This is a genomic window from Thioclava electrotropha, from assembly GCF_002085925.2.
GTDB classification, from domain to species: Bacteria; Pseudomonadota; Alphaproteobacteria; order Rhodobacterales; family Rhodobacteraceae; genus Thioclava; species Thioclava electrotropha.
In genome coordinates this window covers 3,965,119-4,076,438 of sequence record NZ_CP053562.1, presented here as the reverse complement: position 1 = coordinate 4,076,438, position 111,320 = coordinate 3,965,119, and the positions used below count along the sequence as shown (strand labels likewise).

Genomic DNA, 111,320 nt, shown 5'->3' with positions numbered 1-111,320 from the left:
AAGGCCGATCCGTCGGCCTGGGGCGTGATCGACGGGGCCGCGGACAAGGCTTTCGCCGCCCTGCGGACGAAGTCGCCGAACGCGAAAAGCGTGATGCAGAGCCTTGACGGGCTGCAGACCGCGCTTGCCGATCCGGTGCCCTCGGAAGTCGGGGCCGTGCAGAAAGTCGCGGGCATCGCGGTGACCGACAAGACCGGCCACGCGCTGCCCTGCGAGGCGATGATCGGGCAAGTTCGAGATACGCTCGGCGGCAAAACCGCGCCGCAAGCGGTCTCCGATCTTCAGGCGAAAGCGCTCGAGCGCTGCAACGCGGATGACGACACCCGCGCCGATGCCTTCTCGGCGCAGGCGCTGGCAATGCTGAACAACTGAGGCGCATCATGAGCTACCAACAGACTTTCATCTACCCCGACGAAGAGTTGACCAATCCGGTCAGCCGCGTTCCCGAGGTCACGCCGGGCTTCTGGCTCATCAAACTGATGGCGGTGACGATGGGCGAGACGGCGGCCGACTTTCTGGCCGTCAATCTGGGCCTCGGCCTGACCGCGACGACGATCCTGATGACCGCGATCCTCGCCCTCGTGATCCGCTGGCAATTCGCGCAGCGCCGCTACGTGCCCGCGGTCTATTGGTCGGCCGTGGTACTGATCTCGATCGTGGGGACGCTGATCACCGACAACATGACCGACAATCTCGGGATTCCGCTGATCGACTCGACGATCGGCTTCACCATCCTGCTGGGCGCGACCTTTGCGGCGTGGTTCGCCTCCGAGCGCACGCTCTCGATCCATGAGGTCTACACGGCCCGGCGCGAAGGGTTCTACTGGCTCGCGATCCTGTTCACCTTCGCGCTCGGCACGGCGGTGGGCGATCTGATCTCGGAGCAATTCGGCATCGGCTATCTCGCGACCGGCATCCTCTTCGGACTGATCATCGCGTCGCTCGCTTCGGGATATTTCGCGCTCAAGCTCGATGGGCTCTGGGCGTTCTGGCTCTGCTATATCTTCACCCGCCCTCTGGGCGCGTCCTTCGGCGATCTTCTCTCGCAGCCCACCGAGTATGGCGGGCTGGGCTTCGGCACCATTCCCACCAGCCTCGGCTTCCTTGCCGTCATCGCGATCACCGTCGCCGCGATGACCGTGAAACGCAGGCGCGTCTGACTCCCTTTCCAGATCGTACGCCGCGTGGCCCTCCGTCCCGACCGTCCGGGGCGGAGGGTTTTCGTTCCGGCCAAGCCAGAAACCCGGCTTCTCACGGATTTGTAAGAAACGGGCGAATTCGATCCGGAACGCGGCGGGCAAGCTCCTCTCAACATCAAAAGGAGGTGCCCAGAGATGCAAACAGACACACCAGCCGTCAGCACGCGGGGGCTTACCCTGCGCTACGGCGATTTCACCGCGCTCCAGCCGCTCGACCTCGACATTGGCCGCGGCGAGATCTTCGGATTTCTCGGCCATAACGGTGCGGGCAAGACGACGACGATCCGGCTTCTGACGACACTTATGGAGCCCAGCGGCGGCACGGCGAGCGTGGCCGGCTGCGACCTCGCGCATAACCGCATCGCGCTGCGCCGCGCCATCGGCTACCTGCCCGAGAACGTCCGCCTCTACGATACGCTCACCACGCGCGAGAACCTGCGCTTCTTCGCGGCCCTCTCGCGGATCGAGGACGCCCGCGACCGCGTCGAGGAGGTGATGGAGTTCCTCGGCATCACAGACCTTGCCGACCGCCGGATCGCGACCTTCTCCAAGGGGATGCGCCAGCGGGTCGGGCTCGCGCAGGCCATCGTGCATCGCCCGCAGGTCCTGTTCCTCGACGAGCCGACCTCGGGGCTCGATCCGATGGGGGTGCACCAACTGCGCGAAGTGCTGGAGCGGTTGAACGGGCAGGGCATGACGATCTTCATGAACACCCACCTGCTGAGCGAGGTGGCGCGGTCCTGTTCCTCCATCGGCGTCCTTTCGCACGGCCAGCTCGTTTTCCACGACACGATCGAGACGGTAAACGCGCGCTACGGCTCGGAAGAGGCCCTCGAGGAGCTTTACCTCTCGGTGGTGCCGGATCGCGAGGTCGCGGCATGACACCCTCCACGATCCTACGCCGCCACGCGCTCGCCGCGCTTGCGCGCGAGCGGACGATCGCGCTGGTGGCCGCACTGTTCGCCGCGTTGGTGCTGGTTTCGGCCTATCTGGGCTGGTCCGCGACCTCGACGGTCGACGCGATCTACGCGAGCGCCACGCATTGGTTCGAAGCCAATGGCAAGCCGGTGCCGCCGAACCCGGTCACGCAGGGCTCGCCGCTGGCGCTGCTGCGCAATCTCACGATCTATATCAGCCTGATCGGCGCCTTCTCGGCCATCGTGATCGGCTACCGCATGGTCGAGACCGACCGCCGGGCCGGAGTGCTGCCGCTGATCGGCGCGCGCCCGCTGGAGCGGCTCGATTACGCGCGGGGCAAGGTCTCGGCACTCGCCCTGGCCGTCGGCGGGCTCGCGGCGCTTGCGGGTGTGGTGGGGCGGCGACCCTCGCCATCCTGCCTTCGGTGCATATCGCAGCCGGGGATTGGGCGCGGCTGGCCGCGTTCTTCACATTGGGCTGGCTGTATATGATGACCTTCGGGCTGATCGCGATCGGCGCTTCGGCGCGGGCGCGCAGCGAAACCGTGGGGCTGATGGTGCCGACGGTGGTCTGGCTGGTGCTGACCTTCGTCTGGCCTGCGCTGACCGGAAACATCCTGCCCACTGCTGCGATCAACCCGATCTCGGCGCTCGCACCCGCGCCGCAATCCACGATCTTCGACCTCTCCGCGATGCTGCTCGGGCCGTTCTCTCTGGCCGAAGCCTACAAGTATCTCGGCGCGGAGCTGATGGGCTATCTGCCCGACGGTCTGCCGCCGCGCGGCCCCGTGCCCCCGCTGGTCGTGATGATGCTCTTCGCAGCGGGCTCCGGCCTCTATGCGCTGCGTGGCTGCCTCAAGCTCGACATGACGAAGGGAGGCCCCGATGCCTGATCTGTCCGCTATTCCCACGATTGCGCTCAAGGACGCACGGATCGCGCTGCGCGACCGCTTCCTGCTGGCCGCGACCCTGGCGCTCGTCGCCGCCGCGCTGATCTCGCTGATCACCGGAACGGTCGCGATGCGCACCGATGTCGCCACCTACATGGCCGCGAAACAGCAGCTTCTGGCGCTCGGCAAAAGCCTCGGTTCGATCGCAGCGCCCGAATTCTACCCGCTCAAGCTGATGCGCGGCACGATCGAGCAGATCGAGATCATGGGCGCGGTGATCGCGCTGATCGCGGGCTACCGCGCCGCCGTCGAAGAGCGCGGGCGCCAGACGCTGGCGCTGATCCTGACGCGCCCCCTTTCAAACTGGCAGTTCCTCGCCGCGAAGCTGCTGGGCGGGGCCGGGCTGATGGCGACCGCGCTGGCCTTCGTCTTCGCGCTTTGCGCCGTAGTGCTCGCGCTCGGTTCGGGCATTGGCATCGGGGCGAATGACCTGTTGCGGCTCGCGATCACCTGGGGGGCTTCGACGCTTTATCTCAGCGCGATCTTCGCGGTGGGCTTCGGCCTCAGCCTCTGGCTGAAAAGCCCCGCGAGCGGGCTGCTCTACGCCTTCGCTCTGTGGCTGCTTGTGGTGCTCGTCGCGCCGCAGATCGGCGACACGATGGACCCCGACAATCAGGTCGCGGGCGGTGTCTTTGCGCAGCTTTCGATCCCGAAAGCCGAGCAGACCAGGATCAAGCAGGGCTTCGCCACCTACGAGACCATCCGCAACGGGATCGAGGTCTCGTCCGTGACCAAGCATTACGAGCGCTTCACCTTCGCGGTGCTCGGAATCAAGGACATCTACACCGGCAAAGCGCTCGGGCCGATCTGGGCCGACAAGAAGGGCGATGCCTGGTTCCTCATTCTCTTCACCCTCGGCCTCGGCGGGCTCGTCCTGCTGCGTCCGATCCGTGCCGATCGTCTGACCAAGGAGACCTGACGATGAACAAGACTCTTTCCACCCTCACCGTGCTGCTGATGCTCGCCGCTGGCGGCGCCCAAGCCGCGCAGACCGATACCGACAAGGATGGCGTGCCCGACATGGCAGAGCCGCTGCTGCACACCGATCCGCAGAACCCCGACACCGACGGCGACGGGCAGAACGATCTGGCCGACAAGGACCCGGTGATGGCGCAAAGCCCGATCCAGCCCGGGGGCACTGCCGCGCCGTTCCATATCGGAGAACTGCTTGTCGAGAACAACGTCGACCCCGCGACCCATACGGATGCGCCGGATCACCTCGAGATCCAGCTGGTCAATGACAGCGCCAAACCGCTGAAGGGCTTCACCCTCTTCTACACGATCACCGATGCCGATAGCGGCGCGAAGGAGGCCTATATCCTGCACCCCGACGTGACGGTTCCCGCCAATGGCTCGGCCCGCATCCATGTCGATGACAGCGGCAAGCCGGGGCATCTGCGCGCGAACCCGAACTCGATCTACACCACCGCGCAATCGGCGAAACAGGTCGAGGTGAGCCTGCAGCTTCCGGGCTTTGCCGCGGTGACGCAGGGCGTCAAGAAAGACGCCGGTGGCGCCGAACAGGCGGATTGATCCCGAAACGATCGGATCGCGGCCCCGCTTCGCGGGGTCGCAGAGGGAGGCAGAGGCAATGAAACTCCGTAAAATCGCGCAGGTCGTGGGCACCGTATTGCTCGGGACGCTCGCGGCGCTGGTGCTCTATTTCGGATTTCTTCAGATGACAGGAAATTTCCACACCGTGGTGGCTGGCGAGTTCTATCGGTCGAACCAGCCAACGGCCGAGCGGCTGAAATCCTACAAGAAAAAGGACGGCATCCGGTCGGTTCTCAACCTGCGCGGAGCACATCCGGGACAGGCGTGGTACGACGAAGAGAAGGCCGCGGCGCAGCGGCTGGGGCTGACGCTGATCGATTTCAAAATGTCCGATCACGAGGTCCTGAGCCCCGCGCGCATCGCCGTGTTAGAAGCCGCCATGGCCGACGCGCCGAAACCCTTGCTGGTCCACTGCAAAGCCGGCGCAGATCGCACGGGACTGGCAGCGGCCCTTTATCTTGCGCATCAGAAAAAGCGTTCGCCGTCCGAGGCAGGCTGGCAATTGTCTCTACTCTACGGTCATGTCGGCGTGCCCCGGCTCTCCAGAGCTTGGCCGATGGACGAGACATGGCTGGCGGCCAACAGTTGAAGGATTTCAACCTCTTGGTCGCAGGTCTGATGATAGTGGGAAAGTCTCGTTTTTCTCGTGAGCGGACTTTCGAGAGACGCACAGCGGATTCACACTTTCCGCCCATGCCCGTCGTCAAGGCTGTCGGCTGGAAAGTCTTTCGGCAACGGGCATTTGAACCACGGGCGCCGAGCCGAACGTTTCCCATGACCAGCGGGTGTCGTCTGCTGGCCGGAAGCAACCTCTCAGAACGCGGCAGGTTTCCGCGACGCGCTGCAATGACCGAAGTTGATGCCCGTCCTCTGGCTGCACGATAGCAGAAGCATACGCGGTTAGCGCTTCCTGTCTTGTGCCTTTGCGACGCTGTCGCGCACGACCAGTTCCCCCGTCATCAGAACCTTGACGGGAGATTGGTCACGGTCGTCCGCCGCTATGAGGTCGTCGAGCAGGCGGATCGCCATTGCGCCGATGCGCGCTTTCGGCACGTCGACCGAGGTCAGGGGCGGGTCGAAGACGCTCGAGGTGGGCAGGTTGTCGAAGCCGACCACGGAGACATCCTCTGGCACGCGATGGCCCAATTCGCGCAAGGCCCGGACGAAGCCGAAGGCGATTATGTCGTTCGCGCAGAAATAGGCATCCGCGACGGGCCGGCCGCGCAATTGAGTCAGGGTCTCTTTATAGGCCCCTTCCAGCGTCGACATCACCGAAAGTTCCTGCGCATCCTCGCCCTGCAATCCGAGTGCCGCGGCCGCGGTCTGGAAAGCCCTTTGACGCAGTCGGAAGTTCATCACCTCGCTGTAGCTCCCGACATAGCCGATCCTGCGGAAGCCTCGCGCTATCAGATGTGAGAGCGCGTCGTGGACGAGTTGATCGTTGTCCATGTCGACGAAATTCGCCTTCAGGAACGGGTGGTAGGTGTCGATGAGCACCGTGGGGAGCGGCGCGTATTCAATGATCGTCTCGATATCCTCGCGCGACAGTTCGGTGCCGAGCACGACGATTCCGCGCGGCTCCGTCCCCTCCAGGTCGGACAGCATCTGCTGAAGAGATTCCTGCTCGTAGCTTACGACCTGCAAGGCGTAGTCGCGCCGCAGCGCCTCGAAGGACATGCCGTCGATATAATCCGAGATGAAGTGGTTGTGGTCGCGGTTCACCGTCTGGCCGTGCCGTGCAATTTTCAGGAAGCGGATCGTGTTGGTGGCTTCCTGCCGTGGCCGATTCGAACGCGGCGTGTAGTTCAGCGCTTCCACTGCCTGCAGGACGCGGGCGCGGGTGGCCTCTGAGATATCGCCCTTATCGTTCAGAACCAACGACACGGTGGCAGCGGAGACCCCCGCGTGCCCGGCAACTTCGCGTAAAGTGACCGGTTTCTTCGGCTGAACTTCCATGGTCTCGCTCATCCCACCTTCATTTCATCGCGATTTGTCTGTGCCGCACATGGGCGGAACGCACGGTCCTTTTAATCTCACGCGCCGAGAGGGGCTAGTGAACAAACGGGGTTGACTTTAGTAAACATAATAGTAGCAATTTAGTAAATAAGATAATTATTCAGTAAACGACACGGGGGAGGAGATGTCGAAACTGGACGGGAATCTGTTTGTGTTGTCCGTGCTCATCGTGCTGCTTCTCGCAGTCGGCGGCGCGGCATCCGGCGGCAATTACCTTTCGATCTACAATTTGCAGTCGATGGCGAACCAAGTGCCCGAGATCGGGTTGCTCGCCATCGGCGTGATGCTCGCGATGTGCTCAGGCAATGGCGGGATCGACCTGTCGGGGATCGCGCTGGCGAACCTTTCGGGGGTGGCCTCGGGGCTTGTGGCTCTTTCGATTTTCCCGGTGGACGAGGCCCCGGTGCTGTTCACCATCACTTTCGCTGGGGGCTGCCTGCTGATCGGCATGCTGGGGGGCGCGCTGAACGGATTTCTGATCTCGCGCTTCGAGATCACGCCGATCCTGTGCACCTTGGGCACCCAGATGGCCTTTACCGGTGCGGCGGTCGTGTTTTCGGAAGGACGCTCGGTCATGATCGGGTCGCCGCCCGCGCTCTATGATCTGGGCAACGGCTTGATCTTCGGAGTTCCGGCGAGCTTCCTGATCTTCCTCGGCGCGGCTTTGATCTTGGGGGGCGTCCTGCGGTTTACGCCCTACGGGATGAAGCTGATGCTCACCGGGGCAAACCCGAAAGCGGCGCTCTTCAGCGGCTTCAACCGCGACCGCATCCTGATCACCACCTACGCACTGTCAGGACTGATGGCCGGGCTTGCCGGGGTGATCATCGCGGCACGCAACATCAACGTGAAATGGGACTACGGCACCTCGTATCTTCTGATCGCGATCCTTGTCGCGGTGATGGCGGGGGTGCGTCCTGATGGCGGGTATGGCCGCGTCGTTAACGTGGTGCTTTCGGCGATCACTCTGCAGCTCCTGTCGAGTCTGCTGAACTTCGTCGGGTTCTCGAATTTCGTGCGGGATTTCGCCTGGGGCGCGCTGCTGCTGTGCTTCCTCGCGGTGAACCGCTTCGAGCTGGTCGACCAGTTCATCACACGCTTTTCGCTGGGGCGCGCGGCGCGCGCTCCGAAAAACTGAGCCGAAGAATGTAATCCAGGGAGGAGATCATCATGGCATTCAAAGGACTTAAAATCGGCCTGTTGGCCGCGACAACAGCAGCGATGCTGGCCGGTGCGCAAGGGGTCGCGGCGCAAGAGGGCAAGTCGATCACCACGGTCGTCAAGATCAGCGGTATTCCGTGGTTCGACCGGATGAAGACCGGCGTCGAGAAATACGCGCAGGAACATTCCGACATGAAGATCGAGCAAGTCGGCCCTGCCACGGCGGATTCCGCGCAGCAGTTGCAGATCGTTCAGGATCTCGTGGCGCGCGGCGTCGATGCGCTGGCCGTCGTGCCGATGGATCCGGCGATCCTCGAAGGCGTGCTCAAGCGCGCGATGGATCGTGGCATCGTCGTCGTGACCCATGAGGCCGATAACCAGAAGAACACCATGGCCGATGTCGAAGCCTTCGATAACGCCGAATACGGTGCGGCCCTGAACGAGCGTCTGGCCAAGTGCATGGACGGCAAGGGCAAGTGGACGACCTTCGTCGGCTCGCTGGGCAGCCGCACCCATATGCAATGGGTCGGCGCGGGCGAGGAGAACGCGAAGAAATACCCGGATATGGAACTCGTCGATCCGAATAACGAAAGCTTCGACGACGCCCAGGGCACCTATGAGAAAGCCAAGGAAATCCTGCGCAAGCATCCGGATATCAAGGGCTTCCAGACCTCGGCGGGCAATGACGTGCTCGGCGTCGGTCGCGCGATCGAAGAAGCGGGTCTGGCCGGTAAGGTCTGCCTCGTGGGCACCGGTCTGCCGAACCCTTCGGCGGCCTATCTCGACAGCGGCGCAATCACCGCGATCGGGTTCTGGGATCCTCAGAAGGCCGGCATGGCGATGAACTCGCTGGCCACCAAGATTCTCGCGGGTGAAGAGATCACCGACGGCATGGATCTGGGAGTCGACGGCTACCACAGTGTCAGCGTGCGCCCCGGCGCAGGTGACGGCGTGCTGGTCGTGGGCAACGGCATGGTTCTCGTCGACAAGGACACCTACAAAGAGACCCTTTTCTAAGGCGTGAAAAAACTGGTCGGTCGGGGGCAGCCCCGGCCGACTGTCAGACTGCCCGTGCCCAGGCTGGAGGAGCTTTGGCGCATGGGATGGAAGCGACCGGTGTTCAGGGGGGAGCAAACAGATGTCAGACGGACATTTTCTGGAGCTGCGCGGCATCCATAAGCGCTTTGGCGGTGTTCACGCGCTGCGTGGCGTCGATGTGACGATCGATACAGGCGTCGCCTATCACCTGCTGGGCGAGAATGGCTGCGGCAAGAGCACCTTCATCAAGATCATTTCGGGCGCCCACGCGCCCAGCGAAGGCGAGATCGTTCTGGACGGGCAGGCGCATAGCGAGCTGTCGCCGATCCAGTCGCTCGAAGCGGGGATCGAGACGGTCTATCAGGACCTCTCCCTGCTGCCGAACCTCTCCGTCGTGGAAAACGTCGCGCTTGGCGACCAGCTGGTAAGCGGCAACGGGCGCTTGATGCGTCTGTTGAACCGCCGCCGTCTGCGCGAGACGGCGCGCGAGGCGATCCGCAATGTCGGGCTGGAGCCGACGGCGAAACTCCTCGGCACGATGGTGGGGGATCTGCCGCTTGCGATCCGTCAGCGCGTCGCGATCGCGCGCGCTATCGCCGCCGACGCGCGGCTGGTGATCATGGACGAGCCGACCACATCGCTCACCCGGCACGAGGTGGACGCGCTGATCGAACTGGTCGGCAAATTGCTCGAACGCGACGTGGCGGTGCTGTTCGTCACCCACAAGCTGGAGGAGTGCTACCGCATCGGCGGGCAGGCGATCATCTTCCGCGACGGCGAATGTATTTCGCAGGGCCCGATCGCGGATTATTCGCGGGCCGAGCTGTCGCATCTGATGACCGGGCGCGAGCTGGACACGATGCGCTATCGCAAGGGCACGCCGCAGGCCGAGGAAGTGCTTCGCGTCGAGGGCGCGAGCTCCGGCGCGGCCTTTGAAGATGTCGCCTTTTCGCTGAAAGCGGGCGAGGTGCTGGGGATCACGGGGCTCTCGGATTCCGGGCGCAACGAGGTCGCCCTCGCGCTGGCTGGCCACCAGCCGCTGAGTTCCGGTCATTTTGAGATTTCGGGCGCGCGAGTGAATCTCGACTCTCCCGCGGACGCGATTGCGCGCGGCATCGGCTATGTCCCCGAGGACCGCCTCTCCGAGGGTCTGTTCCTGCAGAAATCGATCTACCAGAACGAGGTGACGCTGATCCTCGACCGGCTGCGCGGTCGCGGCGGCATCGTCGACAAGCGCAAAGGCCGCGAGGCGGCAAGCAAGATTTCCGAGGCGATGAACCTCAATACCGGCAATATCGATCTGCCGGTGTCGGCTTTGTCTGGCGGCAACCAGCAACGTGTGCTGATTGGCCGGTGGCTCAGCATCGAGCCGAAACTGCTGGTGCTGCATGGCCCGACGGTCGGCGTCGATGTCGGCTCCAAGGACACGATCTACCGCGCGATCCAGGCGATGGCCGAGCGCGGAATCGGGCTGATCATCGTCTCCGACGACCTGCCGGAACTGCTGCAGAACTGCGACCGGATCCTCGTGATGAACCGCGGTCGCCTCGTCGATGAACTCGACGCCGCGACCACCGACGAGAACCGTATTTACCAATCGATGCTCGGCTCGGCGAACGAGGCTGCCTGATGACCATGGTGCAAGAGATGAATGACCGATCAACGCCCAAACGTACCGAGGACAAACTGACGATTTGGGAGACCCTCCGACGCCGACCCGAGATGGTGACGCTGACCATCTTGGTCGTGATCTGCGTGGCGGTGTCGATCATCAACCCCAACTTCCTGCAGCCGGGCTCGCTCATCGACATGGGCCGCGCAAGCGTGGTGACCGGCCTCTTCGCGCTCGGCGTCTTTGCCATTCTAGCGGCAGGGGGGATCGACGTCTCCTTTACCGCGATCGCGGCGCTGACGATGTATTCGCTGACGAAATTCGTGATCACCGTGGCGCCCGATCTGCCGATGGCCGCGATCATCGCGATTGCCGTCGTGGCCGGTGCGCTTCTGGGCGCGGTGAACGGCCTTCTGGTCCACGGTCTGCGCGTGCCCTCGCTGATCGTGACGATCGGGACCCAATACCTGTTCCGCGGGATCTTGCTGGCTTTCGTCGGCACGGTGTGGCTGATGGAGCTTCCGCCGCAGATGACCGCCTTCGGCAAGGCCGCGCTCTACCAGTTTCAGGGCGCAAATGGCGTGACGGTCGATCTGCCCGCCTATTTCCTGATTTTCCCCGTCGTCGTCGGGCTGGCGTGGTTCCTGTTCGACCGCACGCTGATGGGCCGGGCGATCTTCGCCACCGGCGGCAACCCGGAGGTCGCGGCACGGCTCGGCTATGGCCAGCGCGTGGTGCATGTCTTCGTTTTCGCCTTCGCGGGCGCGCTCGCGGGGCTTGCAGGCATCATCCATGTCAGCGCGACCCGCATGGCCAACCCGTTCGATCTGGTCGGCACGGAAATCGAGGTGATCGCCGCCGTCGTTCTGGGCGGGGCGCGGATCACCGGCGGCACGGGTTCGGTGCTGGGCACCGTGGCCGGTGTTCTCCTGATCACCGTCGTCAGCAACACCCTGGTTCTGGTGGGTATCCCCAGCACCTGGCAGCGCCTCGTCGTGGGCGCGTTCATCCTTCTCGCAGCGGCCTTCTTCGTGCGCCGCAAGCAAAAACCCAAGCAACGCAAAGCAGAGTGATCCGATGAAGAAATTTCTCAACAAACCCGAAGATTTCGTCGAAGAGATGCTGGAGGGGATTTACGCCGCCCATCCGGAAGTGACCCATGTCGCGGACGATCTGCATTGCTTCGTGACGGCCAACCCGGTCCCCGGCAAGGTCGGGATCGTGACGGGGGGCGGCTCCGGCCACCTGCCGCTGTTCCTTGGCTATGTCGGCGACGGGATGCTCGATGGTGCGGGTGTCGGTGGCGTGTTCCAGTCGCCCAGCTCGGACCAGATCCTCGAAGTGACCAAGCATGTCGATCAGGGGGCGGGCGTCCTCTATCTCTACGGCAACTACAGCGGCGACATCATGAATTTCGACCTCGCCGGGGAATTGGCCGAGGTCGACGATATCGAGACCGCCACCGTGGTCGGCAATGATGATGTCGCCTCCTCCAAGCCGGGCGAAGAGCACAAGCGCCGCGGCGTGGCCGGGATCGTCTTCCTCTACAAGGTCGCGGGTGCCGCTGCCGCCGAGATGAAGCCGCTCGCCGAAGTCGCCCGCCTGACCGAGAAGGCGAAGGCGCGCACGCGCACCATGGGTGTCGCGCTGACGCCCTGTATCGTTCCGGAAGTCGGCAAGCCCAGCTTCACGCTTGGCGAGGACGAGATGGAAATCGGCATGGGCATCCATGGCGAGCCGGGGATCACCCGCAAGACGCTCGAGCCCGCCGATGCCGTCGTGGACGAAATGATGGAGCGCATCTTTGCCGAGCAGGACTACGCGGCAGGCGACGAGGTGGCGATCATCGTCAACGGGTTGGGCGCGACGCCGATGGAAGAGCTCTACATCTTCTACCGTCGCATCTCGCAGCTGTTCGCAGAGCGCAACGTGAGCGTCGCGCAGGTCTGGATCGGCGAATTCGCGACCTCGATGGAGATGGCGGGCGCCTCGATCTCGGTGCTGCATCTCGATGACGAGTTGAAACCGCTGATCGCGCGCGGCGCGACGACGCCGTTCTTCAAACATATCGCGAAGTGAGGGTTGCCATGACGATGGATGCGAAGGCACTGCCGGACCTGTTCAACCGTTACCGGGACCGGTTCGCCGCCGAGAAGCAGGCGCTGATCGAGCTCGACGGCAAGGTCGGGGACAGCGATCTGGGACTGACCATGGCGAAGGGCTTCACCGCTGCGGCGACCGCCCTTGAGGAGAAGGCGCCCGAGACGCTGGCGGACGGAATGAAAACCGCAGGCGCTGCGATCGCGAAAGCTGCCCCCTCGACCATGGGCACACTGATGGCGACGGGCTTCCTGCGCGGCGCGAAGGCGCTCGACGGTGTGGACGTGATGGATACCGCGGCGCTCGCGGATTTCTGGGCGGCGTTCCGCGACGGGATCGCACAGCGCGGCAAGGCGCAACTGGGCGACAAGACCGTGCTCGACGTACTGCACCCGATGGCCGAGACCATCGCCGCGCAGGCGCAGGCAGGCGCATCGCCCGCCGAGGCATCACGCGCGGCGGCCCAAGCTGCGAAAGAGGCGCTGGAGGCGACTAAGGAGATGGAAGCCCAGCACGGCAAGGCTGCCGCGTTTGGCGAGAAATCCAAAGGCATTCAGGACGCGGGCGGCACTGTCGCCTGCATCCTCATCGAAGAGACAAGCGCCGCTTTCGGCGCATAGGAGAGGGCATGCACTACAATACGCTGGGACGGAGCGGGCTGAAGGTTTCAGCCCTCGCGATGGGGACTTTTACCTTCGGTGGCGAGGGTCCCTTCGCGATGGTCGGCAGTCAGGGCGTGGCCGAGGCGCGCGATCTGTTTGATTGCGTGATCGACCACGGGGTGAACCTGATCGACACGGCGAACATGTATTCCACCGGCACGGCCGAAGAGATCGTGGGCGAGGCGCTGGAAGGCCGCCGCGACGAGGTGCTGATCTCGTCAAAAGCCCGGATGCCGATCGATGATGGCCCCAATGGCGAGGGCGCGAGCCGCTGGCATCTGATCCGCGAATGCGAGCGCAGCCTGAAGCGTCTGCGCACCGATCACATCGACATCTACCACATCCACGAATGGGACGGCCAAACCCCGGTCGAGGAAACGCTCGAAGCCCTGCAGACGCTGACCGATCAGGGCAAGATCCGCTACGCGGGCTGCTCGAACTATACCGGCTGGCAGGTGATGAAATCGCTCATGGCCTCGGACAAGCCCGGTCGGGCGCGCTTCGTCACCCAGCAGATCCACTACACGCTCGAGGCGCGCGAGGCGGAATATGAGCTTTTGCCGATCGCGGTCGATCAGGGCGTCGGCGCGACCGTCTGGAGCCCGCTTGCCGCAGGGCTGCTGTCGGGCAAACACACCCGCGACAATCCGGTGGCGGAGGGGAGCCGTCAGTCCAAGGGCTGGACCGAGCCGCCGATCCGGGATCAGGAGCGGCTGTGGAAGATCGTCGATGTGCTTAACGAATTGGGCGAGGCGCATGGCGTCGAGGCCGCTCAGATCGCGCTGGCATGGCTGCTTACGCGTCCGGGCGTCGCTTCGCTGGTGGTGGGCGGCAGCACGGTGGAGCAGTTCGAGCGCAATTTTCGCGCGCTCGAAGTAACGCTCTCGGCAGACGACCTAGCCCGCCTGGACCAAGTGAGCCGTCCGCCGCTGATCTACCCGCTATGGCATCAGGAGCAATTCGCCAAGCCGCGCTTCAGCCCGGCGGACGGGATCGTGACGCGCTGAAATGACCAGTTGAAGTTGGTGCACGAGGTCGGTCGCAGTAAGTCGCTCCGGTCGATGAAGCCTAAGACGACTACTGACGCTTTTGTGTGCTTTCGCAGTTGCCGCTAAGGTGGGTAGCAAGCGAATACTTGGGCGCATAGCAGGAATTGGGACCGAGCGCAGCGAATGACCGCTCACCGCCCTTCCTGCTTCGGCGAAGTGAACGGCCCAAAACGGACATTTGTCCAATAAACAACGAATGTCGGCTTCTCGTCATGGAAACTGATGGGGCGCGTCAGCCTTCGCGGTCATCCTCGAGACTTTCGAAACGCGCGCACTCTATACCAGAGCGACGCCTGCGAAATATTCATGCAGATGCAGCAGCGCCATGTAGGCCACGAGGCCAAGCGCCGCCCGACCGAGATCGGCCAGCGTGAACCCCGCAAACAGGGGCGCGGCTTTCGTCCGGCGCAGCGTCTCGGCCCAGACCTCCAAACCCATCTCCCGGCGTTGCTTGCGGTCGATCAGCCGCATACCAAGCAGCGCGAACCCTCCGAGTGTCCCGAACAGTAGCACATGCGCCAGATCGCCGTTCGGCAGCAGGTGCAGCCCGGCCCAGCTCGCGAGGCCCAGCAGCATCGGGTGGCGCGTGAGGCGCACGATGCCGGGGCGATCGGGGTCGAAGCTTTTGCGGCGGCTGCCGCCGAAGGAGAACGGGTTCGGATGGCCGAGCGCGACGGCGAACCAGATGCAAACCAGCGCCATCCCGGCCCGGGTCGCCTCCATCGCCCAAAGGGTGGCGGACCACAGGTAAATCGGGTCCGGCCATGCGGCGGCGCGGATCAGGATCAGCAGCATCGCCGTCGACAGCAGCGAATAGCCAAGGGTGAAACCGGACGCGCCGAGCGCCGCCATCAGTCGCGCCTTGACCGTCGGGCGCGTCGGGATCGAATGGGTCGCGAGGAAGGCCGCGAACACTCCGCCATAAGCCAGCCACATCATTGCGCCCTCCGTCTGGGTTGCCACAGAACCGGAGCATAGAGGATCGCGAAGCCGAGGAAAGCAGCGCACCACGCCACACCGGAGACCGAGTAGAGCGCGCTCAGACCAAGCCATCCCGCGAGGAGTCGCGCGACCATCGCGACGAAGAGCGCAGCATAGACCGCGACGGTTCCGGGGCTGGCCTCCAGCGGGCGTCCGGTATGGCCGAGCGAGGCACGGCTCATCACCGCCAGCGTCATGCCGCCAAGCGTGCCCGCCGTCCACAGATGCAGCGCGGTGGCCGGAGTGAAGGAGGCGGGGAACAGGATCGCAATCCCAAGCGCCAGCGCCCCGAGCGGCAGGCAGGCATAGGCCAGATGCAGCACGAAGAGGATCGGGGCGCGCAGCGTCAGCCCGCCTTTCCAGCGCCAGAGCCGCGCGAGATGCAGCACACCGGTCGCGAGTAGCAGCGTCGCGGTCAGTCGCGCCTCGGGCAAGGTGACTGAAGCCAGCAGCGCCGCACCCGCAGCCACCATCGCAAGCTTGTCGAAGCGTTGCATCGGCGGGGCAGGGCGCGCGGGGTGGTTCTCCTTGACCAGCCAGTTGCGCGTGAAGGAGGGGATGATCCGCCCCCGATCAGCGCGACCATCATCAGCACGGCGGCAAGGCCCAGCCGCATCCCGATGCCCGCTGCTGCATAGCCGCCCTGCGCGGCTTCGATCAGGAACAGAAGGTCCGCGAGGGTGAAGATGCTCAGCAATCCCAGAACCGGCAGGTTGCGCCAATTCTTCCCTGCCACGATCTCCCGCAGCACGACGCCTCCAAGCGCGAGCGGGAAGGCGAGATCGACGCTCGCGACCAGTGCGAAGGGCAGATGCGCCGAGACGAGCAGCCCCAGCCGCCCGAGCCCCCAGAGCGTGACGAGGCCGAGGAGCGGCCAGCCCACGACCGGCAGCCGCCCGGTCCAGTTTGGCACCGCCGTCAGCAGAAAGCCTGCGATTGCCGCGCCAAGATAACCGAAGAGGAAGGCATGGGCGTGCCAGCTGACCGGGTCGAGCCGTGTCGGTAGCTTGATCAGCCCGGCAAGCGCGGGCACCCAGAGCGCCATCGCCAGCGCGGCCCAGACGGCGCCGAAGAAGAAGAACGGGCGAAAGCCGCCCGACAGCAGCGCCGGGCCGTGCCAGCGGCGCATTTGTTCTGCGGAAGATAGGGCCATGATCGGCTCCTTTCAGCTCTCGGCGGCGTCCATCAGCCGCCGGATGTGACATGCGAAGGCGTAGGTCGCAGGCACGGCGACCACCGCGCCCAGACCGAGCGAGACGACCGGCGTCGCGACCGGCAGCCCGACCCACGATCCGATCAGCGAGGCGAAGAACACGTTGACCGCGAAGGCGCCCCAGCCGAACGGGTAGAGCATCAGCGCAATCCGGGCGGGGGACCAGCGCGCGCTCATCGCCGGGCGACCACCCGCGCGACCACCGCCAGTGCCGCGACGAGCGCGAGCGCCGCCAGCGCGAACCAGAACTCGGCTGTGGCCGATTGCGCCTGCGGGATCGGGCGCTCGAAGCTGGCCGCCTGTGCAGCGGCTGGGGCGAGGGCGAGAAGAAGGGTCAGTTTGCGCATGTCAGGTCTCCTGTGTGAGCGAGCGGTAGATATCGGGCAGGGCGCGCAGCAGCCGTTCGGGCCGGGGCAGCAGGGTGAAGCCGCCGCGCCCGAATATTCGTGCGAACCAGTCCTGCCCGTCCTCGTCGATGATGACGCCGTGCAGGCTCTGGCCCGCGCGACGGGCCTCGCGCACGGCCATATGGCTGTCCTCGATGCCGTGCTGGCCCTCGTAATGGTCCAGATCGTTGGGCTTGCCGTCGGTCAGTACGATCAACAGCTTGCGGCTTGCGCTCTCCTGCGCGAGCTGTGCCGAGACGTGGCGGATCGCGGTCCCGAGGCGCGTGTAATGGCCCGGGCGCAGCGCCGCGATATTGGCGTGGATCGGCGGCGCCATCGGGGCCTCGAAGTCTTTCACCCGCGTCAGGAAGACCCGGTCGCGGCGCAGTGAGGAAAATCCCCAGATCGCGAAACGGTCGCCCGCCGCATCAAGTCCCTCGGCCAGCGCGGACATCGCCTCGCGTGCGATGTCGATCACGCAGCTGTCGCCGATCGCGGCTTCGGTGGAGCGCGAGGTGTCGATCAGGAAGGCCACGGCGAGGTCGCGTTCCACCTTGCGCAGGCTTTGCCAGATCCGGTCGCTGCCCCGCCCGGTCGCAGCGAGATCGGCGCGGGTGGCGATGACGGCGTCGAGATCCAGTTCGGTCCCGTCGATCTGGCGCGGGCGCAGGATGCGGCGCGGCTGCAGCGCCTCGAACTGACGGCGTACGGCGCGGATATAGCGCGGATCGGCGCGGAAGGTTTGCGTGGCCTCGGGTCGGGCGGGCGCGTCGAGCACCCGGCAGTGACCCTCCATATAGGCGCGGCCGCGGTGGTTCCATTCGGGATAGACATGCGCGCCCGCCAGCGCCTCGTGCTCCGCCTCGGCGGGCGAGAGGTCGAGATGCAGCCGCAGCCGCGTCGCGGCTTTGCGGTCGTGGCGGGTCAGGGTGATCTGGTCCTGATCCTCGGCGGCCTTGGCGGCGTTCTCCTCGTCATCGTCGTCGACCGAGCGATTGACGTTCAGCGCCTCGACCCATGACAGGATCGACTCGAAGCGATGGATGATGAAGCTGTCGCGGCGGCGCGCCTGATCGAGATCGCGGCGCTCGCCATGCTTGCGCTGCGTGCTGGCCATCGCGGTCGGGGCGGAGGCGGGGGCATCGGCCTCTTCCGAGGCGGCGCTGCGGCCCGCGGTGTTGGGGGCAAATCGCAGCCAGATCGGCACCGGGGCGAGCGGCATGTAACCGCGTGCGCCCTCCGCCGTCTCGGGCAGCGGGGCGCGGGTGCCCTCGGCGCAGAGCTGGTCGCAAAGCGCCGCTTCTAGCGCGGCCTCGGCCGCCGGGCGCGACAATCTGCGCCGGCCTGCGAGGGTGAGCGCCGCCATCTCGCGGTAGGGTGCGCGCAGCCCGATGCAGCGGCGATAGGCCAGATCGCAGGCCTGCGCATTGGCGCGGATCTGCGCGCAATCCATCGCCGGACCGTCGGTCTCGTCGGGCAGTTCGGGCATCGCGTCGCGGCTGAGCGCCGCCAGCGCGGTCAGCCAGAAATAGGCGGCACGGTTGAGATCAGACCGGGGAAAAACGTCCATCACCGGCGGCAGGCGCAGCCGCGCGCCGTCGAAGCGGGCGACCCGCTCGGTCTCGCGCCCGGCGCCAAGGCGGCGCCGGACGGGTTGGCGGTGACGGACCGGCGTGACCGGGGCCTCGACGATCTCGACATCCGCACCGCCGCCAAGCGCGCGCAGCAACAGCGCGAGCGAGGGGCGCAATGCGGCCAGCGCGACCGCGGCGTCGGGATGGCGATCGTCCTGACCGATATCCTTGGCCAGATCGTGCCAGATCTCGCCTACGGTTTCCTCGGGCTCCATCAGGTCCATCAGTCTCATGGTGTGCTCCTCAGCCGTAGATCGTGGCGATCAGGTCGCGCAGCGCCTGCTGCACGTCCGGCTCGTCGCTGAGCGCCTGGACCACGGCGGTCTCCAGCGCCTCTTCGATCGCGATGCCCGCGCCGATCAGCCGCGCGGCATAGACCAGAAGCCGGGTCGAGACGCCTTCCTCGAGATCCATGCCAGAGAGCTTGCGGATATGCCCGGCGAGGCGCACCAGCGGCACCACCTGCGCGACCGGCAGGCCGGTCTCGGCGGTGATCACGCGCGTCTCCGCCTCGGGTTCGGGGAAGTCGAAGGCGATCGAGAGGAACCGCTGCCGGGTCGAGGGTTTGAGCCGCTTGAGCACGCTCTGGTAGCCCGGGTTGTAGGAGGCCACGAGCATGAAGCCCTCCGGCGCCTCCAGTTCCTCGCCGGTGCGGTCGATGATCAGACGGCGGCGCGAGTCGGTGAGCGGGTGCAGCACCACGGTCACGTCCTTGCGCGCCTCCACCACCTCGTCGAGATAGCAGATCGCCCCTTCGCGCACCGCCCGGGTGAGCGGCCCGTCGACCCATTCGGTCTCGCCGCCCTTCAGCAGGTAACGCCCGATCAGGTCCGCCGCCGACAGGTCGTCATGGCAGGCGACGGTGTAGACCGGCTTGTTCAGCCGCGCCGCCATATGCTCGACGAAGCGGGTTTTGCCGCAGCCGGTCGGCCCCTTCAGAAGAAGGGGCAAACCGTTGGCATGGGCGCGCTCGAACAGGGCACATTCGCGGCCGGTCGGGTGGTAGTAGGGGATCTGTGCATTCGTCGTGTCGAGGGACATCGTCATTCTCCTGCCACGGGGGTTACGGGACCGGGGGCGATGACTTCACGCCGACGCACCACGACGAGGGAGTAGATGAACAGAAGCGCCCCGAGCACGACCGCCGCCCCTGCGCCGAAGCGCATCAGGTAGAAGATCGACAGGCTGTCCTGCACGTCCATGTAGTAGTCGCCCACGACCCGCTGCATGTGGGTCTGGATCGTGCCTGCGAAGGTCAGAACGAAGGTCATGAAGGCCATGCCGCCGGTCATCAGCCAGAATGCGCCCATGTTGAGCACCTGGTTGTAGGGATCGCGCCCGCGCAGCATCGGCATCGCATAGGTGAAGACCGCGAGGTTGAGCGCCACATAGGCCCCGTAGAAGGCGAGGTGCCCGTGCGCGGCGGTGATCTGCGTGCCGTGGGAGTAGAAGTTCACCCCGTGCAGCGTGTGCAGGAAGCCCCAGACGCCCGCGCCGAAGAAGGCCACGGTCGATGAGCCCAGCGACCACAGGAGTGCGGCTTTGTTGGGGTGGTTCTTGCGGCCCTTCCAGACCATCACGAAGGCAAACGACATCATTAGGAAGAACGGGATCACCTCGAAGGTCGAGAAGATCGAGCCCACCCATTGCCAGTAGCCCGGCGTGCCGATCCAGTAGAAGTGGTGCCCGGTGCCGAGGATGCCGGAGAAGAGCGCGGTGGCGACGATGACATAGAGCCATTTCTCGACCACCTCGCGGTCCACGCCCGTCAGCTTGAGCATCAGGAAGCCGAGGATCGCGGCCATCACCAGCTCCCAGGTCGCCTCGACCCAAAGGTGGACAACCATCCACCAGTACATCTTGTCGAGCGACAGGTTGTCGGGATTGATGAAGGCGAAAACCCACAGCAGGCACAGCAGCCAAAGACCCATCAGCAGCACGTTGGTGATCGCCGTCTTGCGACCCGCCAGTACCGTCAGCGAGATGTTGATCAGGAAGATCACGGCGGCGACGAGGATGCCGAACTTCACCCAAAGGGGCTGTTCGAGGAATTCGCGCCCGCCATGGATCCCGACGAGATAGGAGCCGACCGCGCCCAGCGTCCCAATCATCAGGATCGCGAGCTGCAGATAGGCGAGCTTGACCGAGAAGATCTCGCGCTCGCTTTCTTCGGGGACGAGGAAATAGGCCGCACCGAAGAAGCCCAGCAGCAGCCAGACGATCAGCGCATTGGTGTGGATCATCCGGATCACGTTGAAGGGCAGGATCTCGGAGAGCGTGTTGGGCGAGACATAGATCCAGCCGGCCAGAAGACCGCCCAGAACCTGCACGCCGAACAGCAGCATGGCGCAGTAGAAATAGGCTTTCGCCACGGATTGGGATTGGTATTTCATCGGTCTCTCTCCTCAGCCCGCATCATTGGGCGGCCAGCCCTGCGTGTCGGTTTGATCGGCCCAGCGGAGGAATTCCGCGAGCGCGCGCATGTCCTCTTCGTTGATGTCGAAATGCGGCATCTGGCGGCGACCCTCGATGCCGGAGGGTTGCGCCGCGATCCAGGCGTCGAGCGTCTCGTAGGCGCCCTGCGGGTCGTCCGCGACACCCCAGCGGGTCATCACGTTGCCGACCTCGGGCGCGAAATAGGCGCCCTCGCCATGCAGGGTGTGGCAGTTGATGCAGGAATTGCGTTCCCACACGCCCTTGCCGCGAGCGATCTGTTCGGTCAGCGGCGCGGAGGCGGTCGAGTGGTTCACGATATAGAAGTGGCTTTGCGCGGTCAGTGCGATGAACACCAGCACGAAGAAAATGGATCCTCCGTAAAAGATGTTTCGCGCCCGCGACTTGGTCAGGATTTCAGCCATTGGGGCCTCCCTTGGGGGTCAGTCGATGGCCCGAGGGATAGCGGCGTTCGCAGCAGGGAAGTTTGCGCCAGCACAACGTTTGATTGGATTGCCGGGATTAGCTTGGTCGGCAGAGAGGTCCCGCCATGTCAAAAGCCAGCTGGAAGAACCCCGATGCCACGCTCGACGCGCTGATGCGCGATTGGCCTGCCACGATCGAGGTGTTCATGCGTCACAAGATGCTCTGTGTGGGCTGCCTCGTGAACCCGTTCCACACGATCGACGATGCCTGCACCGAGTATCGGCTCGATCTCGACGACTTCATCGCCGAGCTGGACGAGGCTATTGCGGCATCTATCGAGACGGCGGGGCCTCGCCCCGGCAAATGAGCACCAGACGGTGCGCATCGGTGACGGTGATCCGCTTGCGGCGGCTCGCGACCACTCCCTGCTTTTCCCACGCGCTCAACAAGCGCGAGACCGTGTGCAGCGTCGTCGCGGTCATTTCCGAGAGATCCTGCCGGGTGACCGGGAAGTCGATCTCGATCCCGTTCTCCACTTTGCGCCCGGTCTGATTGATCAGGCGCAAGAGCGAATTGGCCACCCGCTGCTCGACCTGCTGGGTCGCCATTTCGACGATGCGAGTGTTCATCTCACCGATACGCTGGCCCACGGTCTTGTAGGTCTCGGAAGCGAAGCCGTCATACTGCGACACAAACTGATCCCAGAGCCTCATCGGCCAGCCCAGCACGATCGCCTCCGAGGCGGTGACGGAAGTCGCGGGATAGGTCGTGCGCCCAAGCGCCTGCGCGATCCCGAAGAGCTGCCCCGAAGGGATATGCAGCGCGATCACCTGCTCGCCCGTCGGCGTGATCCGCATCACCCGGATATAGCCGTCGAGCAGCATGTAGAACCGCTCTGCCGGAGCGCCTTCCTCGAAGACCGCCACTCCCTCGTCGAAGCGGCGCACGCTGGCGAGGTCGAGAATCTCGCGGATCTGCCGCTTCTCCAGACGGGAGAAAGGCGGCATCGGCGTCAACAGACTCTCGTCGAGCCGCGACATGGTTTTACGGGGAATGGGCGCGCTCATGCCTTCTCTAAACATACGCCCTGCGCTGCGTCCAATATGAAACGTCACGTCGTCGCGAACGAGGCGTGAATATTTCTCGCGTTTTCGTGAGAAAGCGCCGCGAAGTTTGCGCCAGAGCAAAAAGCCACGCGTCCAAGCTCGCTAAACAGAGGGCAATTCAAGGATCCAAGGAAAGGACAAAAGATGATCCGCACCCTGATTTCCGCCCTCGCGTTGACCGCTCTTCTGGGTGGTGCGGCGAGCGCCGAGACCCACGAGGTTCACATGCTCAACAAAGGCGAAAAAGGCATGATGGTCTTCGAGCCCGCGCTTGTGAAAGCCGCTCCCGGCGACACGATCCGCTTCATTCCGACCGACAAGGGTCACAACGCCGAAAGCATCGACGGGATGATTCCCGAAGGAGTCGACGGGTTTACCGGCAAGATCAACAAAGAGGTCGAAGTGACGCTCGACACCGAGGGGCTCTACGCCGTGCGCTGCAAGCCGCATTACGCGATGGGCATGGTGATGGTGATTGCGGTGGGCGACGCAACCACCCCCGACAATTTCTTCGAGGGCCGTGTGCCGAAGAAGGCCAAGGAACGCTTTGAAGAGGAATTGGGCGCGCTGTGAGCGCCCGCGGCAGGAAACGCGCGACATCTTCCTGCTACGTTTAACCAGTGGAGGCTAAAATGCCGAAATATGTCAATCCAGCTCTCGTGAAAACCAACCGCCGCAACGTGCTGCGCGGCTCTCTTCTGGCAGGCGCCGCGGCGATGACCGCGGGGGCCGGGATGGCCGGAACCGCGTCGAAGCGCATGGCGCCCCATGTCGCGCCGCGCCCTGCCGCGCCGAAATTCATCCTCGCCGAGGCCGAGGCTCAGGTGGCCGCGCCCAAGGTTGACCTGTCGGGCTATACCCGCGTCCGCCAAGAGCTTGTCGCACCACCCTTCGCGCCCAAGCACGAGCAGGTCGCGACCGGCGGTCCGAAGATCGTCGAGATCCGGATGGAGACCACGGAGGTCCTGCTGACGGTGGATGAGGATACCGGCGCCAGCATCTGGGCGCTGACCTATAACGGTTCGGTCCCCGGCCCGCTGATCATCGTGCATCAGGACGACTATGTCGAACTGACCCTGAGCAACCCCGCCGCTTCGCAGATGGAGCACAATATCGACTTCCACGCCTCCTCGGGCGCCTTGGGCGGCGGTGGCCTGACCCACGTTTATCCCGGCGAGGAAACGGTGCTGCGCTTCAAGGCGACGCGGCCGGGCGTGTTCACCTATCACTGCGCGCCGGGTGGGGCGATGATCCCCTACCACGTCACCCACGGCATGAACGGCACGCTGATGGTGCTGCCGCGTGACGGGCTCAAGGATGCCGATGGCAACCCGCTGCGCTACGACACGATCGCCTATATCGGCGAGCAGGACTTCTACCTGCCGATGGACGAGAACGGCGATTACAAGACCTACGAAGTCGCCGGTGAGGACTTCGCCGACAGCGTCGAGGCGATGCGCACGCTCACGCCGACCCACTCGGTCTTCAACGGTTCGGTCGGGGCGCTGACGGGCGAGAACGCCTTCAAGGCCAAGGTCGGCGACACGGTTCTGATGGTTCACAATCAGGCCAACCGCGACAGCCGTCCGCACCTGATCGGCGGTCATGGCGACCATGTCTGGGAGAACGGCAAATTCGCCAATCCCCCGCAGAAGGATCAGGAGACCTGGTTCATCCGCGGCGGCAGCGCAGGGGCCGCGATGTATACCTTCCTGCAGCCGGGCGTCTACGCCTACGTCAACCACAACCTGATCGAGGCGGCCCTGCTGGGTGCCACGGCCCACTTCGTGGTGGACGGCGCATGGGACAACGCCCTGATGGAGCAGGTGACGCCGCCCCATGTGGTGGAAACCTGAGCCAGGGAGGCCGGAGATGATCGCCAAACTCGCTTTCCTCGCGCCCCGTCTTTCCCTTCGGAAGGTGCTTGCGGCGGGGGCGGCGATCATCGCCCTCGGGGCCGCGTGGGGTTTCCTGCGCGGCCCCGATCTCGATTACGTACCGCAGATGGCCGAGCGGGTGGTGACGCTGCCTGACGGTCACGCGATTTACGTTCAGAAATATGAAGTGACGGTTGCGGAGTGGAACCGGTGCCACGCGGACGGCGCCTGCGAGCTTGCCTTGCGCGCTCCGCTCGGCAGCGAGACGGCGACGACGCCGGCCACCGGGCTGAGCCATGTCGATGTCGAGCAGTATCTCGGCTGGATCAATCGCAAGGCGCGCCACGACTTCCGTCTGCCGACGATTGCCGAATGGCAGTTCATGGCCAAGGACGTGCTGCCCGAGAAGGAGGATCCGATCTTCACCGATCCAGATTTGACATGGGCTTCGACCTACCTGACCACCGGCCTCGCGCCGCGCAAGCTCTCGCCGCGGGGCAGCTTCTCGACCAGCGCCGAGGGGATCGTGGATCTCGACGGCTCGGTCTGGGAATGGACGCAGGACTGTTATGGCGGGGAGGGCGGCGGCCCCATCGACCCGAAGAAATGCGCGGCCTTCTTCGCAGGTGGCGAGCATGTCGCTGCGATCCCGTTCCTCGTCCGCGACCCTGCGCGCGGCGGCTGCGCCGTCGGAAGCCCGCCCGCGCATCTCGGCCTGCGTTTGGTCAGTGAAACCCGGATATGATGAGAACCGGCGACAGTTCTGCGGAGCCTGGCCGAATGGCCGTTCCCAATTGGCCAAAGTCGACACACTCTCTCCAGTCAACCTCGCATGCCTGGACCTTGGGCCCTCGCGCAGCGAACGACCGCTTCCCGCCCTTTGTCGCGCCGAGATTAATAACTGCCGATCGAATCTCTTACAGAGTAAGCGCCAAACAGAGTGTCTTCCCAGGGTGAAGCCAACCTGTTGCTCAGGAACCGAAACTGGGTCTGAAACCCTTCAAAAGAGACTGATCAGAAGCCGAGAATCTCTCGTGCCGGCCTTGTAGGCCGAAACGCCAGAAACGAAGCCTAATGGGCGTTTCGCGAAAACGTATGGGCAGCGCGAAGCATTTTGCGCTGCCCTAGAAGAGCCTCAGAAGTCGAGGTTTTCCACCGTGAGGGCGTTTTGCTGGATGAACTCGCGGCGGGGTTCGACGACGTCGCCCATCAGCTTCGAGAAGATGTCCTCGGCCTCGGCCACGTCTTCGATGCGGACCTGCAGGAGCGTGCGTGCGGACGGATCGAGCGTGGTTTCCCAAAGCTGCTCGGGGTTCATCTCGCCCAGACCCTTGTAGCGCTGCAGGCTCAGGCCCTTTTCGCCCTCCTTGAGGATCGCGTCGAGCAGTTCCAGCGGACCGTGAATGAGGATTTCACGCTCTTTGCGCACCAGTTTCGCCGGGCGGTCATAGACCTCCTTGAGCTGGTCGGTCTGGCTGCCCAGACGCCGCGCTTCGCCGGAACGCAGCACCGCGCCGTCGAGCGTGCGGACCTCTTCCACGCCGCGCAGAACGCGGGCGAGGCGGATGCCGTGATCCTGCGTCGGACGGCCCTGCCAGCCGCGCTCGTATTCCAGCGCGACGAGGTCGAGACGCTCGGCTACCGAGTTCGCGACGCCCTGCGCATCGCCGTCGATCTTGCCCGGCACCATTGCGCCCGCGATCGCCGCCTGCTCGAGGATGTGATGCGGGTAATGGGTTGGGAAGGTCGCGAGGATGCGCTTGATCAGGCGCGCCTCTTCGACGACGCGCTTGAGATCCTGGCCGGAGATTTCTTCGCCGGTGTTGAGCCGCAGAATGGCCCCCTCGACGCCCATGTCGATCAGGTAATCCTCCAGCGCGGTCTGGTCTTTCAGATAGACCTCGGACTTGCCGCGCGCGACTTTGTAAAGCGGCGGCTGCGCGATGTAGAGATAGCCATGCTCGATGATCTCGGGCATCTGGCGGAAGAAGAAGGTCAGCAGCAGCGTCCGGATGTGCGCACCGTCGACGTCTGCATCGGTCATGATGACGATCTTGTGGTAGCGCAGCTTGTCGATGTTGAACTCGTCGCGGCCGATGCCGGTGCCGAGCGCGGTGATCAGCGTGCCGATCTGATCCGAGCCGAGCATCCGGTCGAAGCGCGCGCGCTCGACGTTGAGGATCTTACCGCGCAGCGGCAGCACCGCTTGGTTTTTACGTTCGCGGCCCTGCTTGGCCGAGCCGCCTGCGGAGTCACCCTCGACGAGGAAGACTTCCGATAGCGACGGATCCTTCTCCTGACAGTCGGCGAGCTTGCCGGGCAGGGAGGCCACATCCATCACCGTCTTGCGGCGCGTCAGTTCGCGCGCCTTGCGGGCAGCCTCGCGCGCGAGCGCGGCTTCGATGATCTTGCCGACGATCTGCTTGGCCTCGTTCGGGTTCTCCTCGAACCATTCGGCGAGCTTCTCGTTCACGAGGTTCTCGACCGCCGGGCGGACCTCGGAGGAGACCAGCTTGTCCTTGGTCTGGCTGGAGAATTTCGGATCGGGCACTTTCACCGAGAGCACGCAGGTCAGACCTTCGCGCGCGTCGTCACCGGTGAAATCGACCTTCTCGCGCTTGGCGATACCGCTCTCCTGCGCGTATTTCGTGATCGTGCGGGTCAGTGCGCCGCGCAGGCCCGCCATGTGGGTGCCGCCGTCGCGCTGCGGGATGTTGTTGGTGAAGGGCAGCACCGTCTCGTGGTAGCTGTCGTTCCACCACATCGCGCATTCGACGCCGATGCCGCGCACTTCGCCGACCATGTAGATCGGGTCCTCCATCACGGCGTTTTTCGAGCGATCCAGATATTTCACAAATTCCCGAACGCCGCCTTCGTAGTGCAGTTCGGTCTTGATCGGCTCGGCGGGGCGTTCGTCTTCGATGATGATGCGGACGCCGGAGTTCAGGAAGGCCAGTTCGCGCAGACGCTTTTCCAGCGTGGCGAAGACGAACTCACGGTTCGAGAAGGTACCTTCGGGATCGTCTTCCTTGCTCGACGCGAGGAAACGCACCTCGGTGCCGCTCTCGTTCGGGGCCTCGCCCACGACATGCACATGCTCGACGCATTCGCCATGCTCGAACCGCGCCTTGTGGATCTTGCCGTCACGCCAGACCGTCAGTTCCAGCCAGTCCGACAGCGCGTTCACCACCGAGACGCCCACGCCGTGCAGACCGCCCGACACCTTATAGGCGTTGCCGTCATCGTCGGTGTTGTTGAACTTCCCGCCGGCGTGCAGCTGGGTCATGATGACCTCGGCCGCGGAGACGCCTTCTTCGGCGTGGATATCGACCGGAATCCCGCGCCCATTATCGCGCACGGAGACCGAAGAATCCGCGTGAATTTTCACGGCAACGTAGTCGGCGTGACCCGCCAAGGCCTCGTCGATCCCGTTATCGACGACCTCATAGACCATGTGGTGCAGGCCCGAGCCGTCATCGGTATCGCCGATATACATGCCGGGCCGTTTTCTCACGGCTTCCAAGCCTTTGAGAACCTTGATGGAATCGGCGCCGTATGCGTTCTTCTTCGGGGTGTCGTCGGTCATGCCTGCCCGTCCTTTATCTGTTGCCGGTTTTATATCGGCTGGGCAGAGGAATGTCACGTGTCAGACACAAGATTTAGGGGGTCACGTCACGGCGATAAGAAGGCCCACAAGGATCATCAGCCCGCCCGCGATCCGGTTGAGCTTTGCCAGCTTGCCGCGGCTTTGCAAGAAGTTGCGGATGCGGTCGACGAAGGCGGCGAGGATCAGGTTGCCGGTCAGCGGCACGATGGCCGAGATCAGGCTCACGAGGGCGATGTCGATCCAGGTCATCGTGGCGATCGGGAAGAAGCCCGGCAGGATGCCCATGTAGAATAGGATCGCCTTGGGATTGCCGATGATCACGATGAGCCCGGCGACGAAGCCCGCCCACATGCCGGGGCGCGTCAGGCGGCTGTCGGAGCTGATCTGATGGTCGGCATGGCGGATCAGGAGTGCGCCCATCCCGACGAACATCGCGACCGCGACCCAGCGCAGGGCTTCGAGAAACCAGCTGAATTCGCCGACCAGCCACGACACGCCGAGGATGGCGAGCGCAGGCCAGATCATATCGCCAACGGTGACCCCGAAGGCGAGCGGCCAGGCAGCGGCAAACCCGCCCGACATGGCGCGGGCGAGAAGGGCGAGCCAGACCGGCCCGGGGGTGAGGAAGAGAACGAACAGCGCGCCGGAATAGAGCGCGATCTGCGAGAGCGTGAGGGTCATGGGAGGGTCAGGCTTCCGTCGTCGGCCAGCGGCCAGAAAGGATTATGGGCGAGTTCCCAGACGTGGTGGTCTGGATCGGCGTAATAGCCCGCATAGCCGCCCCAGAAGGTCTTCTCGGGGGCTTTCAGTTCGGATGCGCCCGCTTCGAGCGCGGCGGCGAAGGCGGCATCCACCGCCTCGGGGCTGTCGAAATTCTGCGCCAGCGTCATCGCTCCGGTACCCAGCCGCGCGCGGGTGCGGCCTTGATCGGCGGCGAGCGCGGGCAGAGAGAATAGGCTCAGCGCCATCCCGTGGAGCTGGTAGAAGGCGACGTCGTCCTGCTCGGCTTGGGGGTGCCATCCGAGGGCGGCGTAGAAGGCCTTGGACTGATCGAGATCGGCCACGCCCAGCGTGATCAGCGTCACGCGTTGCTGCGGATAGCTCATGGCGTCACCTCCCTCACTTCAGAGCCCTGCGGCCCCTCAATCACTTCAAGATATTGCCCGCGGGGGCCAAGCGCCTCGAACAGCTCCGCGCCGGTCCCGGTCATCATCACCTGCGCGCCCATCGCGCAGATTTCGTCATAAAGCGCCGCGCGCCTGCCGGAGTCCAGATGGGCCGCGACCTCGTCGAGCAAAAGCACCACATCCTCGCCCGCAAGCGCCCGCGCATTGGCGAGGATCAGCGAGATCAGCAGCGCCTTCTGCTCTCCGGTGGAGCATTGCGCGGCGGGCGCGTCCTTTTCGACATAAGTGGCCAGCAGGTCGGCCCGGTGCGGCCCCTCCAGCGTGCGCCCTGCCGCCATGTCGCGGGGGCGGTTGGCGTCGAGCGCTGCTGCCAGATCCTCGGGGCCTTCATTCTCGAGCACCAGATGCGCCGCGGGAAATGCCGTCGCCGCATCGGCCTGCGCCTGCATGATCCGCGTCAGGGCCTCGGTCCGGTTCGCCCGGATCGCCGCGCCCGCCTCGGCCATCTGCGCCTCCAGAGCGTGATACCAGTTCGGGTCGCGCACCATGTCTTTCAGCAGTCGGTTACGCTCGCGCATCGCTTTCTCGTAGGCGAGCGTCACCTCGGCATGGGCGGGGGTGAAGCTCATCACCATCCGGTCGAGAAACCGCCTGCGCCCTTCGGCCCCTTCGATCCAGAGCCGGTCCATCGAGGGCACCAGCCACAGCACCCGCAGGATCTGCGCCAGTGCGACCTGCGGTGCCGCCTTGCCGTCGATCTCGACGCGGCGGGATTCACCGGGCAGGGCGGAGGTTTCGATCTCATGGGTGTCGGTGACGGCGCGCAGCTTCCAGCCCACGGCCTCGGCGCGGCGCATCAACTCATCGGCCTGCGCGCGGCGCAACCCGCGCCCCGGCGAGAGCAGAGAGACCGCCTCGAGGATATTCGTTTTGCCCGCACCGTTCGGCCCGTAGATCGCCACGGGCCGCCCATCGAGCACAATCTCGGCACGGCGATGCGAGCGGAACTGCAATATCTTCAGCTCACGCAGCATCGCGCCTCTTCGTGTTGGTCAAAATATCCCCGCCGGAGGCTCCCGGCGGATGTCACACGCGCATCGGCATGACCACATAGACCGCGGAGGTGTCGCCACCTTCGCGCATCAGGGTCGGATCGCCCGAGGAGTTGAACAGGAAGACGGCATTCTCGCGATCGACCTGGCTCGCGATTTCGAGCAGGTATTTCGCGTTGAAACCGATCTCCAGCGGCTCGTCGGCATAGGCCACGACCAGCTCTTCTTCCGCAGCACCGGCATCCGGAGCGTTGACCGAGAGCACCAGCTTGTCGGCTTCCAGCGCCAGTTTCACCGCGCGCGAACGCTCCGACGAGACGGTTGCCACACGGTCCACCGCTTTCGCGAATTCGGACGCGTCGACTTCCAGCTGGCGGGTGTTTCCGGTCGGGATGACGCGGGTGTAATCGGGGAAGGTGCCGTCGATGACCTTCGAGGTCAGCGTGATCACCGGGGTCGCGAAACGGACCTTGGTTTCCGACACTGAGACCGCGATTTCCTGATCGTCATCTTCCAGCAGCTTGCGAAGCTCGTTCACCGTTTTGCGCGGTACGATCACGCCGGGCATGCCCGAGGCGCCTTCCGGTAGGCCGGAATCGATACGCGCCAAACGGTGACCGTCTGTCGCGACGCAGCGCAGCACCTGACCGTCTTCGCCGGTCGCGATATGCATATAGACGCCGTTGAGGTAATAGCGGGTCTCTTCGGTCGATATCGCGAATTTCGACTTGTCGAACAGGCGCTTGAGCACCCCGGCCTTGGCCGTGAAATTCGCGGTGTATTCCGAGGAGGCCATCACCGGGAAGTCTTCCTTCGGCAACGTGGCGAGGTTGAAGCTCGACCGGCCGGCCTGCACGTTCAAACGCCCGGCGGCCGGATCGTCCGAGATCGAGACCAGCGCGCCATCGGGCAATTTGCGCACGATTTCATGCAGCATGACCGCCGAGACGGTCGTGGCCCCGGCCTGTTCGACCTGCGCGGGCGCTTTGTCGACCACCTCGATATCGAGGTCGGTCGCGCGGAACTGGACGGTGTCGCCTTCGGCTTCGATCAGGACGTTTGCAAGGATCGGGATCGTGTTGCGGCGTTCCACAACGGATTGCGCTTGCGAGACGGCCTTGAGCAGAGCGGCGCGTTCGATGCTGAATTTCATGTCGATCCCTCACGACTTTCCGGGGCTGGCAAGGTAGCACCTCGCGCCACCGGCACAACGGTTTTCGCAGACATTCGGTCGCTTTGTCCGGAGCGTCAAGCCCAGCGGGCCAGATCAGCTTTCAAGGAGGCGGCGGAGCAACTCGATATCTTCGGCGAGCTGCGAATCCGTGCCGCGCAGCTCTTCGATCTTGCGGATGCCATGCATGATCGTGGTGTGATCGCGCCCACCGAAGCGGCGCCCGATATCGGGCAGCGAACGGGTGGTCAGCGATTTCGCGAGGAACATCGCAACCTGACGCGGCCGTGCAATGGCACGCAGGCGCTTGGGGCCCACGAGATCCGAGAGGCGGACGTTGTAATGTTCCGCCACCTTGCGCTGGATTTCCTCGACGGTGACCTTACGCTCGGATTGGCGCAGCTGGTCTTTGAGGCATTCCTGCGCCAGATCCATCGTGATTTCGCGCCCGATCAGCGAGCCATAGGCAAACAGACGGGTCAGCGCGCCTTCGAGGATGCGCACGTTCGACGTGATCCGGTGCGCCACGAATTCCAGAACGCCGGGGGCGATCTTCAGATCGGGATACTCGCTCTTATAGGCTTCGGTCTTGGTCTGCAGAATGCCAAGGCGCAGTTCGTAATCGGTCGGGTGCAGGTCGACGACGAGGCCGCAGGACAGGCGCGACTTGATGCGCTCTTCGAGGTCCTTGATCTCACCGGGCGCACGATCCGCCGAGATGACGATCTGTTTGCCCTGATCGACCAGCGCGTTGAACGTGTGGAAGAACTCTTCCTGCGTGGAATCCTTGCCGGCGATGAACTGCACGTCATCGACCATGAGAACGTCGATCGAGCGGAACATCTCTTTGAAGTCCATGATCTGCTTTTCGCGTAGCGCCTGCACGAAGCGATACATGAACTGCTCGGCCGAGAGGTAGAGCACGCGCAGATCGGGGCGCTGATGCTGCAGGTCATGCGCGATGGCGTGCATGAGGTGCGTCTTACCAAGGCCAACGCCACCATAGAGGAACAGCGGGTTGAAAGTGACGGGGCCGCCTTCGGCGACGCGCTTGGCGGCGGCATGGGCCAGCTCGTTCGGTTTGCCGACGACGAAGCTGTCGAAGGTGAAGCGGGAATCGAGCGGCGCGCCGGGAAGCGGCTCGTCGGGGCGCGGGGTCTTGCGCGGCTTGGCGACAGGGGCGGCCGGGGCAGGGGCCGGAACGGTCGGGCGCGTGGCGCCATTCGCAGAGCCGTTCATGGGGCGGCGCGACGGGACCGAGATGTTGACGCGCTCGGCGGAGACACCCGCCCGGCGCAATTCGCTCAGGATCGGTTCCGCGAAGTTGCGCGAGACCCAGTCGCACATGAATTTCGTCGGTGCTTGAAACGAGGCGATACCGTCCTCGAGGTCGATCAGCTCGAGCGGAGCGATCCAGGTCGTGTAGTTGTTTTGCCCAACAGCTTTTTGAAGCTCATTGCAGACCTGCCCCCAAGTGTCGTCCGTCATTTTTCCGCCCATCGCCAAACACAAATCAGGTGCGTCTTCGTCCCTTGGCTTTGCGGTGAGTCCGGCTGGCAGGCCAAACTCGAATACAAACAGACACGACCTACCTGCCGGGGCTAAAACCCGGTGTCAGGCAGAGTTGCCGAAAGTGAGGGGTTATACCCCCTCGAGAATCGGAATCGCATTTCGCTGGTCGCCGCCAGGCTTTTTCATTTGTCGTGGCAGACTTATTTGCCCTCGACGGCCAGATAAATGCGTCATGTCCCCCAAGGCGACGTGAATCGCAGGTAGAAGCTAGCAAGCTGGTGAGCCCGCAGGCAACCGACCTTTGCGCTTGACGTGAGATTCCCCGAAACGAATCTGAGGGGGCTGCGCAAAACTGCAACAGTTTTGTGTCAAGGCGTTGATTGTCCAAGAAAAAACGCGCCTGCCAGATAGGCAGACGCGTTTTTCTTAAGGAATCCAGCGTATTCCCGAGCCAGTTCGCTCCGGGACGCAGATCAGGCTTTGAGGGCCTTCACGCGCGAAGCGAGGCGCGAGACTTTGCGCGATGCGGTGTTCTTGTGCAGAACGCCTTTGGTGACGCCGCGAGCCAGTTCGGGCTGAGCCGCGCGCAGGGCGTTGGTTGCCGCTTCGTAGTCGCCCGAAGTGATGGCTTCTTCGACTTTGCGGATGAAGGTACGGATGCGCGAACGACGTGCTTTGTTGACGTCTTGGCGGCGCTCGTTCTGACGGGCGCGTTTCTTGGACTGGGGCGTGTTAGCCATGTGTATCTTCCCACTTTCCGGGTCTGTTCAAATCTTTCAATCGCACGACAGACCCCGGGCTCCAGCGAACCTAGATGATTCTAGCCTAAGCGGGCTCCACGCGCATGTGAGGCGGCCTCATAAGCCAAAATGCGTGAAAGGGAAAGGGAATAATGAAAAGCGGGGCCGAAGCCCCGCCATCTGCTCTCGCGTTGGTGGCCCGAAAGGGCTCACTTGTCGCGGAATTGCGGCTCGCGCTTTTCGAGGAAGGCGGCCATGCCCTCCTTCTGGTCGTCGGTCGCAAACAGCCCGTGGAACAGGCGACGCTCGAACAGGATGCCCTCGTTCATCGTCGTCTCGTAGGAGCGGTTGACCGCTTCCTTCGCCGCGCGGGTCGCGAGCATCGACTTCTCGGCGATCTTCTGCGCCGCGGCCATCGTCTCGGGGATCAGCTTGGCGTTCGGAACGACCCGGCTGACAAGCCCTGACCGTTCCGCCTCGCCCGCATCCATGAAGCGGCCCGTGAGGTGCATGTCCATCGCCTTGGACTTGCCCACGAAGCGCGTCAGGCGCTGGGTGCCGCCGATCCCGGCGATCACGCCGAGATTGATCTCGGGCTGGCCGAACTTGGCGTTCTCCGCGCAGATGATGAAGTCGCACATCATCGCCAGTTCGCAACCGCCGCCGAGCGCGTAGCCCGCCACTGCAGCGATGATCGGTTTGCGGATGCGATTGATGGCATCCGCTTCCTTGCCGAAGAAGTCGCTCGTGAACATGTCCACGAAGCTCTTTTCCGACATTTCCTTGATGTCTGCGCCAGCCGCGAAGGCCTTTTCCGAACCGGTGATGACGATGCAACGCACCTTGTCATTCTCTTCCGCCGATTTCAGCGCCTCGGCCAGTTCCCCCAGCAATTGGGAGTTCAGGGCGTTCAGTGCGTCGGGGCGGTTGAGCCGGATCAGGGCAACGTAATCCTCGATCTCGACGATCAGGGTCTGGTAGGCCATTCGGTCTTGCCTTTCCTTGTCTCTGAACGGGACTCCTAGCAGAGCATCAAATCAGATCAAGCGTCTTATGACGCGAGGGCGCTGCGTCATTTCTGGCAAGACGGGCAGAAAAAGGTCGAACGTCCCGACTGAACGATCCGCCGGATCGGGGTGGCGCAGGTGGTGCAGGGCGTGTCTTCGCGGTCGTAGACATGGAAGCTGTGCTGGAAATATCCCAGCTCCCCATCCGCCTGACGATGGTCGCGCAGGGACGAGCCGCCGGCCGAGATCGCCTCGGTCAGCACCTCGCGGATAATCGGCACGAGCGAGGCGAGCCGCAGGTTCGAGATCCGCTTCGCCTGACGCCGCGGATCGATACCTGCCCGATGCAGCACTTCACAGACATAGATGTTGCCCAGACCCGCCACGACATGCTGATCGAGCAGCGCGGATTTGATCGGGGTCGCGCGGCGTTTGAGCGCCTCGACCAGATAGTCTTCGTGGAAATCGTTGCCGAAGGGCTCTGGGCCCAGCCCCGCCAGCAGCCAATGGGCCTGCTCGCGCTCGGTCAGCACCAGATCCATCGCTCCGAACCGGCGCGCATCGTTGAAGGTCACGCGTCCGCCGCCGGACATGTGCAAAACAACGTGATCGTGCTTGGCAGGCGCCGGATGATCGAGGTGAAATTCGCCAAGCGTCACGCCCGACACCAGCATCCGCCCGGACATCCCCAGATGGATCAGCAGGCTTTCTCCGCTGTCGAGATCGGCGAGGATGTATTTCGAGCGTCGCCGCAGACGGTCGATGCGGGCACCTTGCAACCGCTCCGCCATCCGCTCGGGCAGGGGCCAGCGCAGGTCGGGCCGATTGACTTCGGCGCGTTCGATCCGATGGCCTTCCATGGCCGGGACCAACCCGCGACGAACCGTCTCGACCTCGGGCAATTCGGGCATTGTTCCTCCTCATCGCATTGTCTTGGGGCAAAGGGCCCCTATAAGAAGGGGGTGAAATGAGGAACGGCAAGGGCCCATGAGCGCAGAGCAATCAAAGACCACGCATTTCGGTTTTCAGACCGTGGACGAAGATGCCAAGGCAGGCATGGTTCACGGCGTGTTTTCGCGAGTGGCATCGAAATACGACATCATGAACGACCTGATGAGCATGGGCATCCACCGCGTCTGGAAAGATGCGATGATGGATTGGCTCGCGCCGCGACCGGGTCAGAAGCTGCTCGACGTGGCGGGCGGCACGGGCGATGTGTCCTTCCGTTTCCTCAAGCGCGCAGGCTCGGGCCACGCGACGGTCTGCGACATGACCGAATCGATGCTGGTCGAGGGCCGCAAACGCGCCGAGGCCGAAAGCATGGCCGACAGTCTCGATTGGGTCGTGGGCGATGCGATGGCACTGCCCTTCGCGGATAATTCCTTCGACGTCTACACGATCTCTTTCGGCATCCGGAACGTGACGCGGATTCCTGATGCGCTCAAGGAAGCCTACCGGGTTCTCAAGCCCGGCGGGCGGATCATGGTGCTCGAATTCAGCCAGATCCCGAACGAGATGATGCAGAAGGCCTATGATCTCTATTCCTTCAACGTGATCCCGAAGATGGGCGAGATCGTCGCGAATGACCGCGACAGCTATCAGTATCTGGTGGAATCGATCCGCAAATTCCCGACGCAGGAGACATTCGCGCAGATGATCCGCGAGGCAGGGTTCGAGAATGTCTCCTACCGGAACCTCTCGATGGGGATCGCGGCGCTGCATTCGGGCTGGAAACTCTAACCGATGCGCGGACCCCATAATATCTGGCGCCTGATCCGGACGGGCGCGACCTTCATCCGCACGGGTGCGATGCATCAGGCGCTCGAAGCGATGGACGCGCCGCCGCGGCTGCGCGCCGTGGCCTATGCGATCAGCGCGCCCTTCGCGTGGCTCGGCTACAAGGGCGATCCGGACCTGCCGCCGGTGACGCGCGCGATCACCGCGCTGGGCCCGGCCTATATCAAGTTCGGTCAGGTCCTCTCGACACGGCCCGATGTGGTCGGCTCGGAGCTGGCCGATCAGCTGCGCGTGCTGCAGGACAAGCTGCCGCCATTCGAGACTTCCGTGGCCAAACGCATGGTCGAGGAAGAACTGGGCGCGCCCGCCGATCAGCTGTTCATGGAGTTTTCCGAGCCTGTCGCCGCCGCCTCGATCGCGCAGGTCCATTCCGCGCGCCGCGCCGATACGGGCGAGCGGGTCGCGGTGAAGGTGCTGCGTCCGGGGATCGAGCGCGCCTTCCGCCGCGATCTGGACGCCTTCCATTTCGCCGCCGCGATGATCGAACGGATTTCGCCCGCCTCGCGCCGCTTGCGCCCGAGCGAGGTGATCAAGCATTTCGAATCCGTCGTGATGGGCGAGCTGGACTTGCGTCTGGAAGCGGCCTCCGCCTCGCAATTCGGCGCGAATACTGAAGGCGATGCCGGTTTTGTGGTGCCGCAGCCGGTCTGGAACCTCTCGGCCAAGCGGGTGATGGTTCTCGACTGGGCCGAAGGGCTGCCGATGGGCGACCCGGATGGTCTGCGCGGCGCGGGCCATGATGTTTCGGGCATTGGCGAGCGCGTCTTGCAGCTGTTTCTCAGCCACGCGCTACGCGACGGTTTTTTCCATGCCGACATGCATCACGGCAATCTCAAAGTGGCCGGGAACGGCGATATCCTCGCATATGATTTCGGGATCATGGGGCAGATCGACGAATATACCCGCCGGGTCTATGCCGAGATTCTCATGGGCTTCATCCAGCGCGACTATAAACGCGTGGCCGAGGTGCATTTCGAGGCCGGGTACGTCCCCGCCGATCGCGATGTCGACGAGTTCGCTCTGGCGCTGCGCGCTGTCGGCGAGCCGATCTTCGGGATGGACGCGACGCATATCTCGATGGCGCGGTTGCTGGCCTATCTCTTCGAGGTGACCGAGCGGTTCGGGATGCAGACCCAGACGCAGCTGATCCTGCTGCAGCGCACGATGGTGGTTGTCGAAGGTGTCGCCCGCTCGCTGAACCCGTCGATCAATATGTGGGAAGTCGCCAAGCCGGTCGTGGAGAAATACATCCGCGAGAGCCTTGGCCCGCGCGCCATCGCGAATGACCTGCGCAAGACCGTGCAGGTGCTGGGCCGCTTCGGACCGGAACTCCCCGACCTCGTGAAGGCGGCGATCCGCAAACAGACCGAACCGACGCCGCCCCCCGTGACGGTAACACGCTGGCGCTACGCGGCGCTGATCTCTGCGGGGACGGCCCTGCTTTTGCTCGGCGTCGTGCTGGGCGAGTTGCTTTAACCCTCTCGCAACGCACTGACCGTCTCCGCGGCGATCGTGGCGCCGCCTTCAAGCGTCAGCAGCGCGCCGTCCGTGCCTGATTGCACCTCGGTCACGCGTGTGTAGGCCGCGACCGGGTCGGTGCCGATCAAGCTTCCAGAGGCGTAGCTTTGCAGCGCGAAGCTGTATTGGCCCGCGCCCAGTACCTGACCTGCGTCGTTCGTGCCGTCCCAGGCATAGCTGTCGAGTGCGGGCGAGATCGGTTTCTGCGCGACCTGACGCCCGGTGGAATCGGTGACCAGGAGAACCGCGGCATCGGCCCCCGATCGCGCGGTTGGCGCGAGATCCACGGGGGTCGCGCCGTCGAAGTAACTCGGCGCCTCGGCGCGCGCCTGCATCCCGACCCAGCCCGCCAGTTCGCTCAGCCCGCCGAGCCCGGTCTGGCCAGAGAGAGCCGTCAAAAGGTCATTGGTCTTCACCTGCTGCTCGACGCCCGAAAAAGTCGCGAGCTGAACTGCGAAGTCGGCGCTTTCGATCGGGTTGAGCGGGTCCTGATTCTTCATCTGAACAGTCAGCATCGTCAGGAAGGTCTCGAAATCCGAACTCAGCGCCGAGGGCGCTTTGGTGCCGGTGCCGTTCTGCGCGGCGGTAACGGCCGACGTCGGGGAGGACGGCGAGGTGATGGGGGAAGTGGTGGTCATGGTCGTCTCCTACATCCGCAGATCGAGCTCGCTTTGCGGGGGGGCGAGGCGCGCGGTCGCGCGTGGGGTCGGGGCAATCGGCGTCTCAATTGGGTCTACGCCCGGGCCTGCGCCCAAGTCGTTGAGCATGTCGGGCCGTTGCTGCGGACGCTCGTCGCGCTGGCTGAACTGAAAATTGAGCGCGCCATAGCCCATGTCGTGCATCTCGCGCGCGAGTGTGTCGATATGTCGGCGCATGAGGTCGAGCGTCTCGGCACGGTCAGCCTGTATCGCCACCGTCATGCCATTCTGGCTCGCATGGAGGGTCATGCGCACATGGCCCAGTTCCTCCGGTGAAAGCGCAATCTCCACCGGTCGATCGGGCATCCGTGGCATTGAGATCGCGATCTGATGGGCGATCGACTGCGCGATAGAAGCGGGCGCGGGGGGCACCGCCGCGCTTGTCTGCCCGGACCCACCCGACGCGGTGATCAGAGGGCGGAGCCCGCGGCCCATGTCTCTGCTGTCTCACCGACATGGACCCGCGTGGCGGTCAGCTCGGAGTTGTCCATATTGGTTTTGGCCGCGCCCAGTTCCGCCGTCGTGAGATAGATGGCCCGTGCATGATCCATGCGTTTGAGGGCGGGCGCGGGTGAGGCATAGGGTATGGCACCCGAAGGGAGCGGTGCGGCCTCCAGCCGGGTCGACCTCTCGGGCGCCTCGGCCTTTTCATGCTGCGGCGCATCGCTTTTCGCGACGCTCAGTATCGGTGACTTGTTCTGCTGAGGTTGAGGGCGCGCAACCGCTCCAGAGGCGCCGACATTTGACGGGGGGGCGGAGGCCTCGGTCGCAAACTCGTGCTGTGGGGCATTTGCGTTCGCGACCTGCTGCAGTCTCGAAGAGACAACGCTTGCCTCGACGGGCGGCGGCGCTTCCTTCGCGCTCAACTTGACGTCTGAAGCCCTTGATGCTCGCATTTTCGCACCGGGCGGCTCGGCGAGCGTGGAGGGCAGTGGAGAGAAGGCTGGTGCTGCCTGGTCTCCTGCGCGTCTCTTCACCCCGGTCAGCGTCGGATCAGTTTCTGGAGCATCGGTGCGCGCAGCCCCAGCTGACGCTTCGGTCGGTTGGGTTTGGGCGCTATTTTGCCCCGAGACGAGCGCAGTTTCAGGTTGTTTGCCTGCCAGAGGGTTATGTGTTGCAGCAGGTGTCTGGAAAGAAGGCGCAGCATTCGGGCCCCGTAGAAGCGCCATTTCTGAACGATCGTCGGGACGAAGAGGTCCCGAGCTAGTTGCGTTCTCCTGCGGTGTGCTTTTGGTTTCAACGTTCCCTGCCTTTGTCCCCTCTGCATCGGATGCTGTGAGCGTCGGAACTTTCGATGCGGGCTCGGCACTTTGAGCGCTATCAATCCCGGGGACAAACACCTCGGGTTTTGACGACACAACTACCGCCGAATTTCCGCCAGTTTCAGTAGACCTTTGCTCCCGACCGCTCGCATCGTGAGGCGCAACGGTCTCCGCATCATTTCTAACGAGTATTGAGAGCGTTCCATCTTTCACGAAGCCAGCGTTTTGCGTGTCGATCTGTGGCTGAACGGTCATCACGTTCGAGAGTTGCACAGAACGCATTGAGCATTCCGAAGCCGTGTCAGGAATATTCGCTTCGATTTTGTCCGTCTCCGTGTGAGCGAGCGAAACCCTCTCCCGGTCTCCTTTTTCGTTCAGTCGAGACGTCGCGCCGCCATCATGCGAGACAATGCGCTCCACGGGCTTCTTTTGACCATCGAGCTTTGCGGGATGGTCCGGGGCGACTGTGAGCGCCGATCGCGTCGGGCCGAACGCGCCCTGCGGACCGGGCAGCACAATGTCAGAATCGCTGCCAGCCAATTCTCGAGCGCCTGATCCGCTCGTCGGCGCCAGCTGAGCATCTTTAGCCTCACACTGCGGGTCCTTGTCGGCGCCTCCCTCCGGCTCCTCAACCGAGTTAACGCCAAGAGGGATTGCGACGGTTTTTGGCGCGGCCTCTTCTTCAAGTGTGAAGGTCCCGCCCGGCGACTCCGCCGTAGCGGTAGGTCTCGCTGCTGCCTTGAGATGGCCGCTCGGGCCTTTCGGCGTTTCTGGAATCGGAAAGGGAATCATGGTCCTCACGACTTCTGTCTGTGTCGAGGCCACTATCGCCGCAGGAACTTACCGATTCTTTACGCCCGACTGGCAGAGTGCAGAAAATTATCTGCAACTGGAGAGTTCGATGCACAGTCCGACCGTATCACCGCTGCCGCACGCGGCTGGTCTCTCTTCGCATGATGCCAAGCTGTTTGAGCAAGCGAAGGCACTAGAGGCCGGGTTCCTGTCGGAAATGCTCAAAGAGGTGGGCATGAAAGCCGCAAGCGGTGCTTTCGGCGGTGGAATTGGCGAAGAGCAATTCACGTCCTTCCTGAGAGCCGAACAGTCCAAGGCCATGGTCGAGGCCGGGGGAATTGGCCTTGCGGAAATCATCTTCGAATCGCTCAAGAACGGAGGGCAGGATGTCTGATACGAATGCTGCGGAAGAGCTGATCTCGCTGCTGCGGCTCGAACGGGAAGCGATCCGTTCGGCGGATTTTTCCGACCTTGTCGGGCTGAGCGATCGAAAGGAGCGCGCGATGGCTGCGCTGACGATACTTGATGGCGACACGGTCGAGAGAATCCGTGCGCTTGCACGCGAGAATCAGACGCTATTGGCCTCGGCACTTGCGGGTGTTCGCGCGGCGCAGGCTCGTTTGAAAACGATTGTGACGGCGGCGAAAGGCTTCGAGTCCTATGACAAGGAAGGGCGACCGCGGCCCATCCGCCGCGGCAACGGAGATTTCGAGCGTCGTGCATAAGCTGTTAATCATGAAGGGAATTTGTTGAGAGGTCGGGGGAGGGATTTAGCAGATTGTTAGCCTTTGGAGGGCCATGGTGACGACGCATCCAAGCGATGGCGCGCCTCACGGCTCAGGAGGCGCATTGGTCAGAAAGCCTTGAGTGCCGCGTCGAACACGCGGCTTTGCAATCGAGTGACGCAAAGCGTCGACACTAAAAGGATAAATCATGTCCAGCATTCTGACGAATACCAGCGCGATGGTTGCGCTGCAGACCCTCAAGGGGATCAATTCCGGCCTCGCCACCACGCAGTCCGAAATCTCAACCGGCAAAGCCGTCGGCTCGGCGAAGGACAACGCGGCGGTCTGGGCGATTTCGAAAGTCATGGAGTCCGATGTGAAAGGCTTCTCGGGGATTTCCGACAGCCTCGCCCTCGGCGAATCGACGGTCGCTGTGGCACGCCAAGCAGCGGAAACCGTGACCGACCTGCTCACCGAGATGAAAGGCAAGATCGTCGCCGCGCAGGAGCAGAACGTCGATCAGGCGAAGCTTCAGACCGACGTCGACGCGCTGCGCGAGCAGATCAAATCGGTGGTCGCGGCCGCTCAGTTCAACGGGCTCAACCTCGTCGACGGCTCTTCGGCCGCGACCGTGAACGTGCTCTCTTCGCTCGATCGTGCGTCCGACGGCTCGGTGGCCGCCAAGCATATCGGCGTTGCGGCGCAGGATCTGTCGGTTGGCGGTTACGTCGGTGCCGATGTCTTCACCGGCACCGATGGCGTCACCGCGACGACCGATGATGCCTTCTCTTTCTCGCGCGATGCGAACGGCGGCTCGGATGATGACGGCACCGTGGTGATCGTCGATACCAACCTCGCGGCGGGCGACACGATCAACATGACGCTCGGCGACTACGCGGTGTCCTACACCGTGACGGCGGAAGACATCGCCTCCACCACGACGGCGGATGTCGTGGCTGTCGGGTTGAAATCGGCGATCGAGAATTCCGGCGCCAATGTCACGGTTGACTACAATATCGCCAATGCCGGCACGATCGTGATCACCAATGGCGGCGCGGACTCGCTGACCATCACCGGCCAGTATGAAAACGCCGGTGCGGGCGGCCTCGGCCTGCTCAGCTCGATCAATGTCGACGCTGGCAATGGCGGGGATCCGGCGCTCGCGCTCACTAATATCGAGACGCTCATCCAGGTTGCGACCGATGCCGCTTCGGCCTTCGGTTCGGCCGAGGGTCGCATCCAGACTCAGGCCGATTTCATCTCGAAGCTGAGTGACTCGCTCAAGGCGGGGATCGGCACGCTCGTCGATGCGGATATGGAAGAGGCCTCGGCCCGCCTTCAGGCGCTGCAGACCCAGCAGCAGCTGGGGATCCAGGCGCTCTCCATCGCCAACCAGCAGCCGCAGAACATCCTTTCGCTGTTCCGCTAAGGCTCGGGTAGGGGCGCCTGACTTGGCGCCCCCGCTTCCCTCATGTGCCGCGCGCATGATCAGTTTCAGTCACCGGAAGGATTTCCCGTGTACGCGATGACTTTGGCCAAAACGGCCTATTCCAATCCCAGCCAGCCGATGCGCACGCCGCGAGGGCTCGAATTCGAACTCTTCGCCCGGATCACGCGCCGCCTCAAACAGGTCTCTTCGCAAGGTGCCCCTTTTGCCGCGCTGGCAGAAGCGATCTTCGAAAACCGCCGCCTCTGGACCGCGCTTGCGGCGGATGTCGCCGATCCAGAGAATGGCTTGCCGCAAGATCTTCGCGCCCGCATCTTTTTCCTGCACGAGTTCACGCAGGCGCATAGCCGCCTCGTGCTTTCGCAAGACCGGTCGGTCGATGCGCTGATCGACGTGAACACCGCCATCATGCGCGGGTTGCGACAAGACGGGGCAAAGCAATGAGCGGCCTCGTTCTGAAACTCGCCCCGAAAGAGAGAGTGCTGATCAACGGTGCCGTCATCGAAAATGGGGATCGCCGATCGCGACTCGCGATCATGACGCCGAACGCAAACATTCTTCGGCTGCGCGACGCGATCCATCCCGGAGAGGTCAACACCCCGGTCCGTCGGGTTTGCTATATCGCGCAGCTCGTGCTCTCCGGCGACACCGATCCGCAAGAGGCGAAGATGCAGTTGCTTCGGGGGATCGAACAGCTCAGTCAAGTTCTCAAGGATCAAGATAGCCGTGCGCAGCTTAATGCAGCCACGCTCGCCGTGATCGAGAACCAGCATTACCAAGCGCTGAAAGCGCTGCGCACGCTTCTTCCACGGGAGGAACGCCTCCTCGCCGCAGGCGCGCCATGACGTATCAGCCGGTCGTCCCTTTCTCCGGGTTTGCGGGGTGGCGATTTCTCTCGCGCACGATGGAGACGCAGCAGGCCGCTTTCGCGGCGTCGACGGAAAACCAACGCCTCGATGCCTATTTCCGGGAGACGATCGGACAGATCGATACGGCGAAGGCTTTGGTAGATGATCGGCGTCTGCTCGGTGTGGCGCTCGGCGCATTTGGTCTCGATGCGGATGTCGACAATAAATACTTCATCCGAAAAGTGCTCGAAGAAGGCTCTTTGGACAGGACGGCGCTGGCCAACAAGCTGTCGGACAAAAGCTACCTCGCGCTGACCACGGCCTTCGGTTTCGGAGATTACTCCGTTCCGCGAACGAAGCTTTCGACTTTCGCAGACGAGATTCTGACGAAATTTCAAACCCGAGAGTTCGAAGTCGCGGTTGGCAATGTCGATAATGACCTGCGCATGGCGATGTCGTTACAACGCGACCTTCCTGAGCTCGCGGCGAAGGATATGTCCGAGACTGCGAAGTGGTACACGATTATCGGATCGCCATCCCTGAGCAGGGTGTTCCAGACCGCGCTCAACCTGCCACCCAGCGTTGGCGCGCTTGATGTCGATCAGCAGCGCGAGATCTATATGTCCAAGGCGCAACGCGTCTATGGCACCGCCGACCCCGCGGAGCTTTCCAGGCCCGAGACACTGGAGGTCCTGACGCGGGATTATTTGCTTCGTGCGCAGCTCTCTAGCATGATCAGCGTCTCGTCGCAGAATGTCGCGCTCAGCCTGTTGCAAAACGCGGGGGCGCAGCGCCTTTCGCTTCGGCTCTAGGCTTTAAGGAAACTGCGCGGCACGGCGCAGCTCGCCAGTTTTCAGACCGCGCCAATTGGTGATCGGGCCGGTCAATCTGCGGTGCACCACGGGCGCGTCGGCATCGAGCGCACCGAGGCGGATCAGCAGTGCGATCATCGCCGCTTCCGAGGCCCGGGTCGCGCCATCAGTGATCTTCAGGGCGACGCCGCGCTTCTGATCCGGAAGCATGGCGACATAGACGCCTTCCGCACCGGTTTTGACGGCGACGCGCCCGTTCGCCTCTCGCATGATCTCGGTGCAGGCGCGGCCTTCGCCTGCGACGAGCTCCGGATGCGCCATCATCGCGTCGACCAGACGGGTCGCAGCGCGCGCCCGCAGATCGCCGTCGGAGGTTGCCGACGCGAAAAATTGCATCGCGCGGCCGAGACCGGCGAGGCTGGTCGCGAAATTCGGGGCCGAGCATCCGTCGATCCCGTAGCGCGGCGAGGTCTCTTCGGTCACTTCTTCAAAGGCGGATTTCACGGCCCGCTGCACCGGGTGATCGATCTCTACATAGTCAGGGCCGCCGCCCAGATGCTTGTTCAGTGTCAGGAACCCGGCGTGTTTTCCCGAGCAATTGTTATGCGCTTGGCAAGGCGCGTGATCCGAGCAGATCAGATGTTTCTTCTCGGCCTTGTCGCGCGGCAGATGCGCCCCGCATCGCAGGTCGTCATCGTCCAGCCCAAGTGTCGCGAGCCAGTCTTCGACCGCCGCGCGGTGCATCTGCGCGCCGGAATGGCTCGCGCAGGAAAGGGCGAGCTGGCGCGTCGTCAACCCGGCAGCCTCCGCCGCACCGCTTTCCAGCAGCGGCAGGGCCTGGATCATCTTCACGGATGAGCGCGGAAAAATAACGGCTTCGGGATCGCCCCAAGAGGCTTCGATCCCCTCCGGGCCGAAGATCACCGCATGGCCATGATGGACGGATTCACACATCCCCCCGCGCCACAGCTCGATCATTGCCTTCGGTGCCGTCATCGCCTGCCTCCTATGCGCGAAATCTCGCCATCGCGGGGTTTTACCCCTAGGCTTTTTTAGGTTAAATGAGTGTTATCGAGAGGAAAACGCATTCGCCACCGAAAACAGGGTGACCGGCCCGGGCGATGCAGAGGCAACCTGACAGCTGGAGGCTGTAAGCATGATGATGAAGGGTCTGCGGATCGCGGCGGTCGCCGCGCTCATGATCGGGGCGGGGCATGGCGCAATGGCGCAGGAAAGCACCAACCGCGTCGCGGCGAATACCGATTGGAGCGTCTTCGTCGATAACGATCCGAAAGAGTGCTGGGGCGTGTCGAAACCGAAGAAGACGGTCAACACCAAAGGCGGCGAGGTTGTGCAGGTGAACCGCGGGGATATCCTGCTGTTCGTGACCTACCGTCCGGGCAAGAAGCCCGAGATTTCGTTCATGGGCGGCTATCCCTTCGCGGATGGCTCGACGGTCGATCTCGAAGTCGGCGGTCAGAAATACACGCTCTTCACCGATGGTGGCGGCGCTTGGGCCGGATCGCCGGAAGAGGACGCGAAGATCATCGGCGCGCTCAAGGCCGGGTCCGACGTGAAGCTGACCGGTCGTTCGAGCCGTGGTACCCAGACCGAGGACACGTTCTCGCTGATGGGCTTCACCGCCGCGACCACCGAAGCCGAGCAGCGCTGCCAGTAAGCCGCCCTCGCGCCTGACATTGGAGCCCCGGCCATGCGCCGGGGTTTTCGCGTTCGAGCCAAAAGCGCGACGCCCCCTGTTAATGCAGGGGCGAATCCCCTATATGAGGCGCCTCATTTCAAGGAAACATGCGATGACCCAGTCTCAGGCTCCGATCACGCAAGACGTGCACACGATCCCGCGCAAGCTGCCCGAAGGCGGCAAGGTGAACCTCATAGGCCTCACCCGTGACCAGCTCCGCGCGGCGCTGATCGAGGCGGGCACGCCCGAGAAGCAGGCGAAGATGCGCGTCGGCCAGATCTGGCAGTGGCTCTATTACTGGGGCGTGCGCGATTTCGCGGCGATGACCAACCTCGCCAAGGATTACCGGGCGATGCTGGATGAGAAATTTGAGATTTCCCTGCCCGAGATCGTCTCGAAGCAGGTGTCCGAGGACGGCACGCGGAAATACCTTCTGAAGATTGCGGGCGGCCACGAGGTCGAGGCGGTCTACATCCCCGAGGAAAGTCGCGGCACGCTGTGCATCTCGAGCCAGGTGGGCTGCACGCTGACCTGTTCCTTCTGCCACACCGGCACGCAGAAACTCGTGCGCAACCTGACGCCCGGCGAGATCGTCGGGCAGGTCATGCTCGCACGCGATGATCTTGGCGAATGGCCCGAGAAGAACAGCCCGAAGAACGAGACCCGTCTGGTGTCGAACGTCGTTCTGATGGGCATGGGCGAGCCGCTTTATAACTTCGAGAACGTCCGCGACGCGATGCAGGTCGTGATGGATGGTGAAGGCATCAGCCTCAGCCGCCGCCGGATCACCCTGTCGACCTCGGGCGTCGTGCCGGAGATCGCGAAGACCGCCGAGGAGATCGGCTGTCTTCTGGCGGTATCCTTCCACGCCACGACCGACGAGGTGCGCGACAAGCTGGTTCCGATCAACAAGCGCTGGAATATCGAGACGCTGCTGAACGCGCTGCGGGAATATCCGCGCCTGTCGAACTCCGAGCGGATCACGTTTGAATACGTCATGCTCAAGGGTGTGAACGACAGCGACGAGGACGCGCGCCGTCTGGTGAAGCTGATCCGCGGCATCCCCGCGAAGATCAACCTGATCCCGTTCAACGAATGGCCGGGCGCGCCTTACGAGCGCAGCGATTGGGAGCGGATCGAGAGCTTCGCCGACATCATCTACAAGGCGGGCTACGCCTCGCCGATCCGCACGCCGCGCGGCGAGGACATCATGGCCGCCTGCGGTCAGCTGAAATCGGCGACCGAGCGGGCGCGTAAATCGCGGGCGCAAATTCAGGCTGAGGCGGGGCTTTAAGGGAACCCGCTTCGCCGCTTCTGCATTGACGCTACGTGTGGGAAGTAACCGGAGACGTCATGACGCGAGAGGCCATCGCCCCGCTGCCAAAGCCCTGTAATGCCGAGGGAAAGCCGCGCCGCACTGGCGTGGAGATCGAGTTTGCCGGACTCACCGAGGCGCGCATCGCGCAAATCGCCGCGCAGGCTCTGGGGGGCGAGGCGCGGCGCAGCGACGGTCAGGACTGGGAAGTCAGCGGCACGAAGCTCGGCGATCTGCAGGTCTATCTGGATATTTCGGTGCGCAAGCAAGCCGACGGTGCGCTCAAGGAACTGGGTCTGCGCATCGGGCGCGAGGTCATTCCGGTCGAGATCGTGACCGAGCCGCTGGACCGCGAAGGCCTTATGCAACTCTCTGATTTTATTGAATTGCTGCGCAGCGAAGGTGCGCAAGGCACGGGGCGATCTTTGCTCTATGGGTTCGGCCTTCACCTCAACCCCGAGATCGCATCCAGTAAGGCCGAGGATATCGTCCGCCCGCTTCTGGCGTTTGCGCTGATCGAGGAGTGGATGCGCGAGACGTGGCCGATCGAGAGGACGCGCGAAGTACTGCCTTTCACCGCGCCTTATCCGAAGAAGCTGATCGAGGATCTGGCGCGGCTCGGCCCGGATGCTGCGCTCGACGAGGTGATCGTCACCTATCGCCGGCACACGCTGTCGCGGAACCACGGGCTCGATATGCTGCCGATCTTCTGCGAGCTGCGGCCCGATCTGATCGCGCCGGAAGAAGGGAAGGGCGGCACCGTTTCCCCGCGTCCTGCCTTCCATTTCCGTCTGCCGGATTGTCGCATCGATGATGAGACCTGGTCGCTCGACAGCGAGTGGCGTCGCTGGTGGTTCGTGGAAACGCTCGCGGCGGAGCCCGAGCTGTTGGGCCTGATGTGTCGCGAATGGTTGACGGCGAAGACCGAATTCCATCTGCTGGGCGGGAAATGGGTCGAGACCTGCGAGAAAATTCTTAGGCTTGCCGGGCATAGATGAAGCCCCTGATCGGCATATCGACATCGCGTCGCACCGGGTGGCGGGTCTACCCTTTCATCGCCTTCGGCGTCTGGCTGGCGGGCGGACGCTCGGTCCGCTGGGTCGCGGGCAAGCGCGCCGAGGTGCAGCATGTCGACGGTGTGATCGTTGGCGGCGGCGATGACATTTCACCCGAACTCTATGGCGGCGATCTGATCGCGAGCGCGGTGCTCGACCCGGCGCGCGACGAGTTGGAGAAATGCCTCGTCGAGGAGGCGATGGCACAGGGCAAACCGGTGCTGGGGATTTGCCGCGGCGCGCAGATGATCAATGTCGCGCTCGGGGGCGATCTGCATCAGGACGCCTACGATCATTACAACGCGCATAAACATACGACGCTTCTGCCGAAGAAGGACGTCCGCGTAGAACCCGGCTCGCGGCTCGGCGCGCTGGCGGGGCTGGAGCCAATGCGGGTCAACGCGCTGCACAGTCAGGCCGTGGATCGCTTGGGCGATGGGCTACGGGTCGCGGCGCGCGACGGCTCGGGGATGGTGCAGGCGGTCGAGCGGGTCGAGGAGCCTTTCGCCCTCGGCGTTCAGTGGCACCCGGAATACCTGACCTATGCCCACCGGCAGCGTGCGCTGTTCCGGGCGCTGGTGGCGGCAGCGCGCGCGAGCCATGAGCACCGCGCGCAACTGCCCGAGGTCAGCGCCGAGGCGAAGGCCTGAGCGCCGCGCCTCAGCAGTTCTCGTAATTCCAATTGTCGATGATCGCGACCGCGTCCTTGGCGCTTTCGACGAAGCTGACCAGATCGAGATCCTCGGGCGAGATCGTCCCGGCCTCGGCCAGCCGATCCCAGTTGATGATCTCTTCCCAGAACTGCCGTCCGAACAGGATGAAGGGGATTCTCGACATCCGGCCCGTCTGGATCAGGGTCAGCGCCTCGAACATCTCGTCGAGCGTGCCGAAGCCGCCGGGGAAGACGCACACGGCGCGGGCGCGCATCAGGAAATGCATCTTCCGGATCGCGAAATAGTGGAAGTTGAAGGTCAGATCGGGCGTGACGTATTCGTTCGGGGCCTGCTCATGCGGCAGCACGATATTGAGGCCGATCGACTGACCGCCTGCCTCATGCGCGCCGCGGTTGCCCGCCTCCATCACGCCGGGGCCGCCGCCGGTGCAGATCACGTTCTCCCGGCCGTATTCCTGCATCGAGCGTTCGGTCATTTCGCGCGCGAAGATGCGCGCCTCTTCGTAGTAACCCGACAGCTCCGCGAGATATTCGGTTTTCGCGTTGGCCTTGTTCTCGGGCGCGGGGATGCGCGCGCCGCCGAACATGACGATGGTCGACTCGATGCCGCGCTCGTCCATGATCAGCTGCGGCTTGAGCAATTCGAGCTGCAGCCGCACCGGACGCAGCTCGTCGCGCAGCATGAAATCCACATCCGTATAGGCCAGCCGATAGGCGGGCGCGCGGGTCTGTGGCGTGTCGGGAATGTTCTTTGCGGTCTGCGCGTCGTCCCGCGAGTGGCGGAACGAATGCGTCGTGTCGTCCTTCATGGGGCACCTGCTCATTGCGCGTTTCGCTTTGACCAACTATAGCGTGAACGCTGTAAAGGCCACCTGAAAGAGGATTTGCCCATGTCGAACGCCGCGCTCGAAACTGCAATCGAAGCCGCTTGGGAAGCCCGCGACACCATCACGCCCTCGACCGGCGGTGAGACCCGCGAGGCCATCGAAGATACGCTCAACGCGCTGGATCGCGGCGAACTGCGTGTTGCGGAGAAACGCGAGAACGGCGACTGGCATGTGAACCAATGGGCCAAGAAGGCGGTTCTGCTCGGCTTCCGTCTGAAGGACATGGAGCAGCAGGATGGCGGCCCGCAGGGCGGCCACTGGTGGGACAAGGTCGACAGCAAGTTCAAAGGCTGGGGCGACAAAGAGTGGAAAGCCGGCGGTTTCCGCGCCGTGCCGAACTGCATCGTGCGCAAATCGGCCTATATCGCGCCGGGCGTGGTGCTGATGCCCTCCTTCGTGAACCTCGGCGCCTATGTCGACGAGGGCACGATGGTCGACACCTGGGCCACCGTCGGCAGCTGCGCGCAGATCGGCAAGGGCGTCCACCTCTCGGGCGGCGTCGGTATCGGCGGCGTGCTGGAGCCGATGCAGGCCGGCCCGACCATCATCGAGGACAACTGCTTCATCGGCGCGCGCTCGGAAGTCGTCGAGGGCTGCATCGTCCGCGAAGGCTCGGTTCTGGGCATGGGCGTCTATATCGGCAAGTCGACCAAGATCGTCGACCGCGAGACCGGCGACGTGATGTATGGCGAAGTGCCGCCCTACTCGGTCGTCGTGTCGGGCTCGATGCCGTCCAAGAACGGCATCAACCTGTATTGCGCGGTGATCGTGAAGCGCGTCGATGCGCAAACCCGGTCGAAGACCGGCATCAACGAGCTGCTGCGTGACTGAGAAGCCGGAAAAGCCGCAGAAGAAACCCTCGCGCCAGCAGGTCTTTACCCTGCTGGTCGAGGTTGGCCGCTCGCCCAATGACGGTCTGCCGAAAGGCGCGTCCGGGGCGGGGCTGCTTTGCTATGCCTCGGGCGTGGACGAGGCAGAGGCCGTGCGCGAGACCGTGGCGATCCTCAAGCAGGCCGAGATGGCGCCGCTTGACGTCACGGGTTACGGCACGCTCGCGGAACGCGAGAAACAGGGCCATGAGATCGACGATGCGGAACGTGAATTGATGCAGCGTGCGCTCGACGAGAACTCCGTGATCATCGCCCAGATGGAGCCGTTTTTCGGCAACGACAAGAAGCCGCTCCAGTAAGCCTTAGAGTGTCATGTGACGCCCGTTGAAACCTCACGAACCGTTGATACACTGGTTCAAAGAGAAAAACAGCGAGCAGGCACCATGGCAATTCCCGGCAAGATCATCCCACTGACATTTATGGCATTTTCTGCGCTTTCGGCCTGTGCGGGGCCTCCCGAATCCTCGCCCCGGCCGCTCGCGCGGGGCAGCGCGCCCGTGGCGGACCCGATCCCGCCGACGGACGCCGCGACGGAAGCGCGTTTCGAGTCCTTCCTCGCGGGCTTCAAATCGCGCGCGCTGGCGAACGGCATCACCGAATACACCTGGAATCGGGCGATGGCCGATGTGCGCTACAATCCCAAGGTGATCGAGCGCGACCGCTACCAATCGGAGTTCACCAAGTCGATCTGGGATTACCTCGACAGCGCGGTTTCGGACGAGCGCGTCGCAACCGGCAAGCAGATGCTGCGGCAATACGACCGGCAGCTGAACGCGATCGAGCGCAAATACGGCGTGGACAAAGAGGTCGTCGTCGCGATCTGGGGCATGGAGAGCCGCTACGGCGCTTATCGTGGCAAGACGGCGATCATCCCCGCGCTTGCGACGCTGGCCTATGACGGTCGGCGCGGCGAGTTCTTCGCCAAGCAGCTGATCGCGGCGCTCAAGATCATCCAGTCGGGCGACGTGGACGAGCGACACATGACCGGCTCTTGGGCCGGGGCGATGGGCCACACGCAGTTCATCCCGACCTCCTACCTGTCCTATGCGGTCGATTTCACCGGCGATGGTCGGCGCGATATCTGGTCGGAAGACCCGACCGATGCGCTGGCCTCGACGGCGGCCTATCTCGCGCGCTCCGGCTGGTCGAAGGGGCAGCCGTGGGGCGTCGAGGTCATCCTGCCCTCTGGCTTCAACTACGGCCTCACCGGTAAGGGCACGAAGAAGAGCCCTGCCGACTGGGCGGCGCTTGGCGTGCGCTCGGCCACTGGCGGCACGGTGCCGAATTACGGCTCGGCGTCGATCCTCGTGCCCGCGGGCGCGAAAGGCCCGGCCTTCATGATCTTCGGCAACTTCCGCGCCATCTCGCGCTACAACTCCGCCGACAGCTACGTGATCGGCGTGGGGCATCTGTCGGATCGTCTGAAAGGGAAGGGGCCCTTCGTGCAGGATTGGCCGCGCACGGGCAAACCGCTCAGTTCCAAGCAGAAGGTCGAGCTGCAGGAGCGGCTGACCGCGGCGGGATTCGATACGGACGGCACGGACGGCAAGATCGGCGCGAATACGTCGAAGGCGATCGTGGCGTTCCAGAAGTCGCGCGGTCTGCCGCCAGATGGTTACGCGACGCTGGAGCTGCTGCAGGTGCTGCGCGGCTCGTGAGTTGCTAGGCGTGAAGTGCAGGGGCGCGGGGGGTTACCGCCGCGCCTCTTGCTTTGAGATCTGCACTGCCAGAATGCCGCCTGCGATCACCAGCACGCCAAGCGCGTCGTGCCAGTCGACATGCTCGCCCAGCACCGCCCAGGCGATCGCGACGCCGAAGACCGGCGTCAGGAAGTGGAAGGTCGCCGCGCGCACTGCGCCGATGCGACCCACGAGGCGGAACCAGACCCAGGTCGCCATCAGCCCCGGCACGATCACCGTGTAGGTGAAGGCGAATGCCAGTGTCGGCGTCACCTCGACAGAGAGATGCTCGGTGAAGGCGGAGACGACGGCGAGGCTCACAGCCCCCACCAGCATCTGCAGGCCCACGATCATCAGTACGCCGCCACCGCCGCCGCTCGCGCCGCGCACGGTGAGCGTCGCCACCGCCAGTGCCAGTGCGCCTGCGACGCAGAGGCCTAGCCCGAACGGGTCGATCCCGCCTTGCAGCCGCGCGCCCATGATGATGCCGACGCCCGCGAAGCCTGCCACAAGCCCGGCGATGCCGAGGGGCGGAATTCGGTCGCGAAAGACGATCCAGCCGAGCGCACCGACGATCAGCGGCATGGTCGAGGCGATGATCGCCGCGACCGAGGCTTCGACCGTGGTCATCGCGACCCAGTTAAACCCTAGGTAGAGCGCGTTTTGGCAAATTCCGAAGATGATCGTGGCGCGCCATTGCGCCCGGCTCAGCCGCCAGCTTTGGCCGAAGGCCAGCGCCAGCGCGATGCCGATCCCCCCAGACAGCGCGAAGCGCAGGGCAAGGGCTGCAAGGGGCGGAGCCTCTGCCACGATGATATGCGTGGATGTGAAAGCCGAAGACCACATCAGGGCAAAGGCGAGCCCCATTCCGATCGCGCGCAGATCCATCTTTCCTCCGGGCCTGAAAAAGGGCGCCCCGATTGCTCGCGAGCGCCCTAAAAAATTGGCTGTCCCTCGATTGAGAGAGTCCTGCGATCAGGAGTTCACGCTGTCCTTGAGCGCTTTCGCCACGGTCACTTTGACCTGCTTGTCAGCCGGCTTCTGCATCTGCTCGCCGGTGGCCGGGTTGCGGACCATGCGCTCGGGGCGCTCGCGGCAGTAGACTTTGCCAATGCCCGGCAGGGTAACGGCGCCGCCGTTCGACACTTCTTTGGTGACGACGTCGGTGATCGCGTCGAGTGCGGCCGAAGCCGTCTTCTTGTCGGCGTCCATCGCCTCGGCGAGGGCTGCCACCAGCTGGGTCTTGGTCATCGGTTTCGACATATTCGTTCCTCTCTCCGCCCCGGTAATCCAGGGTCAATTTCGTCCGCGTTGCACGGTTGGTGGGCCATGTTCCACACGTTTTTATTGAGCATGGCAAGCCCTTTTCCCAGAATGGGCGGGTTTTTCCCACGTCACAGAAAAGCTGTTTCCTCGAAGCTACGCAATTTCCTGCTGTGAATCCGATCCAGAGGCATCTCGCGAAGTTTCTCCATCGCGAGGATGCCGATCAGCAAATGGCTCGCCACCTGCGTGCGGTAGAATTCGGTCGCCATGCCCGGCAGCTTCAGCTCGCCATGCAGCGGTTTGTCCGAGACGCAGAGAAGCGTGCCGTAGGGCACCCGGAAGCGGAAGCCGTTCGCGGCGATCGTGGCGCTTTCCATGTCGAGCGCAACCGCGCGTGACTGGCTCAGGCGATGGACCGGGCCGGATTGGTCTCTCAACTCCCAGTTGCGGTTGTCGATGGTGGCGACGGTGCCGGTGCGCATGATCCGCTTCAGCTCGTAGCCTTCCAGCTTCGTCACTTCGGCCACCGCTTCCTGCAGCGCGATCTGGATCTCGGCCAGCGCCGGGATCGGCACCCAGACGGGCAGATCGTCGTCGAGCACATGGTCTTCGCGCAGATAGGCATGGGCGAGGACGAAGTCCCCAAGCTGCTGCGAATTGCGCAGACCCGCGCAGTGACCCACCATCAGCCAGGCATGCGGGCGCAGCACGGCGATGTGGTCCGTCGCGGTCTTCGCATTGGACGGGCCGACGCCGATATTGACCAGCGTGATCCCGCCACCATCGGCGCGCTTGAGGTGATAGGCGGGCATCTGCGGCAGTTTCGCGAGGCCCGGAATCTCGTCCTGCGGATCGGTGATCTCCTGATTGCCGGGGGCCACGAAGCTCGTGTAGCCCGAGTCCTTGTCGCCCAGCAGGCGCCGCGCGACGGCCTCGAACTCGTCCACATAGAACTGGTAGTTCGTGAACAGCACGTGGTTCTGGAAATGCTCGGCCTTGGTGGCGGTGTAATGCGACAGGCGCGCGAGCGAGTAATCCACGCGCTGCGCGGTGAAGGGGGCAAGGTGGCCTGAGCCATCCGGGTTCGGTCCCGCCATGCCGTTGACGATATCGTCGTTCATCCCCGCAAGATCCGGCACGTCGAATACGTCCCGCAGCGAGAAGTCGAGCACGCCTTCCTGCGGCACCGTCACTTCCGGATGCGCGGCCACGGCGAAATGCACCGGGATCGGGGTGTCCGACGGGCCGATCGTAACCGGAATGTTGTGGTTCTTGATCAGCAGGCCCAGCTGCTGCGTCAGGTAGTTGCGGAACAGGTCGGGCCGCGTGATCGTCGCCGTGTAGGTGCCCGGCAGCGCCACATGGCCGAAGCTCAAGCGGCTATCAGCCTTGATATGCGAGGAGACGGAGATGCGCACCTCCGGGTAGAAGGCGCGAAAGCGGTTCCGCGCGGTCTTGCTCTCCAGCGTCTCATTGAATTTCTCGAGCAGGAAGGCGGTCGCCTCGTCATAAAGCGCCTCGAGCCGGGCCACGGCCTCGGCGGCATCGGTGAAGGTCTCCGCAGGGGCTGCGTCGGGGATGATAAGTTCAAGTGTTTCGTTCATTCAAAAAGATCCGTCAGTTCAAAACGCGTCACGTCGACGAGGCCCAGATCCGAAATGCGGATCTCGGGAATGACGACGAGCGCGAGCAGCGAATGCTGCATGTAAGCGTTGTTCAAAGTGCAGCCGCAGGCGCCCATCGCCTCGACCATCTTGGCGGCGCGTGCGGCCACGGTCTGCGCCGGATCGTCCGACATCAACCCTGCGATCGGCAGCGGTACGGCGGCGATCTCTTCGCCGTCCTTCCAGACGGAGACCCCGCCGCCCATCTCGCCAAGCGCGTTGGCGCAGGCGGCCATCATCTCGCGGTCGGTGCCGACCACGATCATGTGGTGGCTGTCATGGGCCACGGTCGAGCCCATCGCCATGCGGCCTTTGTAGCCGAAGCCCGAGACGAAGCCGTTGGTGACGCCGCCGGTGCCTTGATGGCGCTCCACCAGCGCAATCTGCGCGATGTCCTTGGCGGTGTCGGGCTGGGCGAGCCCGTCGGTCACGTCCAGCTCTGCCGTCAGCGCCTTGGTCGGGGCCTGGTTCTCGACGACGCCGATCACGCGGGCGGTGACGGTATTGGCGCCCTCAGGGGCCGTGATCTCGAAATCCGCGCCCGTCAGGGCCTTGCCTAGGTGCACCGTGTCGCGCGCGCTTTCGGGCCAGTCGTAATGCGGGCACTCGGCCAGCAGCTTGCCCGCCTTCGCGACGGTCTTGCCCCGCGCGATGACCTGCTCGACCGGCAGGGTCGCCAGATCCGAGGTCAGGATCACATCGGCCCGGCGGCCCGGCGTGATCGAGCCCAGCTCGCGCTCCAGCCCGAAATGGGTCGCGGTGTTGAGCGTGCACATCTGCAGCGCGACCAGTGGATCGGCCCCGCACTCCACCGCATGGCGGAAGACGCGGTTCATATGTCCGTCATTCACCAGCGTGCCGGAATGGCAATCATCGGTACACAGGATGAAGTTGCGCGGATCGAGGCCCTTCTCGGTGACGGCGGTGATCTGCGTCTCCACGTCATACCAAGCCGAGCCCAGCCGCATCATCGAGCGCATCCCGTTGCGCACCCGCGCGATCGCGTCGGCCTCGCAGGTGCCCTCGTGATCGTCGGCGGGCCCGCCCGCGACATAGGCGCGGAACGGCGCGCCCAGATCGGGGGAGGCGTAATGCCCGCCCACGGTCTTATGCGCGTTCTGCGTCGCGGCGATCTCGGCCAGCATCTTCGGGTCGGCATTGATCACGCCGGGGAAGTTCATCATCTCGCCCAGACCGATGATGCCGGGCCATGTCATCGCCTCGGCCACATCCTCGGGGGTGATCTCGAAACCCGTGGTCTCCAGCCCCGGCGCAGAGGGCGCGCAGGAGGGCATCTGGGTGAAGATGTTGACCGGCTGCATCAGCGCCTCGTCATGCATCATCCGCACGCCGTCGAGCCCCAGCACGTTGGCGATCTCATGCGGATCGGTGAACATGCTCGTCGTGCCATGCGGGATCACCGCGGCGGCGAATTCGGCGGGCGTGAGCATCCCGCTCTCGATATGCATATGCGCATCGCACAGGCCCGGCACCATGTAGCGCCCCTCGGCCTCGATCACTTCGGTGTCGGGGCCGATACTGTCCGACAGATCGGGGGCCACGGCGGCAAATCGCCCCTCGACAACGGAAATATCGTAGCCCTCGAGAACCTCACGTGTGTGGACATTGACCCATTTGCCACCCCGGATCACGAGGTCGGCGGGTTCGCGCCCGGCAGCCACGGCAATCAATCGCGGTGCGGCTTCGGGCCAGGATTTGATCTTGTTCTTCTGTTCCATGTCCAAGCCTGTCATTGCGTGCGGGAAGGTTCAAGAGACGTTGTTATGCCTTCACACAGCCTCTACCTATGACGGATGACAGAAACGCAAAGGGGGCCGTGATGCCGACGCTTCTTTCCATCGGACATGGCTATTCCGCCCGTGCCCTCGCGCCGCTTCTTCTGGCGCGCGGCTGGCGGGTGGTCGGCACCACGCGCAGCACCGAGAAGGCGGAAATGCTGCGCAGCGAAGGGGTGGAGCCGCTGATCTGGGAAGGCGGGCCTCTGCCGTTCGATCAGGCGACGCATCTGCTGAGTTCCGTGGCGCCGGGGCCAGAGGGCGACCCGGTTCTCGCTGCGCAGCATTCCGAAATTGCTGCAGCGCAGCATCTGGAGTGGATCGGCTATCTTTCGACCGTCGGCGTCTATGGCGATCACGCGGGCGGCTGGGTCGATGAGGCGACGCCGCTGACCCCCTCGACCAAGCGCGGACAGGCGCGGGTGGAGGCCGAGGCGGCTTGGGGCGCGCTGGCCGCAGCCCATGACCTGCCGCTGCATATTTTCCGGCTCGCGGGGATCTACGGACCCGGGCGCGGACCCTTCGAGAAGGTACGGCAGGGCACAGCCCGGCGGATCGTCAAGGAGGGGCAGGTCTTCTCGCGCATCCATGTAGAGGATATCGCGCAGGTGTTGCTGGCCTCGATCGAGCATCCCGATCCGGGCGCAGTCTATAATGTCTGCGACGACGATCCCGCGCCGCCGCAGGATGTGATCGCCTATGCGGCGGAGCTGCTCGATCTGCCGCTGCCGCCCGAGGTGCCGTTCGACGAGGCTGATCTCAGCGCGATGGCGCGCAGCTTCTATGCCGAGAGCAAGCGGGTGCGGAACGACAAGATCAAGCGCGACCTTGGCGTCACGCTGCGCTATCCGGATTACCGCGCAGGGCTGCGCGCGCTGCTCGATCAGGCGGGCTGAAGCTCCACCCGCTTCTCGCGCACCGGCAGGTGCACGATGGCCGAGAAGGCGCCGACGCCCACGCCGACCCACCAGACCAGCGTGTAATCGCCGTAGATGTCGTAGAGCTTGCCGCCCAGCCAGACGCCGAGGAAGGCGCCCACCTGGTGCGAGAAGAAGACGATCCCGTAGAGCGTGCCCATGTAGCGCAGCCCGTAGATATGCGCGACCAGCCCCGAGGTCAGCGGCACGGTCGCGAGCCACAGCGCCCCCATCGCGAGCGAGAAGATCAGCACCGTCGCGGGCGTCATCGGCGTCAGGATGAAGGCGCCGGCCACGAAGGTCCGCAGCAGATACACCCCCGCCAGAAGGTATTTCTTCGAATAGCGCTTGCCCGCCCAACCCGCGAAGATCGTGCCCGCGATATTCGCGAGGCCGATCACGGAAATCGCGGCAGCGCCGAGCGCCGAGGTGGTCTCGATCCCGATCCCGGCGAGCAGCGATCCGGGCGGCACCGCGCCGCACATCTCAGTCACCATCGCGGGGAAATGCGCCGTGATGAAACCCAGCTGATAGCCACAGGAGAAGAAGCCGAGGAAGATCAGCGTGTAAGACGGATCGCGGAAGGCGCGCATCAGGACACTACCCATGCTCTCGGCCAAGTCCTCGCGGCTGGCGCGTTCGGGCGCCCGGATCAGCGGCAGGAAGGTCAGCGAGGCGAGGATCACGGCGGCGAAGATCACGAAGACCGTCTGCCACGGGAAATGGCCGAGCAGAAGCTCCGCCATCGGGGCGCCGAAGACCTGCCCGGCCGAGCCTGCCGCCGTCGCTATACCCAGCGCGAGCGAGCGGTTCTCGTCCGAGGTCGCGCGGCCCACCACGGCGAGGATCACGCCGAAGCCCGTACCCGCGATGCCGAAGCCCACGAGGATTTCCAGAAGCTGATGCTGCCCCGGCTCCATCGCGAAGGCCGAAAGCACGAGACCGAGCGCATAGACCAGCGCGCCGAGGATGATCGCGAGCCGGTCGCCCCAGCGCTCGGCAATCGCGCCGAAGATCGGCTGCCCGATCCCCCAGGCGAGGTTCTGTACCGCGATGGCGAGCGAGAATTCGGCGCGTGGCCAGTTGAACTCGCTGGCGATCGGAATCTGGAAAACGCCGAAGCTCGCCCGGATGGCGAAGCTCAGCATCAGGATCACGGCACCGCCGATCAGAACCGGCGTGAACAGTTTGGCTTGCGTCATTTTACATCTCCCGGCGGATCTCCCTTCCGCGCGGGCCGCATTTCGACATGTATGCTGCAGCGCGTCAATCGCGGGCTTGTCCGGGTCACAATCGCGCGGAGATGATTGTGCGGTGCCCTTGAACCTCCCCCGCAGCCGTGGCCCAATGTCGCGACTTTCGACGGGAGGCAGGATGTATACGGTTATCGGAACGGTCGGCTCGCGGACGCTGCGCGTGCTGTGGATGCTGGAGGAACTGGGCGCGGAGTATCAGCATGTGCGGGCCGCGCCGCGCTCGGACGATGTCGTCGCTTTCAACCCGGCGGGCAAGGTGCCGGTGCTGGTCATCGACGGCACGCCGATCACCGATTCCACGGCGATTCTCACCTATCTCGCGGATGCGCATGGGAAATTTACCCATGAGGCGGGCACGCTGGAACGCGCGCGGCAGGACAGTCTGACGCAATTCCTGCTCGATGAGTTCGACGCGAATCTTTGGACCGCGGCGCGGCACAGCTTTATCCTGCCGGAGGAGTTGCGGCTGTCGGGCATAAAGAATTCCCTGCGCTGGGAGTTCGAGCGGTCGCAGCGCACGCTGATCCATCGGATGGGCGAGGGCGAGTTCGTGATGGGCGAGGAAATGACCGTGCCCGACATCATCTTGGCGCATTGCCTCGACTGGGCGCTGATGGCGAAATTCCCGATCGTTGAGCATCGGTTGAGCGAATATCACGACCGGATGCGGGCGCGCCCTGCCTATAAGCGCGCGGTGACGATGCGCGACGGGTAAGGGGGCGGCCTGCGAGCCCCCACTCCGCACCGGCAATCAGCCTTGACCCAAGTCATTCATCTGAAGGCGAGTAGCCGTCGGTGAGGGTTTGCAGGAAGGCGATGATATCCGCCTGATCTGCCTCGGTAAGCGCGTCGCCATCCTCGGGCGCGCGTCCGAACGGCGCATCGGCGCGATCGATATTTCCCTGATAGCGAGTGGGCAGGTCGTCGAAGCGCTTCACCTGACCGTCGCGTGTGGGATAGATCGCGCGCGGGTCGCTGTCGCGCTTGGCGTAGAAGCGCAGCACCTGTTTAAGGCTCGTGTAGACCCCGTTGTGAAAGAAGACGTGCCGGGTCGCGACGTTGCGCAGGCTCGGGGTCTTGAACATCCCGCAATTGCCGGGCTGCGTCGAAATCGCATCGTGGCGCAGCGGGCCGCACAGGCCGAGATCGACATAATGCGGATCGGCATTGGCTGGGATCGCCGGGTTGCGCGGCACGCCGAGCGCCTCGTATTCGTAATCGGTGAATTGCGGCGGGCGTCCGTCGGCGGACCGCGTGTCGAGATGGCAGGCCGCGCAATTGCCTTTTTTCGGATCGTCGAAGAGCGCACGCCCGCGGGCCTCTGCGGGCGACAGCTGCGCCTCGCCTGCGAGAACCGCATCGTATTTGCTGGTATAGGGGTGAAATTCCACCGCCTCGGTCTGGTAGCGCGACAGCGCGAAGGCAGCCTCGTCGATCAGCATCTTGTCTTCATCGCGCACGGACGCGCCGAAGAGCTGCGCGAAACGGTCGCCGTAGCGCGCTCGCAGGGCCGCGGCGAGGGTTGCGCGGTCGGGCTCTGCCATCTCGAAATGGGTAAAAAGGACGGCCAGCGCCTGCTCTTGCAGCGTGTCCGCGCGCCCGTCCCAGAACAGACCTCCGCGCGGCACCGGGCTCGCGGCAGGGGGCGCACCGGCGGTTTTTTGCGGCGCGGGCTGCGTGGAGGCGCTTGGCCCTGCAGTCTCTTTCGCGCCTGTCCCCTGCTGTGCGACCGTTTGCGGCGCGGCCTCGCCCGCCTCCGAGGTCGGGTCGAGCACGCCGAAGGTGAAGGGCGGCGTCTGGCGCCTATAGGTAAGCGAGGGCACCGCGCGCAGCCCGGGCAGGTCGAGATGCGGCCCGCCAAGCTGCACCGCGCGGGCATTCGATGGCGCGAAATGGTTCTTCGGGTCGTGGCAGCTCGCGCAGCTCATCTGGCCACTGGCTGACAGCGTGGGGTCGGAAAACAGCGCCTTGCCGATCGCGGCTACCGCGCTCAGGTCGGCATCGCCCTGAGGGGGCGCAACCGGCGCGGGGTCGGACGCAGCTCCGACGGGTGCAGCCGAAAGGAAGGCCGCGAGCGTGATGCTCGCGGCCCCCTCTGCCGAACGGATCGTCTTGGGAGTGATCAATCTAAGGTTCGGCAATCTCATCGCCTCAGCCCTTCGGGGTGCCGGTGGCCGGGTCGAGGATCAGCTTGCCATTGGCCGCTTTCGAGAAGTCGAACATGCCGTTGAGCTTGCCCGCCTGTGCGTCGAAGGAGCCCTGACCGATGCGCTGCCCGTTCAGCCAGTTATCCTCGATGAACTTGGTGACCGAGGATTGATCGACCAGCGTGTGATCCACCGCGTTCTTCTTCGCATAGGGCGAGATCACCAGCATCGGGATGCGGGTGCCGTAGCCGCAGCGGCCCTGCGCGGGCTTGCCGTCGAGACCGGGCAGCGTCTTGTCGCTGGCGCATTTGCCGCCATTGAGCACGTCATAGCCCGCGACCGGGATGTTCGAGCCGTTCACCACCGCCATCGCGTGGTCATACCAGCCATCGGAGTCGTCATAGGTCACGACGATCGCGGTGTCCTTCCAGTCCTTCGATTGCTGCAGTGCGTTGACCGCGTTGACGATGAATTCCTGCCCGTCGAGCGGGTCGGAATAGCCCGCATGGCCATCCTGATAGGCGGACGCCTTGAGGAACGTCACCGCCGGCAGGTTACCGTTCTTCAGCGCGGCGTAGAAATCCTTGCTGTCATATTGGTGGTTCGCGCCGCCATCGTCCGAGGTGCCGATCGCATCGACCGAGGAGGGCCGGGTGTGATCGAGGTTCTGGGTCGATTTGTAATACTGGAAGGGCTCGTGGTGGGGGATGTAGTCCTTCGAGGTCTCGCCGGTCACCTGCGAGAGCGACGAGCGGTCGCAGCCGGTGGTGCCGTTACCGTTCACCGCGGTCAGATCGAAGCCGCCCTCGAACCAGCCCCAAGTGACGTTCTTCGCGTTCAGCAGATCGCCGATATTCTTGCCGCCCATCAGCGTCGTCGGGTATTTCGGGTTCGAGCAGACATCGCCGGTCGGGTCGAGATCCGAGATCATCGTCCAGCCGCCATTGCCGTCGGGCACGACGCGCCCCTTGTCATAGGTGCCGTCCGCTTCGAGCTTGTAGCCCTTGGGCAGTACCGCGCCATTGGTCTGGCCCGAGACGAGGTTGATCGCGCCGGGCGTCGAGGGGCCGAAGGTGCTCGAGAAGGCGTTGTCGTTCATCGCGTAGGCCTGCGCGTAGTTCCACAGCGCGGTGACGGTGTTGCCGTCATAATAGCCCATCACCTGACCCTTGGTGCCGAAGGCGCCGGTGCCGCCCTTGGTGCCCTTGCCGGTATTGGCCGGGAAGGCATCCATCTTGCCGCCGTGGAATGCGGCCTGCTCGGCGGTGTAGCCGTGGTTCTGGTCCGCAGTCGCGGCCTGCGTCCGGTCGAGCCGGAAGGGGGCGGCGGCATTCGCGCCATTCGCGGCATTGGTCTTGTTGGCGTTGTTCTTCAGCAGACCGGCGCTTGCGAGCGTATCGGCCTTGGGCGTGTTTTTCGCGGCGGTGAATTGCGGCTCGCCCTTGGGGTTCGCGGCGTTCGGGTAGGTCGCGAAGTAGTGGTCGAAGGAGACGTTCTCCTGAAAGATCACCACGAGATGCTTGATCGGGGTGGCGGTCTGGGTGTCGGCAGCGGTGGTGGTGCCCGCTTGGGCGGTCGCGGCGGCGCAAGTCAGCGCGAGTGCGCTGACGGCACCGGTGAGGCGGAGCGTGTCGGTCATCTAAAGTCCCTCATTCAAATGGCAGCTTCCCCGTGAGCTACGGGGCGCGTGGCATCTCGCTAGGAACGGCGTTTGGCAATTTGGTGACAGTCCCGCTCACGCACCATCACCACTGGGTGAGACCCGCGCGGATGCACGCGGATGGGATGCGGCGTGAGCGATCGGTGATCGGCGCGGGCGGTGGCGATGCGCGACGGGTGAGGGGGGCGCTGCCCCCCGTCGCCGGAGGGCGACAAGCAATGCGGAAAGAGGGGGCTCTGCCCCCGGTCCTACGGACCTCCCCCGGGATATTTCTATCAAGGGGAAGAGAGCCGTTGGGCCGCGTTGCGTCCGGCATGGCGGCCTGAAGCGAGGCAGGCGGTCAGCAGGTAGCCACCCGTCGGGGCCTCCCAGTCGAGCATCTCGCCTGCGGCGAAGACGCCGGGCAGGGCGGTCAGTTCCAGATCGCCGGTGAGGCTGCCCCATGCGATGCCGCCTGCGCTGGAGATCGCCTCGGCGATCGGGCGCGGCGGGCCGAGCGGGACGGGCAGGGATTTGAGCGTCGCTGCAAGCTGCTCAGGGTCCTTCGACAGCGGGCGGCCCCATTCCAGCGCAAGCGCGAGTTTCACCGGGTCCAGCTTCGCGCCTTTGCGCAGGCGGTTGGTCAGGCTCTGTTTCGGCGGGATCTTCGCAAGCCGCGCGGCGAGGTCTTCGGCGCTTTGATCCGGGGCGAGATCGAGGCTCAGCGGCGCGCCCTCGCGCAATTCGGCGGAGAGTTCGTAGATGCCGCCGCCTTCGAGCCCGCGCTCTGAGATCACGAATTCCCCGCGCGTGCGCCGCGTCGGCGTAATCAGCGCGGCACCTTTCACGGGCTGGCCCAGCTGGCTTGCCATATGCGCCGACCAGTCGATCTCGAACCCCATATTGGCGGGGGCGAAGGGGGCGATCTCCACGCCTTTCGCGCTCAGCCACGGCACCCATGCTGCATCCGAGCCAAGCCGCGGCCAGCTTGCGCCGCCAAGCGCGAGGATCGTGGCATCGGGCCTCAGGCTCTGACGTCCCTCGGGCGTGTCGAAACCCAGCGCGTCGCCGTCGAAGCCCTGCCAGCGCCAGCGCGTGTGGATCGTGACGCCAAGGGATTCGAGCCGCGCGATCCAGGCGCGCAGCATCGGCGAGGCTTTCATCACGGTCGGGAAGACCCGGCCGGTGGAGCCGGTGAACAGCTCGACGCCCAGATCGCGGGCGAAATTCTGCGTCGCCTCGGGGCCGAAATCGCGGGTGATCGCGGCGATCTGCGGGTGGGAATAGTGGGACAGGAAGGCGTCGAGCGGCTCGTCCCTGGTCAGGTTCAGCCCGGATTTTCCCGCCATCAGGAATTTGCGCGCAAGCGTGGGTTTGGCCTCTGCCAGTGTGACGGAGACGCCGGCCCGCGCCAGTTCCTCGGCTGCCATCAGGCCCGCCGGACCGCCACCGATGACGAGCGCGGATTTCGCCGCCGCGCTCACCGCCGGGCCAGCATCGCGAGCCGCATCAGCGCGCGCTCCATCACCGCCATTTGCGGCGCGCGGCTGGCGGAGCGCAGCGTCAGATCGGTCTCGACCAGTTCCTTCAGCGCGGTTTCCAGCTTGTACATGCCCCAGCTTTGCGCCTGCCGCTGCATCCGGTCGCGGCGCGGGCCGAAGATCGGCGGGCGCATCCGGGCGATGCCTGCACCGGGGCCCTGCGGGTCGGAAGCGGCGGCATGCAGCGCGCGGAAATGGCGCATCGCGGCGATGGCGAGTTGCACCGGCTGCACCCCTTGGCTTTCCAGCCGCCGCATCACCGGGCCAAGTTCGGGCGCGCGGCCCTCGGCCACGATCGAGAGCACATCATCGACGCCCGCCTCGACCGAAGACGGCGCGCAGGCGGCCACGTCGGCGGGGCCAAGTGGCGTGGTGTCGCCGAATTTGTAGAGCGAGATCTTCTCCACCGTCTGGCGGAAATCGCCCGGATCGAGCGCGCGCGACAGTGCCACGAGGTCGGTCATCGCGTCGTTCGAGATATCGCGCAGACCGGCGCGGCGCAGGATGTCCTCGATCTCCTCGCGGCTCGGCGGGTCGTCGTAAATCCCGACGGAATAGGCGTTCTTGTGGCCCTCGAAGGCCTTGCGCAGCTTCGATTTCGCGGCGAGCGAGCCTGCGGTGACCACGATCTGCGCATCGCCTTCGCGCCATTCCTCGAGCGCGGTCTTCACCGCGTCCGAGACCGCATCGGTCGCGTCTTCGACGAAGGCCACGCGCGGGCCGGGGAAGAAGCCGACCTCCTTGATCGCATCGAGCAGCAGCGAGGGTTGCTTGCGCAGATCGCCGCCTGCGATCCGGCTCAGGCGCATCTCTTCTTCGCCCTTCGGACCGATCAGCGCGGCGATGACTTCCTGACGGCGCAGGGCCACGCGCATCGCATCGCCCCCGAAGATCAGCAGGCCGGTGCGCTCGGGCTCGGGTTTGGCGAAATAGCGGGTCGCTGCTACGCCGGTCAGCTTCATTCCGGCAGACCCGGCGCTTGTGACAGAAGTCGCGTAACGATCTGATCGGCGAGGATCACCATCAGGCGGCGATGGGCGTCTTCCTGCGCGGCCTGCGAGGCGACAACGGTGCCGGTCGCGGACCACGAGGTGAAGGAGGTGACACGCCCGGTCAGCAGCACGGCATTATTCGTCGCATCGCGCAGCGTGTAATCCACCGTGCCGTTGAGCTGGTAGCGCGTCGTCGCGTTGTCGGGCGAGATGCCCTGACCCACCGACTCGGTGTCGATCTTGTAATCAAGCCGGTAGCGGGTGACCTGCGAGGCCCCCAACCGGGCGTTCAACTGCTGGACGAGGGCGAAAGCATCGCGTGTCGTGGGCGCAGCCGGTTCGACCCCTTCGAGCAGTTTCGCCGCCCCCCCCTGAGGCCCGTAGGCCGGGGTGAAGCCGCAGCCCGCGAGCAGGCCAGCCGCCCCCGCGAGCCCCAGAAATCCGCGTCTGTCAGATGACCACATTGACGATCCGCCCCGGCACAACGATCAGCTTCTTGGGCTGGCCACCGGCCAGCGCCTTGACGACAGCTTCGTCGGCCAGAACCAGCTTTTCAACCTCTTCCTTCGGCATGTCCTTGGGCACCGAGATCTCGGCGCGGCGCTTGCCGTTGATCTGGATCGGCAGCGTCACCGAATCCTCGACCAGCAGCGCCGGGTCCGCCTCGGGCCAGCGGGCTGCGATCACGAAGCCCTCGCCGCCCAGCATCGACCAGACCTCTTCGGAGAGGTGCGGCACCATCGGCGCCAGCAGTTGCGCCATCAGCTTCATCGCCTCGCGCTTGGTCTCGGCCCCGGCCTTCGATTTCGACATCGTGTTGGTCAGGCCGTAAAGCGTGGCGACCGCCTTGTTGAAGGTGAAGCCCTCGATCGACTTGGTGACTTCGTCGATCGCCTTATGGGTGGCCTTCATGAGCGCCGTATCCTCACCCTCGTTCGCGGGCGCATCCGAATTGGCGATGTCGTCGGCAATGCGGTGCACGCGGGCGAGGAATTTCGAGGTCGCTTCGGCGCCGGCGGCGGTCCATTCCACGTCGCGCTCGGGCGGGCTGTCGGACATCACGAAGAAGCGGGCGGTATCGGCCCCGAACTCGGCGATGATGTTCATCGGATCGACAACGTTCTTCTTCGATTTCGACATCTTGGCCGAGGGGATGGTCTCGACCGCTTCGCCCGTGGCCTTCAGCTTGCCGTCCTCGACCTCTTCGGGGAGGTGATAGACAGGGCGATTCTTGGCGTCGCGCGTGAGGTAGATCTCATGCGTCACCATGCCTTGGGTAAACAGCGCGTCGAAAGGCTCGATCGCTTTTGCGGGCAGGTGGCCGGTCTTGTGCATCGCGCGGGCATAGAAGCGCGAATAGAGCAGGTGCAGAATCGCGTGCTCGATACCGCCGATATATTGGTCGACGTTCATCCAATACTCGGCCTCGGCCGGATCGGTCGGCGTGGTGGCACCGGGCGAGGTGAAGCGCGCGTAATACCAGCTCGAATCGACGAACGTGTCCATCGTATCGGTCTCGCGCTGACCGGGCCCGCCGCAATTCGGGCAGGTGCAGTCGCGCCAGCTCGGATGGCGATCCAGCGGGTTGCCGGGAATCGAGAAGTCGATCTTCTGGCCGTCCTCATCGTAGGGAAGCTCGACGGGGAGGTTTTCCTTCTTCTCCGGCACCACACCGCAGGTCTCGCAATGGACGACCGGGATCGGGCAGCCCCAGTAGCGCTGGCGGCTCAGGCCCCAGTCGCGCAGGCGGAACTTGGTCACGCCCTGACCGATGCCGTTTTCCTCGCAGAAGGCGATCGCGGTCGCGACGCCCTCTTCGCCGGTCTGCACCTCATCGCCCGCGAAGCCGCGGATATAGCAAACTTTTTCGGATTTCAGAGGAACGTATTCGGCCTCGGGATAGTCGCCCTCGACCGGCTCGAAGACGGGCGTGACCGGCAGCTCGTATTTCGTCGCGAATTCGAAGTCGCGCGCGTCATGCGCCGGGCAACCGAAGATCGCGCCGGTGCCGTAATCCATCAGGATGAAGTTAGCGATATAGACCGGCAGCTCCCAGCTCGTGTCGAGCGGGTGGCGGACCTTGATGCCGGTATCCATCCCCAGCTTTTCGGCGGTCTCGATGGCCTCTTCCGTCGTGCCGCCTGCGCGGCATTTCGCGACGAATTCCGCAACCTTGGGATCGTGCCGCTCCAGATGCTTGGCCAGCGGATGATCGGGCGAGATCGCCGCGAAGATCGCGCCGCGCAGCGTGTCGGGGCGGGTCGTGTAGACTTCCAGCCGGTCGAAGCCTTCCGGCGCATCGACGGTCGAGAAGGCGAATTGCAGGCCGCGCGACTTGCCGATCCAGTTGGCCTGCATCAGGCGCACCTTCTCGGGCCAGTCCTTGAGGTTATCCAGCGCGTCGAGCAGTTCCTCGGCATAGTCGGAGATCTTGAAGAACCACTGCGTCAGCTCGCGGCGTTCGACTTCCGCGCCCGAGCGCCAGCCCTTGCCGTCGATCACCTGCTCATTTGCGAGCACGGTCATATCGACCGGGTCCCAGTTCACCACAGCGTTCTTGCGATAGACCAGACCGGCGTCGAGCATGTCGATGAACATCGCCTGCTGCTGACCGTAATAGTCCGGGTCGCAGGTCGCGAATTCGCGCGACCAGTCGATCGAGAGGCCCAGCGGCTTCATCTGATCCTTCATCACGGCGATATTGCCGTAGGTCCAGTCCTTCGGGTGGCCGTTATTGTCCATCGCGGCGTTCTCGGCGGGCATCCCGAAGGCGTCCCAGCCCATCGGATGCAGCACGGAAAAGCCCTTGGCCATCTTATAGCGCGCGACGACATCACCCATCGTGTAGTTGCGCACGTGGCCCATATGGATGCGGCCCGACGGGTAGGGGAACATCTCGAGGACGTAATATTTCGGCTTGGTCGGATCAGGGCGCGCGGCGAAGAGATTCGCCTTATTCCAAGCCTCTTGCCATTTCGTCTCGCTCTGGCTCGGTTCGTAGCGTGCCATGTCGGGCCCCTCATCACGTCGAATTCTGCGCGAGCTTGCTACACTGGCCTTGGGGGCGAGGTCCAGCCGCCGCGCTCATTTGGACAGAAATATCCCCGCCGGAGGCTGGCTCGGGCGGGGATCTGAATGCGTCTTGCGGTCGCCTTGCGGGAATCAGAGTTGCGAGTCGCGGACCCGCAGCTGACGTGCGCGGGTGAGAATCGCGTTCTCCACGGCGCGCTGCGTATCGGCGGAAACTGCGCCGCCCCGGGTGCGGATCGACACTTTCAGCGAGCGCGCATCGAGCGCCGGATCGGTGACGTAAACGGTGGCCTTATAGGCGCGGCCGCCGCCCGGCGGGGTGCCATAGCCGGTCACAATGACGCCGGAGAAGGGGTCAACCTCTTGAATCGGCAGGAAGTCGAGCACTTCGAGCGAAGCCTGCCAGAGATACTTGTTCACCTCGACGGTGATGTTCGGATCGCCATTTCCGCCGAAAATATCCCAAACGGTCGATTTCTTCTGAACGCGGCGCGTCGGGCCGTCGATCACGGCTTCGTTCGAGCCGGGGGTGTGGTCGAGCTGATTGGCTTCGCGCTGTGAAGCGGTAGCCCCGCTGCCACCCGAGAAGATGTTGCCGCTCGAGATACCCTTGCCGCAGCCTGCGAGCACGAGGCACACGCCCAGAATTGCCGTGCGTTTCAAAAGGGTTCTGGAAGTCATGCGAAGCTGTCCCCGTCGGCCTGCGTCATTGATTGCCTTTTCTCTAGCTCATGGCCCCCAGCCCGACAAGGTTTTTCCCCTTTGCCCCCGGATTTCGACCGACCGGCACCTCGGGGGAATGCCACCCGATGCCGCTATACGCGCGTGTGAGGGGCTTTGTAGGGCGGTGTCAGAGGCCAACCGCAATTGCACGCTGACGTTACTGTGACATGTCTGCACCATCAAACACCCTATTCGACCCGGGCGGGCGCTTTGAGTTGCAATGAAAGGGGTGGGGAGAGAAAACACCGTCATACCCAACTTCGGATTCCCCAGGTTGGGGGTTACCTGTAAGACAATGAGGGAAAACGATGAAAAAGGTTCTCTTCGCGACGACCGCGCTCGTGTTCTCGGCTGGCATCGCTGCCGCTGAGGTCTCGGTTGGCGGCGACGGCCGCATGGGTGTCGTGTACAATGGCGACGACTGGAATTTCTCGAGCCGCATCCGCGTCTCGTTCACCGCTTCGGGCACCACCGACGGTGGCCTCGAGTTCGGCGGCTCCGTCCGTGCTGACCAAGCTATCGCTGCTACCCGCGGCACCTCGGCTTCGGTCTACATCTCGGGCGCGTTCGGCAAAGTCTCGATGGGCGACGTTGTCGGCGCTCCGGAAGCTCTGTTCGGCGACTTCTACGAAGTTGGCTACACCGACCTGTCGTCGGCTGGCGGTTCGAACGACATCGGCTACCTGACGGCTGATAACGGCGGCAACACCGATTGCACCACCGGCGGCACCTTCTGCGGCAACACTGGCCCGAACCTGCTGTACACCGGCACCTTCGGTGCGTTCTCGGTCGCAGCCTCGGTTTCGGACGGCAAGCTAGATGCGGTCACCGTCGGCGGTCTCGGCGTTCCGGTTTCGGTCAGCGCACCGACCACCACGACCTCGTACACCCAGCAGTACGGTCTGGCCGCTGCTTACACCTTCGGCAACTACACCGTCGGCATGGGCTACGAATACATCGACGGCAAGCCGCTCACCGCTGCTGATTATGAAATCGACATGATCTCGCTCGCTGGTGTCGCTCAGTTCGGCAACACCTCGGTCAAAGGCGTGATCGCTCACCGTGGCAAGGACGCTGACATCAACTGGTATGGCCTCGGCGCTTCGTCGGTCTTCGGCGCGACCACCGTTGGTGGCTACATCCAGAAGCTCGACGACAAGTCGGCTGCTAACGCTGACGTGACCTGGTACGGTCTCGGCGCTGAGTACGACCTCGGCGGCGGCGCGTCGATCAAAGGCGGTATCGCTGACTCCGACGTTTCGGGTTCGGACGCGGTTGCTGACCTCGGCGTGAAGTTCTCGTTCTAATCCTTCGGGACAGAACGATGGGAAGAGCGGGCCTTGCGCCCGCTCTTTTCTTTTTGGGCCCTTCGGTGTTTCTTGGGCGCGCTGACGACGGAGGGCCAGATGGGACTGAGCGAGATTCAGGCGCGGATCGCGAAAGCGGAAGCAGAAGCAGGGCGCGAGGCGGACTCGGTGAAGCTGATCGCCGTGTCGAAGGTCCAGCCCGCCGAGCGAGTCGAGGCGGTGCTGCGCGAAGGCCATCGGCTGTTCGGCGAAAACTACGTGCAGGAAGCGCAGGGCAAGTGGCCCGCCTGGCGCGAGGAATTTCCCGGCTGCGAAGTCCATATGATCGGGCCGCTGCAATCCAACAAGGCGAAGCTGGCGGTGGAGCTGTTCGAAGCGATTCACACGCTCGACCGGCCCTCGCTGGGGAAGAAGCTGGCTAATCTGGCGCAGGCGCGCGGGGCGTCGCCCGATCTTTTCATTCAGGTCAATACCGGGTGCGAGCCGCAAAAGGCGGGCGTGCTGCCTGATGATCTCGACGCTTTCGTCGCGGATATGCGCGGGAAGGACCTGCCCGTTGTTGGGTTGATGTGCATCCCGCCCGAATCCGAGGACCCTGCGCCGCATTTCGCGATGTTGGCCGAGATGGCCGGGCGCAACGGGCTCGACGGTCTGTCGATGGGGATGAGTTCCGATTTCGAGAAAGCGATCGCGGCGGGCGCGACCCATGTGCGTGTGGGCTCGGCGATCTTCGGCGCGCGCGACTATTCCTAAGCTTTGTCGCGGGCGTTGAGCGCCGGGGGCTGTCCGCCCCCGGACCCCCGGAGGATATTTCCGCCAAGCCGAAGGGGAATCTCCAGCGGCTCGCCCGGTGCGATGCGCTGTGCGATCCAGATCAGGTGATCGCGGCGGAAGGCGAGGCAGCCCGCAGTCGGGTAGCCAGCCCGGCGGCGCTGATGCAGGAAGATGGCCGAGCCTTTGCCAGCCTCTGCCGTCGGGTAGTTCCAGTCGGTCACAAGCACGATGTCATAGAGCGGATCGGCGCGCCGCATCGCCTCATGCGAAGCGGGGTAGGGGGCGCGGACCAAGTGGTTATAGGCCGAATCCCCGGACGCGTCGCACCACAGATCGCGTGGGCCGATCGGTTCGGCCCAGTCCTGAGGCGCCACGATCCGATCCGCGCGGTAGAACATGCGCAGGATATGGAGCCGCCCCGAAGGAGTCGCGCCGTCGCCCTCCTGCTTGCTGCCGCTGACGCCGCCGCGGCCGATCTCGACCGGAAAGCGGCGACCGCGGAACAACAGGCCCGTGGGCGTGAGGCGCATCACAGGATATGCCCCGATTTCGCGGCCTTGGTGGCGAGGTAGTTCTCGTTATGGCGGCTCATGCCGACCTTCAGCGGCACGCGCTCGGTCACGTCGATGCCATTGGCTTCCAGCATCGCTACCTTGGCGGGGTTGTTGGTCAGCAGCCGCACCTGCGAAAACCCGAGCTTGCGCAGCAGTGCCGCGCCGATGCGGAAATCGCGTTCGTCATCCTCGAAGCCGAGACGGTGGTTCGCCTCCACCGTGTCGAATCCTTGATCCTGCAGCGAATAGGCGCGCATCTTGTTGGCAAGCCCGATCCCGCGCCCTTCCTGATTGAGATAGAGCAGGATGCCCGCGCCCTCATGCCCCATCAGCGTCAGCGCCGCATCCAGCTGCGGGCCGCAATCGCATTTCAGCGAGCCCAGCACGTCGCCGGTGAAGCAGGCCGAATGCAGCCGCGCGAGCACGGGTTTGGAGCGATCCGGACGGCCGATCTCGATCGCGTAATGCTCCTCCGCGCCATTGTCGGGGCGGAAGATATGCAGCCGACCGGCTTCGGCGGCGCGCATCGGCACGCGCGCGGCGGAGACCGGGGCGAAAGCCTGCGGGATGTCGGCGGCGGCAAGCGCCTCCTCGGCGGTGATGCAGGTCAGATCCGTCGGCGCAGGGTCGGGCGCTGCGACCATCAGCGCTGCGGGCAGAAGCTGTGCGGATTTCGCCAGCCTGATCGCGGCGCGGGCGAGATCCGCATCGCCGCCGCGAAGCGCCTTGAGCGGGCCTTTCATCGGCACGCGCAGATCGTCTGCCGGATCGGCGAGCGCGCGCAGCCAGAGCAGATCGGCGTCAGCGGGCACCTCGATCCGCGCGATATCGGCGTCATAGACGCGCGCTTTCAGCGTCTCGGCCCGGCGCGCGGTCAGGACCAGCGTCAGCGGTCCCAGCGCGCGCAACGCCGCCAGCCGCTCGGGCGAGAGCGTCTCGACCGCCACGGTAAGGTGATCGGACAGCAAAACGGGCAGCCCCATGCGCAGATCGGCGCGGGCGCGATTCAGTCGTTCAGCCGGGCTCGGCCCGAGGGAAAAATTGCCGGTCATGCGCTCTGAGATAGCCTCGACTGTAACAAATTGAAATATCTCCCGGTGATTCGACACGTCAGCGTGAGATAGGTTTCACCACCCTTGCCATCGCTGTGAAAGGGCAACAGCTATTCGTCGAACACATATGGAGGCTCAGGACATGGCATCATTGAAGAAGGTCCTTTTGGTTGACGATGACAACGATCTGCGCGAGGCGCTCGCCGAGCAGCTTGTCGCGACCGATGATTTCGAGGTCTTCGAGGCCAGCAATGGTCACGAAGCGGTAGATAAGGCGAAATCGACGCTTTACGACCTCGTCGTGCTGGATGTGGGCCTTCCCGATACCGATGGCCGCGAACTGTGCAAGAAGCTGCGCAAGAGCGGCGTGAAATGCCCGGTCGTGATGCTGACCGGCCATGATACCGATGCCGACACGATCCTTGGCCTCGACTCCGGTGCCAATGACTACGTCACCAAGCCCTTCAAGTTCCCGGTGCTTCTGGCCCGTCTGCGCGCCCAGCTGCGCACGCATGAACAGTCCGAAGACGCTGTCTTCCAGCTCGGCCCGTATACGTTCAAGCCCGCGATGAAGATGCTGGTGGACGACAAGGACCGCAAAGTGCGTCTGACCGAGAAGGAAACCAACATCCTCAAGTTCCTCTACCGTGCGACCGACGGCGTGGTGCCGCGCGATGTGCTGCTGCACGAGGTCTGGGGTTACAATGCGGGCGTCACCACCCACACGCTCGAGACGCATATCTATCGCCTGCGTCAGAAGATCGAGCCCGATCCCTCGAACGCGCGCCTGCTGGTGACGGAATCGGGCGGCTATCGTCTGGTGGCCTGATCCGAGGCGTTTCGTGCGCCAAGGTTGGAAATGAGGAAGGCGGCTCCTGCGGGGGCCGCCTTTGTCGTTTTCGATGGTCGGAGCGCGCCGCTCAGACCGTGGGGTAGATGTCTTCCTCGGCCTCTTCGAGCGAGATGCCGAGCGCGTTCAGCCCGTCTTCGAGATGGTCGGCCAGCATCGGATTGCCCAGCAGGTAATCCTCGGTCGGCGCGGTCGCCTCGGCTTTGGCGGTGGCGATCGCCTCTTCGAGTTCCGACGCGTCATAGGTGTCGCGCCCGATCCACATCACCGCGGTCAGCGATGCCTTTTCATCCTCGTTCAGCGCCGCGATGAAGGCGCGCAACTCGCGGGCCTGACCCGAGCCGGGCACGTCCGCGTCAAACTTGCGCGCGCGGATGATGACATGGGCGATTTTCGCCGGGCTGATGGTGAGCATGGCTGCCTCCGTTCTTGGGCTCATCATCTCGCCATTGCACGGCCTGCGCAAGCGTTTGCGTGTCGCGTCATAACTGCGCCGGGATCAGGCCGCGCAGGGAGTTGCCCATGAAGACCTCGCCTTGCGCCAGGTCTTCGGGCCGCAGGACGGCTTCGCGGGCGGCCCCTGTCTCCAGCATCTCCTCGCGCAGGATGCCTGGCAGCAAGCCGCAGGTTGGCGGCGGGGTCAGGTAAATTCCGTCGCGCTTGAGGAAGAGATTGGTGATCGTGCCTTCGCAGATCTCGCCGCGTTCGTTGAGCAGGATCGCCTCGTCCACGCCCGCGTGCAGGGCGGCGCGGGCGGCATCGTAGGGCGCGCGCGCCGTGGTCTTGAGGCGCAGCATCGGGTCCTGGCTGTCGAGGGTGACGCCCGAGATATGAAGGCGCCACGTGGTGGTTGGCGTCAGGGGAGCTGAGGTGATCTCGATTGCGCCCTTGGCGTCGAGGGTCAGGCGCACCCGCAGCGGGCTCTCGCCGAAAATCGCTTCGAGGGCTACCGTCAGTTCCTCTCCGTCGAGCGGATAGCCAAGCTGCTCGGCGCTGCGCGTCAGCCGGGCGATATGGCGGGCGCGGCGGCGGATACCTTCGCCGGGATGCCAGCCGAAAGTCTCGATCAGTTTCAGATCTTCAGGAACCGGGTTTTCCAAAGCGCTTCCTCATATTCACCGTGGGCGGTGGAATCATAGACCAGCCCGCCGCCGACATTCACCCGCCATCTGCCGGGGCCGGTCTGCATCAGCGTGCGGATCGCGACGTTGAACTCCATTCGGCCATCGGGCGCGGCCCAGCCGATCGCGCCGCAATAGATGCCGCGCGGGTCGGGTTCCAGCTCGTGGATGATCTCCATCGCGCGGATCTTCGGCGCGCCGGTGACAGAGCCGCAGGGGAACATCGCGCGCAGGATCTCGGGCAGGCCGGTGCCGGGGACCAGCTCGCCCTCGATCTCCGAGATCATCTGGTGGACCGAGCGATAGGTCTCGACCTCGAAGAGGCGCGGCACCTTGACCGAGCCCGGCGTGCAGATGCGCGAGACGTCGTTGCGCAGCAGATCGACGATCATCAGGTTCTCGGCGCGGTCTTTCTCGGCCCCCATCAGATCGGATTTCAGCGCGGCGTCCTCTTCGGGCGTCGCGCCGCGCGGGCGCGTGCCCTTCATCGGCCGGGTGACGATCTTGCTGCCCTCGACGCGGAAAAACAGTTCGGGCGAGCGCGACAGCAGCCGCACCCCGGCCAGCGCGACATCGGCCCCATGCGGGACTTGGCCCGCGCTGGACAGGGCCGCGTATAGCGCCTCGGGCGTGGCATCGCTTGTAACGGGGATCGGGAAAGTCAGGTTCACCTGATAGCAATCACCCGCGCCGATATAGTCGTGGACAGCCCGAAAGGCTTCGGCATAGCGCGCCTCGGGCCAAAGCGGCTCGCCCAGCTCGATCTGCGGCGCGTTCTCCGAGATCGGCGGCGGGACATCCTCGGGCGCGTCGTAAACCCCGAAGGCCAGCAGCGGCAGGTCGCGGTTCTCGGGCAAGAGCGGTGCGAGGCGTTCGCTCAGACAATAGCCCAGCTCGTAGGACGCGAACCCCGCCAGCCATCGCCCCTCGTCCTGTGCGCGCGTGATCGCCGCGAAAGCTGCGGGTAGATCCTCCGGCGCATCGGCGCGGATAACCTCATGGGGCTCGCGGAAGCGGCAGGGCCGACCGTCCGGCCCCCTGTCGAAACGGACCTCGTCACTCATGGGCGCACTCTATGCCAATCTCCGAAGGGGGGCGCAGCCGAAAAGCGACGCTTGGCGCCGCTTAGGCCTTCTTTTCGGCGGTCGAGACAAGCAGCGGCTGTGCGGCCGTATCGGGGGCCAGTTCCTCGAAATCGAAATTGTCGAGGCGACGCGCGCGTTTCCCGGCTTTCTCGGCGGAAATCTTGATCTCGGAGATGTCTTTCGCAGCCTGCCCGAAATGCCGGTCGAGGTTTTCGACACGGGTGCCGAGCCGGTCGACATCGGAATAAAGCGCGGCCAATTCCTTGCGGATCGCGCCCGCCTGTTCACGCATCCGTGCATCTTTCAGCACGGCGCGCATCGTGTTCAGCGTCGCCATGCAGGTCGTGGGCGAGACGATCCAGACCTTCGCGGCAAAGCCTTCGCGCACCAGTTCGGGGAAATTCGCGTGCAGCTCGGCATAGACCGCCTCGGAGGGCAGGAACATAAGCGCGCCGTCCGCCGTCTCGCCTTCGAGGATGTATTTCTCCGAGATCGCCTTGATATGGGCGCGCACGGCGGTTTTCATCGCGCGGCTGGCCTCCTGGCGCTCCCATTGCGTGTCGGCGCGGCGCAGCGCCTCATAGGCTTCCAGCGGGAATTTGCTATCGATCACGATGGGTCCGGGCGGGTTCGGCAGATGGATCAGGCAATCCGCGCGCTTCCCGTTCGAAAGCGTCGCCTGCATCGTGAAACTGTCCGAGGGCAGCGCCTTGCCGACGATATCGTGCAGCTGAATCTCCCCGAAAGCGCCACGGGTCTGCTTGTTCGACAGGATGTCCTGCAGGCCCAGCACATTGCCGGAAAGCTTCTCGATATTGGCCTGCGCCTTGTCGATCGCCTCCAGCCGCTGATGCAGATCTCCCAGCGAGCGCGCCGTGCGGGTCGCGGTGCCATGCAGGCTTTCCGACATGCCGCGCGAAACCTCGGCCAGACGCTGCTCCATCAGAGCGAGAACCTTGGTCTGGCTCGCGGCCTGCGCCTCGGAGACGTGATGCAGCCCGCCGGACAGCTGTTGCTGCCCGTCCGAGAGGTTTTGCACCCGCTGAGCGAGAAGGTTCATCTGGCCGACCATCGGGTCCATCGCACGGGTCTGACGGCCCGCAGCGCGCAGCATGGCGACCATCAGAATCAGCAGGATAACAAGTGCCGCGCTGCCGAGCAGAAGGCCGAGCGTCAGCGGGTCGTTCAGGGTCAGGGTCATATCGCCAAGCTGGATCATGTGCGGCCAAACAGTCTTTCAATATCGCTGAGCTTCAATTCGACATAAGTCGGACGCCCATGGTTGCACTGGCCGGAATGGGGCGTGGCCTCCATCTGGCGCAGCAGCGCGTTCATTTCGTCGGCGCGCATCTGGCGGCCCGAGCGGATCGAGCCGTGGCAGGCCATTCGGCTGAGCACCGCTTCGATCTTGGCCTGCACCAACTGGCTGTCGCCCAGATCGGAGAGCTCGTCGAGTACGTCGCGCAGCAGCCCTTCGGCATTGATCTCGCCCAGAACGGCGGGGGTCTCGCGCACTGCGATCGCGCTGCCGCCGAAAGGTTCGATGGTGAGGCCGAGGCGCGACAAAGCGTCGGCATGTTCCAAAAGCAGCGCGGCGTCGCCCTGGCTGAGTTCGACGATCTCGGGGATCAGCAGCGCCTGCGCGGGCACCCCATTCTCGGCCATCTGGCCTTTCAGCTTCTCATAGACGAGCCGCTCATGCGCGGCGTGCTGATCGACGATGACGATGCCGCGCTCGGTCTGGGCGATGATGTAATTCTCATGCACCTGCGCACGCGCCGCGCCCAAGGGCCTCTCGGTCAGCGCAGGCTCGGCAGGCGCTGGGGCTTCGGCGCGGGCCGAGGGCGCATAGTCGAAGCTGGGCGCGGGGGCCTCCTGGAAGGACGGCTGCTGGTAGGAGGGGGGCTGATAGCCCGGATCGGGCAGCGGCGCCTGCGCGGAGTAGGACGACCGCATCGCGCCGAGGCTCGGGCGATCCATCTGGTAAATGCGCGGCGGCTGATCGGCGGTCGGTTCGGGGCGCATCGCGCCAAGCGTCGCATCCGAGACGGTCGAGGACGCCCGGTGCCCGGCCTGAGCCAGCGCATGGCGCAGCCCGGTCACGATCAGCCCGCGCACGGTCGCGGCCTCGCGGAAGCGGACCTCGGCCTTGGCGGGGTGCACGTTGACGTCGACGCGCTCGGGCTCGCAGGTCAGGAAGAGGCAGGCGGCGGGGTGACGCTCGCGGCTGAGGAAATCCATGTAGGCCGCACGCAGCGCCCCGGTCAGCTGCTTGTCGCGCACGGGGCGGCCATTGACGAAGAGGAACTGCTCCACCGCCGCGCCACGCGAATAGGTGGGCAGTGCCGCGTAGCCGGTCAGGCGGATATCTTCGCGCTCGGCGTCTATCTTCACCGCGTTATCCGAGAAGGCGCGCCCGATCACCCGGGCCAGACGTTCCGAGAGCGCATCGAACAACTCGCCCTGCTCTCCATCGGCGCGGAAGATCTCGCGCGATTTGCCATTGGACACATCGGTGAGGGTGAAGCTGACATAGGGCTCCGCCATCGCCAGCCGCTTCATCACATCGGCGATCGCCTGCGCCTCGGCCCGGTCGGTGCGCATGAATTTCAGCCGCGCGGGCGTGGCGAAGAACAGGTCGCGCAGTTCGACCACGGTGCCCCGGTTCAACGCCGCCGGTTTCACGGGACCGATCTGGCCGCCCGCCACGCCGATCTGAAAGGCGTCGAGACCGTCGACGCGCGAGGTGATCGTCAGACGCCCGACCGCGCCGAGCGAGGGCAGCGCCTCGCCACGAAAGCCGAAGGTGTGAATGTTCAGAAGGTCCGAACCGTCGATCTTCGAGGTGGCATGGCGCGAGAGCGCCAGCGGCAGATCGTCGGCGGTCATCCCGCAGCCGTCGTCGGTCACGCGGATCAGCGTCTTGCCGCCATCGCAATATTCCACCGCGACCCGCGACGCGCCCGCATCCAGCGCGTTCTCCACCAGCTCTTTCACCGCCGAGGCCGGACGTTCGACCACTTCGCCCGCTGCGATGCGGTTTGCCGCAGCGTCATCGAGCTGCCGGATCACGGGGCGCTCAGACGCGCCGATATTGCGGTTGTGCTGGTTCATTCCACTAGGGATAGCATGGCGCGGCGCTCATCTAAAGAGATTCGCGCCAGCTATCCCCAGCCAAATCAGTTCAGGCCCTGCGGGCGTCCGACGACCACGAAGGTCAGGTTGTCGGGGTTCAGGATACGCTTGGCGACGCGCTGGACATCGGCCTTCGTGACTGCGTTCACCTTGTCGTTGCGGGTGTCGATATAGCTCGGGGCCATCTCGTTGAGCTGCATCCCCGTCAGGATACCCGCGATCGTGCCATTGCCGTCGAAACGCAGCGGATAGGCGCCGGTGAGGTAGGTCTTGGCGTCCTCCAGCTCCTTGTCGGTGACCTGGCCGGTCGCGGCCTTCTTCCACTGCTCTTTGACGACCGAGATCGCCTCGGCGACCTTCTCATTGGCGGAGGCGAAGCTGCCCTGCCACGTCTTCGCCAGATCCTTGTCGACGATATAGGAGGCGATGCCATAGGTCAGGCCGCGCTTCTCGCGCACCTCGTCCATCAGGCGCGACGAGAACCCGCCCGCGCCGACGATCTGGTTGAGCACATAGGCCGCGAAGAAATCGGGGTCTTTCAGCCCGATCCCTTTCTGGCCGAACATCACCACCGATTGCGGGCTGTCGAAATCGACCGTGGTCACGCCGCCCTTGAAGCTCGGATCGGCGGGGGGCGGCATGTCGGCACCCTTGGCGGGCAGATCGCCCAGCAGCTTGTCGAGCATCGGCCCGAGCTCTTCCGGGGTGATGTCGCCCACGGCGGAAACCACCATGTGATCGCGGCTCATCACGCGGTCCTTGGCCTCGAACAGATCCTCGCGCGTGAGGCCCTTCACGCTGTCGACGGTGCCGTTGAGCGAGCTGCCATAGGGGTGATCGCCATAGGTGATCTCGCGGAATTTCTCGCCTGCGATGTCGTTCGGGTCCTGCTTGCTCGATGCGATCACGGCCAGCACCTGCTGGCGCACGCGTTCGATCGCGCTTTGATCGAAGCGCGGATTGACCAGCGCCTCGCGCAGAAGGTCGACGGATTTGTCGCGGTTCTCGGTCAGCATACGGGCCGAGATATCGAGCGAGTCGTCGCCCACGTCGAAGCCGAATTGCGCGGCCAGCGCTTCCTCGGCCTCGGCGAATTGCTGCGAGTTCTTCTCGCCCGCGCCCTCTTCGAGCGTGGCGGTCATCAGGTTGATCGCGCCGCGCTTGCCCTTTGCATCAAGGCTCGCGCCGCCGCGGAAGGCGATGTCGAGCGCGGTGAAGGGAATGTCGTGATTCTCCACCAGCCATGCCTTGATGCCGCCGGGCGAGGTGACCTGCTGAATGTCGATCGCACGGGCGGGCAGCGCCAGCACGAAGGCGAAGAGCGACGCCATCACGAGGCGCGCTGTGATCGGGAAACGGGTGTGGATCATTGGGTGATCTCCTGCGCAGGCGCGGGCGGCGCGGCGGGGGCCGCAGCTTCGGTGGGGGCGTCATCGGGGCGCTTCGCGTAGCCCGTCACCGAGTCCTTGTTCTGGAACAGGTCGCGGGCGGCGGCCATCACGTCCTCTTCCGTCACCGAGGTCAGAACATCCGGCCAATCCTCGACGTCTTTCACCGAGAAGCCCGAGGCCAGCGCTTCGCCATAGCGCCGCGCAAGCCCTTGCGTGTTGTCGCGCGAATAGATTTCGGCGGCCTTCACTTGCGTCTTGATGCGGGCGAATTGCTCGGGGTCGATACCTTCCTTCAGGAATTGCTTCAGCGCCGTGTCGAGCGCCTTTTCGGCCTCGGGGAGGCTCACATCCTTGGCGGGCATCACCGAGAGGTTGAAGGTCGTCGCATCGATCGACATGCCGTCATAATAGCTCGACGCATAGATCGCGGTGCCGTCGCCATAGATCAGCTTGCGGCCCAGCACGGAGGTCGCCTGATTGCCGCCGAGAATCTCTGACAGCACGGTCAGGGCGGCGGCGCGCTTCTGGTCGCCCGGATTGCGTTCGGGGGCGAGGTAGCTGCGCACCAGATAGGGCTGGGCGATCTGCGGGTCCTCGAAGGTCAGGTGCCGGGAGGCGCGTTGCGGCGGCTCCTGCGGACGGGCGCGGGGCGAGAGGTCTTCGGTCGGTTTCAGCTTGCCGTAATACTTCTCGGCCAGCGCCTTCACCTCGTCGGGCTTCACATCGCCCGCGACCACGAGGATCGCGTTATTGGGTGCGTAATATTCGTGATACCAGTTGAGCGCGTCCTGCCGCGTCAGCCCTTCCATCTCCTTGCGCCAGCCGATGACCGGCGTGCCGTAGGGCGAATTGAGGAACTGGGCGGCGCGCTCCTGCTCGTTGAACAGTGCCCGCGGGTTGGAATCGGTGCGTTGCGCGCGTTCTTCGAGGATCACCTGCAGCTCGGTCTTCGCGTCATCGGGCGAAATTCGCAGATTGCGCATCCGATCCGCTTCCATCTTCATCACCAGCGGCAGCCGGTCGGCCGCGATGCGTTGGAAATAGGCGGTGTAGTCGTAGCTGGTGAAGGCGTTGTCCGAGCCGCCATTGGCCGCGACCGTCTTCGACAGCTCACCGGGAGCCATCGTGTCGGTGCCCTTGAACATCAGGTGTTCGAGATAATGGGCAATGCCGGATTTACCGCGCTTCTCGTCAGCCGATCCGGCTTTGTACCAGACCATATGGACCACGACCGGGGCACGGTGATCCTCGATCACGATGCCTTTCAGGCCGTTTTCCAACTCGAAGGTAGAGACGTCACCGGCCACCGCCGGGCTCAGACCTGCCAATGTTAGCAGGGCGAACAGAAATGCACGCAATGCCCAACTCCTCACAAGACACAGTTTGGGCGAAGATAAGCACTCTCGCCCGACGTGCAAACGCCGGTGACGTTCTCGTGATGATTTTTCGGGTTACTTGACCGCGCGCTGCGCTTCGCCCGAGGGCGGTGCGCCGGGCGTGACGACGCCGAGGCGGCGCCAGCGCTCGAGCTCTGCCGACTGGTCGAGCTCCATCGGCTTGTAGGCTTTGTAATAGACCGAGACCTGGAACAGACGCTCCAGCAGGCGACCGTCGTGATCCTTGCGCCACTGGTAATCCTCGGCGGCAAGCGTCTGGCGGATGCCCGACTGGCTGCCGTAGCGCGACGCGGCGGAGACCAGCGCGCGATCCGAGGTCGGGACCTGTCCGGTCTCGTCGAGGCGGCGCGGATTGCCACCGAGAGCGGCAACGGCATCGGCCTCGGGCGTGGGATCGGTGATGTTCTTGCCACCCGGCGTGGGCGGCGGCAGCGCAGCGAGATTCTCCGGCATCTCCAACGGCTTCGTCGGGATCACGCCGAATTCATCGGGGCCTTGATGCGAAGAGCGCAGATTCATCAGGCTGGGGTCGCGGGAATTGCCGCAGGCAGCCAGCGTCAGTACCGCTGTAAACGCGAGTCCGAGCGTGCCGATCTTCGCCTGCATGAACCACTCCCTTGCCAGTTCCGCCCCCGTCTTAACGCAACATTGGAGCGTCGTCACCTGCGAAAAACAGGCTAGCCGTCGTTGGCGCGATGGTCCTTGCCGGTGAACAGCACCAGACCGACCGCGCCGAGGAAAATCGCCACATCGGCGACGTTGAAAGAATAGGGGTTCTGCCAACCCGGCAGCGACATGTTCAGAAAGTCCGCCACCGCGCCATAGACGAGCCTGTCGACCACGTTGCCAAGCGCACCGCCGACCAGCAGCCCTGCCGAGATATTCACCCGCGCCGAATGCGGCTCACGCGCGATCCAGGCCCAGACCCAGAGCGAAATCACAAGCGCCACGATAATCAGTACCCAGCGCATCCAGTCGGTTTCGCCGGAGAACAGGCCGAAATTCACGCCGCGATTCCATGCCATGCGAAAGTTGAGATAGGGCGGCACCACGTCGATCGCGCCGCGCTGATCGAGATGCATCCCCTGCACGACGATATATTTCGACACTTGGTCGAGGAGCAGGACGCCCGCTGTCACTTTCGCTGCTAGCCGCATCTGGCCCTCGTTTGTTTCTCGTCACGTCTTCATGCCAGAAGGCGCAGCCCGGTATCTACCGGGCTACGCAAAGATACCGGCAGATCAGTGGCGGAAATGGCGCATTCCGGTGAAGACCATCGCGAGCCCGCGCTCGTTCGCCGCGTCGATCACTTCCTGATCGCGCATCGAGCCGCCGGGCTGGATGATCGCGGTGGCGCCGGCCTCAGCCGCGGTGATCAGACCGTCTGCGAAGGGGAAGAAGGCGTCGGACGCCACGACCGATCCCTTGGTGGGCGTCTCGGTCAGGCCAGCGGCTTCCATCATGTCTTCAGCCTTGCGCGCCGCGATCCGGGTCGAGTCGACACGGCTCATCTGGCCCGCGCCCACGCCGACGGTCGCGCCGTCCTTGACGTAGATGATCGCGTTCGACTTGACGTGTTTCGCGACTTTCCACGCGAATAGCAGGTCTTTGAGTTCCTGCTCGGAGGGCTGGCGCTCGGTCACGACTTTCAGATCGTCCAGCGTGATCACGCCATTGTCCTTGTCCTGCACGAGGAAGCCGCCCGCGACCTGACGATAGGTCGTGATCGGTGCGGTGATATCGGGCAGGCCGCCGGTTTCCAGCAGGCGCACGTTCTTCTTCTTCGCGATGACCTCTTTCGCGGCGTCGTCGACCGAGGGTGCGATGATGACTTCCGAAAAGATCTTGGTGATCTCTTCGGCGGTGGCCGCGTCCAGCGTCTGGTTCAGCGCGATGATGCCGCCGAAAGCCGAGGTGCGATCACAGTCGAAGGCGCGCTTATAGGCCTCGATCACGGTCTTGCCGGTCGCAACGCCGCAGGGGTTGGCGTGCTTGATGATCGCGACGGCGGGTTTCTCGGTGCCGAATTCCGAGACCAGCTCATAGGCGGCATCGGTGTCGTTGATGTTATTGTAGCTCAGCTCCTTGCCCTGAAGCTGCTTGGCGGTCGCGACGCCGGGGCGGTTCGTGCCGTCGAGATAGAAGGCAGCCTGCTGGTGCGGGTTCTCGCCGTAGCGCAGGGTCTGCGCGAGCGTGCCTGCGAAGGCACGGCGGCGCGGGGTCTGCTCGCCGATCGCGCCTGCCATCCAGGTCGAGACGGCGGCGTCATAGGCCGCAGTGCGCGCATAGGCGATCTGGGCGAGGCGCTGGCGGAACGGGTAGGAGGTAGCGCCGTCATTCGCGTCGAGCTCTTCCAGAACGGCGGCGTAATCCTCGACATCCACGACGGTCGAGACAAAGGCATGGTTCTTCGCTGCAGCCCGGATCATCGCCGGGCCACCGATATCGATATTCTCGATGCAGGTGTCGTAATCGGCGCCCTTCGCGACCGTTTCCTCGAACGGGTAGAGGTTCACCACCAGCAGATCGATCGCCTCGATCTGATGCGCTTCCATCGCGGCGAGGTGTTCTTCGTTGTCGCGCAGTGCCAGCAGGCCGCCATGCACTTTCGGATGCAGCGTCTTGACGCGACCGTCCATCATCTCCGGGAAGCCCGTCAGATCGGCGACGTCACGCACGCTGAGGCCAGCTTCGCGCAGGGTCTTGGCGGTGCCGCCGGTCGAGAGAAGTTCGACGCCGCGCGCGGCAAGCGCCTGGGCGAAGTCGACCAGTCCGGTCTTGTCGGAAACGGAAATCAGCGCACGGGTCAGGGGGATCGGGCGGGTCACGGGCAGCTCCTCGCAAGGCTCAGGTCAGGGGCGCCCAGGGCCATCCTCGGGATCTGCCCCAAGGTCAGGGCGCGTCGATGGCCGTGGAGTTATCGCGTGCTTGCGAAAAGGTCCAGCCAATCTGGCAAGCCCGGTCCAGAACCTTGCTGGAAAGCACGATCTGTTGCGCAGGACGCGGGCGAATGCGCCCTTTTTCGAGGTAAACCGAGGGTTCCAGCGCCAGATCGGCGACCCCGTCATGGCGGAAAATCCAGATTTCCCGGTGCGCAGCGCGACCGAGACGGCGGTGCCGCCCAGATCGAGCGCCGCGTCGCAATCGGGATGCAGGTGGAAGCGGATGTCGAAGGGAATGCCGCGCAGACCTTCACGCTCGAATATCTGGTCGAACCGGTCGATGTCGTCAGGGGTCATCGCGCCGAGCGTGTCGCGGCCGCGCAATTCGCGCCCGTCGACGGACAGGTCCAGCTCGCGGATATGCGACATGCCATGGGTCTCGGCATAGCCGTCATGGCCGAAGATCATCCCGGTCTCCGACAGATCGTCGGGCTTGAACCAGACGGTTTTCGGCGTCTTGTCGAGATAGGCGCGCGGGGCCCGTCCGAAGAGACGCTCGGGGCCGAGGCGGGACGAGGAATAGCCTCGGATCGAGAGGGTCGAATGGCTGGCGGTGGCGCGGCCTGCGCGGTGCCAGTCCGAGCCGAATTGCGCACCCGACCCGCAATTGACGATCAGCGGGCGACGTCCCGAGGTCAGCTCGAAGGCCAGCGTCGAGGCATGGGCATTGGCCGAGGCCTCGCCCTGCGGCGGTCGCGCCGCGTCGATGATCAGCGAGCCGCGCCCGCCCTGCATCCGCACGAAGCCCATCGCGATCGGCTCGCGCCGGACGCTGCGGATACCGGTCGCCGAAAGCGCCGTGTCGAGCCGCCCTTCGGGTCCGCGCCCGCCACCGTGAAACCGCGCGAGCGCCCCATCGGAATGGCGCAGCGCGCGCAGGGTGGGGGCGATCCGCGCGATCGCGTCGAGGATCGGACCGGGCGGCGTGCGTCCTGCCGTCTGCAACGCCTCCGCTGCCCAGTTCAACAGCGTCAGAATTTCCAGCAGTTCCTCGGGGTTTCGGGTCGCGATCCCGCCCTCGGCGTCGATCTCCGCCGCGCAATCGCGCGACAGGGCCTCCAGCGCGGGGTCGGCATGGCGCTCCATTCCGGTCAGCGCGAGCCCCGCATAGACAAGCCCGGTCAGCGCCTCAAACCGCGGCAGCCCGCAGGCCGCGCCCGCCCAGCGTTTCGACAGGAAGATCGTCTGTTGGCCGAGCGCGCGGAAGAAGCGATCAGCATCCTCGCGCTCGCGTCCGTTCAGCAGCAGGATTGCATGGTTGATCCAGCGGATCAGGCGGCGGCCTGTCAGGTCCGGCGTCCAGCCCGGACCGCTGCCGTCGCCGAAGCGGTCGATCCAGCCGAAGACCCAGTCCTGTGCGCGCAGGCGCGCCTCGCGGGTGCCCAGCGCCGCGAGATCGTCGAGCCAGCCGCAGCCTTGCAGCGCATCCTCGAAAGCCGGGCCGGGGATCGGCAGATCCCAGATGTTGACCCCCGGACCTTCGATCAGAGAGCCCGCAAACAGGAAGTTGCCCTGCACGAGTTGCCGCCCCTTGGCGTAAGAGCCGATCGTGCGCGGCTCGGGCTGGCTGACGAATCCGGTCGCCGTCTGCGCACGGCCTGCGCGCGCAGCAGCAAGGCGGTTCAGCGCCGTGCCGAATTTTGCCGATGATCGGGGTCTGTCCTTACCCATTCCGTAGCCGCTTGCATGCCCTTCTGTCGGGGAATGCGGTCACGTTACTGGGAGGCAGGCGCGCTGTCACCGCCTCGGCGGTCGGTTCACGCAGAGCGTTGCAGTCGCGCCATGTAGAACCCGTCCATCCCCCCGAGATCAGGCCAGAAATCGGGCCGCAGCCGCAGCCCGCCCTCTTCGGTGATCCAGTCCGGCGCGATGCCGGGCAGGTCGGGACGGATCACGGTCAGGTCCAGATGCCGTGTAAGCGCCGCCTTGATCTGCGCCTCGCCCTCTTCGGGCAGAAGCGAGCAGGTCGCATAAACCAGCGTGCCGCCGGGTTTGAGCCATTGCAGCGCGCGGTCCAGAAGCTGTTCCTGCAGCGCGAAGAGCGGCTTGATCGAGGCGCCGTCCTTGATGAAGGGCAGGTCGGGATGGCGGCGGATCGTGCCGGTGGCCGAACAGGGCGCATCGAGCAGGATCGCATCGAAGGGCACGTCAGGCTCCCATTCGAGCGCGTCGGCGGCGACGATCTCGGCCTCCATCTGCGTCCGGTCGAGGTTTTCCCCGAGCCGCTCAAGCCGCGCCTCGGAAATATCGAGGGCGGTCACATCGGCGCCCATCGCGGCGAGTTGCAGCGTCTTGCCGCCGGGGGCTGCACACAGGTCGAGCACGCGCGCGCCAGATGCCGGGGCCAGCAGCTTCGCGGGCAGCGCGGCGGCAGCATCCTGCACCCACCAGGCGCCGTCTTCGAACCCGGCCAGCTCGGACACTTTGCCCGGATCGGTCAGCCGCAGCGAGCCCGTCGGCAGAAGCGTCGCGCCCAGCGTCCCGGCCCAGCCCGCGGCATCGTCCTTTACGCTCAGATCGAGCGGCGCGCCCGCCAGATGCGCAACCTCCATCGCCTGCGCGGCCTTCTTGCCGAAGGACGACATGACGCGCCCGCGCAGCCAGCCCGGCATTTCCGGCGCAGGCGTCGCGGCCCATTTTTCGCTCTCCTCGGAGACCTTGCGCAGCACGGCATTCACCAGCCCCGAGAAGCTTTGCAGCTTCGGCCCGGCCGATTTCACCAGCGTCACGGCCGCATCGACCACGCCATGCGGCGCTTGCTTTTCTTCCAGCAGCTCGACCGTGGCCAGCCGCAGGATCGCCATCACATCCGTTGGCGTGCGGCGACGCAGATGCGGTTTGATGATGCGGTCGGCGCGGCCCAGATGGCGCAGCGTCGTCGTCGCGAGGCGCTGGGCGCGGGCGCGTTGTGACGGCTCCAGCCCGTCGAGCGCCTCCGCGCCGATCTGTTCGGCGAGGCTTTCGCGATCCTCGAGAACGCCCACGATCAGGCCAAGGGCTGCGCGACGCGCGGGGTCGGGTCTGGACATGGGCTGCGGCTTCCTGGCTTGTTGCGGCTTAAGCACGGGCCTATATCATGCCCCGATCCACAGACAAGAAAGGACGCGCCATGTCCGATCAGCCAGAAGAGACCCGCGACCTGCCGCCCGCCGCGATCCGCGCGCTCGCCGAAGCCGAGGAGCGCCGCAAGACTGCGCAGGCGGCAGAACTGCCGACCGAGCTTGGTGGTCGCGACGGACCCGAGCCCGTGCGCTACGGCGATTGGGAGAAGAAGGGCCTCGCGATCGACTTCTGATCGCGGCGCGGTCTCAGAGGCCGGGGGCGCTGCCCCCGGACCCCCGGGATATTCGAACCAAGAGGAAGAGGGCGCCTTTTAGAGCCCCAGCACGTCCAGCATGTCGTACTCGCCGGGGCGCTTGTCCTGACCCCAGAGCGCGGCCTTGAGCGCGCCGCGCGCGAAGATGGCGCGATCGGTGGCGACATGGCGCAGGATGATCCGCTCGCCCATGCCGGCAAACAGCACGTCATGCTCGCCCACGATATCGCCGCCGCGAATGGCCGAGAAACCGATCGCGCCATGCTTGCGCGCCCCGGTGATGCCGTCGCGGCCCGACTCGCGATTGTCGTCGAGCGAAATGCCACGGCCTTCCGCCGCCGCCTCGCCCAGCATCAGCGCGGTGCCCGAGGGCGCATCGACCTTCTTGTTGTGATGCGCCTCGATCACCTCGATATCCCAATCGGCATCGAGCGCGGCTGCGACTTTCTTCGTCAGCTGCGTGAGCAGGTTCACCCCGAGGCTCATATTCCCCGCCCGCACGATTACGGCATGGCGCGCGCACGGCTTGAGCGCCGTGATGTCGTCCTCGTCCATGCCGGTCGTGCCGATCACATGGGTCAGGCGTGCCTGCGCCGCGATCTTGGCGAATTCGCGGGTGGCGGCAGGCGCGGTGAAGTCGATCACGGCCTGCGCGCCGGAAAACGCCTCGAGCGGATCGTCGGTCACGATCACGCCGTTCGGCGCGCCGCCCATCGCCTCGCCCAGATCCTTGCCGACCCAGTCATGGCCCGTGCGTTCGACGGCGCCCACAAGGCGCGCCTTGTCGCTCTCGCTCACGGTGCGGATCAGCATCTGGCCCATCCGGCCCGACGCTCCGGTGATCACGATGCCCGGCAGGTCGCTCATGTCTTTCTCCTTCACGGTTTCGCGCTATCTAGCTTGCACAGGCGGACTTGGCAAAGCCCCCGTTGCGCAAAACCCGCAGACGCCCTATGTGAGCGCCATGGCAAAGAACCGTTTCTCCTCGGGCGATGGCCCTTCGCAACGTCAGCTTCGCATGGGCGAGTTGATCCGGCGCACGCTGTCGGACCTCCTGATGCGCGGCGATGTGCATGATCCCGACCTCAACCGCGTCTCGGTGACGGTGGGCGAGGTGCGCTGCTCTCCCGACCTTAAAGTCGCGACCGCCTATGTGACGCCCTTGGGCGGCGAAGGTGGCAAAGAGCTGATCGCGGCGCTTGCGCGCAACAAGGGCGAGCTGCGCCGCTTGCTCGGCAAGGAAATGACCGCGAAATACAGCCCCGATCTGCGCTTCCGGCTGGACGAGACCTATGACCGTCTCGATGAGACGCGTCGGATATTCTCGGACGAGACGGTGCAGCGCGATATCGCTGCGCGCGACGATGACGAAGACGATGAAGACGATCGCGACTAACGCTGCGGCGCTGATGCTGCTGGCCACGCCTGCGCTGGCCGACGTACCCTGCGCAGATCGCAGCTTCGATGGAACGACCTACACGGTCTGCGAAGCCAAGCTCGGGCAGGACCTGAAGCTGTTCCTCGACGATCCCGACGGCAATCTGATCGGCACGCCCGAGCGGCTCTCGGAAGTCGTGCCCAAGGGTGACCGTGTCGTCTTCGCGATGAATGCGGGGATGTACCATCCCGATCGCAGGCCTGTGGGTCTGTTCATCGAGAACGGCAAAGAGCTGCATTCGATCGTCACCTCGGAAGGGCCGGGCAATTTCGGCCTTCTGCCCAACGGGGTCTTCTGCATCGGAGACAGGTTCTCGGTGACGGAATCGCGCGCCTTCGCCGCCGATCCGAAGGACTGCACCTATGCGACGCAATCGGGGCCGATGCTGGTGATCGACGGCGCGCTGCATCCGAAATTTCTCGCCGATGGCACGTCGAAGAATATCCGCAACGGGGTGGGGGTCTCGGCCGATGGCAAGATCGCCTATTTCGCGATCTCCGACGCGCCGGTGAGCTTTCACGAATTCGGCCGTTTCTTCCGCGACGGGATGCAGGTGCCCAACGCGCTTTATCTCGACGGCAAGATTTCGCGGCTGACCGTGCCTGGTCAGGGGCGCGAGGATATGGGCCTGCCGATGGGGCCGATCGTCGCGCTGATCGCGCCCGCCGCCCCCACCGCTGGAGATTGACGGCTCGCGCAGCTTGGGCTAGCAGGCGCACCCTGTCGAATATGGAGGCCTCATGGCACGCAAGAAGGGTCGCGACATTTCCGGCTGGCTGATCGTGGACAAGCCCGCGGACATCACCTCAACCTCGGTGGTGAACAAGGTGCGCTGGGCGCTGGGCGCCAAGAAGGCGGGCCATGCGGGCACGCTCGACCCGGCGGCGACCGGGGTTCTGGCGGTCGCGCTGGGCGAGGCCACCAAGACGGTGCCGTTCATCACCGATGCGCTGAAATGCTACCGGTTTCAGGTGCGGCTGGGCGCTGCGACCAAGACCGACGATGCCGAGGGCGATGTGATCGAGACCTCCGATCTGCGCCCCACGGACGAAGAAATCGCCGCCGCGCTGCCTAGCTTCGTGGGTGATATCGAACAGGTGCCGCCGCAGTTTTCCGCCGTGAAGGTCGATGGCGAGCGCGCCTATGCGCTGGCCCGTGCGGGCGAGGAAATGGAACTGGCCGCGCGGCCTCTCTACGTCGAAAGCCTCGTGATGCTGGGCCGTCCCGATGCCGACACCGTCGAGCTGGAGCTGGTCTGCGGCAAGGGCGGCTATGTGCGCTCCATCGCGCGCGATCTGGGTCAGAAGCTCGGCTGTCTCGGCCACGTCCTCTGGCTGCGCCGCGAATGGTCGGGGCCCTTCGAGGCGAGCGACGGGATCACGCTGGAAGAGATCGAAGAGCTGGCGAAGACGCCCGAGCTCGACGAAAAATTGTTGCCCGTGGAGTTGGGCCTTGATGATCTGCCGCAGCTCAAGGCTACGCCCGAGGGCGCGGTGCGGCTGAAGAACGGCAATCCGGGGATGGTGCTGCCGGGCGAGGCCGAATGGGGCGAGGAAGTCTGGGTCAGCCATGACGGCAAGCCGCTTGCCGTCGGTATCTATAAATCCGGCGAGGTCCATCCGAGCCGCGTCTTCAACCTTTGACGCGCCCCTTCCCCTTGGTCCAAATATCCCCGCCGGAGGCATCCGCCCTCTGTCACGCACATTACGGTTAGGACGAGAGATGATCACCCGCGAGCATATCAAAGGCGACGCCCCCTCCATCGCGGTCTATTCGGATTGCGAGAATTACCGCTATCTGCTCACGCGGGTCTGGGATGACAGCAAGCCGCGGGCGCTGTTCATCATGCTCAACCCCTCGACCGCGACCGAGGTGCAGAACGACCCGACCGTGGAGCGCTGCGAGCGCCGCGCGCGGGCGCTGGGCTTCGGGGCGTTCCGGGTGACCAATATCTTCGCCTATCGCGCGACCGATCCGAAGGTGATGCGGGCGCAGCCGGACCCGGTCGGGCCGGAGAACGATGCGGCGATCCGCGAGAGCCTCGACTGGGCGGGCGGCCCCGAGGACCGGATCATCTGCGCCTGGGGCGCGCATGGCGCGCATCTGTCGCGGGGCGCTGCGGTGGAGGGCCTACTTCGCGAAAGCGGTCGGGCGCTGCATCACCTCGGCCTGACCAAGGCGGGCGCGCCGAAACATCCGCTCTATATCGCCTATGAGCATCAGCCCGAGCTGTGGTTCACCCCCGAAGGCTGAGCGCGCCGTTAAGCATTTAACGCTTGTTTTCTAGGGTATCCGCGCCGGCAACGGTAGATTTCTCGCATCTTCACGGGGGTGAGAGAGATGTTGTTTCTGTCGGGTTTTCTGGGCCTGCTGATGGCGGGCGCCACGGCGGGTCTCATGGTGGTATCCTCCGAACCCGAGGAGGAGACGCCGCCGGACGATCTCGAGACCGCTGATGCCGAGGTTGGCGAGGTCTCTCTGCTGGCCGAGGTCAGCGCCGGAGAAATCGCACCCGCGCCGGTCTCGCCGTCCGAGCCGGGACCGGGGGATGACATCACTTGGGGCGATACCTCCGACGATGCGATCGCTGGTGAGGCGGGCGACGATCAGATCAATGGCTATGATGGCGATGACAGCCTCTGGGGCGGGGACGGCGACGACCAGCTCCTCGGGGCGTCCGGGAAAGATACGCTCTGGGGCGACGCGGGGGCCGACACGCTGACCGGCGGCGACGGCGAGGATGAACTCGTCGGCGGCACGGAGGCGGATTTCCTCTCGGGCGGGTTCGGCGCGGACCGGCTCTTTGGCGAGGCCGGGGAGGACACGCTGATCGGCGGCGCGGGCGATGATATGCTCGCGGGCGGTGCCGGCGATGATACGCTGATCGGGGCGGATGGCTCGGATACGTTGACCGGCGATGCCGGGCGCGACGAGTTGAACGGCGACGCCGGGAACGATCTGCTGATCGGCGTCACAACGGAGACGGGCGATGCGGGGGCGGCCGATGCCGATACGCTCAATGGCGGGGCAGGGGAGGACGTGCTGCTAGGCGGCTCGGGCGATTGGCTGCATGGCGGCGAAGAGGGCGACAGTTTCGCGCTGGGCGATTGGATCGATCCGGACGCCCCTGCGACAATCGCAGATTACACGGTCGGGCAGGATCGGTTGGCGGTCATCTACGATCCGCAGGGCACCGCCACGCCGCAGATCAGTATCGAGCCTTCCGAGGCGCATCCCGATGCGGCGTGGATCCTGCTCGACGGCATCCGGCTGGCCGAGGTGCTGGACGCGGCGGGGCTGAGCGCGCAGGACGTGGCGCTGCTCACGCCTGCGCAATTCGCGGCGCAGCAGGCCATAGCGCTTTGAAATAAGGCTTTTCAACAAGACGATTCGCGTCTATACGCGCGCATCTGTTCCGAAAGGGGCAGTCTATGGACCTTGCTGGACGACATCCCGGCTTGCGCCCGAACCCTCAATGTAAGGAGATCCCGATGTCGATCACTGTCGAAGACAAGAACGCGCTTATCAAGGAATACGGCACCAAAGAAGGTGACACCGGTTCCCCCGAAGTTCAGGTCGCAGTTCTGACCAAGCGCATCGCGAACCTGACCGAGCACTTCAAAGAGCACAAGAAAGACAACCACTCGCGTCGTGGTCTTCTGATGCTCGTCGCGCAGCGCCGCAAGCTGCTCGACTACCTGAAGGCGAAAGACGTCGCACGTTACCAGTCGCTGATCGAGCGTCTCGGCCTGCGCCGCTAATCCGCCTCGGATTGGAATTCGAAACGCCCGTGCCTTTGGTGCGGGCGTTTTCATTTGCACTATTCCGACTGAATTGCGAAAATTGGCAACAACAGTCCTTCTGCCTGCAAATTTAAAAACTTTTGGGTAAATGATCTTCCCACCAAAAAACTTTGGTCGGTTCGACTTCTTGTCCTCCTGTATCGTCCGCTCCAAACGGGAAAACGCAAGCATCTGCCCTACCTTGCAGGTGCGTTAACAGGGAGGATTGAGATATGCAGATCGGAGTCTGGATCAGCTTGGCACTGTATTTCGTGCTGATGCTGGCCATCGGGGTCTATGCGTGGCGCAAGTCCACGTCGAGCTCCGAGGAATATATGCTGGGCGGGCGTAACCTGCCGCCCGCGGTGGCCGCCCTGTCGGCAGGCGCATCGGACATGTCGGGCTGGCTGCTTCTGGGCCTGCCGGGCGCGCTCTTCGTGTCGGGCCTGACCCAAAGCTGGATCGGCATCGGCCTTTTCGTCGGCGCTTTCGTGAACTGGATCGTCGTGGCGCCGCGCCTGCGCGAGCAGACCGAGCGCTATGACAACGCGCTGACCATCCCCGGCTTCCTCGCCAATCGCTTCCCGAGCCACGCGACCTTGCTGCGGATGGTTTCGGCGGTGATCATCGTGGTGTTCTTCGCGGTCTACACCGCGTCGGGCCTCGTCGGCGGTGGCAAGCTCTTCGCCAGCGCCTTCGGTGGCAGCTACATGACCGGCGTGATCCTGACGCTGGGTGTCGTGCTGGTCTACACCGTGATCGGCGGCTTCCTCGCGGTGTCGCTCACCGATTTCGTGCAGGGCTGCATCATGATGCTCGCGCTCGTCATCATGCCGATCGTGATCCTCACGACCGGTCAGGGCGACGGCGTGGACGCGGCTGCGAGCCGGTTGACCGATATCGACCCGAATTTCCTCTCGATGACGAACGGGCTGACCTTCGCGGGCTGGCTCTCGGCGGTCGCCTGGGGTCTGGGCTATTTCGGCCAGCCGCATATCATCGTGCGCTTCATGGCCGTGCGCTCGGTTGCCGATGTGCCGAAAGCACGGAATATCGGTATGGGCTGGATGGCGATCTCGCTGATCGGCGCTATCTCGGTCGGTATCTTCGGCCGCGCCTATGCGCAGCGTAACGGGCTCGACGTGCAGGATCCGGAGACGATCTTCATCATCCTGTCGAACCTGCTGTTCCATCCGCTGGTGACCGGCTTCCTCTATGCTGCGCTTCTGGCAGCGATCATGTCGACCGTGTCGAGCCAGCTTCTGGTGTCGTCCTCGTCGCTGACCGAAGACTTCTACAAGATCGTCTTCAACAAGGACGCGTCGGACCGCACGCTGGTGAATGTCGGCCGTCTCGCGGTGCTGGCTGTGGGGATCGCTGCGATCATCATCGCGTCGAACCCCGACAGCAAAGTGCTAGGCCTCGTGTCGAACGCATGGGCCGGGTTCGGGGCCGCCTTCGGTCCGCTGACCGTGATCGTCTGGATTTCGCTGGGCTGGGGCTCGTTCCTCTACGAGATCATCCCGGGCTTCATCGCGGCCTTCATCGCCATCGTGGTGGTGAGCCTCGCGTCCGAAGACAGAGGCGAGTTCCGCCCGATCGAGTGATCGAAGAGCTTACGCGCATCATTGCGCCCGTCCCGAAAGGGGCGGGCGTTTTGCATTCTGGCTATTTCGCTGCGGCGGAAAGTTGAGAAAATCCATTAGGACGGCATCGCACGCGTGCCTTGGGCCCCTTTGGTTCAAGCGCGAAGAGGTTCGGACGGTTCGAAAAATAGGGGCGCCACTTTTTATCTGGCAAGTTCCCGATCAAGACCCCGTGGTCTTTCTTCATGATCGTGGCCAGTTCCGCGAGAGGCACTCCAGCGCCGTCCTTGCTGTGTGCCTCGATCGCTGCGCGAATTTTTTCATCGAGACTGGCAGATTTCTTGACTACTGGCGGTCGTGCCGGAGCTGCGGTCGTTTTTGACTTCAGCAGATGAAACACTGAACAGCTTTCACGAAATGCCTTCGGCGCTTTCTCCTGTCCGACGCCGTGCACTTCCATCCCTTTTTCCCTGAGCCTGGTCGCGAGGTGGGTGAAGTCACCATCGGAGCTTGCGATGACGAACCGTTCGGCGCGTCGTTCCAAAGCGAGCTCGAGTGCGTCGAGGGCGAGCAACACGTCTCCTGCGTTCTTGCCGCTTCCGGAATGCACCAGCCGGATCGAAGGGCTGTCGCCCCACGATCTAATCTGCGCGACATCACCGTAGGCACGCCGGATGAAAGCGCCTGGCGCGAACTTGAGGATCTGGGAAGCAAAAGTGGCGGAGATATTCTCGCCATCGATGAAAAGGGCAGTGGGTTTGCTCATGGGGTCACAATAATCAATGTTAATAACTACAGGCCGACGATGGCGTGCCAATCTGGCTAGAATTGGGCGTTGGCCGTTTCTTTCCCTAAGGACTCTTCGCTTCCCAAACCCCTTCATTTCCTGTATTGGCAGGCCCATCTGAGACGTGACGCCTCGAGCCCCCGGGCGCGTGCAACAGGATAAGGGGGCGGCGGCAATGGGGCCGCCATTCAAATCGGGAGACACGGGATACGCCCGTGAGAGCTCCCAGACAGGATACGCTGAATGTTCAATGTTGTGAAAAAATCCATCCAGTGGGGCGAAGAAGAGCTCACTCTGGAAACCGGCAAGGTTGCCCGTCAGGCTGACGGTTCGGTCATCGCCACTCTGGGCGAAACCTCCGTCATGGCCAACGTGACCTTTGCCAAGGAACCGAAGCCGGGCCAGGACTTCTTCCCGCTCACGGTTCATTACCAAGAGAAATACTATGCCGCCGGTAAAGTGCCGGGCGGCTTCTTCAAGCGCGAGGCTCGTCCGTCCGAAAAAGAGACGCTCACCTCGCGCCTGATCGACCGCCCGTGCCGTCCGCTCTTCGTGGAAGGCTTCAAGCACGAAGTGCTCGTGATGTGCACCGTGCTGTCGCATGACCTCGTCAACGAGCCCGATATCGTCGCGATGATCGCCGCTTCGGCCGCGCTGACGATCTCGGGCGTGCCGTTCATGGGCCCGATCGCCGCTGCGCGCGTCGGCTTCTCGGATGGCGAATACGTTCTGAACCCCGAAGTCGACGACATGCAGAAGCTGCGGGAGAACCCCGAGCAGCGTCTGGACCTCGTCGTCGCGGGCACCAAGGACGCCGTGATGATGGTGGAATCGGAAGCTTACGAGCTGTCCGAAGCCGAGATGCTGGGTGCGGTCAAGTTCGGCCATGACGCGATGCAGCCGGTGATCGACATGATCATCGACCTCGCCGAAGCCGCCGCGAAAGAGCCCTTCGACTTCAAAGCGCCCGACTACTCGGCGATGCTCGAGACCGTCAAAGGTCTGGGCGAAGAGAAGATGCGTGCCGCTTACGCGATCTCGGACAAGCAAGAGCGCGTGGCCGCGGTCAACGCCGCCAAGGAAGAGATCAAGTCGAAGCTCACCGAAGAGCAGCTCGAAGATCCGACGCTGGGCACCGCGATGAAGAAGCTGGAATCGGCTGTTCTGCGTGGTGACGTCGTGAAGAACGGTCGCCGCATCGACGGTCGTGCGCTGGACGAGGTTCGCCCGATCGTGGCGGAAACCGGTCTGCTGCCGCGCACCCACGGCTCGTCGCTGTTCACCCGCGGTGAGACGCAGGCGCTGGTCGTGACCACGCTGGGCACCGGCGACGATGAGCAGATCATCGATGCGCTGCACGGCAACTCGCGCTCGAACTTCCTGCTGCACTACAACTTCCCGCCCTACTCGGTCGGCGAAGTGGGCCGCGTCGGTTCGCCCGGTCGTCGTGAGATCGGCCACGGCAAGCTCGCGTGGCGCGCGCTGCAGGCGGTTCTCCCGGCTGCGACCGACTTCCCCTACACGATCCGTCTCGTCTCCGAGATCACCGAGTCCAACGGCTCGTCCTCGATGGCGTCGGTCTGCGGTGGCTCGCTGGCAATGATGGATGCGGGCGTTCCGCTGAAATCGGCCGTGGCGGGTGTCGCGATGGGTCTGGTGCTCGAAGAGGATGGCTCCTGGGCCGTTCTGACCGACATCCTTGGCGACGAGGATCACCTCGGCGACATGGACTTCAAGGTCGCAGGCACCGAAGAGGGCATCACCTCGCTGCAGATGGACATCAAGGTCGCCGGCATCACCGCCGAGATCATGGAGAAAGCTCTGGAGCAGGCACGCGCTGGCCGCATGCACATCCTCGGCGAGATGAACAAGGCGCTCTCCGCGGGCCGCACGGAATTCTCCGCCCACGCTCCGCGCATCGAGACGATGACCGTTCCCACCGACAAGATCCGTGAAGTGATCGGTTCGGGCGGCAAGGTCATCCGCGAGATCGTGGAAGTGTCGGGTGCCAAGGTCGACATCAATGACGACGGCGTGATCAAGATTGCTTCGGCCAATGCCGAGGCCATCAAGAAAGCGCATGACATGATCCACGCCATCGTGGCTGAGCCCGAAGAGGGTCAGATCTACACCGGCAAGGTCGTGAAGCTCGTCGATTTCGGCGCCTTCGTGAACTTCTTTGGCAAGCGTGACGGTCTCGTCCACGTGTCCCAGATCGCCAACAAGCGCCTGAACCACCCGAGCGATCTGCTCAAGGAAGGTCAGGAAGTGAAGGTGAAACTTCTGGGCTTCGACGATCGCGGCAAGGTGCGCCTTGGCATGAAGATGGTCGATCAGGAAACCGGCGAAGAAATCGCGCCGGAAAAGCGTGAAGAGAAAGCCGACTGATCGGTTTGATCCGCTGGAAGATTGAGAAAGGCCCCGGAGCGATCCGGGGCCTTTTGCTTTTCGCGCGCCGGCTGGGTGGCGCGGATATGAAAAAGCCCCGGACGCTGCCGGGGCTCTCTCGTAAGCGGGTAAGCTGGGCTCAGCCCTGCGACTTGACGGTGCGCAGGTAGGGCAGTTTGACGTCGACTTCGCCGAACTTCTCTTTCGCCTCGTCGGTCGAGACCGACAGCGCGACGATCACGTCCTGACCCGGCACCCAGTTCGCGGGGGTCGCGAAGGGCTTGCCGTCGGTCGCCTGAACGGCGTCGAGCGCGCGGATGATTTCGGCGAAGTTGCGGCCGACCGACATCGGGTAGGACATGGTCAGGCGGACTTTCTTGTCCGGGCCGATGATGAAGACGGTGCGCACGGAGGCCGAATCCGCGGCGGTGCGGCCGTCGGGCATGTAGGCATCGGCGGGGAGCATGTCATACAGCTTCGACACGTTCAGCGAGGTGTCGTCGATGATCGGGAAGTTCGCGGGCGCGCCGGCGACCTGCTCGATGTCCGATTTCCACTTCACGTGCTCTTCGACGCTATCGACCGAAACGCCCATGACCTTGGTGTTGCGCTTCTCGAACTCGGGGGCGAGTTGAGCAACTGCGCCGAACTCGGTGGTGCAAACCGGGGTGAAGTCTTTCGGGTGCGAGAACAGGATGGCGTAGCTGTCGCCGATCCAGTCGTGGAACTTGATCTCGCCAGCGGTCGAGTCAGCGGTGAAATCGGGAGCGGTGTCATTGATACGCAGGCCCATGAAAAACCTCCTGTGTTTGCGTAAAATCACGTCTTTCCGGGATATAAGCCCTCGCCGGGGCCCATTCCAGCCAGTTTAGAACCTTTTTAAACTCGGAGCCTGCGACCTTTCGTCAGGCCTTGCGCAGGACGGGGAGTGGTGAAACGCTCGCGCGCGACATCTGTGTGCCGGAGGCTGAAATGATCGAGAAGCGGAATTTCTACATCAATGGGGAATGGGTCGCGCCCAAGGCGGCGCGCGAGTACGAGGTGATCGACCCGTCCACTGAGGATCCCTGCGCGGTGATCTCGCTTGGCGATAAGGCCGACACGGATGCGGCGGTCGCTGCGGCAAAGGCGGCGTTGCCCGGCTGGAAGGCGACGGACCCGGCAGAGCGGATCGCGGCGGTCGAGCGGATCGCCAAGGTCTATGCCGAGCGCGCCGAGGACATGGCGCAGGCGATGAGCCTCGAGATGGGCGCGCCGATCGATCTGGCGCGCAAGAACCAGTGGGGCGCGGGGGCCTATCACATCAAGAACTTCATCGACGCGGCGAAAGCCTTCGACTGGGTGCATCCGCTGGGCGACGGCACGCCGGGCGCGATGATCGCCTATGAACCCGTCGGCGTCGTCGGGCTGATCACGCCGTGGAACTGGCCGATGAACCAGGTGACGCTGAAGGTGATCCCGGCGATCCTCGCGGGCTGCACGATGGTGCTGAAACCGTCCGAGGAAGCGCCGCTCTCCTCGCTGCTGTTTGCGGAAATCCTCGACGCGGCGGGTCTGCCCAAGGGCGTGTTCAACCTTGTGAATGGCGATGGCGTTGGCGTCGGCACGCAGCTTTCGACCCATCCGGACGTCGAGATGATTTCCTTCACCGGCTCGACCCGGGCTGGCAAGGCCATCTCGAAGGCGGCGGCCGATACGCTCAAGCGGGTGACGCTGGAGCTGGGCGGCAAAGGCGCCAACCTGATCTTCGCCGATGCGGATGAGGATGCGGTGGCGCGCGGCGTAAAGCACTGCTTCCAGAACTCGGGCCAAAGCTGCAACGCGCCGACGCGGATGCTGGTCGAGCGGTCGGCCTATGACAAGGCCGTGGAAATCGCGCGCCAGACCGCAGAGGCCACGCAGGTGGCCAGCCCGCGCGAGGAGGGCAAACATATCGGCCCGGTCGTGAACAAGGCGCAGTTCGACAAGATTCAGGGCCTGATCGAGACCGGCATCGCGGAGGGCGCGAAGCTCGTCGCGGGTGGTCCCGGACGGCCCGAGCATCTCAATCGCGGCTTCTATGTCCGTCCGACGGTCTTTGCCGATTGCGATCCCTCGATGACGATCATGAACGAGGAAATCTTCGGCCCCGTCCTGTCGATCATGCCCTTCGACAGCGAGGAGCAGGCAATCGAGGTGGCCAATGCCACGCCTTACGGTCTGACCAATTACCTGCAATCGGGCGATGGCGCGCGGCGCAACCGTCTGGCGCGGCAGCTGCGCTCGGGGATGGTCGAGATGAACGGTCAGGACCGTGGCGCAGGCGCGCCGTTCGGCGGCGTGGGTTCCTCTGGCCGGGCGCGCGAGGGTGGCCGCTGGGGCATCGAGGAATTCTGCGACGTGAAGTCGATCTCGGGCTGGGCTGAGTAAGGGGCGCTGCCCCTCTTGGCCTATCGGCCAATTCACCCCGGGATATTTCTGCCAAGAGGAACAGGGGCGGTTGCGAAAGCGGCCGCCCTTCGACATGATCGCGCGGCTTTTGGAACGGGAGAATGAGATGAGCTTCACGCTGGCGACCTGGAACATCAACTCGGTGCGGCTGCGCGAGGGGCTTGTGCGCAAGCTGATGGAGGAAGAGGCGCCCGACGTGCTCTGCCTGCAGGAATGCAAGAGCCCGGTCGAGAAGATCCCGCTCGAGGGGTTCAAGGCACTGGGCTACACCCACATGGTTGCGCGCGGCCAGAAGGGCTATAACGGCGTCGCGATCTTCTCGAAAATCCCGATGGAAGAGAACAGCGCCCATGATTTCGCCGATCTCGGCCATGCACGCCATGTCGCCGGGACGCTCGAGAACGGGGTGACCATCCACAACTTCTATGTCCCCGCGGGCGGCGACGTGCCGGATCGCGAGGTGAACGAGAAGTTTGGGCAGAAGCTCGATTACCTCACCCAGATGCGCGATCACTTCGCCGCGGAAGGTCCGAAGAAATCAATCCTCGTGGGCGACCTAAACATCGCGCCGCGCGAGGATGACGTCTGGAGCCACAAGCAGCTTCTGAAGATCGTCAGCCACACGCCGATCGAGGTCGAGCATCTGCACGACACGATGGAAGCGGGCAAATGGGTGGACATCACCCGGCAGGACATTCCCGAGGGGCTTTTGTATTCGTGGTGGTCCTATCGGGCGCGCGACTGGGATGCCGCCGACAAGGGGCGCAGGCTCGATCACATCTGGGCGACGCCGGATATTTCGAACGCGGCCCATGGCAGTCGTGTGCTGCGGGCTGCGCGCGGTTGGGAGAAGCCCTCCGATCACGCGCCGGTTTTCGCGACCTTCGATCTGTAATCGCTTGCGGCAGCGCGCCGCGGTCAAACGGGTTTGCGTTCGGCCCATCCGAGGCCATATAGGAAAGCAAATCCTCCGCAATTTCGGGAGACGGACATGCTGGAACTGGGTGGCGGCGCCAAGGCCGCAGGCAAGAGCGACTACGTCAAGGACGTGACCGAAGCCAACTTCATGGCCGAGGTGATCGAGAAATCGCAGACCGTGCCGGTCATCGTCGATTTCTGGGCGCCGTGGTGCGGCCCGTGCAAGCAGCTCGGCCCGGCGCTGGAAGCCGAGGTCGAAGCCGCGAAAGGCGCGGTCGTGATGGCCAAAGTCAATGTCGACGAAAACCAGATGATCGCGGGTCAGATGCGCGTGCAGTCGATCCCGACCGTCTATGCCTTCTGGCAGGGCCAGCCGATCGATGGTTTCCAGGGCGCGCTGCCGCCTTCCGAGATCAAGAGCTTCGTGGCCAAGCTGATCGAAGCGTCCGGCGGTGAGACCGGCAACGGTCTGGGCGATGCGGTCGAGGCGGCGGAAGCCATGCTGGCCGAGGGCGCGGCGGAAGACGCGGCGGAGACCTTCGCAGCGATCCTCGAAGAAGATGGCGAGCTGGCGGAGGCCCATGGCGGCCTGATCCGCGCGCGCATCGCGCTGGACCAACTGGACGCGGCAGGCGCGGCTTTGGCCGCCGTGCCCCCGAAGCTGTCCGACAGCGCCCCGGTCGAGGCCGCGCGTGCGCAGCTCGATCTGGCGAAGCAGGCGCAATCGGCGGGTCCGCTCGACGATCTGAAGGGCAAGGTCGAGGCCAATCCCGACGATCATCAGGCGCGCTTCGACTATGCGCAGGCGCTTTATGCGGCCGGCAATGCCGAGGAAGCCGTGGACCAGCTGCTCGAGTTGTTCCGCCGCGATCGCGAATGGGACAACGAGGCCGCGAAGACGCAGCTTTTCACCATTTTCGACGCGCTCAAGCCGAACGATCCGATCGTGGCGAAAGGCCGCCGTCGTCTGTCGTCGATGATATTTGCCTGAGGGCATGGGCGCGCTAGTTTCATCCGCATGATGAAGAAAGGCGACTTGCCCGAAATCCTTCCGCTTTTTCCGCTGCCCGGTGCGCTGCTGCTGCCCCGGGCGCGGCTTCCGCTGCATATCTTCGAGCCGCGCTATCTGCAGATGATCGAAGATTGCATGAAGACCAAGTCTCGGCTGATCGGGATGATCCAGCCGATCAAGGGGCCGGAGGGGCAAAACCACCTCAACGCGATCGGCTGCGCGGGCCGTCTGACCGGGTTCTCTGAGACCGAGGACGGGCGCTACATGATCACCCTGTCGGGGATCTCGCGCTATCGCATCGTGAAACAGATCGAGGGCTTCACCCCCTATATTCGCGCCGAGGTCAGCTGGGCCGGGTTCGAGCGGGATCTTGGTGCGGCCGAGCATGACAACGGCTTCGACCGCGACGAGTTTCTCGACCTGCTGGCGAAGTTTTTCCATGCGCAGGGGCTGGATACCGATTGGGAAACCTTGAAAGATGCCGATGACGAGTTGCTGATCAACTCGCTCGGGATGCTGTTGCCGCTGGAGCCGGAGGATAAGCAGGCGCTGCTGGAGGCGCCCTGTCTGGCCACCCGGCGCGAGACCTTGGTGACCCTGATCGAATATGCGCTGCATGGCGGCGGAGAGGAGCGGTTGCAATGAGCGACGAGACTGAGAGCGCACCGGCGCCCGAGACGGCCCGCGAGAAGCCGCTGTTCGACCGGCACATGCTGGAGGCGCTCGTCTGCCCGCTGACCCATGCGGTGCTGAAATACGATGCCGAGAAGCAGGAGCTGGTTTCGCAGCCCGCGAAGCTAGCCTTCCCGATCCGGGGCGGGATTCCGATCCTGCTGGCAGACGAGGCCCGCCGGATCGACGAGTAAGGCGCGTCGCTTACAGAGCGCGGCCCTGCAACAGGCGGGGCAGGGGGCCCGACAGGCCCGCCGCTTGCTGCATGAACCCGCGGCGCAGCCCCGGGATCGCCTGCACCAGACCCATCCCCAGATCGCGCCCCGCTTTCAACAGCGGATTGTCGTTCGAGAACAGCTTGTTCACGGTATCCATGCCGAGCGCGAGCGAGGTCGAGTCGAAGCGCCGCCAGCCCTGATAGCGATCCAGCACGTCCTCGGCGCCGATATCTTCGCCGCGGCGCATCGCTTCCACGACGATCTCCGCCAGCGCCGCCACATCGCGCAGCCCGAGGTTCAGGCCTTGGCCCGCGATCGGGTGCACGCCATGCGCCGCATCGCCCACCAGCGCCACGCGCGGCGCGACATAGGCTTTCGCAAGCGTCAGGTTCAGCGGGTAGGAAAAGCGCGGACCGGCCAGTTTGATCTCGCCCAGGAAATCGCCGAAGCGCGGGCGCAGCACGGCGAGGAAATCCTCGTCATCCAGTGCCGAAATGGTCTTCGCGTTTTCCTCGGTCTCGCTCCAGACGATCGACGACCGGTTGCCCTTCAGCGGCAGGATGGCGAGCGGCCCGGTCGGCATGAAGAACTGCTGCGCGATGCCGTTATGGGGTTTCTCGTGCTCGACCGCAGCGACCAGCGCGGTCTGACCGTAGCCCCAGCCCTCGCGGGTGATCCCGGCGCGTTCGGCCACGCCCGACCGGCGACCATCGGCCCCGATCAGCAGCTTCGCGGTCAGGGTCTTGCCGGTGGACAGGCTCACTTCGACCCCGCCCGGCACGACCTGCTGCCCTGTTACCTGCGTCTCGTGCAGCAGCGTGATCTTGTCGCTCGCCTCCATCGCATCGAGGAAGGCACGATAGAGGTAGCGATCCTCCAGCATGTAGCCGACCGGCGCCTGATCCAGCTCGCGCGCGTCGAAATGCAGGAAGAAAGGGGCCGCCCCTTCGCCTGCGTGACCATCGGCGGCTTTCACTTCCATCATCGGCTGCGCCTGATCGGCCAGCCCGTCCCAGACGCCAATGGCGTGCAGCAATTTCTGCGACGCGATGGCCAGCGCATAGGCGCGGCCGTCGAACGTGTCGGTCGCGCGCTGGCGTGCCGGAGCGGCGTCGACAAGGGTCACGGACAGGCCGGCGGAGGCCAGTGCAAGCGCCAAGGCGGGGCCGTTGAGCCCGCCGCCCGCGATGATGACGTCTGAATCGTGTTTCATGGCGCTTACTATGGCGCTGGAAGCGGGATTGTCCATGCGCGGGACTGTCGCTAGCGTGGCGGAAAGAACGAAGGAGGCGGGCATGGAATGGCGGTTGGCAGGGGCTGCGGAACAAGGGCGGGCAATTGCCGCCGGTCAGCTCGATCCGGTGGAGCAGACCGAGGCCTATCTGGAGGCGGCTGAAGCCTCAGAGGACATCTATGCGCGTCTCACGGCGCAGCGGGCCCGGGACGAGGCAATGGCTGCGCATCAACGCGCCAAGCAGGGAACCAGACGCGGGATGCTCGACGGGGTCGCGCTGTCTTGGAAGGACCTTTACGACACCGCCGGGGTCGCGACCGAGGCGGGCTCGCGGCTGCTGGCCGGGCGCGTGCCCGAGCGCGATGCGGATGTGCTGATCGAAGCCACGCTGGGCGGCTCGGTCTGTCTGGGCAAGACGCATATGACGGAGCTGGCTTTCTCCGGGTTGGGCGTGAACCCGATGACCGCGACGCCGCCGAATATCCATGATCCCGAACTCGCGCCGGGCGGTTCGTCCTCGGGCGCGGCGCTGTCGGTCGCGCGCGGCTTGGCTGCGGCGGCGATCGGTTCTGATACGGGCGGCTCGGTGCGTATTCCGGCGGCATGGAACGATCTCGTGGGGCTGAAGACGACACATGGGCGGATCACGACGAAAGGCGTCGTGCCGCTGTGCCGGACCTTCGACACGGTCGGGCCGATCACCCGCAATGTCGAGGATGCCGCGCATGTGCTCGCGCTGCTGGAACGCCGCGCCGCGCCGGACCTGCGCGAGACGAGCCTCAAGGGTAAACGGCTTCTGGTGCTCGAAGGGCTGGCCTTCGAAGGCACACGGGAAAAGCCGGTGCAGGGCTTCGAGCGGGCCGTCGAGGCCTTCGCCAAGGCGGGTGCGGTGATCGAGCGGCGGGGCCTGCCGATGGTGCGCCCGGCGATGGACCTTTCCGGTGTTCTCTTCGCCCCCGAAGCCTATGGCGAGTGGAAGCACGAGATCGAAGCCGCGCCCGAGAAGATGTTCGCGGCGATCCTCGAGCGGTTCCGCAGCGGGCGCGACGCGCTGGCCTCGGATTACGCGAAAGGCTGGCACGAGCTGGCGGGCTATCGCGCCGCCTATCTGGAGGCGACCGCGGAATATGACGCCGTTCTGGTGCCGACCTCGCCGATCCTGCCGCCCGATGTGCGCCGCCTTCTGAGCGACAAGGCTTATTTCCAGGAAGAGAACGTGCTCGCGCTGCGCAATACCCGGATCGGCAACGTGCTGGGGCTGTGTGCGCTCAACCTTCCGACGGGCATCCCAAGCTGCGGGATTTCGCTGATGGCGCCGCCGATGACGGAGGATCGGCTGCTGCGTTTGGGGATGGCCGCCGAATCGTCGCTGGCCTGAAAACCACATTTCTTGTGGTCAACCCGCTCTGGAGCTTGTCTTTTTCTGGACGAAACGGCGGAGCTTTTGTAACCTCGTCGGCAATAAGGGGCGACATAGACCCCATTCGATGAGGCACAGATGGACTTTCCCGAGCGGTTTTCGAACCTGCCCGAATACGCATTTCCGCGTTTGCGCGCGCTGCTCGATTCGCATGAACCGGGCGGCGACGTTTTGGCTATGTCCATCGGTGAGCCGCGCCATCCCATGCCCGAGTTCGTCGGCGATGTGATCGCGCAAAGCCTTGGAGAGTTTGGGAAATATCCCGCCAATGACGGCACGCCCGAATTGCTGGATGCGATCTCGGACTGGCTGAAGCGACGCTATTCGGTCGAGATCGGACCCGATCGGATCATGGCGCTCAACGGCACTCGCGAGGGGCTCTACAACGCCGCGATGGCGCTTTCGCCCGAACAAAAGCGCGGCAAAACGCCCGTGATCGCGATCCCGAACCCGTTCTATCAGGTCTATGCGGTGGCGGCTGCAGCCGTCGGCGCGGAGCCGGTTTTCGTGCCCGCAGGCGCCGATACGGGGTTTTTGCCTAATTATGCGGCACTTCCGGCGGAGGTGCTGGACCGCATCACCGTGGCCTATCTGTGCTCGCCCTCGAATCCGCAGGGCGCGGTCGCGAGCCGCGAATATCTGGCCGATCTGCTGCATCTGGCCGAGAAGCACGATTTCAGCGTCTTCGCCGACGAGTGCTATTCCGAGATCTGGCGTGAGGCCCCGCCGCCCGGTGCGGCACAGGTCGCCGCCGAGGAGGGCATCGACCCCGAGCGCGTAGTGATCTTCCACTCACTCTCGAAGCGGTCGAACCTGCCGGGTCTGCGCTCGGGCTTCCTCGCCGCCGGGCCGCAAAGCATCAAACATATCCGTCGCCTGCGCGCCTATGCCGGCGCGCCGCTGCCGCAGCCGCTGCAGCGCGTGGCCGAGCGGGCTTGGGCGGATGAGGCCCATGTCACGGAAAATCGTCGCCTCTACGCCGAGAAATACGAGATCGCGGGACAGATCTTCGACGGCGTCGATGGCTTCCAGCTGCCGCAGGGCGGCTTCTTCCTGTGGCTTCCCATCGAAGACGGGGAGGCGGCGGCGCTCAAGCTTTGGACAGAAACCGGCATTCGCGTGCTGCCGGGCGCCTATCTCGCGCGCGAGGTGAACGGGGAAAACCCCGGCCAGAAATATATCAGAGTGGCTCTGGTCGCTCCAAAAGCAGAAACGCAGCGCGGGCTGATGCAGCTCCGCGACTGCCTATACGGTTGAGGACGGTAGGTTATGGCATCTTATCAGGTTCGACAGCGCGATCCGCTTTTCGATCAGGACACGCAAGCCGTTCTGGAACGGCGTGGCAAAGAGTTGGTAGGGGGGCTGCTGGTCGTCTTCGGCCTGCTCGCCGCGATGATGCTTTTCTCCTATCACCCCGAAGATCCAAGCTGGATGGCGTCCTCGGATGAGCCGGTGCAGAACTGGCTGGGCCGGATCGGCGCCGGGATCGCCTCGCCCCTGTTCGTGATCGTCGGGCACGGCGCGTGGCTGCTGCCCGCGGCGCTGGTGGCCTGGGGACTGCGCATGATCACCCATCGCGGCGAAGAGCGTCTCGTGTCACGGATGATCTTCTTCCCGATCGCAGTGGCCGTCGCCGCCGTTTACGCGGCCCTTCTGGTGCCGGGCGATCAATGGGGGCAGGCCTTTGGCCTCGGTGGGCATTTCGGCGACATGATCGCGGGCGCGATGCTCGGGATCGTCCCGATCTCGGGCGTGGTCGGACTGAAGCTTCTGTCGCTGGTCCTCGCGGCGGCGATGCTGGCCATGGCGACCTTCGTTCTCGGCTTCACCAAGCCTGAGCTGCAAGCGATCACGCGCTTCATGTGGCTGGGCACGGTCGCGATCTATGTCGGCGCGATGAACATTCTGGGCCGTGGGGCATCGGCTTCGGTCATGGGGGCTCGTTCGGCGGCAGAGCGTGCGCGTCAGCGCCGCGCGGAAGCGGCCGAACGCGCCGCAGAGCTGGCGGCTTGGGAAGAGCAACAGGCCTATGCCGCGCATGACTGGGCGCCCGAGGTCGAAGCGGCCCCGGCGGCACGTCCGTCCTTCCTGTCGCGGATCCGTCGCCCGGTGGAGCCGGATTACGATCCCTACGACGCCTCGCCCGAACTGTTCGAGACTGAGCCCTATTGGGACGACCAGCCGCAGCCTGCGGCGCCGACCGAGGATCGCATTCGCGCCCGGATCAGCCAGGCGGTGCAGAACCGCAAGTCGGCGCCGATCGTGACCGATTACGCGCCCGAGCCTGAGGCCCCGCTGCATCACGATATGCCCGAGACCTTCGCCGACCCCGAGCCGGAGCAGCCGCGTCCTTCGGCCTCGGTTCTGGCCGCCGTCGCCAAGCGCCTTGCGCGCGCACCGCGCCAGCCGCAGGTCGTGCATCAGGAGCCGCCGCTGCGGGCCGAACCGCAACTGCGCGCCGAGCCGCCGCTCAAGGCCAAGCCGCGCTTCATGCCGGGCTTTGGCGCACCTGCCGCTGCCGCCGAGCATGCGCCCGAAATGGCCTATGCCGGTGCCGACGAGCCGCAAATGACGGCGGCTGAGCAGGTCGCGCAGGACTATGACTATACGGGCGACGACAGCCGCGACTGGACCCACCCGGATTACGAAGGCTTCGAGGCCGATCCCCGCGACATGCGCACCGAGCATTTCTACGCAGGCGAGCCGCACTCCTTCGACGAGACGGGCGCTGCGCAATGGATCGAGGAAGACGTGGTGCCGGAGATTCCGGCCTCTGCGCGAGGTCTCGACCGTCAGGTCATCAAGCAGCCCGAGCCGAAGCGCGTCGTGCAGCCTGCGGCGAAACCCGCAGCCCCCTCGCGTCGCGCGATCGAAGAGGCGCAGCCGAAGATGGCTTTCGAGAAGCCGAAAACCGCGCCTTTCGAGATGCCGCCGCTGTCGCTGCTGACCAACCCCACGACGATCCAGCGTCACCAGCTCTCGGATGAGGCGCTGGAAGAGAACGCGCGGATGCTCGAAACCGTGCTCGACGATTACGGCGTGAAGGGCGAGATCGTCTCGGTCCGCCCCGGCCCCGTCGTCACCATGTATGAGCTTGAGCCCGCGCCGGGTCTGAAAGCCAGCCGCGTGATCGGTCTGGCCGACGATATCGCCCGCTCGATGTCGGCGCTGTCGGCACGTGTCTCGACCGTGCCGGGCCGCTCGGTGATCGGTATCGAACTGCCGAACGATCACCGCGAAAAGGTCGTGCTGCGCGAGATCCTCTCGGCGCGCGATTTCGACGACAAGAACATCAAGCTGCCGCTGGCTCTGGGCAAGACGATCGGCGGCGAGCCGATCGTGACCAACCTCGCCAAGATGCCCCACCTGCTGATCGCGGGGACGACCGGCTCGGGTAAGTCGGTGGCGATCAACACGATGATCCTGTCGCTGCTCTACCGTCTGACGCCGGAAGAGTGCCGCCTGATCATGATCGACCCGAAGATGCTCGAACTCTCCGTCTATGACGGCATTCCGCATCTGCTGTCGCCGGTTGTGACCGACCCGAAGAAGGCGGTCGTCGCCCTGAAATGGGTCGTCTCGGAGATGGAAGAGCGCTATCGCAAAATGTCCAAGATGGGCGTGCGGAATATCGAGGGCTACAACGGGCGCGTGAAGGAAAGCCTCGACAAGGGCGAGATGTTCAAGCGCACCGTGCAGACCGGCTTCGACGAGGAAACCGGCGAGCCGATCTTCGAGACGGATGAATTCCAGCCCGAGCCTTTCCCCTATATCGTCGTCATCGTCGACGAGATGGCCGATCTGATGATGGTCGCGGGCAAGGAGATCGAGGCCTGCATCCAGCGTCTGGCGCAGATGGCGCGGGCTTCGGGCATCCACCTGATCATGGCCACGCAGCGTCCCTCGGTCGATGTCATCACCGGCACGATCAAGGCGAACTTCCCGACCCGGATCTCCTTCCAGGTGACGTCGAAGATCGACTCGCGCACCATTCTGGGTGAGCAGGGCGCCGAGCAGCTTCTGGGCATGGGCGACATGCTCTACATGGCAGGCGGCGGCAAGATCACCCGTTGCCACGGGCCGTTCGTCTCCGACGAGGAAGTCGAGGAAATCGTCAACCACCTCAAGAGCTTCGGTCCGCCGGAATACATGTCGGGCGTGGTCGAAGGCCCCGATGACGACACGGCGAGCGATATCGACGCGGTGCTCGGCCTCAACACCGGTGGCAATACCGGCGGTGAGGATGCGCTCTACGATCAGGCGGTGGGCATCGTGATAAAGGATCGCAAATGCTCGACCTCCTACATCCAGCGCAAGCTGGGCATCGGCTATAACAAGGCCGCGCGCCTCGTGGAGCAGATGGAAGATCAGGGCATCGTGTCCTCGGCCAACCATGTCGGCAAGCGCGAAATCCTCGTGCCCGAGCAGCAGTAAGCCGGTCACAATCAGAAATGCGACGCGCCCCGGGGAATACCTCGGGGCGCTTTGCGTTTCAGGGGCCCCTTACTCGGGACGACCGCCGGGCGCCGTGATCCGATACGGGGGCGCTGTTATTGAATGACATCCCCTGTTAGGCGCAAATGCGCTCAAGACGGACCCGCAGCGCGATTGGCGCGTTACGGCGGGACTTCCGCTTTCGCAAGGAGTGCCTAAATCTATGGTCATGAAACAGATCCGCATCCTGCTCGCCGCGATCTTCACGCTGGCGCTCGCCCTTCCGGCCTCGGCCGGGAAAGTCTCGTTGAATCAGATATCGTCCTATCTGAACTCGCTGACCTCCGCCTCGGCGGATTTCACGCAGGTCAACTCGGACGGGTCGATCTCGACCGGCAAGCTGTTCATCAAGCGGCCCGGTCGGGCGCGCTTTCAGTACAATAACGACAAGACGCTCGTGCTGGCCTCGGCCAACCGGG

The 111,320-nt window shown here is 64.4% G+C and carries 109 protein-coding genes and 2 pseudogenes (2 of these 111 only partly in view); 57 read left to right on the top strand and 54 right to left on the bottom strand.

Translation table 11 applies throughout. From position 1 onward, the window contains the following. From AKL02_RS19455 to AKL02_RS19420, 8 genes are all read left to right on the top strand, one after another. Positions 1–372: the 3' portion of a hypothetical protein gene (locus tag AKL02_RS19455; RefSeq protein ID WP_083078075.1), read on the top strand. 252 nt of this gene lie to the left of the window's left edge; the window shows 372 of its 624 coding nt (coding positions 253–624); its start codon lies off the left edge, out of view; the stop codon is at positions 370–372. 8 nt (positions 373–380) lie between these two features. Then, positions 381–1,160 carry a COG4705 family protein gene (locus tag AKL02_RS19450; RefSeq protein WP_083078074.1) on the top strand — a complete coding sequence of 260 codons (780 nt, stop codon included), beginning with the start codon at positions 381–383 and terminating at the stop codon, positions 1,158–1,160. Positions 1,161–1,334: 174 nt separating this feature from the next. After that, positions 1,335–2,081: an ABC transporter ATP-binding protein gene (locus AKL02_RS19445; RefSeq protein ID WP_083078073.1), complete on the top strand. Its 747-nt coding sequence runs from the start codon at positions 1,335–1,337 to the stop codon at positions 2,079–2,081. Continuing rightward, positions 2,078–2,608 carry an ABC transporter permease gene (locus AKL02_RS19440; RefSeq protein WP_198453226.1) on the top strand — a complete coding sequence of 177 codons (531 nt, stop codon included), beginning with the start codon at positions 2,078–2,080 and terminating at the stop codon, positions 2,606–2,608. Before AKL02_RS19445 ends, AKL02_RS19440 begins: the two co-directional genes overlap by 4 nt. After that, a complete protein-coding gene (locus tag AKL02_RS19435) occupies positions 2,605–3,009 on the top strand; it encodes a hypothetical protein (RefSeq protein WP_198453225.1) in 405 nt (134 codons plus the stop codon). The genes AKL02_RS19440 and AKL02_RS19435 overlap by 4 nt, the downstream gene beginning before the upstream one ends. Further along, entirely contained in the window at positions 3,002–3,985 is a 984-nt protein-coding gene (locus tag AKL02_RS19430; RefSeq protein ID WP_078603593.1) for an ABC transporter permease, read from the top strand. Before AKL02_RS19435 ends, AKL02_RS19430 begins: the two co-directional genes overlap by 8 nt. 2 nt (positions 3,986–3,987) lie before the next feature. Beyond that, positions 3,988–4,599, top strand: coding sequence for a hypothetical protein (locus tag AKL02_RS19425; RefSeq protein WP_083078071.1), 612 nt, complete (start codon positions 3,988–3,990; stop codon positions 4,597–4,599). Between the two features lie 58 nt (positions 4,600–4,657). Then, positions 4,658–5,209, top strand: coding sequence for a fused DSP-PTPase phosphatase/NAD kinase-like protein (locus tag AKL02_RS19420; RefSeq protein WP_083078070.1), 552 nt, complete (start codon positions 4,658–4,660; stop codon positions 5,207–5,209). Positions 5,210–5,520: 311 nt separating this feature from the next. Here the strand turns inward: AKL02_RS19420 and AKL02_RS19415 are convergent, their stop codons facing one another. Beyond that, entirely contained in the window at positions 5,521–6,588 is a 1,068-nt protein-coding gene (locus tag AKL02_RS19415; protein WP_198453224.1) for a LacI family DNA-binding transcriptional regulator, read from the bottom strand. A gap of 172 nt (positions 6,589–6,760) precedes the next feature. Between AKL02_RS19415 and AKL02_RS19410 the strand changes: the two genes are divergently transcribed. The 7 genes from AKL02_RS19410 to AKL02_RS19380 all read left to right on the top strand — a co-directional run bounded on the left by AKL02_RS19410 (position 6,761) and on the right by AKL02_RS19380 (position 14,216). Beyond that, positions 6,761–7,774 (top strand): ABC transporter permease, encoded by a 1,014-nt coding sequence (locus tag AKL02_RS19410; RefSeq protein WP_078539249.1) that lies wholly within the window; start codon positions 6,761–6,763, stop codon positions 7,772–7,774. 32 nt (positions 7,775–7,806) lie between these two features. Further along, complete coding sequence (locus tag AKL02_RS19405) at positions 7,807–8,814, top strand: substrate-binding domain-containing protein (protein ID WP_078539248.1); 1,008 nt, start codon at positions 7,807–7,809, stop codon at positions 8,812–8,814. Between the two features lie 121 nt (positions 8,815–8,935). After that, complete coding sequence (locus tag AKL02_RS19400; RefSeq protein WP_083078069.1) at positions 8,936–10,465, top strand: sugar ABC transporter ATP-binding protein; 1,530 nt, start codon at positions 8,936–8,938, stop codon at positions 10,463–10,465. Further along, positions 10,465–11,520: an ABC transporter permease gene (locus tag AKL02_RS19395; RefSeq protein WP_198453223.1), complete on the top strand. Its 1,056-nt coding sequence runs from the start codon at positions 10,465–10,467 to the stop codon at positions 11,518–11,520. Before AKL02_RS19400 ends, AKL02_RS19395 begins: the two co-directional genes overlap by 1 nt. A 4-nt stretch (positions 11,521–11,524) precedes the next feature. After that, positions 11,525–12,526 (top strand): dihydroxyacetone kinase subunit DhaK, encoded by a 1,002-nt coding sequence (locus AKL02_RS19390; protein WP_083078068.1) that lies wholly within the window; start codon positions 11,525–11,527, stop codon positions 12,524–12,526. An 8-nt stretch (positions 12,527–12,534) separates the two neighbouring features. Then, on the top strand, positions 12,535–13,167 hold the full coding sequence (locus AKL02_RS19385) for a dihydroxyacetone kinase subunit L (protein WP_108722380.1): 633 nt from the start codon (positions 12,535–12,537) through the stop codon (positions 13,165–13,167). 8 nt (positions 13,168–13,175) lie between these two features. After that, positions 13,176–14,216, top strand: coding sequence for an aldo/keto reductase (locus AKL02_RS19380; RefSeq protein ID WP_083078067.1), 1,041 nt, complete (start codon positions 13,176–13,178; stop codon positions 14,214–14,216). A gap of 318 nt (positions 14,217–14,534) precedes the next feature. Here the strand turns inward: AKL02_RS19380 and AKL02_RS19375 are convergent, their stop codons facing one another. The 8 genes and pseudogenes from AKL02_RS19375 to AKL02_RS19340 all read right to left on the bottom strand — a co-directional run bounded on the left by AKL02_RS19375 (position 14,535) and on the right by AKL02_RS19340 (position 21,330). After that, positions 14,535–15,197, bottom strand: a complete 663-nt coding sequence (locus AKL02_RS19375; RefSeq protein ID WP_083078066.1) for an NnrU family protein — start codon at positions 15,195–15,197, stop codon at positions 14,535–14,537. After that, a pseudogene (locus tag AKL02_RS19370) lies at positions 15,194–16,284 on the bottom strand (NnrS family protein). The gene AKL02_RS19375 and the pseudogene AKL02_RS19370 overlap by 4 nt, the downstream one beginning before the upstream one ends. Positions 16,285–16,404: 120 nt before the next feature. Further along, a complete protein-coding gene (locus tag AKL02_RS19365; protein ID WP_083078064.1) occupies positions 16,405–16,629 on the bottom strand; it encodes an NnrT protein in 225 nt (74 codons plus the stop codon). After that, the gene (locus AKL02_RS19360) at positions 16,626–16,799 is read right to left on the bottom strand and encodes a protein NnrT (RefSeq protein WP_078542441.1); all 174 of its coding nucleotides are present in this window, start codon (positions 16,797–16,799) and stop codon (positions 16,626–16,628) included. The genes AKL02_RS19365 and AKL02_RS19360 overlap by 4 nt, the downstream gene beginning before the upstream one ends. Before the next feature lies 1 nt (position 16,800). Further along, positions 16,801–18,705: a nitric oxide reductase activation protein NorD gene (locus AKL02_RS19355; RefSeq protein WP_083078063.1), complete on the bottom strand. Its 1,905-nt coding sequence runs from the start codon at positions 18,703–18,705 to the stop codon at positions 16,801–16,803. A gap of 10 nt (positions 18,706–18,715) precedes the next feature. After that, positions 18,716–19,519, bottom strand: coding sequence for a CbbQ/NirQ/NorQ/GpvN family protein (locus AKL02_RS19350; protein ID WP_198453222.1), 804 nt, complete (start codon positions 19,517–19,519; stop codon positions 18,716–18,718). Continuing rightward, positions 19,516–20,865 carry a cbb3-type cytochrome c oxidase subunit I gene (locus tag AKL02_RS19345; protein ID WP_083078061.1) on the bottom strand — a complete coding sequence of 450 codons (1,350 nt, stop codon included), beginning with the start codon at positions 20,863–20,865 and terminating at the stop codon, positions 19,516–19,518. Before AKL02_RS19345 ends, AKL02_RS19350 begins: the two co-directional genes overlap by 4 nt. 12 nt (positions 20,866–20,877) lie before the next feature. Further along, positions 20,878–21,330: a c-type cytochrome gene (locus AKL02_RS19340; RefSeq protein WP_083078060.1), complete on the bottom strand. Its 453-nt coding sequence runs from the start codon at positions 21,328–21,330 to the stop codon at positions 20,878–20,880. A gap of 125 nt (positions 21,331–21,455) precedes the next feature. Between AKL02_RS19340 and AKL02_RS19335 the strand changes: the two genes are divergently transcribed. Beyond that, on the top strand, positions 21,456–21,698 hold the full coding sequence (locus AKL02_RS19335; RefSeq protein ID WP_083078059.1) for a DUF1858 domain-containing protein: 243 nt from the start codon (positions 21,456–21,458) through the stop codon (positions 21,696–21,698). On the opposite strand, the gene AKL02_RS19330 is transcribed toward AKL02_RS19335, so the two are convergent. Beyond that, on the bottom strand, positions 21,664–22,371 hold the full coding sequence (locus AKL02_RS19330) for a Crp/Fnr family transcriptional regulator (protein ID WP_083078058.1): 708 nt from the start codon (positions 22,369–22,371) through the stop codon (positions 21,664–21,666). The two genes, AKL02_RS19335 and AKL02_RS19330, sit on opposite strands and share 35 nt — an antisense overlap. 210 nt (positions 22,372–22,581) lie before the next feature. Between AKL02_RS19330 and AKL02_RS19325 the strand changes: the two genes are divergently transcribed. Genes AKL02_RS19325 through AKL02_RS19315 form a run of 3 tightly spaced genes read left to right on the top strand, consistent with a single transcriptional unit; the run spans position 22,582 to position 25,059 of the window. Next, on the top strand, positions 22,582–23,010 hold the full coding sequence (locus AKL02_RS19325; protein WP_083078057.1) for a pseudoazurin: 429 nt from the start codon (positions 22,582–22,584) through the stop codon (positions 23,008–23,010). A gap of 59 nt (positions 23,011–23,069) precedes the next feature. Continuing rightward, positions 23,070–24,293, top strand: a complete 1,224-nt coding sequence (gene nirK, locus AKL02_RS19320; protein WP_083078056.1) for a copper-containing nitrite reductase — start codon at positions 23,070–23,072, stop codon at positions 24,291–24,293. A gap of 16 nt (positions 24,294–24,309) precedes the next feature. Then, complete coding sequence (locus AKL02_RS19315; RefSeq protein ID WP_083078055.1) at positions 24,310–25,059, top strand: formylglycine-generating enzyme family protein; 750 nt, start codon at positions 24,310–24,312, stop codon at positions 25,057–25,059. 390 nt (positions 25,060–25,449) lie between these two features. On the opposite strand, the gene gyrB is transcribed toward AKL02_RS19315, so the two are convergent. From gyrB to mutM, 9 genes are all read right to left on the bottom strand, one after another. Then, positions 25,450–27,900, bottom strand: coding sequence for a DNA topoisomerase (ATP-hydrolyzing) subunit B (gyrB, locus tag AKL02_RS19310; protein ID WP_078542471.1), 2,451 nt, complete (start codon positions 27,898–27,900; stop codon positions 25,450–25,452). Between the two features lie 81 nt (positions 27,901–27,981). Then, positions 27,982–28,602, bottom strand: coding sequence for a LysE family translocator (locus AKL02_RS19305; RefSeq protein ID WP_083078054.1), 621 nt, complete (start codon positions 28,600–28,602; stop codon positions 27,982–27,984). Continuing rightward, positions 28,599–29,027: a VOC family protein gene (locus tag AKL02_RS19300; protein ID WP_083078053.1), complete on the bottom strand. Its 429-nt coding sequence runs from the start codon at positions 29,025–29,027 to the stop codon at positions 28,599–28,601. Before AKL02_RS19300 ends, AKL02_RS19305 begins: the two co-directional genes overlap by 4 nt. Next, positions 29,024–30,082, bottom strand: coding sequence for a DNA replication/repair protein RecF (gene recF / locus AKL02_RS19295; protein ID WP_083078052.1), 1,059 nt, complete (start codon positions 30,080–30,082; stop codon positions 29,024–29,026). Before recF ends, AKL02_RS19300 begins: the two co-directional genes overlap by 4 nt. A 52-nt stretch (positions 30,083–30,134) precedes the next feature. Beyond that, the gene (gene dnaN, locus AKL02_RS19290; protein ID WP_078521612.1) at positions 30,135–31,253 is read right to left on the bottom strand and encodes a DNA polymerase III subunit beta; all 1,119 of its coding nucleotides are present in this window, start codon (positions 31,251–31,253) and stop codon (positions 30,135–30,137) included. Positions 31,254–31,367: 114 nt separating this feature from the next. Then, positions 31,368–32,759 (bottom strand): chromosomal replication initiator protein DnaA, encoded by a 1,392-nt coding sequence (gene dnaA / locus AKL02_RS19285; RefSeq protein ID WP_078521686.1) that lies wholly within the window; start codon positions 32,757–32,759, stop codon positions 31,368–31,370. A gap of 497 nt (positions 32,760–33,256) precedes the next feature. Continuing rightward, complete coding sequence (gene rpsT / locus AKL02_RS19280) at positions 33,257–33,523, bottom strand: 30S ribosomal protein S20 (protein WP_078521610.1); 267 nt, start codon at positions 33,521–33,523, stop codon at positions 33,257–33,259. A gap of 209 nt (positions 33,524–33,732) precedes the next feature. Next, positions 33,733–34,509: an enoyl-CoA hydratase gene (locus AKL02_RS19275; RefSeq protein ID WP_075776776.1), complete on the bottom strand. Its 777-nt coding sequence runs from the start codon at positions 34,507–34,509 to the stop codon at positions 33,733–33,735. A gap of 86 nt (positions 34,510–34,595) precedes the next feature. Beyond that, positions 34,596–35,441 (bottom strand): bifunctional DNA-formamidopyrimidine glycosylase/DNA-(apurinic or apyrimidinic site) lyase, encoded by an 846-nt coding sequence (gene mutM / locus AKL02_RS19270; RefSeq protein WP_078542477.1) that lies wholly within the window; start codon positions 35,439–35,441, stop codon positions 34,596–34,598. Between the two features lie 76 nt (positions 35,442–35,517). Between mutM and ubiE the strand changes: the two genes are divergently transcribed. Together ubiE and ubiB are read left to right on the top strand one after the other, a co-directional pair. Continuing rightward, complete coding sequence (gene ubiE / locus AKL02_RS19265) at positions 35,518–36,270, top strand: bifunctional demethylmenaquinone methyltransferase/2-methoxy-6-polyprenyl-1,4-benzoquinol methylase UbiE (protein WP_078571138.1); 753 nt, start codon at positions 35,518–35,520, stop codon at positions 36,268–36,270. A gap of 3 nt (positions 36,271–36,273) precedes the next feature. Continuing rightward, positions 36,274–37,803 (top strand): 2-polyprenylphenol 6-hydroxylase, encoded by a 1,530-nt coding sequence (ubiB, locus tag AKL02_RS19260; RefSeq protein ID WP_083078051.1) that lies wholly within the window; start codon positions 36,274–36,276, stop codon positions 37,801–37,803. On the opposite strand, the gene AKL02_RS19255 is transcribed toward ubiB, so the two are convergent. The 3 genes from AKL02_RS19255 to AKL02_RS19245 all read right to left on the bottom strand — a co-directional run bounded on the left by AKL02_RS19255 (position 37,800) and on the right by AKL02_RS19245 (position 40,597). Beyond that, entirely contained in the window at positions 37,800–38,483 is a 684-nt protein-coding gene (locus AKL02_RS19255) for a flagellar hook capping FlgD N-terminal domain-containing protein (protein WP_083078050.1), read from the bottom strand. The two genes, ubiB and AKL02_RS19255, sit on opposite strands and share 4 nt — an antisense overlap. Before the next feature lie 9 nt (positions 38,484–38,492). Beyond that, on the bottom strand, positions 38,493–38,849 hold the full coding sequence (gene fliK / locus AKL02_RS19250; protein WP_198453221.1) for a flagellar hook-length control protein FliK: 357 nt from the start codon (positions 38,847–38,849) through the stop codon (positions 38,493–38,495). Between the two features lie 104 nt (positions 38,850–38,953). Further along, positions 38,954–40,597 (bottom strand): hypothetical protein, encoded by a 1,644-nt coding sequence (locus AKL02_RS19245; RefSeq protein WP_198453220.1) that lies wholly within the window; start codon positions 40,595–40,597, stop codon positions 38,954–38,956. On the opposite strand from AKL02_RS19245, the gene AKL02_RS19240 reads away from it, so the two are divergent. The 6 genes from AKL02_RS19240 to AKL02_RS19215 all read left to right on the top strand — a co-directional run bounded on the left by AKL02_RS19240 (position 40,596) and on the right by AKL02_RS19215 (position 44,429). After that, entirely contained in the window at positions 40,596–40,991 is a 396-nt protein-coding gene (locus AKL02_RS19240; protein WP_408648103.1) for a rod-binding protein, read from the top strand. The two genes, AKL02_RS19245 and AKL02_RS19240, sit on opposite strands and share 2 nt — an antisense overlap. Next, the gene (gene flgN / locus AKL02_RS19235) at positions 40,984–41,322 is read left to right on the top strand and encodes a flagellar export chaperone FlgN (RefSeq protein WP_083078048.1); all 339 of its coding nucleotides are present in this window, start codon (positions 40,984–40,986) and stop codon (positions 41,320–41,322) included. The genes AKL02_RS19240 and flgN overlap by 8 nt, the downstream gene beginning before the upstream one ends. A gap of 208 nt (positions 41,323–41,530) precedes the next feature. Continuing rightward, positions 41,531–42,751 (top strand): flagellin N-terminal helical domain-containing protein, encoded by a 1,221-nt coding sequence (locus AKL02_RS19230; RefSeq protein ID WP_083078047.1) that lies wholly within the window; start codon positions 41,531–41,533, stop codon positions 42,749–42,751. A gap of 96 nt (positions 42,752–42,847) precedes the next feature. After that, a complete protein-coding gene (gene flaF / locus AKL02_RS19225; protein ID WP_332836455.1) occupies positions 42,848–43,213 on the top strand; it encodes a flagellar biosynthesis regulator FlaF in 366 nt (121 codons plus the stop codon). Further along, positions 43,210–43,614, top strand: a complete 405-nt coding sequence (flbT, locus tag AKL02_RS19220) for a flagellar biosynthesis repressor FlbT (RefSeq protein ID WP_078521596.1) — start codon at positions 43,210–43,212, stop codon at positions 43,612–43,614. The genes flaF and flbT overlap by 4 nt, the downstream gene beginning before the upstream one ends. Then, the gene (locus AKL02_RS19215) at positions 43,611–44,429 is read left to right on the top strand and encodes a DUF1217 domain-containing protein (RefSeq protein WP_083078045.1); all 819 of its coding nucleotides are present in this window, start codon (positions 43,611–43,613) and stop codon (positions 44,427–44,429) included. The genes flbT and AKL02_RS19215 overlap by 4 nt, the downstream gene beginning before the upstream one ends. A gap of 3 nt (positions 44,430–44,432) precedes the next feature. Here AKL02_RS19215 and AKL02_RS19210 read toward each other — a convergent pair whose 3' ends face one another. Then, positions 44,433–45,425 (bottom strand): asparaginase, encoded by a 993-nt coding sequence (locus tag AKL02_RS19210; RefSeq protein ID WP_083078044.1) that lies wholly within the window; start codon positions 45,423–45,425, stop codon positions 44,433–44,435. Positions 45,426–45,591: 166 nt separating this feature from the next. Here AKL02_RS19210 and AKL02_RS19205 point away from each other — a divergent pair, with 166 nt between their 5' ends. The 4 genes from AKL02_RS19205 to AKL02_RS19190 all read left to right on the top strand — a co-directional run bounded on the left by AKL02_RS19205 (position 45,592) and on the right by AKL02_RS19190 (position 49,148). Continuing rightward, on the top strand, positions 45,592–46,107 hold the full coding sequence (locus tag AKL02_RS19205; protein ID WP_083078099.1) for an invasion associated locus B family protein: 516 nt from the start codon (positions 45,592–45,594) through the stop codon (positions 46,105–46,107). 133 nt (positions 46,108–46,240) lie between these two features. Next, complete coding sequence (gene rlmN, locus AKL02_RS19200) at positions 46,241–47,422, top strand: dual-specificity RNA methyltransferase RlmN (RefSeq protein ID WP_083078043.1); 1,182 nt, start codon at positions 46,241–46,243, stop codon at positions 47,420–47,422. 59 nt (positions 47,423–47,481) lie between these two features. Continuing rightward, a complete protein-coding gene (locus AKL02_RS19195) occupies positions 47,482–48,441 on the top strand; it encodes an amidoligase family protein (RefSeq protein ID WP_083078042.1) in 960 nt (319 codons plus the stop codon). After that, positions 48,438–49,148 carry a gamma-glutamyl-gamma-aminobutyrate hydrolase family protein gene (locus AKL02_RS19190; protein ID WP_083078041.1) on the top strand — a complete coding sequence of 237 codons (711 nt, stop codon included), beginning with the start codon at positions 48,438–48,440 and terminating at the stop codon, positions 49,146–49,148. Before AKL02_RS19195 ends, AKL02_RS19190 begins: the two co-directional genes overlap by 4 nt. Positions 49,149–49,158: 10 nt before the next feature. On the opposite strand, the gene AKL02_RS19185 is transcribed toward AKL02_RS19190, so the two are convergent. Then, complete coding sequence (locus AKL02_RS19185; RefSeq protein ID WP_078521586.1) at positions 49,159–49,980, bottom strand: LOG family protein; 822 nt, start codon at positions 49,978–49,980, stop codon at positions 49,159–49,161. Positions 49,981–50,061: 81 nt separating this feature from the next. On the opposite strand from AKL02_RS19185, the gene dapD reads away from it, so the two are divergent. From dapD to AKL02_RS19170, 3 genes are all read left to right on the top strand, one after another. Then, positions 50,062–50,889, top strand: coding sequence for a 2,3,4,5-tetrahydropyridine-2,6-dicarboxylate N-succinyltransferase (gene dapD / locus AKL02_RS19180; protein WP_078521584.1), 828 nt, complete (start codon positions 50,062–50,064; stop codon positions 50,887–50,889). Further along, positions 50,882–51,247, top strand: a complete 366-nt coding sequence (locus tag AKL02_RS19175) for a DUF8846 family protein (protein WP_078605036.1) — start codon at positions 50,882–50,884, stop codon at positions 51,245–51,247. The genes dapD and AKL02_RS19175 overlap by 8 nt, the downstream gene beginning before the upstream one ends. Positions 51,248–51,367: 120 nt before the next feature. Further along, the gene (locus AKL02_RS19170; RefSeq protein WP_246832524.1) at positions 51,368–52,606 is read left to right on the top strand and encodes a lytic murein transglycosylase; all 1,239 of its coding nucleotides are present in this window, start codon (positions 51,368–51,370) and stop codon (positions 52,604–52,606) included. A gap of 33 nt (positions 52,607–52,639) precedes the next feature. Here the strand turns inward: AKL02_RS19170 and AKL02_RS19165 are convergent, their stop codons facing one another. From AKL02_RS19165 to ade, 4 genes are all read right to left on the bottom strand, one after another. Further along, the gene (locus tag AKL02_RS19165) at positions 52,640–53,515 is read right to left on the bottom strand and encodes a DMT family transporter (protein ID WP_078542491.1); all 876 of its coding nucleotides are present in this window, start codon (positions 53,513–53,515) and stop codon (positions 52,640–52,642) included. Positions 53,516–53,602: 87 nt separating this feature from the next. After that, the gene (locus AKL02_RS19160) at positions 53,603–53,890 is read right to left on the bottom strand and encodes an HU family DNA-binding protein (RefSeq protein WP_075776797.1); all 288 of its coding nucleotides are present in this window, start codon (positions 53,888–53,890) and stop codon (positions 53,603–53,605) included. 131 nt (positions 53,891–54,021) lie between these two features. Then, complete coding sequence (locus AKL02_RS19155; RefSeq protein WP_083078040.1) at positions 54,022–55,497, bottom strand: AMP nucleosidase; 1,476 nt, start codon at positions 55,495–55,497, stop codon at positions 54,022–54,024. Further along, positions 55,494–57,296: an adenine deaminase gene (gene ade / locus AKL02_RS19150; RefSeq protein WP_083078039.1), complete on the bottom strand. Its 1,803-nt coding sequence runs from the start codon at positions 57,294–57,296 to the stop codon at positions 55,494–55,496. Before ade ends, AKL02_RS19155 begins: the two co-directional genes overlap by 4 nt. Before the next feature lie 101 nt (positions 57,297–57,397). On the opposite strand from ade, the gene AKL02_RS19145 reads away from it, so the two are divergent. After that, on the top strand, positions 57,398–58,249 hold the full coding sequence (locus AKL02_RS19145) for an SDR family oxidoreductase (protein WP_083078098.1): 852 nt from the start codon (positions 57,398–57,400) through the stop codon (positions 58,247–58,249). Here the strand turns inward: AKL02_RS19145 and AKL02_RS19140 are convergent. Further along, positions 58,237–59,472, bottom strand: a complete 1,236-nt coding sequence (locus tag AKL02_RS19140) for an MFS transporter (RefSeq protein WP_083078038.1) — start codon at positions 59,470–59,472, stop codon at positions 58,237–58,239. The genes AKL02_RS19145 and AKL02_RS19140 overlap by 13 nt on opposite strands. Positions 59,473–59,644: 172 nt before the next feature. Here AKL02_RS19140 and AKL02_RS19135 point away from each other — a divergent pair, with 172 nt between their 5' ends. Beyond that, entirely contained in the window at positions 59,645–60,241 is a 597-nt protein-coding gene (locus AKL02_RS19135) for a glutathione S-transferase family protein (RefSeq protein WP_083078037.1), read from the top strand. A 52-nt stretch (positions 60,242–60,293) separates the two neighbouring features. Here the strand turns inward: AKL02_RS19135 and AKL02_RS19130 are convergent, their stop codons facing one another. The 7 genes from AKL02_RS19130 to AKL02_RS19100 form a co-directional block, all read right to left on the bottom strand. Further along, positions 60,294–61,652, bottom strand: coding sequence for a cytochrome-c peroxidase (locus AKL02_RS19130; protein ID WP_198453218.1), 1,359 nt, complete (start codon positions 61,650–61,652; stop codon positions 60,294–60,296). Between the two features lie 25 nt (positions 61,653–61,677). Beyond that, a complete protein-coding gene (locus tag AKL02_RS19125; protein ID WP_083078035.1) occupies positions 61,678–63,312 on the bottom strand; it encodes a phospholipase C in 1,635 nt (544 codons plus the stop codon). A 296-nt stretch (positions 63,313–63,608) separates the two neighbouring features. Further along, positions 63,609–64,796, bottom strand: coding sequence for a TIGR03862 family flavoprotein (locus tag AKL02_RS19120; protein ID WP_165756985.1), 1,188 nt, complete (start codon positions 64,794–64,796; stop codon positions 63,609–63,611). Beyond that, a complete protein-coding gene (gene holA / locus AKL02_RS19115; protein WP_083078034.1) occupies positions 64,793–65,815 on the bottom strand; it encodes a DNA polymerase III subunit delta in 1,023 nt (340 codons plus the stop codon). Before holA ends, AKL02_RS19120 begins: the two co-directional genes overlap by 4 nt. Beyond that, positions 65,812–66,309, bottom strand: a complete 498-nt coding sequence (gene lptE / locus AKL02_RS19110) for an LPS assembly lipoprotein LptE (protein ID WP_083078033.1) — start codon at positions 66,307–66,309, stop codon at positions 65,812–65,814. Before lptE ends, holA begins: the two co-directional genes overlap by 4 nt. Further along, complete coding sequence (gene leuS, locus AKL02_RS19105; RefSeq protein WP_083078032.1) at positions 66,296–68,854, bottom strand: leucine--tRNA ligase; 2,559 nt, start codon at positions 68,852–68,854, stop codon at positions 66,296–66,298. The genes lptE and leuS overlap by 14 nt, the downstream gene beginning before the upstream one ends. A 153-nt stretch (positions 68,855–69,007) precedes the next feature. Continuing rightward, the gene (locus AKL02_RS19100; protein ID WP_083078031.1) at positions 69,008–69,556 is read right to left on the bottom strand and encodes a DUF3576 domain-containing protein; all 549 of its coding nucleotides are present in this window, start codon (positions 69,554–69,556) and stop codon (positions 69,008–69,010) included. Between the two features lie 350 nt (positions 69,557–69,906). Between AKL02_RS19100 and AKL02_RS19095 the strand changes: the two genes are divergently transcribed. Then, positions 69,907–70,905 (top strand): porin, encoded by a 999-nt coding sequence (locus tag AKL02_RS19095; protein ID WP_083078030.1) that lies wholly within the window; start codon positions 69,907–69,909, stop codon positions 70,903–70,905. A gap of 99 nt (positions 70,906–71,004) precedes the next feature. After that, positions 71,005–71,658, top strand: coding sequence for a YggS family pyridoxal phosphate-dependent enzyme (locus AKL02_RS19090; RefSeq protein ID WP_083078029.1), 654 nt, complete (start codon positions 71,005–71,007; stop codon positions 71,656–71,658). Here the strand turns inward: AKL02_RS19090 and AKL02_RS19085 are convergent. Both AKL02_RS19085 and ribA read right to left on the bottom strand, forming a co-directional pair. After that, positions 71,655–72,209, bottom strand: a complete 555-nt coding sequence (locus tag AKL02_RS19085) for a L,D-transpeptidase family protein (RefSeq protein ID WP_083078028.1) — start codon at positions 72,207–72,209, stop codon at positions 71,655–71,657. The two genes, AKL02_RS19090 and AKL02_RS19085, sit on opposite strands and share 4 nt — an antisense overlap. Further along, a complete protein-coding gene (gene ribA / locus AKL02_RS19080; RefSeq protein ID WP_083078027.1) occupies positions 72,209–73,285 on the bottom strand; it encodes a GTP cyclohydrolase II in 1,077 nt (358 codons plus the stop codon). The genes AKL02_RS19085 and ribA overlap by 1 nt, the downstream gene beginning before the upstream one ends. Positions 73,286–73,427: 142 nt before the next feature. Between ribA and AKL02_RS19075 the strand changes: the two genes are divergently transcribed. Further along, the gene (locus tag AKL02_RS19075) at positions 73,428–74,114 is read left to right on the top strand and encodes a response regulator transcription factor (RefSeq protein WP_078521549.1); all 687 of its coding nucleotides are present in this window, start codon (positions 73,428–73,430) and stop codon (positions 74,112–74,114) included. A 91-nt stretch (positions 74,115–74,205) separates the two neighbouring features. Here AKL02_RS19075 and AKL02_RS19070 read toward each other — a convergent pair whose 3' ends face one another. The 12 genes and pseudogenes from AKL02_RS19070 to AKL02_RS19015 form a co-directional block, all read right to left on the bottom strand. After that, complete coding sequence (locus tag AKL02_RS19070) at positions 74,206–74,550, bottom strand: DUF3775 domain-containing protein (protein WP_078521547.1); 345 nt, start codon at positions 74,548–74,550, stop codon at positions 74,206–74,208. A gap of 67 nt (positions 74,551–74,617) precedes the next feature. After that, on the bottom strand, positions 74,618–75,235 hold the full coding sequence (locus tag AKL02_RS19065; protein WP_083078026.1) for an aminotransferase class IV family protein: 618 nt from the start codon (positions 75,233–75,235) through the stop codon (positions 74,618–74,620). After that, positions 75,208–76,320, bottom strand: coding sequence for an aminodeoxychorismate synthase component I (locus AKL02_RS19060; protein ID WP_083078025.1), 1,113 nt, complete (start codon positions 76,318–76,320; stop codon positions 75,208–75,210). Before AKL02_RS19060 ends, AKL02_RS19065 begins: the two co-directional genes overlap by 28 nt. Before the next feature lie 61 nt (positions 76,321–76,381). Next, positions 76,382–77,560: a DNA recombination protein RmuC gene (locus AKL02_RS19055; RefSeq protein ID WP_083078024.1), complete on the bottom strand. Its 1,179-nt coding sequence runs from the start codon at positions 77,558–77,560 to the stop codon at positions 76,382–76,384. Then, on the bottom strand, positions 77,557–79,455 hold the full coding sequence (gene mutL, locus AKL02_RS19050) for a DNA mismatch repair endonuclease MutL (RefSeq protein ID WP_083078023.1): 1,899 nt from the start codon (positions 79,453–79,455) through the stop codon (positions 77,557–77,559). Before mutL ends, AKL02_RS19055 begins: the two co-directional genes overlap by 4 nt. 65 nt (positions 79,456–79,520) lie before the next feature. Beyond that, entirely contained in the window at positions 79,521–80,846 is a 1,326-nt protein-coding gene (locus tag AKL02_RS19045) for a M16 family metallopeptidase (protein WP_083078022.1), read from the bottom strand. Continuing rightward, the gene (locus tag AKL02_RS19040; RefSeq protein ID WP_083078021.1) at positions 80,843–82,225 is read right to left on the bottom strand and encodes a M16 family metallopeptidase; all 1,383 of its coding nucleotides are present in this window, start codon (positions 82,223–82,225) and stop codon (positions 80,843–80,845) included. Before AKL02_RS19040 ends, AKL02_RS19045 begins: the two co-directional genes overlap by 4 nt. Positions 82,226–82,318: 93 nt before the next feature. Further along, the gene (locus AKL02_RS19035) at positions 82,319–82,870 is read right to left on the bottom strand and encodes a DUF3035 domain-containing protein (RefSeq protein ID WP_083078020.1); all 552 of its coding nucleotides are present in this window, start codon (positions 82,868–82,870) and stop codon (positions 82,319–82,321) included. A 71-nt stretch (positions 82,871–82,941) separates the two neighbouring features. After that, complete coding sequence (gene lspA / locus AKL02_RS19030; RefSeq protein ID WP_078600918.1) at positions 82,942–83,421, bottom strand: signal peptidase II; 480 nt, start codon at positions 83,419–83,421, stop codon at positions 82,942–82,944. An 84-nt stretch (positions 83,422–83,505) separates the two neighbouring features. Beyond that, positions 83,506–85,092: a bifunctional phosphoribosylaminoimidazolecarboxamide formyltransferase/IMP cyclohydrolase gene (gene purH / locus AKL02_RS19025; protein ID WP_083078019.1), complete on the bottom strand. Its 1,587-nt coding sequence runs from the start codon at positions 85,090–85,092 to the stop codon at positions 83,506–83,508. Between the two features lie 64 nt (positions 85,093–85,156). Next, positions 85,157–86,877 (bottom strand): annotated as a pseudogene (locus AKL02_RS21345) (heparinase II/III family protein). An 86-nt stretch (positions 86,878–86,963) separates the two neighbouring features. Continuing rightward, entirely contained in the window at positions 86,964–88,235 is a 1,272-nt protein-coding gene (locus tag AKL02_RS19015; protein WP_083078017.1) for an RsmB/NOP family class I SAM-dependent RNA methyltransferase, read from the bottom strand. Between the two features lie 80 nt (positions 88,236–88,315). Here AKL02_RS19015 and AKL02_RS19010 point away from each other — a divergent pair, with 80 nt between their 5' ends. After that, on the top strand, positions 88,316–88,501 hold the full coding sequence (locus AKL02_RS19010) for a DUF1674 domain-containing protein (protein ID WP_083078016.1): 186 nt from the start codon (positions 88,316–88,318) through the stop codon (positions 88,499–88,501). Between the two features lie 78 nt (positions 88,502–88,579). Here AKL02_RS19010 and dapB read toward each other — a convergent pair whose 3' ends face one another. Further along, positions 88,580–89,389: a 4-hydroxy-tetrahydrodipicolinate reductase gene (gene dapB, locus AKL02_RS19005; RefSeq protein WP_083078015.1), complete on the bottom strand. Its 810-nt coding sequence runs from the start codon at positions 89,387–89,389 to the stop codon at positions 88,580–88,582. A 97-nt stretch (positions 89,390–89,486) separates the two neighbouring features. On the opposite strand from dapB, the gene rbfA reads away from it, so the two are divergent. From rbfA to putP, 7 genes are all read left to right on the top strand, one after another. Beyond that, positions 89,487–89,918 (top strand): 30S ribosome-binding factor RbfA, encoded by a 432-nt coding sequence (gene rbfA, locus AKL02_RS19000; RefSeq protein ID WP_078521678.1) that lies wholly within the window; start codon positions 89,487–89,489, stop codon positions 89,916–89,918. Continuing rightward, positions 89,887–90,648 (top strand): phosphodiester glycosidase family protein, encoded by a 762-nt coding sequence (locus AKL02_RS18995; RefSeq protein WP_408648102.1) that lies wholly within the window; start codon positions 89,887–89,889, stop codon positions 90,646–90,648. Before rbfA ends, AKL02_RS18995 begins: the two co-directional genes overlap by 32 nt. Positions 90,649–90,700: 52 nt before the next feature. Next, complete coding sequence (truB, locus tag AKL02_RS18990) at positions 90,701–91,603, top strand: tRNA pseudouridine(55) synthase TruB (RefSeq protein ID WP_083078014.1); 903 nt, start codon at positions 90,701–90,703, stop codon at positions 91,601–91,603. A gap of 79 nt (positions 91,604–91,682) precedes the next feature. Next, complete coding sequence (locus AKL02_RS18985; RefSeq protein ID WP_083078013.1) at positions 91,683–92,213, top strand: DUF1643 domain-containing protein; 531 nt, start codon at positions 91,683–91,685, stop codon at positions 92,211–92,213. Positions 92,214–92,300: 87 nt separating this feature from the next. Then, complete coding sequence (locus tag AKL02_RS18980; RefSeq protein ID WP_078521513.1) at positions 92,301–93,326, top strand: calcium-binding protein; 1,026 nt, start codon at positions 92,301–92,303, stop codon at positions 93,324–93,326. 125 nt (positions 93,327–93,451) lie between these two features. After that, complete coding sequence (rpsO, locus tag AKL02_RS18975) at positions 93,452–93,721, top strand: 30S ribosomal protein S15 (RefSeq protein WP_075776826.1); 270 nt, start codon at positions 93,452–93,454, stop codon at positions 93,719–93,721. 254 nt (positions 93,722–93,975) lie between these two features. Beyond that, on the top strand, positions 93,976–95,349 hold the full coding sequence (gene putP / locus AKL02_RS18970; protein WP_083078012.1) for a sodium/proline symporter PutP: 1,374 nt from the start codon (positions 93,976–93,978) through the stop codon (positions 95,347–95,349). 61 nt (positions 95,350–95,410) lie between these two features. Here the strand turns inward: putP and AKL02_RS18965 are convergent, their stop codons facing one another. Then, the gene (locus AKL02_RS18965; protein ID WP_165756984.1) at positions 95,411–96,094 is read right to left on the bottom strand and encodes an NYN domain-containing protein; all 684 of its coding nucleotides are present in this window, start codon (positions 96,092–96,094) and stop codon (positions 95,411–95,413) included. A 264-nt stretch (positions 96,095–96,358) separates the two neighbouring features. On the opposite strand from AKL02_RS18965, the gene pnp reads away from it, so the two are divergent. Further along, positions 96,359–98,503, top strand: coding sequence for a polyribonucleotide nucleotidyltransferase (gene pnp / locus AKL02_RS18960; protein ID WP_083078010.1), 2,145 nt, complete (start codon positions 96,359–96,361; stop codon positions 98,501–98,503). Positions 98,504–98,642: 139 nt separating this feature from the next. Here the strand turns inward: pnp and AKL02_RS18955 are convergent, their stop codons facing one another. Beyond that, positions 98,643–99,296: a peroxiredoxin gene (locus tag AKL02_RS18955; protein ID WP_078521505.1), complete on the bottom strand. Its 654-nt coding sequence runs from the start codon at positions 99,294–99,296 to the stop codon at positions 98,643–98,645. 179 nt (positions 99,297–99,475) lie between these two features. Here AKL02_RS18955 and AKL02_RS18950 point away from each other — a divergent pair, with 179 nt between their 5' ends. The 5 genes from AKL02_RS18950 to AKL02_RS18930 all read left to right on the top strand — a co-directional run bounded on the left by AKL02_RS18950 (position 99,476) and on the right by AKL02_RS18930 (position 103,729). After that, entirely contained in the window at positions 99,476–100,912 is a 1,437-nt protein-coding gene (locus AKL02_RS18950; RefSeq protein ID WP_078521503.1) for an aldehyde dehydrogenase family protein, read from the top strand. A gap of 127 nt (positions 100,913–101,039) precedes the next feature. Beyond that, a complete protein-coding gene (locus AKL02_RS18945; protein WP_083078095.1) occupies positions 101,040–101,828 on the top strand; it encodes an exodeoxyribonuclease III in 789 nt (262 codons plus the stop codon). A 96-nt stretch (positions 101,829–101,924) separates the two neighbouring features. Then, positions 101,925–102,842 (top strand): thioredoxin family protein, encoded by a 918-nt coding sequence (locus AKL02_RS18940; RefSeq protein ID WP_078542529.1) that lies wholly within the window; start codon positions 101,925–101,927, stop codon positions 102,840–102,842. A gap of 27 nt (positions 102,843–102,869) precedes the next feature. After that, on the top strand, positions 102,870–103,508 hold the full coding sequence (locus AKL02_RS18935) for an LON peptidase substrate-binding domain-containing protein (RefSeq protein WP_078571183.1): 639 nt from the start codon (positions 102,870–102,872) through the stop codon (positions 103,506–103,508). Then, complete coding sequence (locus AKL02_RS18930; RefSeq protein WP_078521497.1) at positions 103,505–103,729, top strand: Trm112 family protein; 225 nt, start codon at positions 103,505–103,507, stop codon at positions 103,727–103,729. Before AKL02_RS18935 ends, AKL02_RS18930 begins: the two co-directional genes overlap by 4 nt. A 10-nt stretch (positions 103,730–103,739) precedes the next feature. On the opposite strand, the gene AKL02_RS18925 is transcribed toward AKL02_RS18930, so the two are convergent. Next, entirely contained in the window at positions 103,740–104,966 is a 1,227-nt protein-coding gene (locus tag AKL02_RS18925) for an FAD-dependent monooxygenase (RefSeq protein ID WP_083078009.1), read from the bottom strand. Between the two features lie 82 nt (positions 104,967–105,048). On the opposite strand from AKL02_RS18925, the gene AKL02_RS18920 reads away from it, so the two are divergent. From AKL02_RS18920 to AKL02_RS18905, 4 genes are all read left to right on the top strand, one after another. Next, entirely contained in the window at positions 105,049–106,365 is a 1,317-nt protein-coding gene (locus AKL02_RS18920; RefSeq protein ID WP_083078008.1) for an amidase, read from the top strand. A 120-nt stretch (positions 106,366–106,485) separates the two neighbouring features. Continuing rightward, entirely contained in the window at positions 106,486–107,664 is a 1,179-nt protein-coding gene (locus AKL02_RS18915) for an aminotransferase class I/II-fold pyridoxal phosphate-dependent enzyme (protein WP_083078007.1), read from the top strand. Between the two features lie 12 nt (positions 107,665–107,676). Beyond that, positions 107,677–110,841 carry a DNA translocase FtsK gene (locus tag AKL02_RS18910; protein WP_083078006.1) on the top strand — a complete coding sequence of 1,055 codons (3,165 nt, stop codon included), beginning with the start codon at positions 107,677–107,679 and terminating at the stop codon, positions 110,839–110,841. Between the two features lie 229 nt (positions 110,842–111,070). Further along, on the top strand, positions 111,071–111,320 hold the 5' portion of the coding sequence (locus AKL02_RS18905) for a LolA family protein (RefSeq protein ID WP_078542610.1). The gene runs 347 nt beyond the window's last position; only the first 250 of its 597 coding nucleotides appear in the window; its start codon is at positions 111,071–111,073; its stop codon lies off the right edge, out of view.

Excerpts from the sequence above, each read along its gene's own strand:
- rbfA (WP_078521678.1), top strand. The coding sequence starts at position 89,487 with ATGGCAAAGAACCGTTTCTCCTCGGGCGATGGCCCTTCGCAACGTCAG.
- AKL02_RS19430 (WP_078603593.1), top strand. The coding sequence starts at position 3,002 with ATGCCTGATCTGTCCGCTATTCCCACGATTGCGCTCAAGGACGCACGG.
- AKL02_RS19400 (WP_083078069.1), top strand. The coding sequence starts at position 8,936 with ATGTCAGACGGACATTTTCTGGAGCTGCGCGGCATCCATAAGCGCTTT.
- AKL02_RS19325 (WP_083078057.1), top strand. The coding sequence starts at position 22,582 with ATGATCCGCACCCTGATTTCCGCCCTCGCGTTGACCGCTCTTCTGGGT.
- AKL02_RS19205 (WP_083078099.1), top strand. The coding sequence starts at position 45,592 with ATGAAGGGTCTGCGGATCGCGGCGGTCGCCGCGCTCATGATCGGGGCG.
- AKL02_RS18920 (WP_083078008.1), top strand. The coding sequence starts at position 105,049 with ATGGAATGGCGGTTGGCAGGGGCTGCGGAACAAGGGCGGGCAATTGCC.
- AKL02_RS19355 (WP_083078063.1), bottom strand. The coding sequence starts at position 18,705 with ATGAGACTGATGGACCTGATGGAGCCCGAGGAAACCGTAGGCGAGATC.
- AKL02_RS19240 (WP_408648103.1), top strand. The coding sequence starts at position 40,596 with ATGGTCCTCACGACTTCTGTCTGTGTCGAGGCCACTATCGCCGCAGGA.
- ubiE (WP_078571138.1), top strand. The coding sequence starts at position 35,518 with ATGAGCGCAGAGCAATCAAAGACCACGCATTTCGGTTTTCAGACCGTG.
- AKL02_RS18980 (WP_078521513.1), top strand. The coding sequence starts at position 92,301 with ATGTTGTTTCTGTCGGGTTTTCTGGGCCTGCTGATGGCGGGCGCCACG.
- AKL02_RS19390 (WP_083078068.1), top strand. The coding sequence starts at position 11,525 with ATGAAGAAATTTCTCAACAAACCCGAAGATTTCGTCGAAGAGATGCTG.
- mutL (WP_083078023.1), bottom strand. The coding sequence starts at position 79,455 with ATGAACCAGCACAACCGCAATATCGGCGCGTCTGAGCGCCCCGTGATC.
- flbT (WP_078521596.1), top strand. The coding sequence starts at position 43,210 with ATGAGCGGCCTCGTTCTGAAACTCGCCCCGAAAGAGAGAGTGCTGATC.
- dapB (WP_083078015.1), bottom strand. The coding sequence starts at position 89,389 with ATGAGCGACCTGCCGGGCATCGTGATCACCGGAGCGTCGGGCCGGATG.
- AKL02_RS18945 (WP_083078095.1), top strand. The coding sequence starts at position 101,040 with ATGAGCTTCACGCTGGCGACCTGGAACATCAACTCGGTGCGGCTGCGC.
- AKL02_RS19185 (WP_078521586.1), bottom strand. The coding sequence starts at position 49,980 with ATGAAGGACGACACGACGCATTCGTTCCGCCACTCGCGGGACGACGCG.
- AKL02_RS18935 (WP_078571183.1), top strand. The coding sequence starts at position 102,870 with ATGATGAAGAAAGGCGACTTGCCCGAAATCCTTCCGCTTTTTCCGCTG.
- AKL02_RS19410 (WP_078539249.1), top strand. The coding sequence starts at position 6,761 with ATGTCGAAACTGGACGGGAATCTGTTTGTGTTGTCCGTGCTCATCGTG.
- AKL02_RS19275 (WP_075776776.1), bottom strand. The coding sequence starts at position 34,509 with ATGGCCTACCAGACCCTGATCGTCGAGATCGAGGATTACGTTGCCCTG.
- AKL02_RS19380 (WP_083078067.1), top strand. The coding sequence starts at position 13,176 with ATGCACTACAATACGCTGGGACGGAGCGGGCTGAAGGTTTCAGCCCTC.
- AKL02_RS19145 (WP_083078098.1), top strand. The coding sequence starts at position 57,398 with ATGCCGACGCTTCTTTCCATCGGACATGGCTATTCCGCCCGTGCCCTC.
- flgN (WP_083078048.1), top strand. The coding sequence starts at position 40,984 with ATGTCTGATACGAATGCTGCGGAAGAGCTGATCTCGCTGCTGCGGCTC.
- AKL02_RS19210 (WP_083078044.1), bottom strand. The coding sequence starts at position 45,425 with ATGACGGCACCGAAGGCAATGATCGAGCTGTGGCGCGGGGGGATGTGT.
- AKL02_RS18925 (WP_083078009.1), bottom strand. The coding sequence starts at position 104,966 with ATGAAACACGATTCAGACGTCATCATCGCGGGCGGCGGGCTCAACGGC.
- AKL02_RS19070 (WP_078521547.1), bottom strand. The coding sequence starts at position 74,550 with ATGCTCACCATCAGCCCGGCGAAAATCGCCCATGTCATCATCCGCGCG.
- lspA (WP_078600918.1), bottom strand. The coding sequence starts at position 83,421 with ATGCGGCTAGCAGCGAAAGTGACAGCGGGCGTCCTGCTCCTCGACCAA.
- rpsT (WP_078521610.1), bottom strand. The coding sequence starts at position 33,523 with ATGGCTAACACGCCCCAGTCCAAGAAACGCGCCCGTCAGAACGAGCGC.
- AKL02_RS19445 (WP_083078073.1), top strand. The coding sequence starts at position 1,335 with ATGCAAACAGACACACCAGCCGTCAGCACGCGGGGGCTTACCCTGCGC.
- AKL02_RS19085 (WP_083078028.1), bottom strand. The coding sequence starts at position 72,209 with ATGCGCCTCACGCCCACGGGCCTGTTGTTCCGCGGTCGCCGCTTTCCG.
- AKL02_RS18930 (WP_078521497.1), top strand. The coding sequence starts at position 103,505 with ATGAGCGACGAGACTGAGAGCGCACCGGCGCCCGAGACGGCCCGCGAG.
- mutM (WP_078542477.1), bottom strand. The coding sequence starts at position 35,441 with ATGCCCGAATTGCCCGAGGTCGAGACGGTTCGTCGCGGGTTGGTCCCG.
- AKL02_RS19385 (WP_108722380.1), top strand. The coding sequence starts at position 12,535 with ATGACGATGGATGCGAAGGCACTGCCGGACCTGTTCAACCGTTACCGG.
- AKL02_RS19055 (WP_083078024.1), bottom strand. The coding sequence starts at position 77,560 with ATGATCCAGCTTGGCGATATGACCCTGACCCTGAACGACCCGCTGACG.
- truB (WP_083078014.1), top strand. The coding sequence starts at position 90,701 with ATGGCACGCAAGAAGGGTCGCGACATTTCCGGCTGGCTGATCGTGGAC.
- AKL02_RS18950 (WP_078521503.1), top strand. The coding sequence starts at position 99,476 with ATGATCGAGAAGCGGAATTTCTACATCAATGGGGAATGGGTCGCGCCC.
- AKL02_RS19140 (WP_083078038.1), bottom strand. The coding sequence starts at position 59,472 with ATGACGCAAGCCAAACTGTTCACGCCGGTTCTGATCGGCGGTGCCGTG.
- AKL02_RS19230 (WP_083078047.1), top strand. The coding sequence starts at position 41,531 with ATGTCCAGCATTCTGACGAATACCAGCGCGATGGTTGCGCTGCAGACC.
- dnaN (WP_078521612.1), bottom strand. The coding sequence starts at position 31,253 with ATGAAATTCAGCATCGAACGCGCCGCTCTGCTCAAGGCCGTCTCGCAA.
- AKL02_RS19330 (WP_083078058.1), bottom strand. The coding sequence starts at position 22,371 with ATGTCGCGGCTCGACGAGAGTCTGTTGACGCCGATGCCGCCTTTCTCC.
- AKL02_RS19125 (WP_083078035.1), bottom strand. The coding sequence starts at position 63,312 with ATGACCGACACGCTCCGCCTCACCGGTGCCGTCAGCGCACTCGCGCTG.
- AKL02_RS19100 (WP_083078031.1), bottom strand. The coding sequence starts at position 69,556 with ATGACTTCCAGAACCCTTTTGAAACGCACGGCAATTCTGGGCGTGTGC.
- AKL02_RS19415 (WP_198453224.1), bottom strand. The coding sequence starts at position 6,588 with ATGAGCGAGACCATGGAAGTTCAGCCGAAGAAACCGGTCACTTTACGC.
- AKL02_RS19375 (WP_083078066.1), bottom strand. The coding sequence starts at position 15,197 with ATGATGTGGCTGGCTTATGGCGGAGTGTTCGCGGCCTTCCTCGCGACC.
- dapD (WP_078521584.1), top strand. The coding sequence starts at position 50,062 with ATGTCGAACGCCGCGCTCGAAACTGCAATCGAAGCCGCTTGGGAAGCC.
- AKL02_RS19315 (WP_083078055.1), top strand. The coding sequence starts at position 24,310 with ATGATCGCCAAACTCGCTTTCCTCGCGCCCCGTCTTTCCCTTCGGAAG.
- AKL02_RS18995 (WP_408648102.1), top strand. The coding sequence starts at position 89,887 with ATGACGAAGACGATGAAGACGATCGCGACTAACGCTGCGGCGCTGATG.
- putP (WP_083078012.1), top strand. The coding sequence starts at position 93,976 with ATGCAGATCGGAGTCTGGATCAGCTTGGCACTGTATTTCGTGCTGATG.
- nirK (WP_083078056.1), top strand. The coding sequence starts at position 23,070 with ATGCCGAAATATGTCAATCCAGCTCTCGTGAAAACCAACCGCCGCAAC.
- AKL02_RS19015 (WP_083078017.1), bottom strand. The coding sequence starts at position 88,235 with ATGTCCAGACCCGACCCCGCGCGTCGCGCAGCCCTTGGCCTGATCGTG.
- AKL02_RS19335 (WP_083078059.1), top strand. The coding sequence starts at position 21,456 with ATGTCAAAAGCCAGCTGGAAGAACCCCGATGCCACGCTCGACGCGCTG.
- ribA (WP_083078027.1), bottom strand. The coding sequence starts at position 73,285 with ATGACCGGCAATTTTTCCCTCGGGCCGAGCCCGGCTGAACGACTGAAT.
- AKL02_RS19305 (WP_083078054.1), bottom strand. The coding sequence starts at position 28,602 with ATGACCCTCACGCTCTCGCAGATCGCGCTCTATTCCGGCGCGCTGTTC.
- flaF (WP_332836455.1), top strand. The coding sequence starts at position 42,848 with ATGACTTTGGCCAAAACGGCCTATTCCAATCCCAGCCAGCCGATGCGC.
- AKL02_RS19425 (WP_083078071.1), top strand. The coding sequence starts at position 3,988 with ATGAACAAGACTCTTTCCACCCTCACCGTGCTGCTGATGCTCGCCGCT.
- lptE (WP_083078033.1), bottom strand. The coding sequence starts at position 66,309 with ATGTGGTCATCTGACAGACGCGGATTTCTGGGGCTCGCGGGGGCGGCT.
- gyrB (WP_078542471.1), bottom strand. The coding sequence starts at position 27,900 with ATGACCGACGACACCCCGAAGAAGAACGCATACGGCGCCGATTCCATC.
- AKL02_RS19405 (WP_078539248.1), top strand. The coding sequence starts at position 7,807 with ATGGCATTCAAAGGACTTAAAATCGGCCTGTTGGCCGCGACAACAGCA.
- AKL02_RS19435 (WP_198453225.1), top strand. The coding sequence starts at position 2,605 with ATGATGACCTTCGGGCTGATCGCGATCGGCGCTTCGGCGCGGGCGCGC.
- AKL02_RS19420 (WP_083078070.1), top strand. The coding sequence starts at position 4,658 with ATGAAACTCCGTAAAATCGCGCAGGTCGTGGGCACCGTATTGCTCGGG.
- ade (WP_083078039.1), bottom strand. The coding sequence starts at position 57,296 with ATGGAACAGAAGAACAAGATCAAATCCTGGCCCGAAGCCGCACCGCGA.
- AKL02_RS19350 (WP_198453222.1), bottom strand. The coding sequence starts at position 19,519 with ATGACGATGTCCCTCGACACGACGAATGCACAGATCCCCTACTACCAC.
- AKL02_RS19340 (WP_083078060.1), bottom strand. The coding sequence starts at position 21,330 with ATGGCTGAAATCCTGACCAAGTCGCGGGCGCGAAACATCTTTTACGGA.
- AKL02_RS18910 (WP_083078006.1), top strand. The coding sequence starts at position 107,677 with ATGGCATCTTATCAGGTTCGACAGCGCGATCCGCTTTTCGATCAGGAC.
- AKL02_RS19195 (WP_083078042.1), top strand. The coding sequence starts at position 47,482 with ATGACGCGAGAGGCCATCGCCCCGCTGCCAAAGCCCTGTAATGCCGAG.
- AKL02_RS19360 (WP_078542441.1), bottom strand. The coding sequence starts at position 16,799 with ATGCGCAAACTGACCCTTCTTCTCGCCCTCGCCCCAGCCGCTGCACAG.
- holA (WP_083078034.1), bottom strand. The coding sequence starts at position 65,815 with ATGAAGCTGACCGGCGTAGCAGCGACCCGCTATTTCGCCAAACCCGAG.
- AKL02_RS18915 (WP_083078007.1), top strand. The coding sequence starts at position 106,486 with ATGGACTTTCCCGAGCGGTTTTCGAACCTGCCCGAATACGCATTTCCG.
- ubiB (WP_083078051.1), top strand. The coding sequence starts at position 36,274 with ATGCGCGGACCCCATAATATCTGGCGCCTGATCCGGACGGGCGCGACC.
- AKL02_RS19075 (WP_078521549.1), top strand. The coding sequence starts at position 73,428 with ATGGCATCATTGAAGAAGGTCCTTTTGGTTGACGATGACAACGATCTG.
- AKL02_RS19190 (WP_083078041.1), top strand. The coding sequence starts at position 48,438 with ATGAAGCCCCTGATCGGCATATCGACATCGCGTCGCACCGGGTGGCGG.
- AKL02_RS18985 (WP_083078013.1), top strand. The coding sequence starts at position 91,683 with ATGATCACCCGCGAGCATATCAAAGGCGACGCCCCCTCCATCGCGGTC.
- leuS (WP_083078032.1), bottom strand. The coding sequence starts at position 68,854 with ATGGCACGCTACGAACCGAGCCAGAGCGAGACGAAATGGCAAGAGGCT.
- AKL02_RS18940 (WP_078542529.1), top strand. The coding sequence starts at position 101,925 with ATGCTGGAACTGGGTGGCGGCGCCAAGGCCGCAGGCAAGAGCGACTAC.
- fliK (WP_198453221.1), bottom strand. The coding sequence starts at position 38,849 with ATGCCCGATCGACCGGTGGAGATTGCGCTTTCACCGGAGGAACTGGGC.
- AKL02_RS19095 (WP_083078030.1), top strand. The coding sequence starts at position 69,907 with ATGAAAAAGGTTCTCTTCGCGACGACCGCGCTCGTGTTCTCGGCTGGC.
- AKL02_RS19450 (WP_083078074.1), top strand. The coding sequence starts at position 381 with ATGAGCTACCAACAGACTTTCATCTACCCCGACGAAGAGTTGACCAAT.
- AKL02_RS19155 (WP_083078040.1), bottom strand. The coding sequence starts at position 55,497 with ATGAACGAAACACTTGAACTTATCATCCCCGACGCAGCCCCTGCGGAG.
- AKL02_RS19010 (WP_083078016.1), top strand. The coding sequence starts at position 88,316 with ATGTCCGATCAGCCAGAAGAGACCCGCGACCTGCCGCCCGCCGCGATC.
- AKL02_RS19215 (WP_083078045.1), top strand. The coding sequence starts at position 43,611 with ATGACGTATCAGCCGGTCGTCCCTTTCTCCGGGTTTGCGGGGTGGCGA.
- AKL02_RS19170 (WP_246832524.1), top strand. The coding sequence starts at position 51,368 with ATGGCATTTTCTGCGCTTTCGGCCTGTGCGGGGCCTCCCGAATCCTCG.
- AKL02_RS19300 (WP_083078053.1), bottom strand. The coding sequence starts at position 29,027 with ATGAGCTATCCGCAGCAACGCGTGACGCTGATCACGCTGGGCGTGGCC.
- AKL02_RS19090 (WP_083078029.1), top strand. The coding sequence starts at position 71,005 with ATGGGACTGAGCGAGATTCAGGCGCGGATCGCGAAAGCGGAAGCAGAA.
- AKL02_RS19035 (WP_083078020.1), bottom strand. The coding sequence starts at position 82,870 with ATGCAGGCGAAGATCGGCACGCTCGGACTCGCGTTTACAGCGGTACTG.
- AKL02_RS19255 (WP_083078050.1), bottom strand. The coding sequence starts at position 38,483 with ATGACCACCACTTCCCCCATCACCTCGCCGTCCTCCCCGACGTCGGCC.
- pnp (WP_083078010.1), top strand. The coding sequence starts at position 96,359 with ATGTTCAATGTTGTGAAAAAATCCATCCAGTGGGGCGAAGAAGAGCTC.
- AKL02_RS19245 (WP_198453220.1), bottom strand. The coding sequence starts at position 40,597 with ATGATTCCCTTTCCGATTCCAGAAACGCCGAAAGGCCCGAGCGGCCAT.
- rpsO (WP_075776826.1), top strand. The coding sequence starts at position 93,452 with ATGTCGATCACTGTCGAAGACAAGAACGCGCTTATCAAGGAATACGGC.
- AKL02_RS19135 (WP_083078037.1), top strand. The coding sequence starts at position 59,645 with ATGTATACGGTTATCGGAACGGTCGGCTCGCGGACGCTGCGCGTGCTG.
- AKL02_RS19045 (WP_083078022.1), bottom strand. The coding sequence starts at position 80,846 with ATGATCCACACCCGTTTCCCGATCACAGCGCGCCTCGTGATGGCGTCG.
- AKL02_RS19060 (WP_083078025.1), bottom strand. The coding sequence starts at position 76,320 with ATGAGTGACGAGGTCCGTTTCGACAGGGGGCCGGACGGTCGGCCCTGC.
- recF (WP_083078052.1), bottom strand. The coding sequence starts at position 30,082 with ATGCTGCGTGAGCTGAAGATATTGCAGTTCCGCTCGCATCGCCGTGCC.
- AKL02_RS19165 (WP_078542491.1), bottom strand. The coding sequence starts at position 53,515 with ATGGATCTGCGCGCGATCGGAATGGGGCTCGCCTTTGCCCTGATGTGG.
- AKL02_RS18965 (WP_165756984.1), bottom strand. The coding sequence starts at position 96,094 with ATGAGCAAACCCACTGCCCTTTTCATCGATGGCGAGAATATCTCCGCC.
- AKL02_RS19440 (WP_198453226.1), top strand. The coding sequence starts at position 2,078 with ATGACACCCTCCACGATCCTACGCCGCCACGCGCTCGCCGCGCTTGCG.
- AKL02_RS19345 (WP_083078061.1), bottom strand. The coding sequence starts at position 20,865 with ATGAAATACCAATCCCAATCCGTGGCGAAAGCCTATTTCTACTGCGCC.
- dnaA (WP_078521686.1), bottom strand. The coding sequence starts at position 32,759 with ATGACGGACGACACTTGGGGGCAGGTCTGCAATGAGCTTCAAAAAGCT.
- AKL02_RS18955 (WP_078521505.1), bottom strand. The coding sequence starts at position 99,296 with ATGGGCCTGCGTATCAATGACACCGCTCCCGATTTCACCGCTGACTCG.
- AKL02_RS19365 (WP_083078064.1), bottom strand. The coding sequence starts at position 16,629 with ATGAGCGCGCGCTGGTCCCCCGCCCGGATTGCGCTGATGCTCTACCCG.
- AKL02_RS19160 (WP_075776797.1), bottom strand. The coding sequence starts at position 53,890 with ATGTCGAAACCGATGACCAAGACCCAGCTGGTGGCAGCCCTCGCCGAG.
- rlmN (WP_083078043.1), top strand. The coding sequence starts at position 46,241 with ATGACCCAGTCTCAGGCTCCGATCACGCAAGACGTGCACACGATCCCG.
- AKL02_RS19395 (WP_198453223.1), top strand. The coding sequence starts at position 10,465 with ATGACCATGGTGCAAGAGATGAATGACCGATCAACGCCCAAACGTACC.